108 protein-coding genes, 3 tRNA genes and 3 pseudogenes (2 of these 114 only partly in view) are annotated in these 115343 nt (G+C 52.0%); 75 read left to right on the forward strand and 39 right to left on the reverse strand.

The genetic code is table 11. The features are described from left to right. A protein-coding gene (aspA, locus tag ABVM99_RS08290) for an aspartate ammonia-lyase (RefSeq protein WP_000069440.1) crosses the window boundary here: on the reverse strand, positions 1 to 667 show its 5' end (the start). It extends 770 nt beyond the left edge of the window; 667 of the gene's 1437 nt are visible here — the first part of the coding sequence; it begins with the start codon at positions 665 to 667; its stop codon lies beyond the left edge, outside the window. Positions 668 to 1007: 340 nt separating this feature from the next. On the opposite strand from aspA, the gene ABVM99_RS08295 reads away from it, so the two are divergent. Beyond that, the gene (locus tag ABVM99_RS08295) at positions 1008 to 1484 is read left to right on the forward strand and encodes an FxsA family protein (RefSeq protein ID WP_001267291.1); all 477 of its coding nucleotides are present in this window, start codon (positions 1008 to 1010) and stop codon (positions 1482 to 1484) included. A 58-nt stretch (positions 1485 to 1542) separates the two neighbouring features. Here the strand turns inward: ABVM99_RS08295 and yjeH are convergent, their stop codons facing one another. Continuing rightward, positions 1543 to 2784 carry an L-methionine/branched-chain amino acid transporter gene (yjeH, locus tag ABVM99_RS08300; RefSeq protein WP_001728318.1) on the reverse strand — a complete coding sequence of 414 codons (1242 nt, stop codon included), beginning with the start codon at positions 2782 to 2784 and terminating at the stop codon, positions 1543 to 1545. 275 nt (positions 2785 to 3059) lie between these two features. On the opposite strand from yjeH, the gene ABVM99_RS08305 reads away from it, so the two are divergent. The 7 genes and pseudogenes from ABVM99_RS08305 to ABVM99_RS08335 all read left to right on the forward strand — a co-directional run bounded on the left by ABVM99_RS08305 (position 3060) and on the right by ABVM99_RS08335 (position 12028). Continuing rightward, on the forward strand, positions 3060 to 3353 hold the full coding sequence (locus ABVM99_RS08305) for a co-chaperone GroES (protein ID WP_000027827.1): 294 nt from the start codon (positions 3060 to 3062) through the stop codon (positions 3351 to 3353). A 43-nt stretch (positions 3354 to 3396) separates the two neighbouring features. Further along, positions 3397 to 5043, forward strand: a complete 1647-nt coding sequence (gene groL, locus ABVM99_RS08310; RefSeq protein WP_000729126.1) for a chaperonin GroEL — start codon at positions 3397 to 3399, stop codon at positions 5041 to 5043. A 1095-nt stretch (positions 5044 to 6138) separates the two neighbouring features. Then, positions 6139 to 7815: a group II intron reverse transcriptase/maturase gene (gene ltrA / locus ABVM99_RS08315; RefSeq protein WP_023195844.1), complete on the forward strand. Its 1677-nt coding sequence runs from the start codon at positions 6139 to 6141 to the stop codon at positions 7813 to 7815. Positions 7816 to 7861: 46 nt separating this feature from the next. Beyond that, the gene (locus tag ABVM99_RS08320; protein ID WP_023195845.1) at positions 7862 to 8155 is read left to right on the forward strand and encodes a hypothetical protein; all 294 of its coding nucleotides are present in this window, start codon (positions 7862 to 7864) and stop codon (positions 8153 to 8155) included. 1228 nt (positions 8156 to 9383) lie between these two features. Next, a pseudogene (gene ltrA / locus ABVM99_RS08325) lies at positions 9384 to 11039 on the forward strand (group II intron reverse transcriptase/maturase). Positions 11040 to 11066: 27 nt separating this feature from the next. Further along, the gene (locus tag ABVM99_RS08330; RefSeq protein WP_023195846.1) at positions 11067 to 11315 is read left to right on the forward strand and encodes a hypothetical protein; all 249 of its coding nucleotides are present in this window, start codon (positions 11067 to 11069) and stop codon (positions 11313 to 11315) included. Positions 11316 to 11674: 359 nt separating this feature from the next. Further along, positions 11675 to 12028 carry a DUF4156 domain-containing protein gene (locus ABVM99_RS08335; protein ID WP_000558210.1) on the forward strand — a complete coding sequence of 118 codons (354 nt, stop codon included), beginning with the start codon at positions 11675 to 11677 and terminating at the stop codon, positions 12026 to 12028. 47 nt (positions 12029 to 12075) lie between these two features. On the opposite strand, the gene ABVM99_RS08340 is transcribed toward ABVM99_RS08335, so the two are convergent. After that, positions 12076 to 12933, reverse strand: a complete 858-nt coding sequence (locus ABVM99_RS08340; RefSeq protein ID WP_023195847.1) for a YjeJ family protein — start codon at positions 12931 to 12933, stop codon at positions 12076 to 12078. 281 nt (positions 12934 to 13214) lie between these two features. Beyond that, the gene (epmB, locus tag ABVM99_RS08345) at positions 13215 to 14243 is read right to left on the reverse strand and encodes an EF-P beta-lysylation protein EpmB (RefSeq protein ID WP_000940477.1); all 1029 of its coding nucleotides are present in this window, start codon (positions 14241 to 14243) and stop codon (positions 13215 to 13217) included. Positions 14244 to 14283: 40 nt separating this feature from the next. Here epmB and efp point away from each other — a divergent pair, with 40 nt between their 5' ends. From efp to ecnB, 3 genes are all read left to right on the forward strand, one after another. Further along, the gene (gene efp, locus ABVM99_RS08350; RefSeq protein ID WP_000257282.1) at positions 14284 to 14850 is read left to right on the forward strand and encodes an elongation factor P; all 567 of its coding nucleotides are present in this window, start codon (positions 14284 to 14286) and stop codon (positions 14848 to 14850) included. A 61-nt stretch (positions 14851 to 14911) separates the two neighbouring features. Beyond that, the gene (locus ABVM99_RS08355) at positions 14912 to 15046 is read left to right on the forward strand and encodes an entericidin A/B family lipoprotein (protein ID WP_000977687.1); all 135 of its coding nucleotides are present in this window, start codon (positions 14912 to 14914) and stop codon (positions 15044 to 15046) included. A gap of 107 nt (positions 15047 to 15153) precedes the next feature. Further along, on the forward strand, positions 15154 to 15300 hold the full coding sequence (gene ecnB, locus ABVM99_RS08360; RefSeq protein ID WP_000239598.1) for a lipoprotein toxin entericidin B: 147 nt from the start codon (positions 15154 to 15156) through the stop codon (positions 15298 to 15300). 30 nt (positions 15301 to 15330) lie between these two features. On the opposite strand, the gene ABVM99_RS08365 is transcribed toward ecnB, so the two are convergent. Continuing rightward, entirely contained in the window at positions 15331 to 15918 is a 588-nt protein-coding gene (locus tag ABVM99_RS08365; protein ID WP_000912959.1) for a LuxR C-terminal-related transcriptional regulator, read from the reverse strand. Positions 15919 to 16173: 255 nt separating this feature from the next. Between ABVM99_RS08365 and sugE the strand changes: the two genes are divergently transcribed. Next, on the forward strand, positions 16174 to 16491 hold the full coding sequence (sugE, locus tag ABVM99_RS08370) for a quaternary ammonium compound efflux SMR transporter SugE (RefSeq protein WP_000118469.1): 318 nt from the start codon (positions 16174 to 16176) through the stop codon (positions 16489 to 16491). A gap of 16 nt (positions 16492 to 16507) precedes the next feature. On the opposite strand, the gene ABVM99_RS08375 is transcribed toward sugE, so the two are convergent. The 5 genes from ABVM99_RS08375 to frdA all read right to left on the reverse strand — a co-directional run bounded on the left by ABVM99_RS08375 (position 16508) and on the right by frdA (position 20446). Beyond that, complete coding sequence (locus ABVM99_RS08375) at positions 16508 to 17041, reverse strand: lipocalin family protein (RefSeq protein ID WP_001238398.1); 534 nt, start codon at positions 17039 to 17041, stop codon at positions 16508 to 16510. Positions 17042 to 17152: 111 nt separating this feature from the next. Then, complete coding sequence (gene frdD, locus ABVM99_RS08380; RefSeq protein ID WP_000609650.1) at positions 17153 to 17512, reverse strand: fumarate reductase subunit FrdD; 360 nt, start codon at positions 17510 to 17512, stop codon at positions 17153 to 17155. A gap of 10 nt (positions 17513 to 17522) precedes the next feature. Continuing rightward, a complete protein-coding gene (frdC, locus tag ABVM99_RS08385) occupies positions 17523 to 17918 on the reverse strand; it encodes a fumarate reductase subunit FrdC (RefSeq protein WP_000208749.1) in 396 nt (131 codons plus the stop codon). A gap of 10 nt (positions 17919 to 17928) precedes the next feature. Further along, a complete protein-coding gene (frdB, locus tag ABVM99_RS08390) occupies positions 17929 to 18663 on the reverse strand; it encodes a fumarate reductase iron-sulfur protein (RefSeq protein ID WP_000829509.1) in 735 nt (244 codons plus the stop codon). Continuing rightward, positions 18656 to 20446, reverse strand: coding sequence for a fumarate reductase (quinol) flavoprotein subunit (gene frdA, locus ABVM99_RS08395; RefSeq protein WP_001192952.1), 1791 nt, complete (start codon positions 20444 to 20446; stop codon positions 18656 to 18658). Before frdA ends, frdB begins: the two co-directional genes overlap by 8 nt. Before the next feature lie 322 nt (positions 20447 to 20768). Between frdA and epmA the strand changes: the two genes are divergently transcribed. From epmA to ABVM99_RS08410, 3 genes are all read left to right on the forward strand, one after another. Next, the gene (epmA, locus tag ABVM99_RS08400) at positions 20769 to 21746 is read left to right on the forward strand and encodes an elongation factor P--(R)-beta-lysine ligase (protein ID WP_000004797.1); all 978 of its coding nucleotides are present in this window, start codon (positions 20769 to 20771) and stop codon (positions 21744 to 21746) included. A 225-nt stretch (positions 21747 to 21971) separates the two neighbouring features. After that, complete coding sequence (gene yjeM, locus ABVM99_RS08405) at positions 21972 to 23474, forward strand: glutamate/gamma-aminobutyrate family transporter YjeM (protein WP_000149874.1); 1503 nt, start codon at positions 21972 to 21974, stop codon at positions 23472 to 23474. Positions 23475 to 23525: 51 nt separating this feature from the next. Beyond that, positions 23526 to 23840 (forward strand): YjeO family protein, encoded by a 315-nt coding sequence (locus ABVM99_RS08410; protein WP_000074655.1) that lies wholly within the window; start codon positions 23526 to 23528, stop codon positions 23838 to 23840. Positions 23841 to 23906: 66 nt separating this feature from the next. Here ABVM99_RS08410 and mscM read toward each other — a convergent pair whose 3' ends face one another. The 3 genes from mscM to rsgA all read right to left on the reverse strand — a co-directional run bounded on the left by mscM (position 23907) and on the right by rsgA (position 29364). Continuing rightward, complete coding sequence (gene mscM, locus ABVM99_RS08415; protein ID WP_001236755.1) at positions 23907 to 27233, reverse strand: miniconductance mechanosensitive channel MscM; 3327 nt, start codon at positions 27231 to 27233, stop codon at positions 23907 to 23909. Positions 27234 to 27251: 18 nt separating this feature from the next. Beyond that, positions 27252 to 28220, reverse strand: a complete 969-nt coding sequence (gene asd / locus ABVM99_RS08420) for an archaetidylserine decarboxylase (RefSeq protein WP_000934951.1) — start codon at positions 28218 to 28220, stop codon at positions 27252 to 27254. Positions 28221 to 28311: 91 nt separating this feature from the next. Then, positions 28312 to 29364, reverse strand: coding sequence for a small ribosomal subunit biogenesis GTPase RsgA (rsgA, locus tag ABVM99_RS08425; RefSeq protein WP_000041945.1), 1053 nt, complete (start codon positions 29362 to 29364; stop codon positions 28312 to 28314). Positions 29365 to 29470: 106 nt separating this feature from the next. Between rsgA and orn the strand changes: the two genes are divergently transcribed. Then, positions 29471 to 30016, forward strand: a complete 546-nt coding sequence (orn, locus tag ABVM99_RS08430; RefSeq protein ID WP_023195848.1) for an oligoribonuclease — start codon at positions 29471 to 29473, stop codon at positions 30014 to 30016. Positions 30017 to 30077: 61 nt separating this feature from the next. Here the strand turns inward: orn and ABVM99_RS08435 are convergent, their stop codons facing one another. Next, positions 30078 to 30818 carry an arginine ABC transporter substrate-binding protein gene (locus tag ABVM99_RS08435; protein ID WP_023195849.1) on the reverse strand — a complete coding sequence of 247 codons (741 nt, stop codon included), beginning with the start codon at positions 30816 to 30818 and terminating at the stop codon, positions 30078 to 30080. Between the two features lie 275 nt (positions 30819 to 31093). On the opposite strand from ABVM99_RS08435, the gene ABVM99_RS08440 reads away from it, so the two are divergent. The 3 genes from ABVM99_RS08440 (at position 31094) to ABVM99_RS08450 (ending at position 31514) form a co-directional block, all read left to right on the forward strand. Further along, positions 31094 to 31169: transfer RNA gene (locus ABVM99_RS08440), tRNA-Gly, on the forward strand. Positions 31170 to 31206: 37 nt separating this feature from the next. Beyond that, positions 31207 to 31282 (forward strand) — tRNA-Gly (locus ABVM99_RS08445). Positions 31283 to 31438: 156 nt separating this feature from the next. Beyond that, a tRNA-Gly gene (locus ABVM99_RS08450) sits at positions 31439 to 31514 on the forward strand. A 269-nt stretch (positions 31515 to 31783) separates the two neighbouring features. Here ABVM99_RS08450 and queG read toward each other — a convergent pair. Beyond that, positions 31784 to 32923 (reverse strand): tRNA epoxyqueuosine(34) reductase QueG, encoded by a 1140-nt coding sequence (gene queG / locus ABVM99_RS08455; protein ID WP_023195850.1) that lies wholly within the window; start codon positions 32921 to 32923, stop codon positions 31784 to 31786. Between queG and nnr the strand changes: the two genes are divergently transcribed. The 22 genes and pseudogenes from nnr (at position 32922) to ABVM99_RS08565 (ending at position 54974) form a co-directional block, all read left to right on the forward strand. After that, a complete protein-coding gene (nnr, locus tag ABVM99_RS08460) occupies positions 32922 to 34469 on the forward strand; it encodes a bifunctional ADP-dependent NAD(P)H-hydrate dehydratase/NAD(P)H-hydrate epimerase (RefSeq protein ID WP_052938284.1) in 1548 nt (515 codons plus the stop codon). The two genes, queG and nnr, sit on opposite strands and share 2 nt — an antisense overlap. Beyond that, positions 34441 to 34902, forward strand: coding sequence for a tRNA (adenosine(37)-N6)-threonylcarbamoyltransferase complex ATPase subunit type 1 TsaE (gene tsaE, locus ABVM99_RS08465; protein WP_023195852.1), 462 nt, complete (start codon positions 34441 to 34443; stop codon positions 34900 to 34902). The genes nnr and tsaE overlap by 29 nt, the downstream gene beginning before the upstream one ends. Positions 34903 to 34918: 16 nt before the next feature. Beyond that, a complete protein-coding gene (gene amiB / locus ABVM99_RS08470) occupies positions 34919 to 36241 on the forward strand; it encodes an N-acetylmuramoyl-L-alanine amidase AmiB (protein WP_023195853.1) in 1323 nt (440 codons plus the stop codon). A 9-nt stretch (positions 36242 to 36250) separates the two neighbouring features. Next, positions 36251 to 38107, forward strand: coding sequence for a DNA mismatch repair endonuclease MutL (mutL, locus tag ABVM99_RS08475; protein WP_023195854.1), 1857 nt, complete (start codon positions 36251 to 36253; stop codon positions 38105 to 38107). Next, positions 38100 to 39050, forward strand: a complete 951-nt coding sequence (gene miaA / locus ABVM99_RS08480; protein ID WP_001000729.1) for a tRNA (adenosine(37)-N6)-dimethylallyltransferase MiaA — start codon at positions 38100 to 38102, stop codon at positions 39048 to 39050. Before mutL ends, miaA begins: the two co-directional genes overlap by 8 nt. An 82-nt stretch (positions 39051 to 39132) precedes the next feature. Further along, positions 39133 to 39441 (forward strand): RNA chaperone Hfq, encoded by a 309-nt coding sequence (gene hfq, locus ABVM99_RS08485; RefSeq protein ID WP_001051875.1) that lies wholly within the window; start codon positions 39133 to 39135, stop codon positions 39439 to 39441. A 71-nt stretch (positions 39442 to 39512) separates the two neighbouring features. Further along, a complete protein-coding gene (gene hflX, locus ABVM99_RS08490; RefSeq protein ID WP_000460338.1) occupies positions 39513 to 40793 on the forward strand; it encodes a ribosome rescue GTPase HflX in 1281 nt (426 codons plus the stop codon). 214 nt (positions 40794 to 41007) lie between these two features. Next, the gene (hflK, locus tag ABVM99_RS08495) at positions 41008 to 42267 is read left to right on the forward strand and encodes an FtsH protease activity modulator HflK (RefSeq protein WP_000312505.1); all 1260 of its coding nucleotides are present in this window, start codon (positions 41008 to 41010) and stop codon (positions 42265 to 42267) included. 2 nt (positions 42268 to 42269) lie between these two features. Further along, positions 42270 to 43274: a protease modulator HflC gene (hflC, locus tag ABVM99_RS08500; RefSeq protein WP_001232417.1), complete on the forward strand. Its 1005-nt coding sequence runs from the start codon at positions 42270 to 42272 to the stop codon at positions 43272 to 43274. 78 nt (positions 43275 to 43352) lie between these two features. Next, the gene (locus ABVM99_RS08505; protein WP_001089290.1) at positions 43353 to 43550 is read left to right on the forward strand and encodes a DUF2065 family protein; all 198 of its coding nucleotides are present in this window, start codon (positions 43353 to 43355) and stop codon (positions 43548 to 43550) included. Between the two features lie 102 nt (positions 43551 to 43652). After that, a complete protein-coding gene (purA, locus tag ABVM99_RS08510; protein ID WP_000527972.1) occupies positions 43653 to 44951 on the forward strand; it encodes an adenylosuccinate synthase in 1299 nt (432 codons plus the stop codon). A gap of 219 nt (positions 44952 to 45170) precedes the next feature. After that, complete coding sequence (gene nsrR, locus ABVM99_RS08515) at positions 45171 to 45596, forward strand: nitric oxide-sensing transcriptional repressor NsrR (RefSeq protein WP_001177632.1); 426 nt, start codon at positions 45171 to 45173, stop codon at positions 45594 to 45596. Positions 45597 to 45633: 37 nt separating this feature from the next. Further along, on the forward strand, positions 45634 to 48072 hold the full coding sequence (rnr, locus tag ABVM99_RS08520; RefSeq protein ID WP_023203308.1) for a ribonuclease R: 2439 nt from the start codon (positions 45634 to 45636) through the stop codon (positions 48070 to 48072). Positions 48073 to 48162: 90 nt separating this feature from the next. Next, the gene (gene rlmB, locus ABVM99_RS08525) at positions 48163 to 48894 is read left to right on the forward strand and encodes a 23S rRNA (guanosine(2251)-2'-O)-methyltransferase RlmB (protein ID WP_001293277.1); all 732 of its coding nucleotides are present in this window, start codon (positions 48163 to 48165) and stop codon (positions 48892 to 48894) included. Between the two features lie 132 nt (positions 48895 to 49026). Further along, a complete protein-coding gene (locus tag ABVM99_RS08530; RefSeq protein ID WP_023195856.1) occupies positions 49027 to 49431 on the forward strand; it encodes a YjfI family protein in 405 nt (134 codons plus the stop codon). A gap of 14 nt (positions 49432 to 49445) precedes the next feature. Beyond that, positions 49446 to 50144, forward strand: coding sequence for a PspA/IM30 family protein (locus ABVM99_RS08535; RefSeq protein WP_052938285.1), 699 nt, complete (start codon positions 49446 to 49448; stop codon positions 50142 to 50144). Then, positions 50144 to 50231, forward strand: a pseudogene (locus tag ABVM99_RS08540) (hypothetical protein); the annotation flags it as partial. The gene ABVM99_RS08535 and the pseudogene ABVM99_RS08540, both read left to right, overlap by 1 nt. Positions 50232 to 50353: 122 nt before the next feature. Further along, positions 50354 to 51037, forward strand: a complete 684-nt coding sequence (locus tag ABVM99_RS08545) for a YjfK family protein (protein ID WP_000090290.1) — start codon at positions 50354 to 50356, stop codon at positions 51035 to 51037. Positions 51038 to 51054: 17 nt separating this feature from the next. Continuing rightward, the gene (locus ABVM99_RS08550) at positions 51055 to 51453 is read left to right on the forward strand and encodes a DUF350 domain-containing protein (protein WP_000547738.1); all 399 of its coding nucleotides are present in this window, start codon (positions 51055 to 51057) and stop codon (positions 51451 to 51453) included. Positions 51454 to 51462: 9 nt separating this feature from the next. Further along, positions 51463 to 52101, forward strand: a complete 639-nt coding sequence (locus ABVM99_RS08555; RefSeq protein WP_023195858.1) for a DUF1190 domain-containing protein — start codon at positions 51463 to 51465, stop codon at positions 52099 to 52101. A gap of 2 nt (positions 52102 to 52103) precedes the next feature. Then, positions 52104 to 53267, forward strand: a complete 1164-nt coding sequence (locus tag ABVM99_RS08560; protein ID WP_023195859.1) for a glutathionylspermidine synthase family protein — start codon at positions 52104 to 52106, stop codon at positions 53265 to 53267. Positions 53268 to 53351: 84 nt separating this feature from the next. Continuing rightward, entirely contained in the window at positions 53352 to 54974 is a 1623-nt protein-coding gene (locus ABVM99_RS08565) for an isovaleryl-CoA dehydrogenase (RefSeq protein ID WP_000118964.1), read from the forward strand. Positions 54975 to 55018: 44 nt separating this feature from the next. Here ABVM99_RS08565 and yjfN read toward each other — a convergent pair whose 3' ends face one another. Then, positions 55019 to 55294 carry a DUF1471 family protease activator YjfN gene (gene yjfN / locus ABVM99_RS08570; RefSeq protein WP_001518964.1) on the reverse strand — a complete coding sequence of 92 codons (276 nt, stop codon included), beginning with the start codon at positions 55292 to 55294 and terminating at the stop codon, positions 55019 to 55021. Positions 55295 to 55424: 130 nt separating this feature from the next. Beyond that, on the reverse strand, positions 55425 to 55754 hold the full coding sequence (gene bsmA / locus ABVM99_RS08575; RefSeq protein WP_000586836.1) for a biofilm peroxide resistance protein BsmA: 330 nt from the start codon (positions 55752 to 55754) through the stop codon (positions 55425 to 55427). A 183-nt stretch (positions 55755 to 55937) separates the two neighbouring features. Here bsmA and yjfP point away from each other — a divergent pair, with 183 nt between their 5' ends. Further along, positions 55938 to 56687 (forward strand): esterase, encoded by a 750-nt coding sequence (gene yjfP, locus ABVM99_RS08580; RefSeq protein ID WP_000560303.1) that lies wholly within the window; start codon positions 55938 to 55940, stop codon positions 56685 to 56687. Here the strand turns inward: yjfP and ulaR are convergent. Both ulaR and ulaG read right to left on the reverse strand, forming a co-directional pair. Continuing rightward, positions 56684 to 57439, reverse strand: coding sequence for an HTH-type transcriptional regulator UlaR (gene ulaR / locus ABVM99_RS08585; protein ID WP_000133618.1), 756 nt, complete (start codon positions 57437 to 57439; stop codon positions 56684 to 56686). The genes yjfP and ulaR overlap by 4 nt on opposite strands. Positions 57440 to 57543: 104 nt before the next feature. After that, positions 57544 to 58608, reverse strand: a complete 1065-nt coding sequence (gene ulaG, locus ABVM99_RS08590; RefSeq protein ID WP_000049161.1) for an L-ascorbate 6-phosphate lactonase — start codon at positions 58606 to 58608, stop codon at positions 57544 to 57546. Positions 58609 to 58969: 361 nt separating this feature from the next. On the opposite strand from ulaG, the gene ulaA reads away from it, so the two are divergent. From ulaA to ABVM99_RS08620, 6 genes are read left to right on the forward strand one after another with little or no spacing between them, the layout of a single operon-like run. Continuing rightward, the gene (gene ulaA / locus ABVM99_RS08595) at positions 58970 to 60367 is read left to right on the forward strand and encodes a PTS ascorbate transporter subunit IIC (protein WP_000404873.1); all 1398 of its coding nucleotides are present in this window, start codon (positions 58970 to 58972) and stop codon (positions 60365 to 60367) included. 15 nt (positions 60368 to 60382) lie between these two features. After that, entirely contained in the window at positions 60383 to 60688 is a 306-nt protein-coding gene (gene ulaB, locus ABVM99_RS08600) for a PTS ascorbate transporter subunit IIB (protein ID WP_000218358.1), read from the forward strand. A gap of 9 nt (positions 60689 to 60697) precedes the next feature. Continuing rightward, positions 60698 to 61162, forward strand: a complete 465-nt coding sequence (ulaC, locus tag ABVM99_RS08605; protein WP_000776531.1) for a PTS ascorbate transporter subunit IIA — start codon at positions 60698 to 60700, stop codon at positions 61160 to 61162. 13 nt (positions 61163 to 61175) lie between these two features. Further along, positions 61176 to 61826: a 3-keto-L-gulonate-6-phosphate decarboxylase UlaD gene (gene ulaD / locus ABVM99_RS08610; RefSeq protein ID WP_000056761.1), complete on the forward strand. Its 651-nt coding sequence runs from the start codon at positions 61176 to 61178 to the stop codon at positions 61824 to 61826. Positions 61827 to 61835: 9 nt separating this feature from the next. Beyond that, positions 61836 to 62690 (forward strand): L-ribulose-5-phosphate 3-epimerase UlaE, encoded by an 855-nt coding sequence (gene ulaE / locus ABVM99_RS08615; RefSeq protein WP_000949529.1) that lies wholly within the window; start codon positions 61836 to 61838, stop codon positions 62688 to 62690. After that, positions 62690 to 63376, forward strand: a complete 687-nt coding sequence (locus ABVM99_RS08620) for an L-ribulose-5-phosphate 4-epimerase (protein WP_001170768.1) — start codon at positions 62690 to 62692, stop codon at positions 63374 to 63376. Before ulaE ends, ABVM99_RS08620 begins: the two co-directional genes overlap by 1 nt. Before the next feature lie 128 nt (positions 63377 to 63504). Here ABVM99_RS08620 and yjfY read toward each other — a convergent pair whose 3' ends face one another. Then, positions 63505 to 63780: a DUF1471 family protein YjfY gene (gene yjfY / locus ABVM99_RS08625; RefSeq protein WP_023195860.1), complete on the reverse strand. Its 276-nt coding sequence runs from the start codon at positions 63778 to 63780 to the stop codon at positions 63505 to 63507. Between the two features lie 193 nt (positions 63781 to 63973). Between yjfY and ABVM99_RS08630 the strand changes: the two genes are divergently transcribed. From ABVM99_RS08630 to ABVM99_RS08655, 6 genes are all read left to right on the forward strand, one after another. Further along, positions 63974 to 64180 carry a hypothetical protein gene (locus ABVM99_RS08630; RefSeq protein WP_024145545.1) on the forward strand — a complete coding sequence of 69 codons (207 nt, stop codon included), beginning with the start codon at positions 63974 to 63976 and terminating at the stop codon, positions 64178 to 64180. A 70-nt stretch (positions 64181 to 64250) separates the two neighbouring features. Next, positions 64251 to 64646: a 30S ribosomal protein S6 gene (gene rpsF, locus ABVM99_RS08635; protein ID WP_001216673.1), complete on the forward strand. Its 396-nt coding sequence runs from the start codon at positions 64251 to 64253 to the stop codon at positions 64644 to 64646. 6 nt (positions 64647 to 64652) lie between these two features. Next, the gene (priB, locus tag ABVM99_RS08640) at positions 64653 to 64967 is read left to right on the forward strand and encodes a primosomal replication protein N (protein WP_001519453.1); all 315 of its coding nucleotides are present in this window, start codon (positions 64653 to 64655) and stop codon (positions 64965 to 64967) included. Between the two features lie 4 nt (positions 64968 to 64971). Beyond that, positions 64972 to 65199 carry a 30S ribosomal protein S18 gene (gene rpsR, locus ABVM99_RS08645; protein WP_000135199.1) on the forward strand — a complete coding sequence of 76 codons (228 nt, stop codon included), beginning with the start codon at positions 64972 to 64974 and terminating at the stop codon, positions 65197 to 65199. A 41-nt stretch (positions 65200 to 65240) separates the two neighbouring features. Continuing rightward, on the forward strand, positions 65241 to 65690 hold the full coding sequence (rplI, locus tag ABVM99_RS08650; protein WP_001196065.1) for a 50S ribosomal protein L9: 450 nt from the start codon (positions 65241 to 65243) through the stop codon (positions 65688 to 65690). Positions 65691 to 65837: 147 nt separating this feature from the next. After that, the gene (locus ABVM99_RS08655; RefSeq protein ID WP_000381070.1) at positions 65838 to 66764 is read left to right on the forward strand and encodes a DMT family transporter; all 927 of its coding nucleotides are present in this window, start codon (positions 65838 to 65840) and stop codon (positions 66762 to 66764) included. Positions 66765 to 66813: 49 nt separating this feature from the next. Here the strand turns inward: ABVM99_RS08655 and ABVM99_RS08660 are convergent, their stop codons facing one another. Beyond that, entirely contained in the window at positions 66814 to 67449 is a 636-nt protein-coding gene (locus ABVM99_RS08660) for an OapA family protein (RefSeq protein ID WP_001119446.1), read from the reverse strand. A 219-nt stretch (positions 67450 to 67668) separates the two neighbouring features. Between ABVM99_RS08660 and fklB the strand changes: the two genes are divergently transcribed. From fklB to ABVM99_RS08680, 4 genes are all read left to right on the forward strand, one after another. After that, entirely contained in the window at positions 67669 to 68289 is a 621-nt protein-coding gene (fklB, locus tag ABVM99_RS08665; RefSeq protein ID WP_000235161.1) for an FKBP-type peptidyl-prolyl cis-trans isomerase, read from the forward strand. Between the two features lie 295 nt (positions 68290 to 68584). Continuing rightward, on the forward strand, positions 68585 to 69988 hold the full coding sequence (gene cycA, locus ABVM99_RS08670) for a D-serine/D-alanine/glycine transporter (RefSeq protein WP_000228321.1): 1404 nt from the start codon (positions 68585 to 68587) through the stop codon (positions 69986 to 69988). A 337-nt stretch (positions 69989 to 70325) separates the two neighbouring features. Continuing rightward, positions 70326 to 71465, forward strand: coding sequence for a DKNYY domain-containing protein (locus ABVM99_RS08675; protein ID WP_000155543.1), 1140 nt, complete (start codon positions 70326 to 70328; stop codon positions 71463 to 71465). Between the two features lie 14 nt (positions 71466 to 71479). Beyond that, on the forward strand, positions 71480 to 72868 hold the full coding sequence (locus ABVM99_RS08680) for a hypothetical protein (protein WP_023194689.1): 1389 nt from the start codon (positions 71480 to 71482) through the stop codon (positions 72866 to 72868). Between the two features lie 66 nt (positions 72869 to 72934). On the opposite strand, the gene ytfE is transcribed toward ABVM99_RS08680, so the two are convergent. From ytfE to ABVM99_RS08695, 3 genes are all read right to left on the reverse strand, one after another. Continuing rightward, positions 72935 to 73597 carry an iron-sulfur cluster repair protein YtfE gene (gene ytfE / locus ABVM99_RS08685; protein WP_000331471.1) on the reverse strand — a complete coding sequence of 221 codons (663 nt, stop codon included), beginning with the start codon at positions 73595 to 73597 and terminating at the stop codon, positions 72935 to 72937. Positions 73598 to 73699: 102 nt separating this feature from the next. Then, positions 73700 to 74665: a DMT family transporter gene (locus ABVM99_RS08690; protein WP_000623290.1), complete on the reverse strand. Its 966-nt coding sequence runs from the start codon at positions 74663 to 74665 to the stop codon at positions 73700 to 73702. Between the two features lie 80 nt (positions 74666 to 74745). After that, positions 74746 to 75594 carry an SDR family oxidoreductase gene (locus ABVM99_RS08695; RefSeq protein ID WP_023194690.1) on the reverse strand — a complete coding sequence of 283 codons (849 nt, stop codon included), beginning with the start codon at positions 75592 to 75594 and terminating at the stop codon, positions 74746 to 74748. Between the two features lie 87 nt (positions 75595 to 75681). On the opposite strand from ABVM99_RS08695, the gene ABVM99_RS08700 reads away from it, so the two are divergent. Beyond that, positions 75682 to 76068: a helix-turn-helix domain-containing protein gene (locus tag ABVM99_RS08700; RefSeq protein ID WP_001201295.1), complete on the forward strand. Its 387-nt coding sequence runs from the start codon at positions 75682 to 75684 to the stop codon at positions 76066 to 76068. A 57-nt stretch (positions 76069 to 76125) separates the two neighbouring features. Here ABVM99_RS08700 and ABVM99_RS08705 read toward each other — a convergent pair whose 3' ends face one another. Next, on the reverse strand, positions 76126 to 78069 hold the full coding sequence (locus ABVM99_RS08705) for a bifunctional 2',3'-cyclic-nucleotide 2'-phosphodiesterase/3'-nucleotidase (protein WP_023194691.1): 1944 nt from the start codon (positions 78067 to 78069) through the stop codon (positions 76126 to 76128). Positions 78070 to 78336: 267 nt separating this feature from the next. Here ABVM99_RS08705 and cysQ point away from each other — a divergent pair, with 267 nt between their 5' ends. Further along, positions 78337 to 79077, forward strand: coding sequence for a 3'(2'),5'-bisphosphate nucleotidase CysQ (gene cysQ, locus ABVM99_RS08710; RefSeq protein ID WP_000893398.1), 741 nt, complete (start codon positions 78337 to 78339; stop codon positions 79075 to 79077). Here the strand turns inward: cysQ and ABVM99_RS08715 are convergent. Beyond that, a complete protein-coding gene (locus ABVM99_RS08715; RefSeq protein ID WP_000175300.1) occupies positions 79067 to 79624 on the reverse strand; it encodes a YtfJ family protein in 558 nt (185 codons plus the stop codon). The two genes, cysQ and ABVM99_RS08715, sit on opposite strands and share 11 nt — an antisense overlap. A gap of 326 nt (positions 79625 to 79950) precedes the next feature. Here ABVM99_RS08715 and ABVM99_RS08720 point away from each other — a divergent pair, with 326 nt between their 5' ends. Continuing rightward, the gene (locus tag ABVM99_RS08720; RefSeq protein ID WP_000689229.1) at positions 79951 to 80157 is read left to right on the forward strand and encodes a DUF1107 domain-containing protein; all 207 of its coding nucleotides are present in this window, start codon (positions 79951 to 79953) and stop codon (positions 80155 to 80157) included. 84 nt (positions 80158 to 80241) lie between these two features. On the opposite strand, the gene ABVM99_RS08725 is transcribed toward ABVM99_RS08720, so the two are convergent. Then, positions 80242 to 81585 (reverse strand): hemolysin family protein, encoded by a 1344-nt coding sequence (locus ABVM99_RS08725; RefSeq protein ID WP_000934970.1) that lies wholly within the window; start codon positions 81583 to 81585, stop codon positions 80242 to 80244. 182 nt (positions 81586 to 81767) lie between these two features. Then, a complete protein-coding gene (gene msrA, locus ABVM99_RS08730; protein ID WP_000051467.1) occupies positions 81768 to 82406 on the reverse strand; it encodes a peptide-methionine (S)-S-oxide reductase MsrA in 639 nt (212 codons plus the stop codon). Between the two features lie 212 nt (positions 82407 to 82618). Between msrA and tamA the strand changes: the two genes are divergently transcribed. From tamA to ABVM99_RS08745, 3 genes are read left to right on the forward strand one after another with little or no spacing between them, the layout of a single operon-like run. Next, the gene (gene tamA, locus ABVM99_RS08735) at positions 82619 to 84352 is read left to right on the forward strand and encodes an autotransporter assembly complex protein TamA (RefSeq protein WP_023194692.1); all 1734 of its coding nucleotides are present in this window, start codon (positions 82619 to 82621) and stop codon (positions 84350 to 84352) included. After that, positions 84349 to 88128 (forward strand): autotransporter assembly complex protein TamB, encoded by a 3780-nt coding sequence (gene tamB, locus ABVM99_RS08740; protein ID WP_023194693.1) that lies wholly within the window; start codon positions 84349 to 84351, stop codon positions 88126 to 88128. The genes tamA and tamB overlap by 4 nt, the downstream gene beginning before the upstream one ends. A gap of 2 nt (positions 88129 to 88130) precedes the next feature. After that, positions 88131 to 88475 (forward strand): gamma-glutamylcyclotransferase, encoded by a 345-nt coding sequence (locus ABVM99_RS08745; protein WP_001219167.1) that lies wholly within the window; start codon positions 88131 to 88133, stop codon positions 88473 to 88475. Between the two features lie 54 nt (positions 88476 to 88529). On the opposite strand, the gene ABVM99_RS08750 is transcribed toward ABVM99_RS08745, so the two are convergent. The 4 genes from ABVM99_RS08750 to fbp form a co-directional block, all read right to left on the reverse strand. Next, positions 88530 to 89738, reverse strand: a complete 1209-nt coding sequence (locus tag ABVM99_RS08750; RefSeq protein WP_000203131.1) for an MFS transporter — start codon at positions 89736 to 89738, stop codon at positions 88530 to 88532. Then, positions 89735 to 90898: a metallo-dependent hydrolase gene (locus ABVM99_RS08755; protein WP_023194694.1), complete on the reverse strand. Its 1164-nt coding sequence runs from the start codon at positions 90896 to 90898 to the stop codon at positions 89735 to 89737. The genes ABVM99_RS08750 and ABVM99_RS08755 overlap by 4 nt, the downstream gene beginning before the upstream one ends. A 409-nt stretch (positions 90899 to 91307) precedes the next feature. After that, positions 91308 to 91838 (reverse strand): inorganic diphosphatase, encoded by a 531-nt coding sequence (gene ppa, locus ABVM99_RS08760; RefSeq protein ID WP_000055079.1) that lies wholly within the window; start codon positions 91836 to 91838, stop codon positions 91308 to 91310. Positions 91839 to 92064: 226 nt separating this feature from the next. Continuing rightward, positions 92065 to 93063 (reverse strand): class 1 fructose-bisphosphatase, encoded by a 999-nt coding sequence (gene fbp / locus ABVM99_RS08765; protein WP_000853764.1) that lies wholly within the window; start codon positions 93061 to 93063, stop codon positions 92065 to 92067. Between the two features lie 174 nt (positions 93064 to 93237). On the opposite strand from fbp, the gene mpl reads away from it, so the two are divergent. Both mpl and iolR read left to right on the forward strand, forming a co-directional pair. Continuing rightward, positions 93238 to 94617 (forward strand): UDP-N-acetylmuramate:L-alanyl-gamma-D-glutamyl-meso-diaminopimelate ligase, encoded by a 1380-nt coding sequence (gene mpl, locus ABVM99_RS08770; RefSeq protein WP_001219833.1) that lies wholly within the window; start codon positions 93238 to 93240, stop codon positions 94615 to 94617. 490 nt (positions 94618 to 95107) lie between these two features. Next, positions 95108 to 95941, forward strand: coding sequence for a myo-inositol utilization transcriptional regulator IolR (iolR, locus tag ABVM99_RS08775; protein WP_000033840.1), 834 nt, complete (start codon positions 95108 to 95110; stop codon positions 95939 to 95941). Between the two features lie 50 nt (positions 95942 to 95991). Here the strand turns inward: iolR and iolT1 are convergent, their stop codons facing one another. Beyond that, a complete protein-coding gene (iolT1, locus tag ABVM99_RS08780; protein ID WP_000107709.1) occupies positions 95992 to 97425 on the reverse strand; it encodes a myo-inositol import MFS transporter IolT1 in 1434 nt (477 codons plus the stop codon). Positions 97426 to 97652: 227 nt separating this feature from the next. Next, positions 97653 to 97847 carry a hypothetical protein gene (locus tag ABVM99_RS08785; protein WP_024145425.1) on the reverse strand — a complete coding sequence of 65 codons (195 nt, stop codon included), beginning with the start codon at positions 97845 to 97847 and terminating at the stop codon, positions 97653 to 97655. 36 nt (positions 97848 to 97883) lie between these two features. On the opposite strand from ABVM99_RS08785, the gene iolT2 reads away from it, so the two are divergent. Further along, the gene (gene iolT2 / locus ABVM99_RS08790) at positions 97884 to 99320 is read left to right on the forward strand and encodes a myo-inositol import MFS transporter IolT2 (RefSeq protein ID WP_023138834.1); all 1437 of its coding nucleotides are present in this window, start codon (positions 97884 to 97886) and stop codon (positions 99318 to 99320) included. 352 nt (positions 99321 to 99672) lie between these two features. Here the strand turns inward: iolT2 and iolB are convergent, their stop codons facing one another. From iolB to ABVM99_RS08805, 3 genes and pseudogenes are all read right to left on the reverse strand, one after another. Next, complete coding sequence (gene iolB, locus ABVM99_RS08795; protein ID WP_000002010.1) at positions 99673 to 100482, reverse strand: 5-deoxy-glucuronate isomerase; 810 nt, start codon at positions 100480 to 100482, stop codon at positions 99673 to 99675. Between the two features lie 24 nt (positions 100483 to 100506). Further along, the gene (iolA, locus tag ABVM99_RS08800; protein ID WP_023194695.1) at positions 100507 to 102012 is read right to left on the reverse strand and encodes a malonate-semialdehyde dehydrogenase IolA; all 1506 of its coding nucleotides are present in this window, start codon (positions 102010 to 102012) and stop codon (positions 100507 to 100509) included. 15 nt (positions 102013 to 102027) lie between these two features. Beyond that, a pseudogene (locus tag ABVM99_RS08805) lies at positions 102028 to 102331 on the reverse strand (hypothetical protein). Positions 102332 to 102453: 122 nt separating this feature from the next. Between ABVM99_RS08805 and reiD the strand changes: the two are divergent. The 5 genes from reiD (at position 102454) to iolI1 (ending at position 107762) form a co-directional block, all read left to right on the forward strand. Next, on the forward strand, positions 102454 to 103278 hold the full coding sequence (gene reiD, locus ABVM99_RS08810; RefSeq protein ID WP_000332219.1) for a myo-inositol utilization transcriptional regulator ReiD: 825 nt from the start codon (positions 102454 to 102456) through the stop codon (positions 103276 to 103278). A gap of 259 nt (positions 103279 to 103537) precedes the next feature. Beyond that, the gene (iolE, locus tag ABVM99_RS08815; RefSeq protein WP_012601329.1) at positions 103538 to 104458 is read left to right on the forward strand and encodes a myo-inosose-2 dehydratase; all 921 of its coding nucleotides are present in this window, start codon (positions 103538 to 103540) and stop codon (positions 104456 to 104458) included. An 18-nt stretch (positions 104459 to 104476) separates the two neighbouring features. Next, the gene (gene iolG1 / locus ABVM99_RS08820; protein WP_000172704.1) at positions 104477 to 105487 is read left to right on the forward strand and encodes an inositol 2-dehydrogenase IolG1; all 1011 of its coding nucleotides are present in this window, start codon (positions 104477 to 104479) and stop codon (positions 105485 to 105487) included. 97 nt (positions 105488 to 105584) lie between these two features. Then, positions 105585 to 106928 carry a lysosomal glucosyl ceramidase-like type III secretion effector SrfJ gene (gene srfJ / locus ABVM99_RS08825; protein WP_000678388.1) on the forward strand — a complete coding sequence of 448 codons (1344 nt, stop codon included), beginning with the start codon at positions 105585 to 105587 and terminating at the stop codon, positions 106926 to 106928. Continuing rightward, positions 106929 to 107762 carry a 2-keto-myo-inositol isomerase IolI1 gene (iolI1, locus tag ABVM99_RS08830; RefSeq protein WP_000976927.1) on the forward strand — a complete coding sequence of 278 codons (834 nt, stop codon included), beginning with the start codon at positions 106929 to 106931 and terminating at the stop codon, positions 107760 to 107762. It begins immediately after the preceding gene. Here the strand turns inward: iolI1 and ABVM99_RS08835 are convergent. Next, a complete protein-coding gene (locus ABVM99_RS08835; RefSeq protein WP_001111174.1) occupies positions 107759 to 108925 on the reverse strand; it encodes an MFS transporter in 1167 nt (388 codons plus the stop codon). The genes iolI1 and ABVM99_RS08835 overlap by 4 nt on opposite strands. Positions 108926 to 108985: 60 nt before the next feature. Then, positions 108986 to 110923, reverse strand: coding sequence for a 5-dehydro-2-deoxygluconokinase (gene iolC / locus ABVM99_RS08840; protein ID WP_014343940.1), 1938 nt, complete (start codon positions 110921 to 110923; stop codon positions 108986 to 108988). A gap of 417 nt (positions 110924 to 111340) precedes the next feature. On the opposite strand from iolC, the gene iolD reads away from it, so the two are divergent. The 3 genes from iolD to ABVM99_RS08855 form a co-directional block, all read left to right on the forward strand. Continuing rightward, complete coding sequence (gene iolD / locus ABVM99_RS08845) at positions 111341 to 113281, forward strand: 3D-(3,5/4)-trihydroxycyclohexane-1,2-dione acylhydrolase (decyclizing) (RefSeq protein ID WP_000849477.1); 1941 nt, start codon at positions 111341 to 111343, stop codon at positions 113279 to 113281. 180 nt (positions 113282 to 113461) lie between these two features. After that, positions 113462 to 114484, forward strand: coding sequence for a D-chiro-inositol-2-dehydrogenase IolG2 (iolG2, locus tag ABVM99_RS08850; protein WP_000736098.1), 1023 nt, complete (start codon positions 113462 to 113464; stop codon positions 114482 to 114484). Positions 114485 to 114556: 72 nt separating this feature from the next. Continuing rightward, positions 114557 to 115343, forward strand: partial view of an MFS transporter gene (locus ABVM99_RS08855; RefSeq protein ID WP_000661780.1) — the 5' portion only. 440 nt of this gene lie beyond the right edge of the window; the window shows 787 of its 1227 coding nt (coding positions 1-787); the start codon lies at positions 114557 to 114559; its stop codon lies beyond the right edge, outside the window.

Below are 115343 nucleotides of genomic sequence, written 5' to 3' on the forward strand. Positions count from 1 at the left end.
CAGCAGTACGCTCGATGCTTTTCACTTCTTCTTTCAGCAGGATGCTGAACGCACGGAATTCTTGACCAAGCGTCATCGGTACGGCGTCCTGCAACTGGGTACGACCCATTTTCAGGATGTCCTGGAATTCAACCGCTTTACGTTCGAAACCTTCACGCAACTGGTTGATGGCATCGATCAGTTTGACGATAGAGGCGTAAACCGCTACACGGAAGCCTGTCGGATAGGCGTCGTTAGTGGATTGACATTTATTCACGTGGTCGTTCGGGTTCAGGTACTGATATTCACCTTTCTGATGACCCATCAGTTCCAGCCCGATGTTGGCCAGCACTTCGTTGGTATTCATGTTGACGGAAGTGCCCGCGCCGCCCTGGTAGACATCTACCGGGAACTGGTCCATGCACTTACCGTTGTTAAGGACTTCATCACATGCGGCAATGATGGCATTCGCCACACTCTTAGGAATGGTTTGCAGCTCTTTGTTGGCCAGCGCCGCCGCTTTTTTTACCATAACCATGCCACGCACAAATTCAGGGATGTCGCTGATTTTGTTATTGCTAATGTAGAAGTTTTCAATCGCTCTCAGAGTGTGAACACCATAGTAGGCTTCAGCTGGAACTTCCCTGGTACCCAACAGATCTTCTTCGATACGAATGTTGTTTGACATGTGAACCTTCTTTTTCAAGCTGCCAATGATTTTTACTTTAAAACACACAGGATATATGTGATTTCGAATGTTTTCTGACCGACGATTATCCCCTCCATCGGCCTGATAAACGAGATCATATGCTGGTTCAGAATTCCTACCGTAATCTGGATCACTTAAAGTGTGGGAATTTACCCCTTATTTATTATTTTGTGAAATAGGTCACCGCTTTAGTATTACTACCTAAAATAGGTGTACAAACCACTTGAAATTTTGCTACGCACCACCATATCGGATCGATGCGAATCGCAACCCCATTCAAATGGTCGTCGCAGACGGCCATGACTTACAGGAGAGTCCTTTGCGCTGGATACCCTTTTTAGCTGTCTTTCTCTATGTTTACATTGAGATTTCTATCTTTATTCAGGTCGCCCATGTGCTTGGTGTCCTGATGACGCTAATCCTGGTGATTTTTACGTCTGTTATCGGTATGTCGCTGGTACGTAACCAGGGTTTTAAAAACTTTTTGCTGATGCAACAAAAAATGGCGGCCGGTGAGAGCCCGGCGGCAGAAATGATTAAGAGTGTATCGCTGATCATCGCTGGCTTACTGCTCCTGTTGCCGGGGTTTTTCACCGATTTTCTCGGCCTTCTCCTTTTGTTACCGCCGGTGCAAAAACATTTGACGCTGAAGTTGCTGCCGCATTTACGTTTTTCCCGGATGCCGGGCGGCGGGTTTAGCGCGGGTACTGGCGGTGGCGAAACATTTGACGGCGAGTATCAGCGTAAAGATGACGATCGCGATCGTATTGAACATAAAGACGATCGTCGGGATTAAAGGTAGAGATGTTGGTCGGATAAGTCGCGTGAGGCGCTATCCGGCCAGCGGATGCGTCTTACGCCATGCGTTTTCGCTTCGGTAAAAACAGCCATAATGCAGCCAGCATGATAATGGCATATAAGCTTTTCCACCCCAGCATTACCAGCAATAACAGGCACAGTAGACAACCCGTCACCGCCAGTGCATAGCAGCGCCCTTTCAATAGTCGACAGCCCGCCAGCATACAAAGCAGATAGAGCATAATAAAAATACCGTTAGCATAGACGATCAGCGCATTGAGGTTAATCTTCAGGGCGTAGACGACCAGGGAACTCACGCAACAACAGACCAGAATAACGTTTAACGCGTGCAAGGGAAGGCGCCCGGGAGAGAGTTGAGCCAGATAGTGATCGGGCTGATATTGCATTTGCGTCCATATCAGACGCGCAAAACTCTGAGCATACACATTCAGGCTGGCAAAGCAGGTGAGATAACCAATAATGCAGGCTACCCACAACGCCTGGATACCGAAGAGATGAACAATAATAAGCGGTAGCGAGGCTGTTGCCGCTATCTTGTCGCTATAGACGCCAAAATGCAGCACCACGGCGGTACAGGCCCAATAAATGGCGCCGGCCAGCATCAGGCCAATGATCAATGCGCGCGGAAAATCACGTTCAGGATTTTTAAATTCAGACGACAAATGCGTAAACGCCTCAATTCCCACAAATCCCCAGAACATGATCGCCAGGGCGGTACACAGCCGGGAAAAGGTGATTTCGTTTGCGGCTGGGAAGGTGATATCTGCAGGTTTAATCGCGCCTTTCCACAGAATGGCGGCAATAAGCGCGATAATTAATCCAGCGATAATGGCTTGCAGGTTGGCGCTGGAGCTGGCGCCGCGCGATCCCATAAACCATAGTAAACCTAGAGTACCCAGCTCCCCAAATAAGAGCTGTTCGCTTTGCCAGCCAAACAGCGCCTGGCCGAAACCCACCGCAATATGCAAGGCTGCGGGAAAACTAACAGGAATGACTGATAAAAACAGCCAACTGATCACTCGTTGCAGACGCGGGCCAAATGCCATCCCGACAAAATGCGCTACGCCGCCAGCGTGTGGAAAATGACGCCCCAGCACAGCAAAGACAATCGCAATAGGGAAAATCAAAATAATGAGCAGCGGCCATGCCCAAAGGCTGATGTCGCCTGCCGCCAGCGCAGCCAGCTCCGGAAGCGCAAAAACGCCAGTCCCTAATAATGATGTGGTTAACAAGATAACGCCCTGAACCAATCCAAGCTCTTTTTTTAGTTCATTCATCAGCTCATTATCCGGCGGCATTGTAACGTCAGGTGACGACAGACATTTTTAAGCGTATCACACACGCCTTTTCTTATAGCAGGATGTTCTAAACCTTGGGTAAACGTGAGATAAGTAGCGTTTTTACCGCTTTTTTCGCTCAGAAGAATTTTTTTTCATCTCCCCCCTTGAAGGGGCAAAACCCCATCCCCATCTCTCTGGTCACCAGCCGGGAAACCGTTTACGGGCCGGCGTCACCCATAACTGATAATGACTTTCTCAAAGGAGAGCTATCAATGAGTATTCGTCCGTTACATGATCGTGTGATCGTCAAACGTAAAGAAGTTGAGTCCAAATCTGCTGGCGGCATCGTACTGACCGGTTCCGCAGCGGGTAAATCAACTCGTGGCGAAATCATCGCTGTCGGTAAGGGTCGCATCCTGGACAACGGTACTGTACAGCCGCTGGACGTGAAAGTTGGCGACATCGTTATTTTTAACGATGGCTACGGTGTGAAATCTGAAAAGATCGACAATGAAGAAGTGTTGATCATGTCTGAAAGCGACATTCTGGCAATTGTTGAAGCGTAATCCGCGAACGACACTGAACATACGAATTTAAGGGAAAGAGAAAATGGCAGCTAAAGACGTAAAATTCGGTAACGACGCTCGTGTGAAAATGCTGCGCGGCGTAAACGTACTGGCAGATGCAGTGAAAGTAACCCTCGGTCCGAAAGGCCGTAACGTGGTTCTGGATAAATCTTTCGGTGCGCCGACTATCACTAAAGATGGTGTTTCCGTAGCGCGTGAAATCGAACTGGAAGACAAGTTTGAAAACATGGGCGCGCAGATGGTGAAAGAAGTTGCCTCTAAAGCGAACGACGCTGCAGGCGACGGTACCACCACCGCGACCGTACTGGCGCAGTCCATCATTACCGAAGGCCTGAAAGCCGTTGCTGCGGGCATGAACCCGATGGACCTGAAACGTGGTATCGACAAAGCGGTTGCTGCTGCGGTTGAAGAGCTGAAGGCGCTGTCCGTACCGTGCTCCGACTCTAAAGCGATTGCTCAGGTAGGTACTATCTCCGCTAACTCCGACGAAACCGTAGGTAAACTGATCGCGGAAGCGATGGATAAAGTCGGTAAAGAAGGCGTCATCACCGTTGAAGACGGTACCGGTCTGCAGGACGAACTGGACGTGGTTGAAGGTATGCAGTTTGACCGCGGCTACCTGTCTCCTTACTTCATCAACAAGCCGGAAACTGGCGCAGTAGAACTGGAAAGCCCGTTCATCCTGCTGGCTGATAAGAAAATCTCCAACATCCGCGAAATGCTGCCGGTTCTGGAAGCCGTTGCAAAAGCAGGCAAACCGCTGCTGATCATCGCTGAAGATGTTGAAGGCGAAGCGCTGGCTACCCTGGTTGTTAACACCATGCGTGGCATCGTGAAAGTGGCTGCTGTTAAGGCACCGGGCTTCGGCGATCGTCGTAAAGCGATGCTGCAGGATATCGCTACCCTGACCGGCGGTACCGTAATCTCTGAAGAGATCGGTATGGAGCTGGAAAAAGCAACCCTGGAAGACCTGGGTCAGGCGAAACGCGTTGTGATCAACAAAGACACCACCACCATCATCGATGGCGTGGGTGAAGAAGCTGCCATCCAGGGCCGTGTTGCTCAGATCCGTCAGCAGATTGAAGAAGCGACCTCCGACTACGATCGTGAAAAACTGCAGGAGCGCGTAGCGAAACTGGCAGGCGGCGTTGCGGTAATCAAAGTTGGCGCTGCGACCGAAGTTGAAATGAAAGAGAAGAAAGCCCGCGTTGAAGATGCCCTGCACGCGACCCGTGCTGCGGTAGAAGAAGGCGTGGTTGCTGGTGGTGGTGTTGCGCTGATCCGCGTTGCTTCTAAAATTGCTGACCTGAAAGGCCAGAACGAAGACCAGAACGTGGGTATCAAAGTTGCGCTGCGCGCAATGGAAGCTCCGCTGCGTCAGATCGTGCTGAACTGCGGCGAAGAGCCGTCTGTTGTCGCTAACACCGTTAAAGGCGGCGACGGTAACTACGGTTACAACGCAGCAACTGAAGAATACGGCAACATGATCGATATGGGTATCCTGGACCCAACCAAAGTTACCCGTTCTGCGCTGCAGTACGCGGCTTCTGTGGCTGGTCTGATGATCACTACCGAGTGCATGGTGACCGACCTGCCGAAAAGCGATGCTCCTGATTTAGGCGCTGCTGGCGGCATGGGTGGTATGGGTGGTATGGGCGGCATGATGTAATGCGACGAGAGTCGCATTCCTCTGCGTAACTAACTGAATAAAATAGAGAATTTTTCTCTTGCAGTTAGCTTGCGTGCCCCGTGAGAGCGGGTCAAGTACCCGCTCTCACATCCCTTTAGCGTAGCATAAGGTGGAGTCGCTTCGGCGGCGGAATACGCACCCATATTTGGGTTACCTTTCAGTGATGAGCAGTAACGCGCCCATTACTTTCACACAGTTATCCGCAGTAGTTTACTCTGCGCGGAGTGCCCGTCAGGGCAGACGTCGGTGATTCCCAAATCGACGTTACATCCCTAACGATTATGGCGCGGTTTGCCATACATCATCACTTCATCCTTTCATGGATTCATGAACAGGACGGGATCGTTTTGCTCGCGATCTTTACAAGAGGAATGCAGCGCAAGCTGTACGGGTGATTGTTCTGTCGCTATTTCTTGAGCAGAAATAGTGAAGAAGAACCCGTTGTTCAGCCAACGGTAGCCTAAGGATAGTGCGTCACTGGTAACGGTGGGGTGTGGAGCTTCCTGACAACGTACTCCCGCGCAAGCGGCGGCTGGTATCCGCGAGGACGCCATCTGGATTGGTCTAACGACATGACCATGAGAGGCCAGGCTGTATCGTAAGGTTAACGTACGTGAACTGCTGTTAAACACCGTCAGCCGCATTGAGCGTAAGTCGTTGATACGCTTTGACCAAAAGGTGGGTGGACAGGTTATCTCTTTTACATCTGGGGATACGCTGATATGAGCGCCACCGGTGGATAGGCAGAACCTAACCGATACGTGTCATCTGTACGGAACTCGGTAAGCCCCTATATTCGCCTCGTTGAGGCAGGGGAGTCGCAAGGCGAACTGTTGGGTATGCGGGTAAGGGAGGTTGGAAAAAGCAAACGCTGCGCTGTAATGGCGTGGATAGAGGCATGAAACAGGGCCTCACCGGAAACGGGGCAGACTTCCAACTGGTCTTAAATCGTAATAAGGCTTGTAAAGCTTATTGAATGTAAAACCCCGAGGGGCGAAACGTGATTTCTCCCTCGGGGGGAATCCACGTTCGTCCTCAGGGTGCTCTCGACAGAGCATTCAGGAGGATAGCAAGGTGAATACCGAAACGCGAGTTGAATCGCAGGCGGTATCTGCGTCTTCCCGCCCGGAAAGGTGGCACGCCATTAACTGGCGTAAAACCTCAGAAGCGGTGAGAAAGCTACAGGTACGCATTGCGAAGGCAGCGCTTCAGCAGGAGTGGCGGCGGGTAAAAGCGCTGCAACGAATGCTGACCCGTTCGCTGGCGGCTAAGGCATTAGCGGTCAGGCGAGTCACGGAAAACCGGGGCAAGGATACCCCCGGAGTGGATGGAAAGTTATGGAGTACCCCGAAAACCAAATGGGAGGCCATCTTCGATATGAAGAGAACCGGATATCACCCTAAACCGCTGCGGCGGGTGTATATCCCGAAGTCGAACGGCAAGTTGCGTCCGCTCGGGATACCGACTATGAGAGACAGGGCCATGCAGGCGTTATATCTGCTGGCGCTGGAACCCGTATCGGAAACGACAGCCGACCGCAACAGTTATGGTTTTCGTCCGATGCGTTCAACGGCGGACGCTATTGAACAGTGCTTTGTAGCGCTCAGCCGGGGCAACTCGGCGCAGTGGGTGCTGGAGGGCGACATCAAAGGGTGCTTTGATAACATCAGTCATGACTGGTTACTCTCGCATATTCCGATGGATAAGCAGGTGCTGGGTAAATGGCTGAAGGCAGGCTACATGGAGTCCGGTCATTACCATACAACCGGTGCGGGTACGCCTCAGGGCGGTATTATCTCACCGGTACTGGCCAATATGGCGCTCGACGGGCTGGAAGCGGTGCTTGAATCCCGATTTGGGGTGAAGAATACCAAAGCCAGCTACAAGACCAAGGTCAACTATGTGCGTTATGCAGACGACTTTATCATCACCGGTATCTCGCAAGAGTTGCTGGAGAATGAAGTCAAACCTCTCGTTGAAGCCTTTATGGCGGAGCGGGGGCTGCAACTGTCGCCGGAGAAAACGGTGATAACGCACATTGAGCAGGGTTTTGACTTCCTCGGTCAGAACGTGCGCAAGTATCGCGGGAAAATGCTGATAAAGCCTTCCCGTAAGAGCCTGCGAACGTTTCTGGCGAAAGTGAGGGACATTGTGAAGCGTCACCCGACACAGCCGCAAAACTGGCTGATACATCAGCTCAACCCGGTATTGCGGGGATGGGCCAACTATCACCGGCATGTGGTGGCGAAGGAGACGTTCAGCTATGTCGATTACCGTGTCTGGAAACTGCTCTGGCGCTGGTGTTGCAGGCGGCATAAAAACCGCTACAAACGCTGGGTGAAGGCGAAATACTTTCACACAGTGGGCAACCGGCACTGGACGTTTCAATGGCGGGAGGATAAGGAGAATCCGGTGACTTTAGTCTATGCAAAAGACACCGTCATTAAACGACATACCAAGATAAAGGCGGAGGCTAATCCTTATCTGCCTGAATGGGAACCGTACTTTGAGCAACGCCTTGAGCGTCGCTGGAAGGAAACCATGCAGGGCAGGAAGAAGTTGCTGGCGCTCTGGCTCAGGCAGGAGAAACGCTGCCCGCTCTGTAACCAGTTAATTACGATGGAAACAGGCTGGCACGTTCACCATAAGCACCAGAAGCATCTGGGCGGCGGTGACGAGCTTGAGAATCTGGTGATGCTGCATCCGGGCTGCCACATCCAGTGGCACGTTATGAATAAGGCCACCACTTAGATCGGATTACTCTTATGGTCTCAATTAGTTACGATAAGGAGACATTATGAGTTTCATCAAACGTAGTATGGATGAACAAGAAAATAAAAGGCAAGTCGCAATACAAATTTGTCTTGAGGCTGACGTGTTAGATTCTTGTGACGATCATGGAGTTATTTTCCAAGGTGAAGAGGATGTTGAAGAAGCATATAAGCTGGGAAACAGAAAATTCACGGCAGGAGAATTAGGCCGAGCATATAGTAGTCGACGTGAGATGACGGACTTCATTCAGGAAGTGGCTAGCTCAGGTGATCATGCCGGGGAGTGCTGCTTCGAGTGTGAAGAACGATTTCGGGATTAACATGCGCAACCGGTTCAACCCGTCGGTTGAACTTATTAAGGCTTGAGCCGTATGCGGGGAAACTCGCTCGTACGGTTCTTAGGGGGCGGTGGCACAGTAATGTGCTGCTGCTACCCGACATGCGACGAGAGTCGCGTAGCTAGCCTAGCGGGCTACGTCGATAGTGAACACTAACTAAGGTTGTGTTCACTATATCCCGCACTAAGTAGCATAAATGTAATAAATGTCCGATGTTCCGGACTTTAAATTCTTCCGGAACATCGGCGCTTTGCTTAGCGAAGCCCTAACTTCCGGATATGACTTTAAAGTTAGAGTCCCTTAAAACTTACAAATGTATTAACTGTTATAACTATTTGAAATTTATCAAATATATTAACTTTTATAACTATTGTAACGTCTCAATAGATTCACGCTGAAGCAAGTTGCTGTTTTGCCTTGTGATGTAGCGGGGTAAACATCGTCTTTATTAATGTTATGTACGCTAGCACCTACCGGTGTGAAGCTGTACGCATGATTGTCTGACTGCATTGCTGTTTGATGCAGAGCCAGACCTGTTATGTAACTAACAAGTAGCCTAGAAGCAGCGCGCCGCCAGTAATGGTGGGGTGTGAGAGCGCTCTGACAATGTACTCCCCGATGTTTGGGTGCTGTTTTATCGCTAGATAGACAGTGGATTTTGCCAGTAGCAGGTGAATGAGAGGCTAGGCTGGATCATAGGGTTAACGTTAAGTGAACTGTCCGTAAGCACCGTCAGCCGCAAGCAGCAAAAGCTACCGATATGCTGTGACCAAAAGGTACAAGGTCGGTTATTCCTTTTACATCTGGGAATACGTTACCAACAGACCTTCGGTGTATAGGCAGAACCTAAGTGATTCGTGTCATGTGTACGGAATTCGGTAAGCCCGTATCTTCGCCACAATGTGGCAGGTGAGTCGCAAGACAAGCTGTTGAGGGTGCGGGTAGAGGAGGTTGGAGAAAGCAAATGCCATTCTGTAATGGAGTGGATAGGGGGTTAAATTTTCCTCCACCGGAAACGGGGCAGACTTCCGACTGGTCTTTAATTGTGTGCAGTACTGTAAAGCAATCTAACGTGGCAGAAAGCTGGCTAAGGTGGTTCATACCCACCCTAACCAGACCCTTGCGAGAGCATAAGATAACTCCCGTAAGGGGGGGCCGTCTGCTATTCGCTCAGGGCTTTCTAACCAAAAGCACTGAGGAGGGTAGCAAGTTGAGTACGTTAATAAAAGTACCTGCGCTTTCCGGCAGGGCAGAAAACTGGCACCAGATTAACTGGCGTCAGATACACCGTCAGGTCAGAGGGCTACAGATACGAATCGCAAAGGCAACGGAGCAGAAGCACTGGCGCAGGGTGAACGCCTTGCAAAGGATGCTGACGCGCTCGTTTGCAGCTAAAGCACTGGCTGTCAGGCGAGTTACCGAAAATCGAGGCAAAAAGACAGCCGGAGTGGATCGCTAGTTGTGGAACACTCCCGGAAGTAAGTGGCAGGTGATAGGTCAGCTAAAACGGACGGGTTACAAGCCGTCTCCGTTAAAGCGGGTTTATATTCCCAAGAGCAACGGCAAACGCCGTCCTCTGGGCATACCGACGATGAAGGACAGAGCGATGCAGGCGTTATACCTGCTGGCACTTGACCCCATCTCGGAAACATCGGCCGACCGCAACAGCTACGGATTCCGTCCGGTACGTTCAGCGGCAGATGCGATTGAGCAGTGTTTTGTTAATCTCAGTCGTAAAAGCTCTGCTGAATGGGTACTGGAAGGCGATATAAAAGGGGGTTTTGACAATATCAGCCATAACTGGTTACTTGCCAACATTCCGTTGGACAAACAGGTACTCGGGAAATGGCTTAAAGCGGGATTCATGGAGTCCGGTCGGTTACACCCGACGGAGGCTGGGACACCACAGGGAGGCATTATTACCCCCGTACTGGCGAATATGGCACTGGATGGGCTGGAAGCGGTGTTAGAAACCCATTTTGGGAAGAAAAACCCCAAAGCCAGGTACAAAACCAAGGTCAATTATGTGCGTTACGCAGATGATTTTATCATTACGGGTATCTCTAAAGAGTTGCTGGAAGATGAATTTAAACCCTTCGTTGAAGCCTTTATGGCGGAGCGAGGGCTGCAATTATCACCCGAAAAAACAGTGATAACGCATATTTCCGAAGGGTTTGATTTTCTGGGGCAGAACGTGCGCAAGTACTGCGGCAAAATGCTGATAAAGCCTGCTGCCAAAGGATTGCGTAACCACCTCCAGAAAGTAAGGCAGATAGTGAAACGTAATGCGGCGTCAAAACAGGGTGACTTGATAAGACAACTTAATCTTGTACTACGGGGTTGGGCTAATTATCATCGTCATATTGTTGCCAAAGAAACGTTTAGCTACATCGACTATCGCGTCTGGAAATTGCTCTGGCACTAGTCATGCCGTCGGCACGGTAATCGCAACAAGTACTGGGTGAAAAAGAAGTATTTTCACTCGGTCGGGAGCGAAAACTGGGTATTCCAGAGTATCGATGCGGATAACGGTCTGAAAAGGCTCGTCTCCTGCAAAGATATCCCTATAAAACGTCACATTAAAATCAGGTCTGAGGCTAATCCATATGATCCGGTTGACGAGTTGTACTTCGAACAGCGGCAGGTTAAGCGCTGGAAAGAAGGTAAAATGCAGCGAGGAAAACTGAGATTAATTTGGGAGCGACAAGGCCATCTGTGTCCGATCTGTCACCAGATATTTAGAGATAATGATGACTGGGATGTCCATCACATTATCAGACGAGTAGACGGTGGTGGTGACGAAATCGATAATTTAATGATGTTGCATCCTAACTGCCATCGGTTAGTTCATGGTAATTTAGGATGAATAGTGGGCGAAATCTAAGGAACACTGATGAGTAACTTAAAGCAACAAGCCGAGTCTGGCCTTAGCACGATTGAAGACGCAGTTATTGAGTTTGTGAAACAGCATCCAGAAGGTGTTAGTAACAAACAAATAGCAGTGGAACTAGGATTGGAGTCGGATATTGAAGGTAAGCATACAAATTACCTTTCATGGTCAATTCTAGGGAATCTTCAAAATAGGAAGCTCATATCCAAGCAAGGAAAGGGTCGTTTCGCTAGATATATCGCCCCAAACTAACGTTGTCGGTCTAAGCAATAGCGAAGACTTATAAAGGCTTGAGCCGTATGCGGGGAAACTCGCTCGTACGGTTCTTAGGGGGCGGCGGCGCAGTAATGCGCTGCTGCTACCCGACATTGCCCACACCCTGCATCCTTCAGGCTGCAGATGCGTTGGCTAACCCCAGTCACTTACTTGAGTAAGTGACTGGGGATTAACAAACTGGCCGCCTTCCTGCAACCAGAATGATTTGGGTGTTTATCTCCCAGAATTGAGAAACCCCCGGGCAGAAATGACCGGGGGTTTTTCTTTTAGTCATCTTTTTAGTATAAGATTCAGATACGGACAAAACGTCCAGCTCATTGATTATGGGGAATAACATGCACGTGAAATATTTAGCAGGGATCGTTGGCGCCGCGCTGCTGATGGCGGGTTGTAGCTCCAGCAACGAACTCACCGCTGCCGGCCAAAATGTACGCTTTGTCGAAGATAAGCCAGGCGCGGAATGCCAGCTAATTGGTACGGCAACCGGTAAACAGAGTAACTGGTTTTCAGGCCAGCACGGCGAAGAGGGTGGCTCAATGCGTGGCGCAGCGAACGATCTGCGTAATCAGGCGGCCGCGATGGGTGGAAACGTGCTGTATGGCGTAAGTAGTCCGTCGCAGGGCATGTTGTCCAGTTTTGTCCCGACGGCCAGCGAGATGAACGGCCAGGTTTATAAATGTCCGAACTGATATGTCTGAATCGTAACGCCCTCTGAAAGATTCAGAGGGCGATATGGTTAGCGTTTTTCCTGCGATGACGCCATGCGTAGATTATGCAACGCGCGCATACATTGATCTTGCGTCAGACGCGCTGCTTTACCGGTTCCAAGCGTTCTGACAAAAACCTTACACGGTTTTCCTTCCAGCTTTTTAAGACGCGGGCTGAAATTCAGCAAGCGGCGTGATATCGCTTCAGCTTCTTTAGAGCCTGACTGACTGCGGGTCTTAATGATGGTGCCGCAATCATGCAATTGTCCTGCCTCATCCGTATAACGATAAACGAGCGCTAAATAATGGTTATACAGATTATGTTTCCAGTCAGGCTGGTTATAGGTATCGAATTCGATATTACCGTTTTCCAGGCAGTCAGCATCGTATAAGGGTAAAAAGTCCAGCATTGAAGAAATACGCAATGCGAGCTCACGCATTTCGGCATTATTAATGGCGTGAATAATAGCCATCACCAGAACTTCAACCTGCCACTCACCGACCTGTAAATCAAGATGGCTACCATTGTGCAGCTTTAACGTAAAGGTTAATACTTTTTCTGTATTATCGCTCAACGCTAAAGATTCAACACGCTGATTAACATCGGCATTTTCCAGCTCTTCACGGAGTATTGCCGGAATATTCTCATGCATTTTAAGCACATGACTGCTTTTGGCTTTCTGGCGTTTTTCCTGCTCTTGTTCCGGAAGCGAGTGTTGTAAATAAAGCCGGTGTTCAAGGCCGATCAACAAGTCTCGCAGCGCGAGCACAGGAAAGAAAAGCAGTGTTTCTTTATTTCTCAGTGACTTCACCTTAAGCGCCAGCGCGATAAACTTATCATTGTGACGAATAACGCCGGTATTTAGTCCCTTAATCGTTAAGGCCATGTCAATTCTCCACAAATATAAAATAATTAAATGTTTTACTGCAATGTATTTGATATATAAATTGTTTATGCCGTCCTATAAAAAGGAGAACCAGTATAATTCGAAAATGCAGTACACGCTAAGCGAGTCCTAAAACGGACTTTATTGAAAAGAGAGGACCGGAAAGGTGTATTTTACGAAGGTTAGTTTATCCTCGCCAGAGGGTGAGGAGAATCGCGGGGGAATCTCCTCGTGATATTGCGCGGTAATATTTTTCGTCGTCCCTGACGCGCCCGCGAGGATTAGCACTGCCGAAGCTGTAAATCCAGCGGTGTTTTGCTCGGTTCGCCGCCGATTTCACGCGCCAGTCTTGGCACCATATAGCCGGATACCAGCGTGAGCAGTTCGCGCATGATTTGCCGGGCTTCGTCATCGGTGACCATAAAATGCGCGGCGCCCTGCACTTTATCCAGCACATGCAGGTAATAGGGCATCACGCCGGCGTCAAATAGCGCGTTGCTCAGATTCGCCAGCGTTCGCGCGTTATCATTCACGCCACGCAGCAGGACGCTCTGGTTGAGAAGCGTGACGCCCACGTGGCGCAGTTTCTTCATCGCCAGGCAGAACGCCTCGTCCACTTCATTAGCGTGGTTGATATGGTTCACCAACAAAATTTGCAGACGTGACTGGTCAAAGCGGGCGACCAGTTCGTCAGTAATGCGTGCCGGGATGACGATAGGCAACCGACTGTGGATGCGTAGCCGCTTGACGTGCTTAATGGCTTCCAGTTGCGTGAGCAGCCAGTCCAGCTCATGATCTTTCGCCATCAGCGGATCGCCGCCGGAAAAGATGATCTCATCCAGTTCCGGGTGTGCGGCGATATACTCCAGCGCGACTTTCCAGTTGCGCTTATTGCCTTGATTCTCCGCATACGGGAAGTGACGACGGAAACAGTAGCGGCAATTTACCGCACATCCGCCTTTTACCAGCAATAGCGCCCGGTTTTGGTATTTATGCAATAATCCTGGCACCACGCTGTGTTGCTCTTCCAGCGGGTCGGTGGAGAAACCGGGGGCGACAATAAATTCATCCCGGGACGTCAGCACTTGACGTAAAAGAGGATCGTCAGGGTTGCCCTTCTCCATGCGCGCAATAAAAGCGCGCGGCACGCGGAGGGCAAACAAGCGCCTGGCGTCCTGTCCTGCCCGGAGGTTTTCATCAGCTTCAATCTGTAAAAGATGCAGCAGTTCGTCGGGATTGGTCACAACATCGGCAAGTTGCGCTAACCAATCTTCTCGCAATGGGGTATTTAGGGTTACAATATGCGCCATTTTGTGGCTTAGCTACCAGTTAACAATTTCAGAGGGCCTTATGGCGACTTACTATAGCAACGATTTTCGTTCCGGTCTTAAAATCATGTTGGATGGCGAACCTTATGCGGTTGAATCCAGTGAATTCGTGAAACCGGGTAAAGGCCAGGCGTTTGCCCGCGTTAAGCTGCGCCGTCTGCTGACCGGCACGCGCGTTGAGAAAACCTTCAAATCGACCGATTCCGCAGAAGGCGCGGATGTAGTCGATATGAACCTGACTTACCTGTACAACGACGGTGAGTTCTGGCATTTCATGAACAACGAAACCTTCGAGCAGCTGTCTGCAGATGCCAAGGCTATCGGCGACAACGCAAAATGGCTGTTGGATCAGGCGGAATGCATCGTGACCCTGTGGAACGGTCAGCCTATCTCTGTCACTCCGCCGAACTTTGTTGAACTGGAAATTGTTGATACCGACCCAGGTCTGAAGGGCGATACCGCAGGTACTGGCGGCAAACCAGCCACGCTGTCTACTGGCGCAGTGGTTAAAGTTCCGCTGTTCGTGCAGATTGGCGAAGTGATCAAAGTCGATACCCGTTCCGGCGAATACGTATCCCGCGTAAAATAATTTACGTTATCGGGAAAAATGGTGCAGCGTATGCTGCGCCATCCTATTTTTCGCGCCATCAATGATGAAACGCTTTATCGGCCTTGTCGCGCTGGTTCTTCTTACCAGCACATTATTAACGGCATGTAATACCGCCCGCGGCTTCGGCGAAGATATTCAGCATCTTGGCCACGCCATCTCCCGCGCAGCCAGCTAATCGCTTCTCGTCTTCCTAAAATTAGTCGATCGCCCGTCATTTTCTGGGATGTTGTCTATTATTAAGTTGCTATACACAAACAACATTGGCTAGAAAAGGAAGACATTATGGTTAAAAAGACAATTGCAGCGATCTTTTCTGTTTTGGTACTTTCCACTGTATTAACTGCTTGTAATACCACGCGCGGCGTGGGCGAGGACATCTCGGACGGTGGTAGTGCGATCTCTGGCGCTGCAACCAGAGCTCAGCAGTAATCATCAACGGTACGGCATGGCGTCGTACCGTTAATCGATTTTCTCCGGAAGCATAAGAAAGGGAGAATACCGATTATCCATATGAAGTTTCATACGGATATTACGCTTATAGGTGTAAACCGTTTTCCCGTGAATGCCAAGCGCATACGCAATCTCTTTATTGCTGGTGCCTTCCGTCCACATCGCGAGCACTTTTTCCTCCTGCGGAGAGAGCAATGGCGTGGCGCTTTCCGGCGCTTCCTGCAGTGGATGAGTATATAGCGCTCCTTTAATTCGTTGTGCAAGCTCATGTAAAGGCGTGTGTTTAGATAACACCGCATGACTGGCATATTGCGGTCTGTACGGCATATTCCCTGACTGTAATAATACCAACGGCGTCATCCTGCAGGCGGCAAAAAATGCATTGATAGGCTGCTCGGGTAAGGCATCGTTGAGAAAACCATATAAATCAGCGATAACCAGATGGGGCTTCCATTGCAGAATATGTTCTTTCGCCAGTATAAGGTTATTCATCCCGGATACCAGCAGTGAAGAACTGAGCACATCAGTGTGATTAAGCCAGGCCTCCATGCCCGTACGGGTAAAGTGGCATCGGTCTATCACTAAAATTTTCAACATAGTTTTTGCACCCGGAAGTAGATAAAGCACTTTCTTTCCCAGAAGGCGTTCCATCATAGAGAACTCCTGTGGGCGCTAAATGCGAAAACTACGCGGCTTAAAAGGGCCAATTCCCGCCTTTAGACGGAAAAAAATAAAAAGGTTGAAATTCATTTTCTCTCAGGCAAGAATGGCTTTTCATCCGTATACGTTACAGGACGACCTGTAAACGCTATTCTCACCGGGGACGGCCCCATTAATTATCTGGAGCCTGCTATGTCCTGGATCATTCTATTAATCGCTGGTTTACTTGAAGTGGTATGGGCTGTCGGCCTGAAGTATACCCACGGTTTTTCTCGTCTGACCCCCAGTATTATCACCATTACGGCCATGGTTATCAGTATGGCGTTACTTTCCTGGGCAATGAAAACGCTGCCCGTTGGAACGGCGTACGCCATCTGGACCGGCATCGGCGCCGTTGGGGCGGCAATCACCGGTATCCTTCTGCTGGGCGAGTCTGCCTCACCGGCGCGTTTGCTCAGTCTTGGCTTGATCGTCGCGGGTATCATTGGGCTAAAACTCAGTGCGCATTAATTCGTCGCTGACATTGCTACGAACCTGATTGTTTTACCCAAATTAATTTATTGACGTCAAACCCCTCCCGGGTCGCGACGGCCAGCATTTGCTGTTTTATTTCCTCAGAAAGCGTTGGCGTGCGAGAGAGTATCCACAGATAGTCGCGATCCGGGCCGCACACCAGCGCATGACGGTATTCCCGGTCAAGCGCAATCACGTTATAGCCGCCGTAGAACGGGCCGAAAAAAGAGACCTTGAGCGCGGCGCGGTTTGGGCTACCGGTAAAATACGCTTTGCCTTCTGTTTTTTGCCACATTCCCCGATCCGGGTTATAGCCTTTATTGATGACATTAATCCCGCCATCGTCACGCAGACTATAGGTGGCCGTGACTTGTTCCAGTCCACGTTCAAATCGATGATCGAGGCGTGCGATCTCATACCAGGTGCCGAGGTAACGTTTGGCATCAAAGTTATTTACCACGGTAACGCCTTTAGGCGGGGTAGGTGAACTACAGGCGACAACCAAAAATGCCGCAGTAACCGCAGCAACGACGGGCAGCAAGCGCATAGCGTTTTTCCTTCCAGTGTTTTTTCTAAGTGTAGAACCTGGCGGGAAAATGAGAGGCAGGAAAAGAAAAAACGCCCTCTTATCGGGTAGATAAGAGGGCGTCGTGGCAACTTAGAGAGTGATAACGCCAATTGCCGTCACAACGGTCAGGATTGCCGCCAGACCGTAAAAGACCCATTTGCCCGCAGGCACGTGGATTTTCAGGTCATGCATCGCGTGGTGCATACGGTGTAGGCCACACCATAGCGGCAGCACGATCATCAGGAACAGAAAAACGCGACCAATAAAGCTTTGGGCGAACGTCAGTACGCGCTCAAAACTCAGGGCATCGCCCGGAAATAGCCCCAGCGGCAGCATGATGCCAACCAGTAGCACGATCACCGGCGCGATGATCGCGCCCCACATACCGCCTGCGCCAAACAGTCCCCAGAATACGGGTTCATCAGAACGTTTTGGGTTTGGATTAATCATCCGGGACTCCTTACCAGAACAGGGCAACATACAGAATGACTACGGTGACTACCGCAGTGACCACCCAAAGCCCTTTGATGATTGGCTCTGGCCCCATTTTTTCGTCTTTTACAATGATATTGGCCGCCTTCGGCGCCAGTTCAAACCAGGTTTTGGTGTGCAGCAGCGCGGCCGCCAGGGTGATCAGGTTTAAGATCACTACCACCGGGTTTTGTAAAAAGCCGACGAATCCCATCCAGGATTCCGCGCCGTGTTTGAGCGCAAACAGACCGAAAATCAGTTCAATACTGAACCAGACTGCCGGCACCGCTGTGCCTTCGCGCAGCATATAAAAGCGATAAAACGGCAGTTTTTTCCACCAGGTGGACGTCATCGGCCGCACATAGGGTTTGCGTTTAGTCGTCATGTTGCACTCCTTAGCGTGGTTTCAGGGTGGCGATAAGAAAGTCTTTCGAGCTTTCCACTTTACCCTGCTGAATGGCCGCAGCCGGATCGACATGTTTTGGACAGACTTCGGAGCAGTAGCCCACGAAAGTACAGGTCCATACGCCGTTCGGACTGTTCAACTGCGCCATACGCTCCTTCTTACCGTGATCGCGGCTATCTTCGTTATAGCGATGCGCCAGCGTAATCGCAGCCGGTCCGATAAACTCAGGATTCAGACCGAACTGCGGGCACGCGGCGTAGCACAGACCACAGTTGATGCAACCGGAGAACTGGTGATACTTCGCCATTTGCGCCGGGGTCTGGACATTCGGCCCCTGATCTGGCGTGCGAGAGTTGCCAATAATGTACGGTTTGATCGCTTCCAGGCTTTCGATAAAGTGCGTCATATCGACAACCAGATCGCGCTCAATCGGGAAGTTCGCCAGCGCTTCCACCTTCATACCGTTGGTGTAATCGCGCAGGAAGGTTTTACACGCCAGTTTAGGGACGTTGTTGACCATCATGCCGCAAGAGCCGCAGATCGCCATACGGCAGGACCAGCGGTAGCTCAGGTCTGGCGACAGGTTATCTTTGATGTAGCCCAACGCGTCCAGTAGCGATGTTGTTTCATCATAAGGAACTTCATAGAAAGCACTGTGCGGCGCGGTATCGGTTTCCGGGTTATAGCGCACCACCTCAACTTTCAGGTTTTTCATCTCAGCCATTCGCCTTCTCCTTCTTATCGGCTGCTTCCGCTTCACCGCCGTAAACACGTTTGGCTGGCGGCAGGGTGGTGATTTTCACGTCGCTGTATTCCAGACGGGTCGTGCCATCAGCATCGCGGAAGGCGAGGGTGTGCTTGAGGAAGTTCACATCGTCGCGCTCGGTACAGCCTTCATCCAGACGCTGATGCGCGCCGCGGGACTCTTTACGCGCCAGAGCAGAGTGCGCCATACATTCCGCCACGTTCAGACCATGACCCAGTTCGATGGTATACAGCAGGTCAGTGTTGAACACGCTGGAGGTATCGGAGATACGTACGCGCTTGAAACGTTCCTGAAGCTCGGCCAGTTTATCAATGGTTTTCTGCATCAGTTCCGGGGTACGGTAAATACCACAACCTTCTTCCATAGACAGACCCATCTCATCGCGGATCTTCGACCAGTTTTCGTTGCCTTCCTGGTTCACCAGATTTTTCAGACGTTGTTCAATATCGGCAACCTGGGCGTCGAGCGCGGCGCTATTTGCGGCGCCTGCCGTCGCAGCGCGTTCCATTGCCTGTTCGCCAGCCAGACGACCAAATACCACCAGTTCCGCCAGTGAGTTGGAACCGAGGCGGTTCGCGCCATGCAGGCCAACAGAGGAGCATTCGCCAACGGCAAACAGCCCTTTGACACGGCTTTCACAGTTCTGGTCGGTTTCAATGCCGCCCATGGTGTAGTGCGCGGTCGGACGTACTGGAATCGGTTCTTTAACCGGATCGACGCCGACATAGGCTTTCGCCAGTTCGCAAATGAACGGCAGACGTTCATGCAGTTTCTTCTCGCCGAGATGACGCAGGTCGAGGTGAACCACATCGCCGCGCGGCGTGGAGATGGTGTTGCCTTTACGCCATTCGTGCCAGAAAGCCTGGGATACTTTGTCGCGCGGCCCCAGTTCCATATATTTGTTTTTCGGCTCGCCCAGCGGCGTTTCGGGGCCCATGCCGTAGTCTTGCAGGTAACGGTAGCCATTTTTATTGACCAGAATACCGCCTTCACCGCGGCAACCTTCGGTCATCAGGATACCGGAACCTGGCAGGCCGGTCGGGTGATACTGAACGAATTCCATATCACGCAGCGGAACGCCGTGGCTCAGCGCCATGCCCATCCCGTCGCCGGTGACGATGCCGCCGTTGGTGTTATAGCGGTATACGCGGCCTGCGCCGCCTGTCGCCATTACCACGGCGTTGGCACGGATTTGCACCAGCGTGCCTTCCATCATATTCATTGCCACCAGGCCGCGCGCATGGTTGTCATCAACCAGAATATCCAGCACAAAATGTTCGTCAAAGCGCTGGATTTGCGGGAACTGCAGGGAAGTCTGGAACAGGGTATGCAGCATATGGAAGCCGGTTTTATCCGCGGCGAACCAGGTACGCTCGATTTTCATACCACCGAAGCGACGCACGTTAACGCTACCGTCCGGACGGCGGCTCCACGGGCAGCCCCATTGCTCCAGCTGCGTCATCTCAGTGGGACAATGGTGGACAAAGTAATCCACGACATCCTGCTCACACAGCCAGTCTCCGCCTGCTACCGTATCGTGAAAATGGTAGTCAAAGCTGTCATGATCCTGGGCGACAGCGGCTGACCCCCCTTCGGCAGCGACGGTGTGGCTGCGCATCGGGTACACTTTTGAGATCAGTGCGATTTTAGCATTGGGATTCGCCTGTGCGGCAGCAATTGCAGCACGTAATCCCGCGCCACCGGCGCCTATAATGGCAAGATCGGCTTGAAAGGTTTGCACGACATTCCTCCAGATTATTGTAATTTCACCCTCGCGCAGCCAGATAAAGCCTCTGGGTTCTGCGAAGTATGAATGCGTTTCCACTGCTCCTTTATGGGTACAACAGTATAGTCTCAGGGATGTCAGGGAAATTTGACGTGTTCGATTTTTTTAGCGTATCAGAGGGATGAATTATCATTGATTTTGATTAATTTAATTACTAAACCATCTGAAATCACTTTTTTTACCCTCCAGAAGGCACCCGATACGCCTGCGCAAAATTTGTTTCGCCCGCGCGTTGCGAGTAGACTTCGTGACCTTGTCTTAAACTGGAGAAAGAATCATGAGCGAAACGGCAACCTGGCAGCCGAGCGCGTCCATCCCCAATTTATTAAAACGTGCGGCGATTATGGCGGAAATCCGTCGTTTCTTTGCCGATCGTGGAGTGCTTGAGGTTGAGACGCCCTGCATGAGTCAGGCGACGGTCACAGACATTCATCTGTTCCCGTTCGAAACGCGTTTCGTCGGACCTGGCCATTCCCAGGGGATGAACCTCTATTTAATGACCAGTCCGGAATACCATATGAAACGCCTGCTGGCGGCAGGGTGCGGTCCGGTTTTCCAGCTATGCCGCAGTTTCCGTAATGAAGAGATGGGACGACATCATAATCCGGAATTCACTATGCTGGAGTGGTATCGCCCGCATTACGATATGTACCGCCTGATGAATGAAGTGGATGATTTGCTTCAGCAAGTGCTGGATTGTCAACCTGCGGAAAGTCTCTCCTATCAACAGGCGTTTCAGCGCCATCTGGAGATTGACCCGTTATCAGCAGATAAAACGCAACTGCGTGAGGCGGCGGCAAAGCTTGATTTAAGCAATATCGCCGATACGGAAGAAGACCGTGATACGTTGCTGCAACTGCTGTTCACGATGGGGGTTGAGCCGCATATAGGTAAAGAAAAGCCGACCTTTATTTATCACTTTCCGGCAAGTCAGGCATCGCTGGCACAAATCAGTACCGAGGATCATCGCGTCGCCGAGCGCTTTGAGGTGTACTACAAAGGTATTGAGCTGGCGAATGGTTTCCACGAACTGACGGACGCACGTGAGCAACAACAGCGCTTTGAACAGGACAATCGTAAGCGCGCCGCGCGCGGTCTGCCGCAGCAGCCGATTGACCAAAATCTACTGGATGCGCTGGCCGCCGGTCTACCGGATTGTTCCGGCGTGGCGCTGGGTGTTGATCGTCTGGTGATGCTGGCGCTGGGAGCAGAAAGCCTGGCGGACGTGATTGCTTTTACGGTCGATCGGGCGTAAATCTGAAATTCACTCTTTGGCGAGATAAAATGGCGCAATAAGCGCCATTTTGTAGCATATTTTTTCAATTATCCTCTGTTTGCCACAACATAAGGCTGGAACTTTGATGCCATTTAGGTATCAATCCTGTGTTGATTTTTTTATCGCTGACCTTTGTAAAAAAGAAGGCGGCGTCAATCGGTGAGCGGCGTCTGGCAAACGCGCTCGAGCGTAAGGGATGGTTGAATGACCCACACGATAAAAAAGATGAGCCTTATTGGGCTTATCCTGATGATTTTTACTTCTGTTTTTGGTTTTGCGAATAGCCCGTCGGCGTTTTATTTAATGGGGTATAGCGCAATCCCGTGGTATATATTTTCTGCCTTGCTGTTTTTTATTCCATTCGCCTTAATGATGGCTGAAATGGGTTCCGCTTATCGCAAAGAAGAGGGCGGGATCTATTCGTGGATGAATAATAGCGTGGGGCCACGTTACGCGTTTATCGGCACGTTTATGTGGTTTTCATCGTATGTCATATGGATGGTAAGTACGGCGGCAAAAATTTGGGTACCGTTTTCTACTTTTGTTTTTGGCGCCGATATGACGCAGCACTGGCGTATTGCGGGGCTTGAGCCTACGCAGGTTGTCGGGCTGCTCGCCGTCGGCTGGATGATTCTGGTGACGTGTGTCGCCGCCAGAGGGATCAATAAAATTGCGCGAATTACGGCGGTCGGAGGTATTGCCGTAATGTGCCTTAATTTAGTTTTATTGTTAGTGAGTGTCGCTATTTTGTTATTAAATGGTGGGCATTTTGCACAAGAAATTAATTTTACCTCGTCACCGAATCCGGGTTATCACTCCGGCCTGGCAATGTTGTCATTTGTGGTATTTGCTATTTTTGCTTACGGCGGTATTGAGGCTGTCGGCGGACTGGTGGATAAAACCGAGAAACCGGAAAAGAATTTTGCGAAAGGTATTGTTTTCGCGGCTATTGTGATTTCAATTGGTTATTCTTTGGCGATCTTTTTATGGGGCGTCAGCACTAACTGGCAACAGATATTAAGTAATAGCGCCGTTAACTTAGGGAATATCACCTACATTCTGATGTCGAGTTTAGGCACGACATTAGGTAACGCGTTAAACCTTTCTCCGGACGCAGCGATGACGGTGGGCGTCTGGTTTGCGCGTATCACCGGCCTTTCTATGTTTCTGGCTTATACCGGCGCGTTTTTTACGTTGAGCTATTCACCGCTGAAAGCCATTATTCAGGGGACGCCAAAAGCGTTGTGGCCCACGCCGATGACGACACTGAACGCTAACGGTATGCCGGCGACCGCTATGTGGCTACAGTGCGTGCTGGTGAGTCTGTTTATTTTGCTGGTCTCTTTTGGCGGTGACACCGCATCGGCGTTTTATAACAAACTCACTCTGATGGCGAACGTCTCAATGACCTTGCCATACCTGTTCCTTGCGCTGGCATTTCCCTTCTTTAAAGCGCGTCAGGATCTGGAGCGGCCATTTGTTCTCTTTAAAACCAAAGCCTCTACCCTGGTCGCGACGGGTGTTGTGGTGCTGGTGGTGACGTTTGCCAACGTCTTTACCATCATCCAGCCAGTGATTGAAGCTGGGGACTGGGACAGCGCCTTGTGGATGATCGGCGGCCCGATCTTCTTCTCGCTGCTGGCGATGGCGATTTATCAGAATTACAGCAGCCGCATGAGCGCCGATCCGGAGTGGGCGGCGGAGTAATCTTTGTCCGGATAGCGTTAGCTCATCGGCTTTATGAAAAGGATATTTATAATGAGTCCGAAAATGTTTGCATTGTGCGCTATCTGGATTTTACTGGCTATCCCACTCATCGCTGTATTTTCAGTCCTGGATAAAGAGTGGATGATTGGCGAGAGTGGGATAAACAACATTTGTGATGTGATGAGAACTGTCGAAAATGATGATTCCAGAGGTTTTGGCGCGATGATGACGCTGCCCCTGTTTTTCCCGTTTTTTTACGTTACTGTGTATAAGAAAATACGTAGTTGGTTTTTGTACTGTGTCGCGTTGGTGATATTTGCTTACTGGTCCTGGCAATTCTTCTTGCGCTATCAGTTTTGTGTGTGATCTATGCTAAAAGACCTGATAAGCCTATGTCATCGAGTCTTTTAGCGTCATCCGGCGCCATTGCGTTTACAAACTGCCCGCCGGGCGGCTGGTTTTACCCGCTGACGTTAACGTTCTCCCCGTTTGTTTACCGCCGAGACTCTCCAGACGCATCTGGAACGGTGGGAACGGCATATCAATACCGTGCTCGCGGAAGCCCGCCAGAATCAATTGGTGGATCTCATGGCGTAATGGCATACGGTGTCCCATTTCCGCGGCATAGATACGCAGTTCGAAAATTTGAATACCCTGCTGGAGATCCACCAGAAAGATTTCAGGCGGCGGGTTGTCCAGCACCAAAGAACAGCGCTGCGCCGCCGTCAGCAGAATTTGCGTCACCTCTTCGCTATTGGCATCCGCTGGCGCCGGGATGGTTAACACCACGCGCGTAACGGAGTCAGACAGCGACCAGTTGATAAACTGTTCGGTGATAAAGGCTTTATTCGGCACGATAATCTCTTTACGATCCCAGTCGCTGATGGTGGTGGCGCGGGTATTGATTTTGGTCACGCTGCCGGTGAGATCGCGAATGGTCACCGTATCGCCGATACGAATCGGCTTTTCAAACAAAATAATCAGGCCGGAGATAAAGTTAGCGAAAATTTCTTGCAGGCCAAAACCAAGCCCAACGCCGAGCGCGGCCACCAGCCATTGTAGCTTTGACCACTCAATGCCGATCATCGAGAAACCGACCAGCCCGCCAATCAGCATTAACAGATATTTGGTGATGGTCGTAATGGCGTAACCGGTACCAGGCGTTAAATCGAGATGCTGTAATAACGCCAGTTCCAGCAGCGCAGGCAGATTACGCACCAACTGCGTGGTGATGATAAAGACCAGAATCGCAATGAGCACCGCCCCGAGGGTAATCGGCTCCAGGCTTTCCACGCCCTGCACCGTAGAGGTGACATCCCACAGCGAAATATTCTCCAGGAAGCCGAATGCCGAGTGGATTTCCGACCACAGTACAATTACCGATAGCAGGGCGATAAGCATCAGAATTGAGCGGACCAGACGCAGCGACTGAGCGCTAATAGCGTCAAGATCGATTTCACTTTCATCGATGTCGACCGCGCCTTCCAGGCTGGAGGAGTGCGCCGGTTCTTCTTCGCCGCGCGCGCGCTGCGCCAGCATTTCCGCCCGACGATGTTTGGCGCGGTCAAAAGCCAGTCGGCGTCGTTGGATCAGCATCCAGCGGCGAATGACGTGATAAATGACCAGCAACAGGAACCAGATAGCGACCGAGGTTTCCAGTCTCGCCAGTAACGCCTGTGCCGTGGCCAGATAACCCACCGCCGCCGCCAGAATCGCGATAAGCGGCGCGCCCATCAGCATATTCCACAGCAGGCTGTTGACCATGTTGTCGCCGTTGCCTTCTTTATCAAGATAGAGCGGGATGCCTGCTTTTTTCAGACTCAGCGTGACCAGCGCCAGCGCGCCGCATATCAGGATGAAGCAAAGGCGGCCCAACGAGCCGGAAAACTCCCGATCGTTAAGATTATCAAACATGATCACTGCCATAATGAGCGGCACGATCAGCCCAATGCTCATCAGGTAGTAGCGCATCGCTTTCGCTACCCGGTTTCGCGGCCAGCCGAAATGCGCCACAAACAGACCATTAGGGCGGGCAAAAGCGGCGCAAATCATGACTACCCACAACAGCGGTACTGTCGCCGTCACGCCATCGCCGATGGCGACGGCCAGCGGATACGGCCAGGCTTCCTGTAGACCATAGCCGAGCGTCGCCCACAAGACCGGCAGCGGCGAGGCGACCAGAATCGACCAGAACACCGTTCGCAGCGTCAGCGAGAAGTGATCCTGGGTGACTTTCCCGACGCGCGAGGCCGAGCGCTCAAGGAACCGGTTGAAGTGTTGGCGCGAATAGAGGCTAAACCCGACCAGCGCCAGCGCGCCGAATAACGGCAGTAGCGTCTCTTTGCTGGTCAGCATCATGATGCTGGCTTTACCTAACTGATTAAACGTATCTAATGAGATAAGCCGGCGTAAATCCTGAACCAAATCAACAGGCCAGGAGAGCGATAGCGGGCTAACGTCAGCGGTCCAGAACAGATAACGGTGGGTCGCTTCATTAACCTCTTTAAGCGCATCCTCCAGTTGGCTGTTGGAGACTTTCAGTTTGGTCAGCTCCAGGATCAGCGTATCGCCGCCCTGTAACAACGAGTTGAGCAGCTCGCGCTGAGTGCGAAGCTGGGCGTCAAGAATCTGGTTTTGCTCGGCGGTCAGCGGCTGTCCATTGGCCTGACGTATTTGCCGTAGCTGCGGCTGCTTATTGAGTAACTCTTCATAGCGCATACGGTGAACGCGTAGCTGCGCCATTTCCGTATCAAGCTGCTGCGGTTTAGGCATCTCTGGCAGACGGGCGACCTGCGCGCGCAGCGCTTCGCCAAGCATGTTGGACACGCCAAGCCATTGCGACTGCTCCCGCAGCGTATTGAGCGCCTGACGCACCTGTAACGTTTGGCTGGTGGCCTGTCGCTGCTGCGAGGCGACCAGATCCATCCGCTGCGCTTGTTGATTAAGCGCCTGTGACAGCTCGCGGTTGACTTTAAATTGTTCGACGATGCCTTCCGGCAAACCGGCGCTGTTTTCCGCCAGCAGCTCAGTGCTTTCCAGCGCGCGTTCCGCTTCACGTTGGCGCAGGCTATTGAGCTGATTGCGCAGCGCCTGAAGATACGCATCCAATTGCTGACTCTGTTTTTCCGCCAGCTCGGAACGCAGACGAGCCAGTTCCTGCCGGTTGTTGGCGGACAGTTGCGCCAACTCCAGTTCGTCGACTAACGCTTTTAGTTTGGCGGACTCTGCCTGCATACTGAGACTTTGCGCCTGGCTAAGCGCGGCACTTCCGCCTGCGGCGCCGAGCCGTCGCTCAATCTCATTAAGCTGGCGGCGGGCGTCGTTTTGCTGTTGGGGAAGCTGGCTGAGCGAGTCGGCGATCTCCCTGACGCGCTCCTGCTCCTGTTGCGCCTCGCGGGTTTTATCCAGTAGCTGGCTGCTAACCTGCAAGATCTCCTGATTTAACGCTTCGGTGGACATCTCTGGCGGTACGCTGCGAGGTTCATCGCGCAGATTATTCAACTGGGCGCGCAAGGTGGCGGATAGCTTAGGGAAGTTATCAATAACGTGTTGATATTGTTTCGCGCGCTCAAGCGAGCCTTTTCGCTCTTCAAGCGCGTTTAACGCAGTCTGGAGCGCCTCAACGGCTTCCGGCTGAGCGGGCTTCGCCGCTTTTGCCTGCTCCAGTTCCTGCGTGATTTGTTTGGCGTCGGGGGCCGTTGCGGCGAACGCCCCCGTGCTGAGGCACCAGGCCATCAGAAAAGCGATAATCAGGCGCACGTCAGCATTCTCTCTTGATTAGGTGTCGTCTTTTTTATTGTCAACCAGCGGGCTGGCGTCGTGTTCAGCTTTAATTTCTTCTGCCGGCAGCGGAGCAGGTTCCACCTCCGGCGCGACGAATGTTTCGGTCGACGTCGCCAGCGGTTGGCCAATTTTGGTAACGGACAGGCTTGCCAGCGACTCGATCAGATTCACTTTCCCCGGCGCAAATAAGTTGATGACCGTGGAACCCAGTTTAAAGCGTCCCATCTCCTGGCCTTTCAACAAGGCGACAGACCCTTCATGTTCGCCTTCTGGCCAGGTCCAGCGCTTGATGATGCCTTCGCGCGGCGGGGTAATGGTCCCCGCCCAGACGGTTTCGATACTGCCGACAATAGTTGCGCCGACCAGAATCTGCGCCATAGGGCCGAACTCGGTATCAAACAGGCAGATAACGCGCTCGTTGCGGGCAAACAGGTTGGGGACGTTTTGCGCGGTCAGATGGTTAACGGAGAACAGATCGCCCGGTACGTAGATCATTTCACGCAGGATGCCGTTGCATGGCATATGCACGCGATGGTAGTCGCGAGGGGAGAGGTAAGTGGTCACAAACGTGCCGTTGCGGAACTTATCCGCCATCAGGTAGTTACCCGCCAGCAACGCTTCAAGGCTGTAATTATGGCCTTTGGCCTGCAAAATTTTATCTTCTTCGATACGACCCAACTGGCTTATCACGCCGTCGGCAGGCATCACCAGGATGTTAGGATCGGTATTGAGCGGACGCACGTCATCACGCAGCGGACGAACAAAGAAATCATTGAACGTACGATAGCTGGCGGTATCCGGTTTTTGCGCCTCGGTCATATCGACTTTGTAATATTTTACGAAGAGATCGATAACCAGTTTTGTCAGCCATCCTGCTCGTTTGCTTGCGCCCCAGCCCGCCAGGCGAGTGAGCCATAGTTTCGGCAGAATGTATTGTAGCGAAAGTTTAAATGAGTTTAACAAGGTAGCCTCCAGGCCATTGTTGTTCCTGAACCGGCAGTTATACCGGTATCCTGAAAAAAGGGGACGATTCTAACGACGCCTAGCGTATCTGTCAGTCGTCCGTATCAGAAAAGTTTTTACGCGTTTTTACCTGCGCCATACTTTCAAGAATTCGGTGATAATTTTCGAAACGGGTTTCCGCAATAGCGCCGTTCTCTACCGCTTCGCGAATGGCGCAGCCTGGATCGGCGTCATGCTTGCAGTCCCGGTATTTGCAATGTCCCAAATAGTCATGAAATTCGACAAAGCCCTGGGTGATTTGTTCCGGCTCCAGATGCCATAAGCCGAACTCGCGCACGCCGGGGGAATCAATGACATCGCCGCCATGCGGGAAATGATACAGACGAGCAGCGGTAGTGGTATGTTGACCCAGACCGGAGACATTCGACACATCGTTCGTCAGAATCTCGTTCTGTAAGCCGAGCAGAGCGTTTAGCAGACTGGATTTTCCGACGCCGGACTGCCCGGCAAAAATACTGATGCGACCGGTTAACGCCTCTTCCAGCGGTTTCAGACCATCCTGCGTATGGCTGGAGACCATCAGCACGCGATAGCCGATATTGCGGTAGATATCCATCTGCTCATTAACGAAGTCCATACCTTCGTCGTCCAGCAGATCAATTTTATTGAGTACGATAAGCGGCTCAACCTGTAGGGTTTCACAGCCGACCAGATAGCGATCGATGATATTCAGCGACAGCTCCGGCAAAATCGCGGAGACGATAACGATTTGGTCAATGTTGGCGGCAATAGGCTTCACGCCGTCGTAGAAGTCCGGGCGCGTCAATACCGAGGTGCGCTCATGCACCGCTTCAACGATGCCTTTTACGTTGACGCCCTCTGCGGCGGCTTTGCCCGGACGCCAGACGACGCGATCGCCCGTCACCAGCGAACGGATAGTGCGGCGGATATTGCAGCGGTGAACCTCGCCGTCAGCAGACTCCACATCGGCATGCATACCAAAACGGCTAATGACGATACCTTCTGCAGGCTCGCCAAACAGGTTGTCATCGTAGTCGGCTTTCTCCGCGGACGTTTTTAAACGACGCTGGTGATTGGCGTTCACACGGCGCTGCTGGCCTTTGGAGAGTTTATTTTTGCTCAATCGTACTGGCTCCTGGTCGCCCATAGTGGGCAAAACATCTATGATACACGCAATTGTAGATGAATATAGTCACAGTGAATGTGACCTCTGAAGGGTGGAAAATAGCATGAGTGCCGATGAAAACAACCTGATTTGGATCGATCTGGAGATGACAGGTCTGGACCCCGAGCGCGATCGCATTATTGAGATAGCCACGCTGGTGACGGATGCCAGCCTGAACATTCTGGCGGAAGGGCCGACGATTGCGGTACATCAATCCGATGCGCAACTGGCGTTAATGGATGACTGGAACGTGCGCACCCATACCGGTAGCGGCCTGGTAGATCGCGTTAAGGCAAGTACGATGGGCGAACGAGACGCTGAACTGGCGACGATTGAATTTCTGAAAACGTGGGTGCCTGCGGGTAAGTCGCCGATTTGCGGTAACAGCATCGGTCAGGATCGTCGTTTTCTGTTTAAATATATGCCGGAACTGGAGGCCTACTTCCACTATCGCTATCTGGATGTCAGTACGCTCAAGGAACTGGCGCGCCGCTGGAAGCCGGAGATTCTGGCCGGCTTTACCAAGCAGGGCACGCACCAGGCGGTGGATGATATTCGCGAGTCGGTGGCGGAGCTGGCTTACTACCGCGAGCATTTCATTAAGCTGTGAGGCGTAACATGCCGGATGGCAACGCCAGAGCGTCTCATCCGGCAGATCTCCCACCACTGAATTACTGCGTAAACCATTTCTCCTGCATTTGCGCATATTCCGGCGACGCTTTCACCTTGTCGAGCGCGGTATTAATTTCTTGCAATAGCGCGTCGTTGCCTTTGCGTACCGCAATGCCTAACCCTTTTCCGTAGTAGTCAGGATCGCTGGCGCGTTCATCCATGATGGCGTAATCCGGATTGTTTTTTAGCCATTTACCAATTGCGGCGACATCGCCAAACACGCCCTCAAGACGGTTATTTTTCAGATCGGTAAAAGCGTTTAGATAGCTGTCATAGGCGACAGGCGTGATAGCTTGTTGTTTATCCTGCAAATAGCGCTGATGCGTTGTACCGTTTTCCAGTCCGACTTTTTTGCCTTTCAGATCGGCAAAAGTGTGATAAGCCCCTTTACGCGTGACGACTACCGCCGATAGACCTTCGTAATAGGGTTGGCTAAAGGAGACCTGCTGTTCACGTTTGGGCGTCATATCCATACCGGCGATCACCGCATCAAACTTTTTGAAGCGTAGGCCGGGGATCAGACTATCAAAGCTCTGGTTAGTGAATGAGCACTCCGCTTGCATCTCTTTGCAGACCGCGTTGGCGACATCAATATCGAAACCAACAATTTTATTATCGGCATCGACAAACTCATAGGGCGCATAAGTGGCGGAGGTGCCAAAATGTAATGTTCTGGCGGAAACGGAAGCGGCGTGAACGGAGAGGCTGGCTAACAGCATGACAATAAGTTTTTTTTTCATCTTGATCCCTGATATCAATTGGATGTTGTGGTCACCGTGCTATTCTTTTTTTGGCGCAGGGTGCTATTCTGATTCTGTGCCTTTAGGCGTGGCGTGAAAAGTTTTTTGTTGCATAGCGCACGCTTTGCTCGTTTTTTGTCTTGTTTGGTGATTTAATCAGCATTCAAACAAAAATCGCGAAAAAATGCGTTCAGGGGCTTGCAGCTAAATGGATTTCTCGTATAATGCGCCTCCCGTAACGACGCAGAAATGCGAATTACGACAGCAACAAATTTGCGGGAATAGCTCAGTTGGTAGAGCACGACCTTGCCAAGGTCGGGGTCGCGAGTTCGAGTCTCGTTTCCCGCTCCAAAATTTGAAAGTACTTGTTAAGTACAAGCGCACCCAAGCGGGAATAGCTCAGTTGGTAGAGCACGACCTTGCCAAGGTCGGGGTCGCGAGTTCGAGTCTCGTTTCCCGCTCCAAAATTTGAAAGTGCTTGTTAAGCACAGACCACCAATCGCAGGATTTCGAATTGCGACAAGGCGGCAACTGAATGAGTCCTCAGGAGCTTACTGAAGTAAGTGACTCAGGCGAGTGAAGGCAGCCAACGCAGTAGCGGTTCGAAAGACGAAGATTATGCGGGAATAGCTCAGTTGGTAGAGCACGACCTTGCCAAGGTCGGGGTCGCGAGTTCGAGTCTCGTTTCCCGCTCCAATTCTTATCTACAGTAAAATTATCCACAACGAATATCGCGTTGGGGCACGTTTTTTTCCGCTTTCGTCAGATCCTTGTAAACAGACTTATCCACAGGGCGGCCCATTACTCCTGGAATGCAAAAAATTATACCTGACGCGTAGAATTTCTATAATTTACTGAAAAATATAGAAAAAATAAGATTTCAAAACGTTAGCGTTATTGTCTGTTCCTTTTTTCCCTCTTGAATCGCAATGTGTTTTTATTTTTATACACAGCCTGTGAATAATTCAGGCATCGCGCACCAGCCCTTTTTCAATCACCCTGACCAGACGCTGTTTTTTCGGTAGCTGCACTTCAATGATGCAGGCGTTGCGCTTTTCAATTTGTTGCGCAATCGCCCATTTGATATGCTCATCGAGAAGTGGATGCTCACCCTTGCGGCTTTCCAGCGCCGTAATGACGGCATTACTCCACGGCGCATTCCCCAGCGCGACGGCAACATTGCGTAGCCAGCGTAAATGACCAATGCGCCGAATCGCAGAACCTTCAGTGACTTTCAGAAACTGCGCTTCGCTCCAGCTAAACAACTCAACCAAATCTGGGTTATGCAGCGCCTTGCGTGGGCTAAAATCTGCTTCGTCGGTCAACTGAGAGTAACGATTCCACGGACAGATAAGCTGGCAGTCATCGCAGCCGTAAATACGGTTGCCTATAAGTGGGCGAAATGCTTCCGGAATAGCGCCTTCCAGCTCAATGGTGAGATAAGAAATACAGCGCCGCGCGTCCACCGTATACGGTTCGACAATCGCCCCGGTCGGGCAAATGGTCATACAGGCGACGCATTTGCCGCAACCTTCCTCGACCGGCTGGTCGACCGGCAGCGGTAAATCAATCAGCAGTTCCCCCAGGAAAAAGAATGATCCCGCCTCCCGATTAAGGATAAGTGAGTGCTTACCCGTCCAGCCAAGTCCGGCTTTTTCCGCTAATGGGCGTTCAAGAATAGGCGCAGAGTCGACAAACGGTCTAAAATTCAGCGAACCGCAGTACTGCTGGATCTGCTCGCCCAGTTTTTTAAGGCGGCTGCGTAATAGCTTGTGATAATCACGCCCCAGCGCATATCGGCTAACGTAGCCCAGCGTGGGATCCTTCAACGTACTGGCAAACGCGGCGTTGGCGGGCAAATAGTTCATGCGCACGCTGATGACACGTAGCGTACCGGGTAAGAGCTCATGAGGCCGGGCGCGCATCATACCGTGGCGCGCCATCCATGCCATCTCGCCGTGGTATTGTTTGTCCAGCCACGCCTGTAGCGCAGGTTCGGATGCGCGCAGATCGGTATCAGTAATACCGACCTGCTGAAAGCCCAGCTCCAGCCCCCACTGCTTAATATTTTGCGCTAACTGATTGAGATCGAGGGGCTTTGACATGATGGACCATAACATGAAGAAAAACCCTGTAAGTATACCACACTACATTTGGCCCGCCGATGACATCAAACGGCTGGAACGCGATGCGGCGGATGCCTTCGGACTCACACTCTATGAATTGATGCTGCGCGCTGGCGACGCGGCATTTCGGGTAGCCCGTGACAGTTATCCTGACACCCGACACTGGCTGGTGTTGTGTGGTCATGGCAACAACGGCGGCGATGGTTACGTCGTGGCGCGACTAGCGCAAGCGGCGGGCATCAGCGTAACGTTGCTGGCGCAGGAGAGCGACAAACCGTTACCTGAAGAAGCGGCGCAGGCGCGCGATGCCTGGCTGAATGCTGGCGGCATTATCCATGCTGCCGATATTATCTGGCCGGAAGCGACGGATCTGATTATCGACGCGCTGCTTGGCACCGGCATAGCCCAGGCGCCGCGCGACTCGGTAGCCGGTCTGATTGAACAGGCGAACGCCCATCCTGCGCCGGTTGTCGCCGTCGATATCCCGTCAGGCCTGCTGGCGCAAACGGGCGCCACGCCTGGCGCGGTGATAAGCGCCGCGCATACGGTCACGTTTATCGCCCTGAAACCAGGCCTGCTGACCGGCAAAGCGCGTGACGTTACCGGCATATTGCATTATGACGCGTTGGGACTGGAAGGCTGGCTGGCGAGCCAGACGCCGCCGCTCCGGCGTTTTGACGCGACGCAGTTGGGGCAATGGCTAACGCCGCGTCGACCGACCTCGCATAAGGGCGATCATGGTCGTCTGGCGATTATTGGCGGCGACCAGGGAACAGCGGGCGCAATTCGGATGGCTGGCGAGGCGGCGCTGCGTACGGGGGCTGGGTTGGTCAGAGTTCTGACTCGCGGTGAAAACATCGCGCCGTTGCTGACGGCCCGCCCGGAACTGATGGTACATGAACTCACGCCTCAGTCGCTGGAAGAGAGCCTGACCTGGGCTGACGTTGTGGTGATCGGCCCGGGGCTTGGGCAGCAGGAATGGGGCAAAAAAGCCTTACAGAAAGTAGAAAACGTCCGTAAACCTATGCTGTGGGATGCGGATGCGTTGAACCTACTGGCAATCAATCCTGATAAACGTCACAATCGCGTGATTACGCCGCATCCGGGAGAGGCTGCCCGCCTGTTAGGATGTTCTGTGGCAGAAATTGAAAGTGATCGCTTACTTTCAGCGCAGCGTCTGGTAAAACGGTACGGAGGCGTGGTCGTGTTAAAAGGCGCAGGAACGATTATCGCCGCTGAACACCACCCTCTGGCTATCATTGACGCTGGTAATGCGGGGATGGCGAGCGGCGGGATGGGCGATGTCCTGTCCGGCATCATCGGCGCATTGCTCGGACAGAAGTTTACCCCGTATGATGCGGCATGTGTGGGATGTGTGGCTCACGGCGCGGCGGCGGACTTACTGGCAGCGCGTTATGGCGCTCGCGGCATGTTGGCGACCGATCTTTTTACTACGCTGCGGCGTATTGTTAACCCTGATGTGATTGACGTAAACCATGATGAATCGAGTAATTCCGCTACCTGACGAACAGGCGACGCTAGACCTGGGGCAACGGGTAGCCAACGCCTGCAATGGCGCGACCGTTATTTATCTGTATGGCGATTTAGGTGCCGGTAAAACGACGTTTAGCCGGGGATTTTTACAGGCGTTAGGCCATACCGGTAATGTAAAAAGCCCCACCTATACGCTGGTAGAGCCTTATACGCTTGATAACATGATGGTATATCACTTCGACTTATACCGTCTTGCGGACCCGGAGGAGCTGGAGTTTATGGGCATTCGCGATTATTTCGCCAACGACGCCATTTGTCTGGTGGAGTGGCCGCAACAAGGTAAAGGCGTTCTCCCCGACCCGGACGTCGAAATCCATATTGATTACCAGGCGCAGGGGCGTGAGGCTCGCGTAAGCGCGGTATCCTCATCGGGTCATTCGTTACTGGCGCGTTTAGCCGATTAGCTATAAAGGTGGCGGGATGATTTATCGCATCAAAAATGCCGTAATAGCAGCCTTAATCCTGCTGTGCGCGCACGCGGGCGCCGCCAGTCTCTCTGATATTCAGGTGTCCAACGGCGAGCAGCAGGCGCGCATTACGCTGAGTTTTATCGGCGAGCCGGAATATGCTTACTCACAGGACGGTAAACGTACCGTGGCGCTGGATATCAGGCAGACCGGCGTGATTCAGGGGCTGCCGCTTCAGTTTAGCGGTAACAATCTGGTAAAAACGATCCGTGCCGGAACGCCGAAAGATGCGCAATCTTTACGGTTGCTTGTCGATCTGACGGAAAATGGTAAAACCGAGGCGGTGAAGCGGCAAAACGGCGGCAACTATACGGTCATTTTCACCATTAATGCCGATGTTCCGCCGCCACCACCACCGCCTGTCGTCGCGAAACGGGTTGAAAGCGCGCCCCGCCCGACGGAGCCTGCCCGTAATCCGTTTAAATCTTCTGATGATCGCCTGACCGGCGTAACCAGCAGCAATACCGTTACGCGGCCTGCGGCGCGCGCGTCAGCAGGCGCTGGCGATAAAGTGGTGATTGCTATTGATGCCGGGCATGGAGGTCAGGACCCCGGCGCGATAGGCCCGGGCGGTACGCGCGAGAAAAATGTCACCATCGCCATCGCGCGTAAGTTACGCACATTGCTGAATAACGATCCGATGTTTAAAGGCGTGCTGACGCGTGACGGCGACTATTTTATTTCGGTGATGGGGCGGTCTGACGTGGCGCGTAAGCAAAACGCCAACTTCCTTGTCTCTATTCATGCGGATGCCGCGCCAAATCGCGACGCCACCGGCGCCTCCGTCTGGGTATTGTCCAATCGTCGCGCGAACAGCGAAATGGCAAACTGGCTTGAGCAGCATGAGAAGCAATCCGAACTGTTAGGCGGCGCTGGCGATGTGCTGGCGAACAGTCAGTCAGACCCTTACCTGAGCCAGGCGGTACTGGATTTGCAATTCGGTCATTCGCAGCGGGTAGGGTATGATGTGGCGACGAACGTACTAAGCCAACTCGACGGCGTGGGGGCGCTGCATAAACGCCGCCCGGAACACGCGAGCCTGGGCGTGCTGCGTTCGCCGGATATCCCGTCCATTTTGGTGGAGACGGGTTTTATCAGTAATCACGGCGAAGAGCGATTGCTGGCGAGCGACCGCTATCAGCAGCAGATTGCTGACGCTATATACCGGGGGTTGCGTAAGTACTTTGCAGCGCATCCGATCCAGTCTGCGCCGCAGGGCAGCCCAGGCCAGACGGCCAGTACCAACCAGCCTGGCGCCATAACTGCCGCGAATTAAGGAGATTTCATGCCGATTCAGGTTCTGCCGCCGCAGCTTGCGAACCAAATCGCCGCTGGCGAAGTGGTGGAACGCCCTGCGTCGGTTGTTAAAGAGCTGGTAGAGAATAGTCTGGATGCAGGCGCCACCCGCGTTGATATCGACATCGAGCGTGGCGGCGCAAAGCTTATTCGTATTCGCGACAATGGCTGCGGCATTAAAAAAGAGGAGCTGGCGCTGGCGCTGGCCCGTCATGCCACCAGTAAAATCGCCTCGCTTGACGATCTGGAAGCGATTATCAGTCTGGGATTTCGCGGCGAAGCGCTGGCCAGTATCAGTTCGGTCTCGCGTTTGACGCTAACGTCGCGCACGGCGGAGCAGGCGGAAGCCTGGCAGGCGTATGCGGAAGGGCGCGACATGGACGTGACGGTAAAACCCGCCGCGCACCCGGTCGGCACCACCCTGGAAGTTCTGGATCTCTTTTATAATACGCCCGCCCGGCGCAAATTCATGCGTACCGAAAAAACGGAATTTAATCACATCGATGAGATCATCCGTCGTATTGCATTGGCCCGTTTTGACGTCACGCTTAACCTGTCGCACAACGGCAAATTGGTACGGCAGTATCGCGCTGTCGCAAAGGACGGGCAAAAAGAGCGCCGGTTAGGCGCCATCTGCGGCACGCCGTTTCTCGAACAGGCACTGGCGATCGAGTGGCAGCATGGCGATCTGACCCTGCGCGGCTGGGTCGCCGATCCGAATCACACCACCACGGCGTTAACGGAGATCCAGTACTGTTATGTGAATGGCCGCATGATGCGCGACCGCTTGATCAACCATGCCATTCGCCAGGCCTGTGAAGATAAACTGGGCGCGGACCAACAGCCTGCGTTTGTATTGTATCTGGAGATTGACCCGCATCAGGTGGATGTCAATGTTCATCCCGCCAAGCACGAAGTGCGTTTTCATCAATCCCGGCTGGTGCACGACTTCATCTATCAAGGGGTGCTGAGCGTTCTGCAACAGCAGACGGAAACGACGCTGCCGCTTGAGGATATTGCGCCAGCGCCGCGGCATGTCCCGGAAAACCGTATCGCCGCGGGGCGCAACCATTTTGCTGTACCCGCCGAGCCAACTGCGGCGCGCGAGCCCGCGACACCGCGTTATTCCGGCGGCGCATCGGGCGGCAACGGCGGGCGTCAGTCCGCAGGTGGTTGGCCGCACGCGCAGCCAGGTTATCAGAAGCAGCAGGGCGAGGTTTATCGCGCGCTTTTACAGACGCCGGCGACGAGCCCCGCGCCGGAGCCGGTTGCGCCTGCGCTTGACGGACATAGCCAGAGTTTTGGTCGCGTACTGACAATAGTCGGCGGTGACTGCGCGTTGCTGGAACACGCGGGGACTATCCAGCTCTTGTCACTGCCGGTTGCGGAGCGTTGGCTGCGTCAGGCGCAGCTTACACCGGGTCAAAGTCCGGTTTGCGCGCAGCCGTTGCTGATTCCGCTGCGTTTAAAAGTGAGCGCCGATGAAAAAGACGCGCTGCAAAAAGCCCAATCTTTGTTGGGAGAATTGGGTATTGAATTTCAGTCAGATGCGCAGCATGTGACCATTCGGGCGGTGCCTTTACCCTTACGACAACAAAATTTACAAATCTTGATTCCTGAACTGATAGGCTACCTGGCGCAACAGACCACATTTGCAACGGTCAATATTGCACAATGGATAGCGCGTAATGTGCAGAGCGAACATCCGCAGTGGTCGATGGCGCAGGCCATATCGCTGCTGGCGGATGTTGAGCGGCTATGTCCGCAGCTGGTAAAAGCGCCGCCGGGTGGCCTGTTACAACCTGTTGATTTACATTCGGCGATGAACGCCCTGAAGCATGAATGATGTAAGCAAGGCGAGCCTGCCTAAGGCGATATTTTTGATGGGGCCGACGGCCTCCGGCAAAACGGCGCTGGCGATAGCACTGCGTAAAGTTTTGCCAGTAGAGTTGATAAGCGTTGATTCCGCCCTCATTTATCGGGGAATGGATATTGGCACGGCTAAGCCGAATGCCGATGAGCTGAAAGCGGCGCCGCATCGACTGTTGGATATACGCGACCCGTCGCAGGCGTATTCGGCGGCGGATTTTCGCCGCGACGCGTTAGCGCAAATGGCGGAGATCACCGCTGCGGGGCGTATCCCGCTGTTAGTGGGCGGTACCATGCTGTATTTTAAGGCATTGCTGGAAGGGTTATCGCCGCTGCCTTCAGCAGATCCGGAAGTCAGATCCCGGATAGAGCAGCAAGCAGCGGAGCTTGGATGGGAGGCGTTGCATCAGCAACTTCAGGAGATAGATCCGGTTGCCGCCGCGCGAATTCATCCAAATGATCCGCAAAGACTTTCCCGGGCACTGGAAGTTTTTTTCATTTCGGGTAAAACTTTAACGGAGCTAACGCAAACGTCAGGAGACGCGCTACCGTACCAGGTGCATCAGTTCGCTATCGCCCCGGCGAGCCGTGAACTGCTCCATCAGCGCATTGAACTGCGTTTTCATCAGATGTTGGCTTCAGGTTTTGAAGCAGAAGTCCGGGCGCTTTTTGCCCGAGGAGATTTGCATACGGACTTGCCTTCCATCCGTTGTGTGGGATACCGCCAGATGTGGTCATACATTGAGGGCGAAATCTCATATGATGAAATGGTTTATAGAGGTGTTTGCGCCACGAGACAGTTGGCGAAGCGCCAGATGACCTGGTTGCGCGGTTGGGAAGGGGTGCGCTGGCTTGACAGTGAGAATCCCGATCGGGCGCGAAAAGAAGTATTACAGGTTGTTGGTGCTATCGCAGACTGAATGTGTACAATTGAGACGTATCGTGCGCAATTTTTCAGAATCGAAAGGTTCAAAGTACAAATAAGCATATAAGGAAAAGAGAATGGCTAAGGGGCAATCTTTACAAGATCCGTTCCTGAACGCATTGCGTCGGGAACGTGTTCCAGTTTCTATTTATTTGGTGAATGGTATTAAGCTGCAAGGTCAAATCGAGTCCTTTGATCAGTTCGTGATCCTGTTGAAGAACACGGTCAGCCAGATGGTTTATAAGCACGCGATTTCTACTGTTGTCCCGTCTCGCCCGGTTTCCCATCACAGCAACAATGCCGGTGGCGGCGCCAGCAATAACTACCATCACGGTAGCAACGCGCAGGGTTCTACTGCGCAACAGGACAGCGAAGAGACTGAATAAGTTCACGCGCTGTTTATCCATGTCGGGGGCGTCGGATAATCGCCCCCGCTGGTTATTAAGAGGGTTTACGCTTGTTTGACCGTTATGATGCCGGTGAGCAGGCGGTACTGGTACACATCTATTTTTCGCAAGACAAAGATATGGAAGACCTCCAGGAGTTTGAATCTCTGGTCTCTTCCGCCGGTGTCGAAGCAATGCAGGTGATTACCGGTAGCCGTAAAGCACCGCACCCGAAGTACTTTGTAGGTGAAGGTAAGGCAGTTGAAATTGCGGAAGCCGTGAAAGCGACTGGCGCAGCGGTCGTATTGTTTGATCATGCATTGAGTCCAGCCCAGGAGCGAAACCTGGAGCGTTTGTGCGAGTGCCGGGTTATCGATCGCACCGGTCTTATCTTAGATATTTTTGCCCAACGTGCGCGTACCCATGAAGGTAAGTTGCAGGTTGAGCTGGCGCAGCTACGCCATCTGGCTACGCGTCTGGTGCGTGGCTGGACCCACCTTGAACGTCAGAAAGGCGGGATTGGTTTGCGCGGTCCGGGTGAAACCCAGCTCGAAACCGACCGTCGTTTACTGCGTAATCGCATTGTGCAAATTCAGTCGCGCCTGGAGAAGGTTGAGAAGCAACGTGAGCAGGGGCGGCAGTCGCGCATCAAGGCCGACGTTCCGACGGTATCGCTGGTGGGCTATACCAACGCCGGAAAATCCACCCTTTTTAATCAGATCACTGAAGCGCGGGTCTATGCGGCAGATCAGCTATTTGCGACGCTGGACCCCACGTTACGTCGTATTGATGTAGCGGATGTCGGTGAAACCGTTCTGGCGGATACGGTAGGCTTTATCCGCCATTTACCGCACGACCTGGTGGCTGCCTTTAAAGCTACCCTGCAGGAGACGCGTCAGGCGACGCTGCTGCTGCATGTGGTCGATGCGGCGGATGTTCGTGTGCAGGAAAACATCGAGGCGGTAAACACCGTTCTTGAAGAGATTGACGCTCACGAAATCCCCACCTTAATGGTGATGAACAAAATCGATATGCTGGACGACTTTGAACCGCGTATCGACAGAGATGAAGAGAATAAACCCATCCGCGTTTGGCTTTCAGCGCAAAGCGGCGTGGGGATACCACAGCTTTTTCAGGCTTTGACGGAGCGTCTTTCCGGCGAGGTGGCGCAGCATACGCTGCGTTTGCCTCCGCAGGAAGGGCGTCTGAGAAGCCGGTTTTATCAGCTTCAGGCAATAGAAAAAGAGTGGATGGAGGAAGACGGTAGCGTCAGTCTGCAGGTACGAATGCCGATTGTCGACTGGCGTCGCCTCTGTAAACAAGAACCGGCGTTGATCGAATACGTGATCTAGACGCGAAGTCATTCAGGTCGTATTGAAGCGGTAGCTGAGAGAATTTCAGGAGCTCACAACGAAGTAACCTGGAGTAAAAAAGCCGCCACTCAGGACGCAGCCTGAAAGATGATGTCTGTAACGGCGGTTCGTCTGAAGCATGGAGTAATTTCGCCTTATCCTCTGAGGTCGAAAGACAACGGGGATCACCGCATAACAAATATGGAGCACAAACATGGCGTGGAATCAGCCCGGTAATAACGGACAGGACCGCGACCCGTGGGGAAGCAGCAAACCTGGCAGCAACTCTGGGGGAAATGGAAACAAAGGTGGCCGCGATCAGGGACCTCCCGATCTGGATGATATCTTCCGTAAGCTGAGTAAAAAACTCGGTGGTTTTGGGGGCGGTAAAGGCACCGGTTCCGGCGGCGGTAGCTCATCGCAAGGCCCGCGTCCGCAACTGGGAGGCCGTATTGTCGCCATCGCCGCGGCGGCAGTAGTCATTATCTGGGCGGCCAGCGGTTTTTATACCATTAAAGAAGCCGAGCGCGGCGTTGTGACGCGTTTTGGTAAATTCAGCCATCTGGTAGAGCCAGGTCTGAACTGGAAGCCGACATTTATTGACGACGTCACGCCGGTGAACGTCGAAGCGGTGCGCGAACTGGCGGCGTCAGGCGTGATGCTGACGTCTGATGAAAACGTCGTGCGCGTTGAAATGAACGTGCAATACCGCGTCACCGATCCGCAGAAATATCTGTTTAGCGTGACCAGCCCGGACGATAGCCTGCGTCAGGCCACCGACAGCGCGCTGCGTGGCGTCATTGGTAAATACACGATGGATCGCATCCTGACCGAAGGTCGTACCGTTATTCGTAGCGATACCCAACGCGAGCTGGAAGAGACTATCAAACCGTACAACATGGGGATTACCCTGCTGGATGTGAACTTCCAGGCCGCGCGTCCGCCGGAAGAGGTGAAAGCCGCCTTTGACGACGCGATTGCCGCACGTGAAAACGAGCAGCAGTACATTCGTGAAGCGGAAGCGTATACCAACGAAGTTCAGCCGCGCGCCAACGGTCAGGCGCAGCGTATTCTGGAAGAGGCACGCGCCTATAAAACCCAGACTATCCTGGAAGCGCAGGGCGAAGTCGCCCGGTTTGCGAAGATTTTGCCGGAATATAAAGCCGCGCCGCAGATTACACGCGAGCGTCTGTATATTGAAACGATGGAAAAAGTGCTGAGCCATACCCGTAAAGTACTGGTTAACGACAAGAGCGGTAATTTAATGGTGCTGCCGTTAGATCAGATGCTGAAAGGCGGGAATGCGCCGGCGGCAAAGAGCGACAATAGCGCCAGCAACCTGCTGCGCCTGCCGCCGTCCACAAAGTCTAACGCCAGCGGAGCAAGCAACACGTCGTCCTCAAATCAGGGCGATATTATGGACCAACGCCGCGCGAATGCGCAGCGTAACGACTACCAGCGTCAGGGGGAATAACGATGCGTAAGTCAGTTATTGCGATTATCATCATCGTGCTGGTAGTGCTCTACATGTCCGTCTTTGTGGTCAAAGAGGGCGAGCGCGGCATTACGCTGCGTTTTGGTAAAGTTCTGCGTGACGATGAGAACAAACCGCTGGTTTACGCGCCGGGTCTGCACTTTAAGATCCCGTTTATTGAATCAGTGAAAATGCTTGATGCGCGTATCCAGACGATGGATAACCAGGCCGATCGCTTTGTGACTAAAGAGAAGAAAGACCTGATTGTCGACTCCTACATCAAATGGCGTATCAGCGACTTTAGCCGTTACTATCTGGCGACCGGCGGCGGCGATATTTCGCAAGCCGAAGTGCTGCTAAAACGTAAATTCTCGGACCGTTTGCGTTCTGAGATTGGTCGCCTGGACGTAAAAGACATCGTGACCGATTCTCGTGGTCGTCTGACTCTGGAAGTGCGCGACGCGCTGAACTCCGGTTCAGCCGGTACCGATGATGAAGTGGCGACCCCGGCGGCGGATGACGCGATTGCCGAAGCGGCGGAACGCGTCACGGCGGAAACCAAAGGTAAAGTACCGGTCATCAACCCGAACAGTATGGCGGCGTTGGGTATCGAAGTGGTCGATGTGCGTATTAAGCAGATCAACCTGCCGACCGAGGTTTCTGAGGCGATTTACAACCGTATGCGCGCCGAGCGTGAAGCGGTCGCGCGTCGTCATCGTTCACAAGGTCAGGAAGAAGCGGAAAAACTGCGTGCGGCTGCTGACTATGAGGTGACGAAAACTCTGGCGGAAGCCGAGCGTCAGGGGCGTATCATGCGTGGTGAAGGTGATGCTGAAGCCGCGAAGCTGTTTGCCGACGCGTTCAGTCAGGACCCTGATTTCTACGCGTTCATTCGTAGTCTGCGCGCTTACGAGAAGAGCTTCGAAGGTAATCAGGACGTGATGGTATTGAGCCCGGACAGCGATTTCTTCCGCTACATGAAGACACCGAGTTCGACGACACGCTAAAATAGCGTCAGCGGTTTTAGACCAGCAAAACCACCGCATCCAAAGGATGCCGGTGGTTTTCTTTTATAAGGGCGATAAATGAATTCAACAATCTGGTTGGCGCTTGCTCTGGTATTAGTCCTCGAAGGGCTGGGACCGATGCTGTATCCCGGCGCATGGAAAAAAATGGTTTCGGCACTGGCGCAACTGCCGGAAAATGTTTTACGTCGTTTCGGCGGCGGACTTGTGGTCGCGGGAGTTGTGGTCTACTACATGTTGAGGAAAACGATTGGCTGAGCAAAAAGTGGTCGGATTTGCCGCATATTGAGTGCAAAAAGTGCTGTATATCTGAAAAAGCGATGGTAGAATCCATTTTTAAGCAAACGGTGATTTTGAAAAATGGGTAACAACGTCGTCGTACTGGGCACCCAATGGGGTGACGAAGGTAAAGGAAAGATCGTCGATCTTCTGACTGAACGGGCTAAATATGTTGTACGCTACCAGGGCGGTCACAACGCAGGCCATACTCTCGTAATCAACGGTGAAAAAACCGTTCTCCATCTTATTCCATCAGGTATTCTTCGCGAGAATGTAACCAGCATCATCGGTAACGGTGTTGTGCTGTCTCCGAGCGCGCTGATGAAAGAGATGAAAGAACTGGAAGACCGTGGCATCCCCGTTCGTGAGCGTCTGCTGCTGTCTGAAGCCTGTCCGCTGATCCTTGATTATCACGTTGCGCTGGATAACGCGCGTGAGAAAGCGCGTGGCGCGAAAGCGATCGGCACCACCGGTCGTGGAATCGGGCCTGCTTATGAAGATAAAGTGGCACGTCGCGGTCTGCGTGTTGGTGACCTTTTCGACAAAGAAACCTTCGCTGAAAAACTGAAAGAAGTGATGGAATATCACAACTTCCAGTTGGTTAACTACTACAAAGCTGAAGCTGTTGATTACCAGAAAGTTCTGGATGATACGATGGCTGTTGCCGACATCCTGACTTCTATGGTTGTTGACGTTTCGGACCTGCTCGACCAGGCGCGTCAGCGTGGCGATTTCGTCATGTTTGAAGGTGCGCAGGGTACCCTGCTGGATATCGACCACGGTACTTATCCGTACGTAACTTCTTCTAACACCACAGCAGGTGGCGTGGCGACCGGTTCCGGCCTGGGCCCGCGTTATGTTGATTACGTTCTGGGTATCCTCAAAGCTTACTCCACTCGTGTAGGTGCAGGTCCGTTCCCGACCGAACTGTTTGATGAAACCGGCGAGTTCCTCTGCAAGCAGGGTAACGAATACGGCGCTACTACCGGCCGTCGTCGTCGTACCGGCTGGCTGGACACCGTTGCCGTTCGTCGTGCGGTACAGCTGAACTCCCTGTCTGGCTTCTGCCTGACCAAACTGGACGTGCTGGATGGCCTGAAAGAGGTGAAACTCTGCGTGGCTTATCGTATGCCGGATGGCCGCGAAGTGACTACCACTCCGCTGGCAGCTGACGACTGGAAAGGTGTAGAGCCGATTTACGAAACTATGCCGGGCTGGTCTGAATCCACCTTCGGCGTGAAAGATCGTAGCGGTCTGCCGCAGGCGGCACTGAACTACATCAAGCGTATCGAAGAACTGACCGGCGTGCCGATTGATATTATTTCTACCGGCCCCGATCGTACTGAGACGATGATTCTGCGCGATCCGTTCGACGCGTAATTGATGGATGATGCCCGGTAACGCTACGCTTACCGGGTCTATGATGAGTACGCATTTGTTAGCCGGATAAGATGCTTTGCATCACCCTACGGCTCAAATGCGTCATTGTTCCCCGCTTTTTTCCTTCCTGAACCGAAATAAATTAGCAGCCTGACAGGTGGCTGGTTTATCATCAATACAGATAAGTTATATCCCGTTTTCCCTTTTCCTGAGGTTGATGTGCAGTTAACGAGTTTCACCGATTACGGCTTACGTGCGCTAATCTATATGGCGTCGTTACCAGATGGACGAATGACCAGCATTTCTGAGGTGACAGAAGTCTACGGCGTGTCCCGTAATCATATGGTCAAAATTATCAATCAGCTTAGCCGGGCGGGCTTTGTCACTGCCGTTCGGGGAAAAAATGGCGGTATCCGCCTGGGTAAACCGGCTAATACTATTTGTATTGGCGATGTGGTGCGTGAGCTGGAACCCTTATCACTGGTCAACTGTAGCAGCGAATTTTGCCACATCACCCCTGCCTGTCGTCTGAAACAGGCGCTTTCTAAGGCCGTGCAGAGTTTTCTCAAGGAGCTGGATAACTACACGCTTGCCGATTTGGTTGAAGAGAATCAACCGCTTTATAAATTATTACTGGTGGAGTGAAGTAAACTTCATTAGAGATGACAATGGAGGAACCTCAATGTCACAAGATCCTTTCCAGGAACGCGAAGCAGAAAAATACGCGAATCCTATCCCGAGCCGGGAATTTATCCTCGAACATTTAACGAAACGTGAAAAACCGGCCAGTCGCGAAGAACTGGCCGTAGAACTGAATATTGAAGGCGAAGAGCAGCTTGAAGCCTTGCGTCGCCGCCTGCGCGCGATGGAGCGCGACGGACAACTGGTCTTTACCCGCCGCCAGTGCTATGCGCTGCCGGAACGCCTCGACCTGCTGAAAGGCACCGTGATCGGTCATCGTGATGGTTACGGTTTCTTACGTGTCGAAGGCCGCAAAGACGATCTGTATCTTTCCAGCGAGCAGATGAAAACCTGTATTCATGGCGATCAGGTGCTGGCGCAGCCGCTGGGCGCCGATCGTAAAGGTCGCCGCGAAGCGCGTATCGTCCGTGTACTGGTACCGAAAACCAGTCAGATAGTCGGGCGTTATTTCACCGATGCGGGCGTCGGCTTTGTAGTGCCGGACGACAGCCGTCTCAGCTTCGACATTCTTATCCCGCCAGAAGACGTCATGGGCGCGCGGATGGGGTTCGTGGTCGTGGTTGAACTGACCCAACGTCCAACTCGCCGTACTAAAGCGGTAGGGAAAATCGTCGAAGTGCTGGGCGACAATATGGGCACCGGTATGGCGGTTGATATGGCGCTGCGTACCCATGAAATACCTTACATCTGGCCGCAGGCGGTAGAGCAGCAGGTCGCCGGGCTGAAAGAAGAGGTGCCGGAAGAGGCGAAAGTCGGTCGTGTCGATCTGCGCGATTTGCCGCTGGTCACGATTGATGGCGAAGATGCCCGTGACTTTGACGACGCGGTTTACTGTGAGAAAAAACGCGGCGGCGGCTGGCGTTTGTGGGTCGCTATTGCTGACGTGAGCTATTATGTACGGCCGCCAACGCCGTTGGATCGCGAGGCGCGCAATCGCGGTACGTCGGTTTACTTCCCGTCACAGGTTGTCCCAATGTTGCCGGAGGTGCTCTCCAACGGCCTGTGTTCGCTAAACCCGCAGGTTGACAGGCTGTGTATGGTCTGTGAAATGACCATCTCGGCGAAAGGTCGGCTGACCGGCTACAAATTCTATGAAGCGGTGATGAGCTCCCATGCGCGTCTGACCTATACCAAAGTCTGGCATATGCTGCAGGGCGATCAGGATCTGCGTGAACAATATGCGCCGCTGGTGAAGCATATTGAAGAGCTGCACAACCTCTACAAAGTGCTGGATAAAGCGCGTGAAGAGCGCGGGGGGATCTCGTTTGAGAGCGAAGAGGCGAAGTTTATCTTTAACGCCGAGCGTCGCATTGAGCGTATCGAACAGACCCAGCGTAATGACGCGCATAAGCTTATCGAAGAGTGCATGATCATGGCGAATATCTCGGCGGCGCGCTTTGTCGAAAAAGCTAAAGAGCCGGCGTTATTCCGTATTCATGATAAGCCCACCACCGAAGCGATCACCTCATTCCGCTCCGTACTGGCGGAGCTGGGGTTGGAGCTTCCGGGCGGAAACAAACCGGAACCGCGCGATTATGCCGAACTGCTTGAATCGATTGCCGACCGGCCGGACGCCGAAATGCTGCAAACTATGCTGCTGCGTTCAATGAAGCAGGCGATTTACGATCCGGAAAACCGCGGGCACTTTGGCCTGGCGTTGCAGTCTTATGCGCACTTTACCTCGCCGATTCGCCGCTATCCGGATCTTTCTTTGCACCGCGCCATTAAGTACCTGCTGGCGAAAGAGCAAGGGAACAAGGGCAACACCACAGAAACGGGCGGTTATCACTACTCGATGGAAGAGATGTTGCAGCTCGGCCAGCACTGTTCGATGGCGGAACGCCGCGCTGATGAAGCGACGCGTGATGTCTCCGACTGGCTGAAATGTGACTTTATGCTGGATCAGGTAGGCAACGTCTTTAAGGGCGTGATTGCCAGCGTCACCGGTTTCGGCTTCTTTGTCCGTCTTGATGAACTGTTTATCGATGGGCTGGTACACGTTTCCTCACTGGATAACGATTACTATCGCTTCGATCAGGTAGGGCAACGTCTGATTGGCGAGTCCGGCGGGCAGACATATCGCCTGGGCGACCGGGTCGAGGTACGCGTCGAAGCGGTGAATATGGACGAACGGAAAATTGACTTTAGCCTGATCTCCAGCGAGCGCGCACCGCGTAACGTCGGCAAAACGGCGCGTGAAAAAGCGAAAAAAGGTGAAAGTAAAAACGCCGGTAAACGTCGTCAGGTAGGTAAAAAAGTTAACTTCGAGCCTGATAGCGCCTTCCGCGGCGAGAAAAAAGCGAAGCCGAAAGCAGCGAAGAAAGACGCGAGAAGAGCAAAAAAGCCATCGGCTAAAACGCAGAAAATAGCCGCAGCGACCAAAGCGAAGCGTGCGGCGAAGAAAAAAGCGGCAGAGTGAGCAATACCCTCTTCAAACAGAAGAGGGTGAATTATCTGTAGGCCGGGCAAGCGTAGCGCCCCCGGCAAAACGTAAACAATGAGTACATTAATGAGCGAAATGATTTACGGCATCCACGCAGTGCAGGCCCTGCTGGAGCGCGCCCCTGAACGTTTTCAGGAAGTCTTTATTTTAAAAGGCCGTGAAGATAAACGTCTGTTGCCGCTGATCCACGCCCTTGAGTCCCAGGGCGTGGTTATCCAGCTGGCAAACCGCCAATATCTCGACGAGAAAAGCGACGGTGCCGTGCATCAGGGTATTATCGCTCGCGTGAAACCAGGCCGGCAGTATCAGGAAAACGATCTGCCGGATCTGATCGCATTACACGAACGCCCCTTTTTGTTGATCCTCGATGGCGTCACCGATCCGCATAATCTTGGCGCCTGTCTGCGCAGCGCCGATGCTGCAGGCGTACATGCGGTAATCGTGCCGAAAGACCGCTCCGCGCAACTTAACGCGACGGCGAAGAAAGTCGCCTGCGGCGCAGCGGAAAGCGTGCCATTGATCCGCGTCACCAACCTGGCGCGCACGATGCGCATGTTGCAGGAAGAGAATATCTGGATTGTCGGAACGGCGGGCGAGGCTGACCATACGCTGTATCAGAGCAAAATGCCTGGCCGCATGGCGCTGGTCATGGGCGCAGAAGGTGAAGGTATGCGTCGTCTGACCCGTGAGCACTGCGATGAGCTGATCAGCATTCCTATGGCCGGTAGCGTGTCGTCGCTGAATGTCTCTGTTGCGACCGGGATTTGTCTGTTTGAAGCCGTTCGCCAGCGAACCTGACGCTAATAGTATTTTTTAAGAAAAAACCATCCGATTATGGATGGTTTTTTTTTATCTCTGGCTGGTAATATAAAAAGAAAAACCTACCCTGTAATTTCTTTTATTTATAAAAAATGAGATAGAGATAAAAATATGGCATGGACTCCACGGACGCTGACGGATGCGTTAAACAACATCGCCGAATTAGATATTGATATAGAAAATAATGAATCATCATTAATAATAAAAATGAATGATTATGGCGATTTACCACTGGCGGTTTTATTTACCTCGCAACAAATAGTTATCGAGACTTATATCTGTCCGGTAAATACGATTAGAGATACCGCGGAATTTAATCTTTTCTTACTGAGAAATCAGAAGGTTTTACCGCTGTCTTCGGTCGGTATTACCCAGGTAAAACAGGAGGAATATTATGTCGCTTTTGGCGCGTTGTCGTTAAATTCGTCGCTTGCCGACGTGACGCTGGAAATCACCACGCTTGTAGAAAATGCGTTGGATATCGCTGAAATAACACAAGTCTATTCACAGGAATAATACAGGCGGCTTACATGGGAATTTTAAAAAGTTTGTTCACGTTAGGTAAATCATTCGTTGCTCAGGCAGAAGAAGCCATTGATGAAGCGCAGGGTGTACGTATGCTGGAGCAGCATATTCGCGACGCAAAAGCCGAGCTGGATAAAGCAGGTAAATCCAGAGTGGATTTATTGGCGCGGGTGAAGCTAAGCCATGACAAGCTGAATGATTTACGTGAGCGTAAAGCCAGCCTTGAAACACGGGCGTTGGCGGCAATGAGTAAGAATGTCGACGCCGCTTTACTCAACGAAGTGGCGGAAGAGATAGCCCGTCTGGAAAATGCCATTCTTGCCGAAGAACAGGTGCTGACTAATCTGGAAGCCTCTCGCGATGCGGTGGAAAAGGCAGTAACGGCGACAGGCCAGCAGATTGCGCAGTTTGAGCAGCAACTTGAAGTGGTTAAGGCGACAGAAGCCATGCAGCGCGCCCAGCAGGCGGTGACGACTTCGACCGTCGGAGCCGCGTCGAATGTGTCTACGGCGGCGGAGTCGCTTAAACGTTTACAAACGCGTCAGGCTGAACGCCAGGCCCGGCTGGATGCCGCCGCGCAGCTGGAAAAAGTCGCCGATGGACGCGACCTGGACGAAAAACTGGCGCAGGCCGGTATTGGCGCAACCAACAAAAGCTGCGCCCAGGATGTGCTGGCGCGCTTGCAGCGTCAACAAGGCGAGTAATGCTCTTTACATGGATGGTCAAAACCTGCCAGCGGCATTTGTCCAGACTGACCTGGCCTGTTTATCGGGCAGTATCTGCTTTGTTATCGGTAGCGCGAAAGCGCACTACCGTGCTGAGCTTCGTCGCTTTCATACGAGACGGCACATGAATGCGCGATCTCAAATGGCATTATGCCCAACGACAATCGCATTCTGGCTGAAGAGGTCGCATGGCAAGAGATAGAGGTTCCCCTATGATGCAATTTTTTCAGCGTTTGCTCGGTAAAACAAGCGCGCCAGCGCCGATTCGCGGACCATTAGGATTACATCTTAACGCCGGTTTCACGCTGGATACGCTGGCATTCCGGCTACTGGAGTCGTCGTTGCTGGTGGCGCTACCAGGTGAAAAATACACTGTCGCGGCAGCGAGTCGCATAGATTTAGGCGGCGGCAGTCAGATTTTTCGCTACTACACCTCTGGCGATGAGTTTCTACAAATTAACACCACTGGCGGCACGGATGTTGACGACATTGATGACATCAAACTCTTTGTATATGAGGAAAGTTTCGGTATTAACGAGGAACGTCACTGGCGTTCAGCCATTGCGCCAGCGGCAATAGGGCCGATGACGCTCAACTGGCAAGAACGGCGCTGGCAGCGTTTTTTTAACCATGAAGAGCCGGGCAATATTGAACCTGTCTACATGCTGGAAAAGGTTGAAAATCAGCAGGCAGAGAAATGGGACGTTCACAATTTTACGATGGGCTTCCAGCGCCAGGTGACGGATGACGCCTGGGAGTATCTTCTATTGAACGGGGAAGAATCATTTAACGAGCGCGGTGAGCCTGAATGGGTGTTTTCACGCGCCCTCGGCGTGGATATCCCGCTCACTTCACTGACGGTTATTGGTTAAGCACATACAGGGAAATTATGCATATACTGGACGCATTACTGGCTTTCTGCGCCTATTTTTTTATTGGCGCGGCAATGGTCATTGTATTTCTTTTTATTTACTCAAAGATAACGCCGCATAATGAATGGCAGTTGATAAAAAATAACAATACTGCGGCATCGCTGGCCTTTAGCGGTACGTTGCTGGGCTATGTCATCCCCTTATCCAGCGCGGCGATAAACTCGGTCAGTATCCCGGACTATTTTGCCTGGGGCGGCATTGCGCTGGTGATTCAGCTGCTGATTTATGGTTGCGTAAGGTTATACATGCCTACGCTGAGCGAAAAAATTATTAATCACAACGTGGCGGCGGGGCTATTTATGGGAACCGCAGCGCTGGCTGGCGGTATTTTTAACGCTGCCTGTATGACATGGTAACGGAAGATCATGGCAAAAAAACGAAAATCCAGAAGCACATCCGGCGTAGGCCATTCGGCAATAAGACGGATAGCCGAACCGGTCAATCCCTTTGAGCGGCAACGAAATCGCTACACGCCAAAATGCCTGACGCTGGTGATTATGGGCGGAGCGGCCTTTTTTCTCCTGAAAGGGTGCGGTGATGGCAGTAATAGTGACAACGACGGCGATGGGACGTTTTACGCCACGGTGAACGACTGTATTGACGATGGCAATAGCGCCAGCGTTTGCGCTGACGGCTGGAATAATGCGAAAACAGAATTTTACGCTAATGTGCCTAAGCAATTGACGCAGGAGCGCTGTCAGTCGCAGTTTGGCGATTGCTACTTTGATATCACCGAGCGGAGCTGGGTTCCGGTATTAAGCGGCTTTTTACTCAGCCGCGCGATTCGTCAGAACCGTGATGAACAATACATCTATAGCAGCGGCGGTTCATCTTATGTCTCCCGTCCCGTCTGGCGCACCACATCCGGCGATTATGCGTGGCGCAGCGGCACAGGGAAAAGCGATACCGCGACCAGCCCTGGTTATATCACACGGAAAGCGTCCACCGTCTCCCGCGGCGGCTATGGCCGTTCTTCCAGCGCCCGCGGGCACTGGGGAGGCTAACCATGCTACGACACAACGTACCGATACGTCGGGATCTGGATAAGATCGCCTGCGATCACGGTTTTGACTTTCATGTTATCGATAACGAAATTTACTGGGATGAAAGCCGGGCCTACCGTTTTACATTACGGCAAATTGAAGAACAGATCGAAAAACCGACCGCAGAGCTTCATCAGATGTGTCTGGAGATTGTCGAGCGGGCCGTCCGGGATGAGCAGATCATGCAGCAGCTGGCGATCCCGCCATTGTACTGGGATGTCATCGCCGAAAGTTGGCGCAGCCGCGATCCTTCGCTTTACGGGCGGATGGATTTCGTCTGGTGCGGCAAAGATCCGGTTAAATTGCTGGAATACAATGCGGATACGCCGACGTCGCTCTATGAGTCCTCCTACTTTCAATGGCTATGGCTGGAGGAGGCCCGTCGTAGCGGCGCCATCCCGCGTGATGCCGATCAATACAACGCGATACAGGAGCGGCTGATCGCCCGCTTCAGCGAGCTGTACAGTCGGGAACCGCTCTACTTTTGCTGTTGTGAAGATACCGACGAAGATCGCACGACGGTGCTGTACCTTCAGGATTGCGCGCAGCAGGCGGGGCAGGAAACGCGATTTATCTATATTGAAGAACTGGGGCTTGGCGTAGGCGGCGTGCTGACCGATCTGGACGATAACGTGATTCGCCGCGCCTTTAAGCTCTACCCGCTGGAGTGGATGATGCGCGACGACAACGGCCCGCTGTTGCGAAAACGGCGTGAGCAATGGATTGAGCCATTGTGGAAAAGTATTCTGAGTAACAAAGGGCTGTTGCCGTTATTGTGGCGCTTTTTCCCTGGCCATCCGAATCTGCTGCCGGCCTGGTTTGAGGGCGAAAAATCGCTCGCAGCGCCAGGTGAAAGCAGCGTGCGGAAGCCGATTTATTCACGTGAAGGCGGCAACGTCACGATTTTCGACGAGCGGCAAAATGTTATCGATCATGCCGACGGCGACTACGCTGACGAGCCGATGATTTACCAGGCGTTTCAGCCTTTGCCGCGCTTTGGCGATAGCTATACGCTGATTGGCAGTTGGATCATTGACGATGAAGCCTCCGGGATGGGGATTCGCGAGGACAATACGCTAATTACCAAAGACACTTCCCGTTTCGTCCCACATTATATTGCCGGTTAATCATACTTTTGTGATCTTGCTCCGGCGTCAATGGCGCAGTCATGACCATACTTGACTTCAGCGCCATTGAAGGAGGGAGACACCATGTCCTGGCAAACACATACCGTTTTTAATCAACCAGCTCCGCTCAATAACAGTAACTTATTCCTGTCTGATGGCGCGCTGTGTGAAGCGGTTTCCCGGGAAGGCGCGGGATGGGATAGCGATCTTCTCGCCAGCATTGGCCAACAACTGGGAACGGCAGAATCACTGGAACTGGGGCGTCTGGCGAACGCGCATCCTCCTGAGTTGCTGCGTTACGATCCACAGGGACAGCGTCTGGATGACGTTCGCTTTCATCCCGCCTGGCACCTGTTGATGCAGGGGCTTTGCGCTAATAGGGTACATAACCTGGCCTGGGAGGAGGAGGCAAGGGCGGGAAGTTTTGTCGCCCGGGCGGCGCGTTTTGTATTACATGCTCAGGTAGAAGCGGGAACACTCTGTCCTGTCACGATGACCTTTGCCGCGACACCGTTGCTATTGCAGATGCTTCCCGCCACTTTCCATGACTGGCTGGCGCCGCTGCGCAGCGATCGCTACGATTCGCATTTGCTGCCGGGCGGGCAAAAACGGGGCCTGCTCATCGGCATGGGAATGACGGAAAAGCAGGGCGGATCTGACGTACTCAGTAATACGACCCACGCGGAGCGGCTGGCGGATGATTCATATCGGCTGGTGGGACATAAATGGTTTTTCTCTGTGCCGCAAAGCGATGCGCACCTCGTGCTGGCGCAGGCAAAAGGAGGACTATCCTGTTTCTTTGTGCCGCGTTTCCTGCCAGACGGGCAACGGAACTCTGTTCGTCTTGAGCGCCTGAAAGATAAACTCGGTAATCGATCTAATGCCAGCGCCGAAGTCGAGTTTCAGGATGCCGTTGGCTGGCGGCTGGGAGAAGAGGGCGAAGGGATTCGGCATATCTTAAAGATGGGCGGTATGACGCGTCTTGATTGCGCGCTCGGGAGTCATGGCTTAATGCGGCGCGCATTTTCAGTCGCGATTTACCATGCTCATCAGCGTCAGGCTTTTGGTAAGCCGCTGATCGAACAACCGTTGATGCGACAAACCTTAAGTCGTATGGCGCTATGCCTGGAAGGGCAGACAGCGCTTTTGTTTCGGCTGGCGCGCGCCTGGGAGCAACGTCGCGAGGCGAAAGAGGCATTATGGGCGCGATTATTCACGCCAGCGGCGAAATTCGCCATCTGTAAGCAGGGAATCCCTTTTGTGGCTGAGGCGATGGAGGTTCTCGGCGGGATGGGGTATTGCGAAGAGAGCGAACTCCCGCGCCTGTACCGTGAAATGCCGGTGAACAGTATCTGGGAAGGTTCCGGCAATATCATGTGTCTGGATGTACTGCGGGTGCTGACAAAACAACACGGCGTCTATGACGTATTGAGTGAAGCTTTTGCGGAAGTCAAAGGTCAGGATCGCCATTACGACCGCGCGGTACGTCAGCTACAGCAACGTTTACGCAAACCGGACGAAGCAATGGGCAGAGAGATTACGCAGCAGCTTTTCTTGCTGGGGTGCGGAGCGGAAATGCTGCGTCATGCCTCGCCGCCGCTGGCGCAAGCGTGGTGTCAGATGATGCTGGATACACGCGGCGAAATGCCGCTGCCTGCCCAGGTGCAAAATGATTTACTGTTAAGGGCGACCGGGGGACTGCGGTAACGTTTGGCCTGTAGTACATGCCATCCGGCGCGAGCCACGCGGCATCAGGCATAGAGTATCGCCTGTACGCGCCAGTTATCCGACTGTTGTTCTTCATACATTTGAATAATTCTGTACCAGGACGCACCCTGTTCATCGGCTTTCAGGGCGATAATCCGCTCCACATCCTGTGGGTTTCCTGCAACATTACTGACCGAGATCAGGCCGATTTCATTCAGACCCGTTACGCAGTCAGCACTGGCGAATTCGGCAGACTGTGCCGTCGTACTCACCAGTCCGGCAGAAAGCAGCAGTGAGGATAAGGCAAGTTCTTGTTTCATCGTCAGCTCCTTATTACATACCCCGCATTTAACAGGACGCTCCATCACGGTAAACCTGTTTGTGTATTGTGCACAGGTAAACGCATAGGGGCGCAAAGCAATGTAAAACTGACTAAAAATCAATCTACTGTTATTGACGATACAAAATGGCTTGTGAATACCACTGGCCGGTTACAACCGTTTCATCAACCATTAAGATAACGTAATAATCGGCTTTCGCAGCGACGGCTTTCGCTCTGATTTCATCTATTGCATCATCCGGGGAGCCCCGAACCAGCGCGCTTACGGTCCCCATCCGCTGTAGTCCTTGCGTTTGATCGCGACGGATTTCCTGCGGGTGATCGGCGACAGGCGGTGCAGGTTGCGGCGTACCCTGCAGCACGCTACACGCGCTTAATAACAGCGCTGCTATCAATGAAGCAAACCGACGCATAACTCTATCTCGTTTCCTGATAATCATAGTGTAATGCCTTATTGATTTCCCTTTAGGGGGAATGTTCCCGAAGTGTTACCTGTCACGCGATTTTCGAATGAAAACGTTGCGAAAGCGTAACCCAGTTCTCAAACATTATGAATTATTGCGCTATCCATAAACTTGCGTTAAGTATTTCTCCGTGGCATACCGGATAAAAAGGAGAGAATAATGATAGCGATTGAAACACGACAATTAGCCGGAGGCGTCGTACTACATGCCTTCCCGGAAGGGAAACGCGCCGTGCCGCTTCCGTGTGTGGTGTTCTATCATGGTTTCACCTCCTCCAGCCTGGTTTATAGTTATTTTGCCGTTGCCCTGGCACAGGCAGGATTCCGGGTAGTGATGCCGGATGCGCCGGAGCATGGCGCTCGCTTCGGCGGCGACTCACAGGGACGAATACACCGATTCTGGCAGATTTTGCACCAAAACATGCAGGAATTTACGACGTTACGTGCGGCGATTCAGGCGGAAAACTGGCTACTTGACGGGCGGTTGGCGGTGGGCGGCGCATCCATGGGCGGTATGACGGCGCTGGGCATTATGACGCGTCACCGTGAGGTAAAATGCGGGGCCAGTTTAATGGGGTCGGGCTATTTTACCGGGCTTGCCCGGACGCTTTTCCCGCCGTTATCCCCGCAGAACCCGGCACAGCAGGCGGAATTCGACAATATCATCGCGCCGCTACGTGAATGGGAAGTCACACACCAGTTAGAGCGACTGGCCGACAGGCCGCTTCTGTTGTGGCATGGTCAGGAGGATGACGTGGTGCCTGCTATCGAAACCTTCCGGCTCCAGCAGGCACTCGCCGCGGCGAAGCTGGATAAGCATGTGACCTGTTTATGGGCCGCAGGCGTGCGGCATCGCATTACGCCAGAAGCGTTGTCGGCGACGGTAGCGTTTTTCCGACAGCATCTTTAAACGCGGAGTATGCTTACACCCTGGGCTTCAAGCTGTTGCAAAACTTGCGGATTGGCATTTTTGCCGGTAATCAGCATAGCGATCTGATCGGCGCGGCTGAACAGCATTCCCGCGCGCTCGCCAATTTTACTGCTATCGACCAGCGCGACCAGTTTCCCGACGACGCTGAGCATTTTTTGTTCCGCCATGGCGGTTAGCATATCGGTCTTGTACAGGCCATCCGCGGTTAAGCCCTTTCCGCTGGTAAACATCCAGTGGCCCGCATAGAGACTGTTTTCACTTCCCTGCGGGCTCAGGGTAATCGACTGGCTTTTATTATACTGACCACCCATGATAATCACGCTGTCATGCTCTTGATCGATCAGATAATTCGCCAGCGGCAGATAGTTGGTAATGATCTGTACCGGCTTCCCGCACATTTCACGCCCCAGCAGGAAAGCGGTGGAGCCGCAGTTAATCACTACGCTTTCACCTGGGTTTACCAGCTGCGACGCCGCTTTCGCGATGCGTACTTTTTCATCGTGGTTTTGCGCCTGGTGCAGATTCATCGGCGTCCAGCGGGGCCGCTGTTGGGTAATGGCCTCTGCGCCGTTGCGCACTTTTTTAAGTTTCCCGCTTTCGTCGAGCTTGTTGATGTCGCGGCGCGCTGTCGCCGGGGAGATCCCCAGACGCTCAATCACGTTTTCGACGGTAACAAAGCCCAACTGTGCCAGCATATCCAGCAGTATTTGATGTCTTTGTGCTTCAGTCATGAGCTATTCCGATACAAATTGATTTGAAAAGATGATATTTGAAATAGCCTGGAAATACTAAAGTAAATGGAAAAAATGCCGGGTAATCCCGGCATGATATCGACTCACAGGAAGGATTTGAACGGTAGATCGGGTTCAATGGTAAAGCAATCGTCAAACCCACGCGGATAGTGGTATTCGAAATTGTCTTTATCCAGCGGCCAGGTAAACTTGCCGCCAACCTGCCAGATAAACGGTTTAAAACCATACTTCAGGCGATCTTTCTTCATTTCCCATAGCACGCGGATCTCTTGCGGATCGGCCTGGAAGTTCGACCAGATATCGTGATGGAACGGGATCACCACTTTGGTATTCAGCGATTCCGCCATGCGTAAAATATCCGCGCTGGTCATTTTGTCCGTAATACCGCGCGGGTTTTCGCCATAAGAACCAAGCGCGACATCAATTTGATGTTCGTTGCCGTGTTTCGCGTAGTAGTTGGAATAGTGAGAATCGCCGCTGTGATAGAGATTGCCGCCCGGCGTTTTAAACAGATAGTTAACCGCGCGTACATCCATGCCGTCCGGCAGGACGCCAGCGGCTTTCTGATCGGCGGGCAGGGTGATTAATGCGGTGCGGTCAAAGGCATCAAGCGCATGAATTTCAATATCTTTCACTTTCACGACATCGCCCGGTTTTACCACGATGCAGCGTTCTTTCGGCACGCCCCAGCCAACCCATAAATCCACGCAGGTCTGCGGGCCGATAAACGGAACATCATCGGCGCAATTCTGCATTACGGCAGCCGCGACATTGACGTCAATGTGATCGTTATGGTCGTGGGTCGCCAGTACGGCGTCAATCTGACGGATAGCGAAAGGATCGAGAACAAACGGCGTGGTGCGCAGGTTAGGCTGTAATTTTTTGACGCCAGCCATACGCTGCATCTGATGGCCGGTTTTCATCAACGGATTACCGTGGCTCTGTTTACCGGTACCGCACCAGAAATCGACGCATACGTTAGTGCCGCCTTCAGATTTTAGCCAGATACCGGTACAGCCCAGCCACCACATAGCGAACGTACCCGGCGCGACCTGCTCTTGCTCAATCTCTTCGTTCAGCCAGCTTCCCCACTCCGGAAACGTGCTCAGAATCCATGATTCACGCGTGATGCTTTGTACTTTACTCATCGCATTTACCTTCATGTTTGTTCAAAATAGTTCAAAACGTGATTTGTTTTGATTAATCCTGACACTATTTTCTCAAGAAGGCAATGGGCTATTTTTTGACTTTTGGGGAATAGATAACGCAGTCAGGAGAAAATTTAATCTTGCCTGGCGTCATGGGGATGTAGACATCTTTATGATTTTACTTATTTAATGAAAAAATGAGTTACCTATAAGTAAACCATGTATTAAGTGCGCTAATTATTTGCGCGCTACGTCACATTTAATCAAATTCAATCTTGTTGTGATTACTTTTGAAAATTACAGTGAAGGGACATTATCCTGAGCGCCTGTGACTCAGCAACCTCGTCTACCGGAGATCGTTATGGAGATCCTCTACAACATCTTTACCATTTTCTTTAATCAGGTAATGACCAATGCCCCGCTATTACTGGGTATTGTGACCTGCCTGGGCTATATCCTGCTGCGTAAAAGCGTCAGCGTGATCATCAAAGGGACGATCAAAACCATCATTGGCTTCATGCTGCTACAGGCCGGGTCCGGCATTCTGACCAGCACCTTTAAACCGGTGGTGGCGAAAATGTCTGAGGTCTACGGCATCAACGGCGCGATTTCCGATACCTATGCTTCGATGATGGCAACGATCGAACGGATGGGTGATGCGTATAGTTGGGTAGGCTACGCGGTGTTGCTCGCGCTGGCGCTGAATATTTGTTACGTCTTGTTGCGACGCATTACCGGTATTCGCACCATCATGTTGACCGGGCACATCATGTTCCAGCAGGCGGGGCTGATTGCGGTCTCTTTCTATATCTTCGGCTATTCCATGTGGACCACCATTATCTGCACGGCGATACTGGTTTCCCTGTACTGGGGTATTACCTCCAACATGATGTACAAGCCGACTCAGGAAGTGACGGACGGCTGCGGTTTCTCCATCGGTCACCAGCAGCAGTTTGCTTCCTGGATTGCCTATAAAGTCGCGCCGTTCCTGGGCAAAAAAGAGGAAAGCGTTGAAGACCTCAAACTGCCGGGCTGGCTGAACATTTTCCATGACAACATCGTCTCCACGGCGATTGTAATGACCATCTTCTTTGGTGCCATTCTGCTCTCCTTTGGTATCGATACCGTACAGGCGATGGCGGGTAAAACCCACTGGACAATCTATATCCTGCAAACCGGTTTCTCCTTTGCGGTGGCGATTTTCATTATTACTCAGGGCGTGCGTATGTTTGTCGCCGAGCTCTCTGAAGCGTTTAACGGTATCTCCCAGCGTCTGATTCCGGGCGCAGTACTGGCGATTGACTGCGCCGCTATTTATAGCTTCGCGCCGAACGCGGTGGTCTGGGGCTTTATGTGGGGCACCATCGGTCAGCTGATTGCGGTTGGCATCCTGGTTGCCTGCGGCTCCTCGATCCTGATTATTCCTGGCTTTATCCCGATGTTCTTCTCTAACGCCACTATCGGCGTGTTCGCTAACCACTTCGGCGGCTGGCGTGCGGCGCTGAAAATTTGTCTGGTGATGGGGATGATCGAAATCTTTGGTTGCGTCTGGGCGGTGAAACTCACCGGTATGAGCGCCTGGATGGGCATGGCGGACTGGTCGATTCTGGCACCGCCGATGATGCAGGGCTTCTTCTCCCTCGGTATCGCCTTTATGGCCGTCATCATTGTAATTGCACTGGCTTATATGTTCTTCGCTGGCCGCGCACTGCGCGCAGAAGAAGATGCAGAAAAACAACTGGCAGAACAGTCTGCTTAATAAGGAGTTTTGATTATGACCGTACGTATTCTGGCTGTGTGTGGCAACGGACAGGGCAGTTCCATGATCATGAAAATGAAAGTGGACCAGTTTTTAACCCAATCAAACATTGACCACACGGTAAACAGCTGCGCGGTTGGCGAGTACAAAAGCGAGTTGAGCGGCGCGGATATCATCATCGCTTCTACCCATATTGCGGGCGAAATCAGCGTGACGGGCAACAAATATGTGGTTGGCGTGCGCAACATGCTGTCGCCTGCGGATTTTGGCCCGAAACTGCTGGAAGTGATCAAAGAACATTTCCCGCAAGACGTGAAGTAAGGATGCAACATGAAATTACGTGATTCACTGGCGGAGAATAATTCTATCCGCCTGCAGGCTGAAGCGAATACCTGGCAGGAAGCCGTTAAGATCGGCGTCGATTTACTGGTGGCTGCCGACGTGGTGGAGCCACGCTATTACCAGGCCATTCTCGATGGCGTTGAGCAGTTTGGCCCCTATTTTGTGATTGCCCCCGGCCTGGCGATGCCGCATGGCCGCCCGGAAGAAGGGGTGAAGAAAACCGGTTTTTCGCTGGTGACCCTGAAAAAGCCGCTGGAGTTCAACCACGAAGATAACGACCCGGTCGATATTCTGATCACCATGGCGGCGGTTGATGCCAACACTCACCAGGAAGTGGGCATCATGCAGATCGTCAACCTGTTTGAAGACGAAGCTAATTTTGACCGTTTACGCGCCTGCCGCACCGCGCAGGAAGTCCTGGATCTCATTGACCGCACCAACGCGGCAGCTTAAGAAGGAATTGAAAATGTCATTACCAATGTTGCAGGTCGCGCTGGACAACCAGACTATGGATAGCGCCTATGAAACCACCCGCCTGATTGCCGAAGAGGTGGATATTATTGAAGTGGGCACCATTCTGTGCGTGGGCGAAGGCGTGCGTGCCGTTCGCGATCTGAAAGCGCTTTACCCACACAAAATCGTGCTGGCGGACGCCAAAATTGCCGATGCCGGTAAAATCCTCTCCCGTATGTGTTTCGAAGCCAACGCGGACTGGGTGACCGTGATTTGCTGTGCGGATATCAACACCGCAAAAGGCGCGCTGGATGTGGCGAAAGAGTTCAACGGCGACGTGCAGATCGAGCTGACCGGTTACTGGACCTGGGAACAGGCGCAGCAGTGGCGTGATGCGGGTATTCAGCAAGTGGTTTATCACCGCAGCCGTGACGCGCAGGCCGCAGGCGTGGCGTGGGGCGAGGCGGATATTACCGCGATTAAACGGCTCTCCGATATGGGCTTTAAAGTGACCGTGACCGGCGGACTGGCGCTGGAAGACCTGCCGCTGTTCAAAGGCATTCCGATCCATGTCTTTATCGCGGGGCGTAGCATTCGCGATGCCGAATCGCCGGTAGAAGCCGCACGGCAGTTCAAACGCTCCATTGCCCAACTGTGGGGCTAAGGAGCGGCTATGCTGTCGAAACAAATTCCGCTCGGCATCTATGAAAAAGCGCTCCCTGCCGGGGAGTGCTGGCTGGAACGCCTGCGGCTGGCGAAAACGCTGGGTTTTGACTTTGTTGAAATGTCGGTGGACGAGACCGACGCCCGACTGGCGCGGCTCGACTGGAGTCGCGAGCAGCGCCTGGCGCTGGTGAGCGCGGTTGCTGAAACCGGCGTGCGCGTGCCGTCCATGTGTCTGAGCGCGCATCGTCGTTTTCCGCTCGGTAGCGAAGATGACGCGGTACGGGCGCAGGGGCTGGAGATTATGCGTAAAGCGATTCAGTTTGCGCAGGACGTCGGGATTCGCGTCATTCAACTGGCGGGGTACGATGTTTACTATCAGCAGGCCAACGACGAAACGCGTTGCCGCTTCCGCGATGGGTTAAAAGAGAGCGTTGATATGGCCAGCCGCGCCCAGGTGACGCTGGCGATGGAGATCATGGATTACCCATTGATGAATTCCATCAGTAAAGCGCTGGGCTATGCTCACTACCTCAATAACCCGTGGTTCCAGCTCTATCCGGATATCGGCAATCTGTCTGCCTGGGATAACGACGTACAGATGGAGCTACAGGCGGGAATCGGGCATATCGTCGCGGTACACGTCAAAGATACTAAACCCGGCGTGTTCAAAAATGTGCCGTTTGGCGAAGGCGTTGTCGATTTCGAACGCTGCTTCGAAACGCTCAAACAGAGTGGCTATTGCGGGCCCTATCTGATTGAGATGTGGAGTGAAACAGCAGAGAACCCGGCGGCAGAGGTAGCGAAAGCGCGTGACTGGGTGAAAGCGCGCATGGCCAAAGCAGGCATGGTGGAGGCAGCCTAATGCAAAAGCTCAAGCAGCAGGTATTTGACGCTAACATGGATTTGCCCCGTTATGGACTGGTGACGTTTACCTGGGGCAACGTCAGCGCTATCGATCGCGAACGCGGATTGGTGGTGATTAAGCCAAGCGGTGTCGCCTATGAAACCATGAAGGTAGATGACATGGTGGTGGTGGATATGGATGGCAAAGTGGTGGAGGGAGGTTATCGTCCTTCTTCCGATACCGCTACCCATCTGGCGCTATATCAACGCTATCCGTCGCTTGGCGGCGTCGTTCATACCCACTCCACCCACGCCACGGCATGGGCGCAGGCAGGGATGGCTATTCCGGCGCTCGGCACCACGCACGCGGACTATTTCTTTGGCGATATTCCTTGTACCAGGGCGTTAAGCGAAGAAGAAGTGCAGGGCGAGTACGAGCTGAACACCGGTAAGGTGATCATCGAAACGCTGGGCGAGGTGGAACCGCTGCATACGCCAGGCATTGTCGTGTATCAACACGGGCCATTCGCCTGGGGGAAAGATGCGCACGATGCGGTACATAACGCGGTCGTCATGGAGGAAGTGGCGCGAATGGCGTGGATTGCGCGCGGCATTAACCCGGCGCTGAATCCCATCGACGATTATCTGATGAACAAGCACTTCATGCGTAAGCATGGCCCGAATGCGTATTACGGGCAGAAGTGAAGTATGAGCTCCGGAATGTGAATATTATCGGGATGTCACAGGTCTAATTCCGGAGCCATCTTTCCGCGAAAAAAGCCCCCTGTTCAGGGGGCAAATCAACTATGGCTTTTTCGTTGGTTTTCCTGATGCTAGCGATAAATATTCGCGCTGGCGTGTATATTGCCGTTGCTACCCGGTTCCCGGATAAGTATGACGCGATAATACATTGCGTTTCGCACGTCGGCCTCTTCATTCAGCGCCAGATTGGCTTCACTTTCCGTGGCGAAGTTATGGTTGATGTAGATCACGCCTAAGCTGCGCACATCATCCATATTTCTGGCCTGGTGATTATTTAACTCGATGGCTGCCGTTGCCGTTATGCCAGGCAAAAGCGCAGCCAGAAATAACATTATCCGGGCTCGCATAGAGTACCTCCTCAGCAGCGCGGTCTGGTTGGCGATATCCCCCTTTAGTGAATCGCTTCTGGTTTAATTTTAACCATAACCCGCCGCAGAGATGGCGACCTTTTCTGATGCTGTTGTTCAAAAAATTATCGCATTGTCGTTTTTTACCTGATTAACAACCCATTGATGTATGCCGCCATGTTTAAGAAATCCTGTGTGGCAAAAAAGTGCGCTGCCCACAGTGTCAATTTCTCTGCCGCAACAGGCCGTTTATAGTGGCGCGCGATATAACGTTAATATCTCAGCAGCAAAATGCGACGGGACAGGCGTTACGTTCGGCACGATAAATAATTGTACAATCACCTTGAGTTTGCCCGCAGGCGCCAGTATTATAACGCGTCATTTTTCAGCCGACCTTTAACACGTTCCTTGCCTCCATGGGCCGCGGCTGACCCAGACAGGAGGCTGAATAATCCGTAAGGAGCAATTCGATGCGTCATTACGAAATCGTTTTTATGGTCCATCCTGACCAGAGCGAACAGGTTCCGGGTATGATCGAGCGTTACTCTGCCGCCATCACTGGCGCAGAAGGCAAGATCCACCGTCTGGAAGACTGGGGCCGCCGTCAGCTGGCTTACCCGATCAACAAACTGCACAAAGCGCACTACGTTCTGATGAACGTTGAAGCGCCGCAGGAAGTGATCGATGAGCTGGAAACTACCTTCCGCTTCAACGATGCCGTTATCCGCAGCATGGTTATGCGTACTAAGCACGCTGTTACCGAAGCTTCTCCGATGGTTAAAGCGAAAGACGAGCGCCGTGAGCGTCGCGATGATTTCGCTAACGAAACCGCAGATGATGCTGAAGCTGGGGATTCTGAAGAGTAATTTCTGATGACCAACCGTCTGGCGTTGTCCGGCACCGTGTGCAGGGCCCCCCTTCGAAAGGTCAGTCCATCAGGAATTCCGCATTGCCAGTTCGTGCTTGAGCATCGTTCTGTGCAAGAGGAAGCCGGCTTTCACCGGCAGGCGTGGTGCCAAATGCCCGTTATTGTTAGCGGACACGAAAACCAGGCCATTACTCACAGTATAACGGTCGGCAGCCGCATAACCGTTCAGGGGTTTATTTCTTGCCACAAGGCAAAGAACGGTCTGAGCAAAATGGTTCTGCATGCCGAGCAGATTGAATTGATAGATTCTGGAGACTAGCCATATGGCACGTTATTTCCGTCGTCGCAAGTTCTGCCGTTTCACCGCGGAAGGCGTTCAAGAGATCGACTATAAAGATATCGCTACGCTGAAAAACTACATCACCGAAAGCGGTAAGATTGTCCCAAGCCGTATCACCGGTACCCGTGCAAAATACCAGCGTCAGCTGGCTCGCGCTATCAAACGCGCTCGCTACCTGTCTCTGCTGCCGTACACTGATCGCCATCAGTAATCGGTCACGGTCCATTAATACGACTTTGAGAGGATAAGGTAATGCAAGTTATTCTGCTTGATAAAGTAGCAAACCTGGGTAGCCTGGGTGATCAGGTTAACGTTAAAGCGGGCTATGCTCGTAACTTCTTGGTACCACAGGGTAAAGCTGTTCCGGCTACCAAGAAAAACGTTGAATACTTCGAAGCACGTCGCGCTGAACTGGAAGCTAAACTGGCTGACGTTCTGGCTGCTGCAAATGCACGCGCAGAGAAAATCAACGCCCTGGAAACCGTTACTATCGCGTCTAAAGCAGGCGACGAAGGTAAACTGTTCGGTTCCATCGGTACTCGCGACATCGCTGACGCTGTGACTGCAGCTGGCGTTGACGTGGCTAAGAGCGAAGTTCGTCTGCCGAACGGCGTTCTGCGTACCACTGGCGAACACGAAGTGAACTTCCAGGTTCACAGCGAAGTATTCGCAAAAGTTATCATCAACGTGGTTGCTGAGTAATCAGTCATTCTCGTTTTTGCTAGCAACAAAACGTCGGCCCAGCGCTGGCGTTTTGCTTTTTTAACCCCATAGCTTTTCGACTGGCTATCTCCCCCTCTTTTCGCGATAATCAAAAATAAAACATTATTTTAATTTCTTGGTGAAAGAATGGATACCCAACGCCAGGCCTCCCCGTTTGCCCGCAAAAACGTCGTTTATGTGTGTGCCGCATTTTGTTGCCTGCTATGGGGCAGCGCTTATCCAGCCATCAAAAGCGGTTATGACCTCTTTCAGATAGCCACCGACGATATCCCTTCTAAAATTGTTTTTGCTGGTTATCGTTTTTTATTTGCGGGTGGGTTGCTGCTACTGTTCGCGCTGCTTCAGCGTAAACCGATTGGTCGGTTTCGTCCGCGCCAGTTTGCTCAGTTGACGTTACTGGGGCTGACCCAGACGTCGCTGCAATATCTCTTTTTCTATATCGGCCTTGCGTTCACCTCCGGCGTGAAAGGCTCAATCATGAACGCGACAGGCACATTCTTCAGCGTATTGCTGGCGCACTTTATTTATCAGAACGACCGATTGAGCTACAACAAAACGCTCGGCTGTATTCTGGGCTTTGCGGGCGTCATGGTGGTGAACGTCAGCAACGGCCTGGATTTCAGCTTTAATCTGCCGGGAGAAGGCTCCGTGGTGCTGGCTGCGTTTATTCTTTCTGCGGCCACATTGTATGGCAAACGTCTCTCGCAGACGGTCGATCCGATGGTCATGACTGGCTATCAATTGGGGATTGGCGGTCTGGTACTGGTCTTTGGCGGTTACGTTTTTGGCGGTACGCTGACGATACATGGCTTCTCGTCGGTGGCGATTTTAGTCTACCTGACGCTGCTCTCGTCGGTCGCTTTTGCGCTATGGAGCATTTTACTCAAATATAATCGCGTGGGGATGATTGCGCCGTTTAACTTTCTGATCCCGGTTTCTGGCGCGGCTCTTTCGGCTATTTTTCTCGGCGAGAATATATTGGAGTGGAAATACATGATTGCGCTGGTGCTGGTGTGTTCGGGGATTTGGTGGGTGAATAAGGTGAAGCGGTAATGCTTCACCTGAACGAATAGGGTACAGGCGGGATAAGGCGTAGCCGGCGTTACTGTGCGCGAATAAAACTGCCGTCAGGCTGACGCGTAAACAGCACCTGTTGACCGTTATCGCCATCTATCGTTAAACCTGTCACCACCCCGCTGGCATTCTGGCGAATTTTAATCATTTGACCATTTTTGAGATTACTCAGCGGTTTGCCAGCGCCTTCTACCTGCGCCATTGCATAAACGTCTGTCGGGGGCAGCCCGTGGTCACGGAACAGTTGCGCCAGAGTTTTACCAGGCTCTACCCGGTACGAGCGCCATTGTTGACCGATGCCGCTATCCTGCTGGAAAGGCTGCGTCTGCGGCTGGTTTTGTTCTTCCGGCTGGCCTTCCTGGATAGGTTCCGGCGCAACGGGCGCCACCTGATCCGGATCGTTTTGCGGCGCGACCAGTTGCGCCTGAAGCTGGGCCTCCGTCGGCGGCTGTGATTGCGATTGCAGATCCAATTGCGCTTCCCGCGTGACGACAGGCGAGTCGCTGGTCTCGCTGGCGGGCAGCAGGAAGCCGATCACCAGCACGATAGCGGCAATGATAATGCCACGACGATGCATAGGCGGCAGCGGCTCCATGATGCGAAAATTATCCGGCGCGTGCCAGATTTTCGCCAGGGTTGGTTTTAATTCAAAGCGCCCGGGCATGGTTTACCTCCTGCTCCGCATCTCGTTCCTTAATCATAGAGTATAGATGGCTAACGCTATGATACTGGTAGTGCTATCCGCTTTCGTGACATCAATACGGATAATCTATTGTTTCTTTTTCCCTGCGATTTGTCATCCTCCCTGAGACAAAGTTTTACCAGAAGAAGCGTGGCTGTTATGCTGCCCGCTACTTTTTTGATATCCGATGAAGGAAAAATAATGGCCACCCCGACTTTTGACACTATTGAAGCGCAAGCGAGCTACGGCATTGGTTTGCAGGTAGGGCAGCAGCTCAGCGAATCCGGTCTTGAAGGGCTGTTGCCTGAAGCGCTGGTTGCAGGCATTGCTGATGCGCTGGAAGGTAAACACCCGGCGGTTCCTGTTGATGTGGTGCATCGTGCGCTGCGTGAAATTCATGAGCGTGCGGACGCGGTGCGTCGTGAGCGTTTCAAAGCGATGGCGGCCGAAGGCGTGAAATACCTGGAAGAAAACCGCGAAAAAGACGGTGTGAACAGTACTGAATCTGGTTTACAGTTCCGCGTTCTGACGCAGGGCGAAGGCGCGATTCCGGCGCGTACCGACCGCGTACGCGTGCATTACACCGGTAAGCTTATTGATGGCACCGTATTTGACAGCTCCGTCGCGCGCGGCGAACCGGCTGAATTCCCGGTAAATGGCGTGATCGCCGGCTGGATTGAAGCGCTGACTCTGATGCCGGTAGGTTCCAAATGGGAACTGACTATCCCACAGGAGCTGGCCTATGGCGAGCGTGGGGCCGGGGCCTCTATTCCGCCATTCAGCACCCTGGTGTTTGAAGTGGAACTGCTGGAAATTCTGTAAGCGCCCCGGGTTTGCCGGATGACGGCGTAAACGCCTTATCCGGCAACCCTGACTTCAGCAGATGCCAATATTTTATTTTGCAAATGGCGTCGTTACGTGTATTTTTGTGAGCTAATTCGCATTATCAAAGTGATATAACACTCATTTTAAACATAAAATTAACATTGTATTTGAATCTGAGTATTCATCCCGCCGATTCTTACCTAATATCGATGAGTCCTGATAACAGGATCGTCGTATCATAGACCAAAGGCCGTAGAGCCCGCACAACACAGACAGGTACAGGAAGAAAAACATGGTAGATCAGGTAAAAGTCGCAGCCGACGAACAGGCTCCGGCTGAACAGTCGCTACGGCGCAATCTTACAAACCGTCATATACAGCTTATCGCTATTGGCGGCGCTATTGGTACCGGTCTGTTTATGGGATCGGGTAAAACGATCAGTCTCGCCGGACCGTCGATCATTTTTGTGTATATGATCATCGGTTTTATGCTTTTTTTCGTGATGCGCGCCATGGGGGAATTGCTGCTCTCGAATCTGGAATATAAATCGTTTAGCGATTTTGCTTCCGACCTGCTTGGCCCCTGGGCGGGATATTTCACCGGCTGGACGTACTGGTTTTGCTGGGTAGTGACCGGTATGGCTGACGTGGTGGCGATTACCGCCTACGCGCAGTTCTGGTTTCCCGGCCTTTCCGATTGGGTCGCCTCGCTGGCGGTAGTGATCCTGCTGCTAAGCCTCAACCTCGCCACCGTTAAAATGTTTGGTGAAATGGAATTTTGGTTTGCTATGGTCAAAATCGTCGCCATCGTAGCGTTGATTGTGGTCGGGCTGGTGATGATTGCGATGCACTTTAAATCGCCGACAGGCGTTGAAGCGTCTTTCGCGCATCTGTGGAATGACGGCGGCTGGTTCCCGAAAGGTATTAGCGGGTTCTTTGCCGGTTTCCAGATTGCGGTGTTCGCCTTCGTGGGCATTGAGCTAGTCGGTACTACCGCCGCAGAAACTAAAGATCCGGAAAAATCGCTGCCGCGCGCGATTAACTCAATACCGATCCGTATCATCATGTTCTACGTCTTTGCGCTGATTGTCATTATGTCGGTGACGCCGTGGAGTTCCGTGGTGCCGGATAAGAGCCCGTTTGTTGAGCTGTTTGTACTGGTGGGTCTGCCTGCCGCCGCGAGCGTGATCAACTTTGTTGTGCTGACCTCGGCGGCGTCTTCCGCCAACAGCGGCGTCTTCTCGACCAGCCGTATGCTGTTTGGCCTGGCGCAAGAAGGCGTGGCGCCAAAAGCGTTCGCTAAGCTATCGAAACGCGCGGTACCGGCGAAAGGCCTGACCTTCTCCTGTATCTGCCTGCTGGGCGGCGTGGTTATGCTGATGGTCAACCCGAGCGTGATTGGCGCATTCACCATGATCACTACGGTTTCGGCCATCCTGTTTATGTTTGTCTGGACCATCATTCTGTGTTCATACCTGGTGTACCGCAAAAAGCGTCCCCACCTGCATGAAAAATCCATCTATAAGATGCCGCTCGGTAAGCTGATGTGCTGGGTCTGTATGGCGTTCTTTGCGTTCGTGCTGGTATTACTGACGCTGGAAGACGATACGCGCCAGGCGCTGATCGTGACGCCGCTGTGGTTTATCGCGTTGGGTCTGGGCTGGCTGTTCCTGCGTAAGAACAAACTGGCTAAATGACGGATTTATCCCTCTCGCTTAGGCGAGGGGGTATGCGCATAACGTACCCACCGGGGCGCTTTCTTCATTTTTACGCCCCATTTTGTCGCTTCCCGCTCCTTAACGAGCTATTTTTCTCGCCACATTTGATAGCGTATGGAGATGAAAAGCTCAGGAAATGAGTGTTTGTCCGCTGATGCAAAGACGCGAAAAACGTTTCTCCAGGAAGAGCAGCTGTAAATTGCAGGCTGACGGCAAGTGCCGCCTTGATGAATTCCTATAATGGCGGCTCGCGCTGGATAATATGTTGAAAAAGTGGTTTAAGTAACAAATTAATCTCCTATTTCAAACTGTAATTATGACCATTCGACGCTGGATTTTAAGCGCTACGCTTTTGCTGCTGCCCGTTCCTGCGTTCGCAGATTTTCAGTATCAGCAGGATAAGGACGGCGTTTTTTATACCGCCGACGACGAACCGCAAATTCTCTCCCGACTGCCTGACGTTAGCTATTCGCATTTACGGCGTATTGCCGATTTATCTCACCCGCAAGACCCTCGCCCGTTAATAGAAATCAATCCCGACAGCCATAACTGCGACGACAATCATATTTGTCAGCACGCTTATCTCAGCGATGGGCGCTTTATCCTGTGGGCAGGCAAAATCGTCCAGAATACCGGGGATGAGCCTGCCGTTGATGTTGCCAGCTTTCAGTCTTTTGGCGCCTTTGCCGCCGATAAACACGGTCTCTATTTTGATGGTAAACGTCGTGATAGCAATGCGGGTGAAAAACGTGTGGATATGGCGACTCTGGCAGAGACGAAAATCTGGAATCTGCTGCGGGATAAAAATAATCTCTATTATGAAGGCCGCTGGCTGGGGCGGGCCGATGGGTTTCGCGTGTTGAGGCTGGATTCCACTTCGGCAAGGGAGTTTATTGTGACGACGGCGCAACGGGTGATTGTGAACGGCATACCCATTACCGCTGATGCTAATACGTTTCAAATCATTCGCTGGATGCCTGGCGAGGTACTAATTTATCGTGATAAAACCGGTAAGCATGACTATGAGATTGATAATTCCAGTCGGTACTGCGGCTATTTTAATATTGGCCTGCGTGAGGTGACATGGCTGAAGCATGAGGCAACCAACGCCGGGAGCAGTTGTAAGGTGGAAACCCTGCCGGGTGTCGATCCGGAGTATTTTTTTCGTCTGAACGGGAACACCGGTTGGTATAAGGATCGTATTTATCAGGTGAGCACGAATGCGTTGGGCGAGGGGGTACTGCGCATTTTTACGTCGCAGGAAAAACTTCCGGCGCTGAAAATAGATAGAGTTACCTATAATTACTACCATCTGGCTTTGTCCGCGGATGGGCAATTATATCGCCAGATCTCACGTGATCAATGGCAGCGCTATAACCCGATATTAACAGAGTGGACGACGGTATCACCAGCGCCCACTGACGTTATCTCTTTGCTTCCCTCTGATTACCACTAGCGCAGGATGGCGCAATGTTGAGAATAAAACAGTTCTGTTTATCGATTTTATTAATGCTGGCACCAGTGTTAGCTCTGGCCTGTTCCGACATTCCATATGCTTTGTTTCACTATCAGCCGTGGGGGCAGGGAACGAAATATGTAGTTGAAGAAGATTATGATTATGGTATTAATTTTAAAGATATTGAAATTCGAGAGGTAAAATTTAGTCAACTACGGCACGTTCCTGACCGCATTGTTAATGAATATAATGACCGTGGAAAAATGAGTAATGATTTTGTTCATGTCGCCGCTTTTTCATCGCTAATAAAAAATGATTTCTGGCAGTTTTATTGGCTAACCGACGGCCAGCATATTTTATGGGCTGGGAAAATCGTACAAAATCCACCGGGTAAGCCGCCAGTGGATGCAGCGACTTTTCGGGCGTATGGACGCTTTGCCGCTGATAAAGATAGTCTTTACTTCGACGGCGAGCGCACAGATGATAATCATGGTGAAAAAAGGGTCGATATAGATTCGTTGCAGCAGGTCGGCGGCAATATCAAATTAAGCGACTCCGGCGATGTGCTTAAAGACAGGCGCAACCTCTACTTTCAGGGACGCTGGCTGGCTAGTGCGCAGGGATATTCCATTCTGGGCGTTAAATCCTGGGAGCAGCGTAATATTCTGTTTTCGCCGACCAGCTGCGATACTACATCTAATCCTGGCCCGTGGGACACTATTCTACGTACCGCCACGCAGGTTTTTGTTAATGGTGTGGCAATTGATGCCGATCCGAACTCTTTTCATGTTGTGCGCTGGGTCGCTGGCGTGCAGTTACTCTATCGCGATAAAGCAGGCGTAAAACGCTATTACTTCGGCAAAGACTGTCTCAATACGTTTAATGTACAGCGGGATAAGGTGACATGGATGACGCGAGAGGCATCGCGCCGAGGCGATGACTGCCGAATAGCGACTATTCCCAATGTTGATCCAGAATATTTCCATCCCATTCATTACAATTGGACGGTAGCACAGTACAAAGATCTATTGTACCAGGCGAAGTATGTCTCTCCGGTCGACAGGGTATTAACCATCACCCGCTTGCCTGATCCGCAGGTACAGCTGAAAGCTGGCGCTAATTTGGTGGGTAAACAGATCTATTTTATCGGCGATGGGGGCGTGCAGATTATCGACCCTATTGGACCATTGGTGTGGTTTAAAAATCCCGATGGTTCATTTTCTGATGTTTTTGCTCATGACGATCGTTATCTCTATTTCTTCGGTGATACGCTGGTGGATAGCGGGCAACGGCGTAACGTCACGCGGACGCTGGATACTGCGCATATCGACAAGAGCGGTTATTATCTGGTCACTGAGGAGGGGAAATATGAGGTTATTAATAATGCATTCACCTCTCGCTAAAAAGCGTTAGTCGATTCAGAATAAACGATCCTGTCTATACGTTCAGGATCGTTTATTGGCGATGGATTATTCCCCGGCCAGCGCGCGTGGGAACAGCACGTTATTCTCCAGGCTGATGTGCTCCATCAGATCATCAATCATCTCATTAATGCCGTTATACATCGCTTTCCAGGTGGTACACGCTTCTGGCGGCGGCGTTACATTTTGGGTGACGTGTTTGATGACGTCTACCAGCTCTCCCGCCTCGTCATGCTCGCTTTCCATTACGCTTATCGGGCCCGTTGCCTGGCGACCCATACCCTGTTTGATCATGGGGAACAGGATCTGTTCTTCTTTCATCATATGGCTGGAAAGCTCTTCATGCAGCGCGGTGAGATATTTTGTCAGGCCGCGTGGGACGTTTGGCTTATCCGCGTGAACGCGTTCCACTTTGGTTGCCTGCAGGATAAGCTCCGGCAGTTGTTCGCGATGTCGGTCATGATAGCGCACAACGATATGGTCAATAATGTCCGCCAGCGGAACGGCGCGCCAGTCTTTTTCGATGGGCTGTTCAGCCAATTGCGCCAGTTGCGCTTCAATGATGTCAATATCGACGTCGTGACGCGCGGCGGCGCGCGCCAGCGTCTGTTTTCCGCCGCAGCAGTAATCCATATCGTACTGGCGAAACAGCGCCGATGCGCGGGGAATAGAGAGCGCCAGTTCGCCTAAAGGTTGATCGCGATAAGCCATAGCCGTTACCTCATTTGCAATAATATAAGTTGTATTTTAAATGCATCTTTAAGGCGAGGCTATAACTCTTTCGGGGTGCGTATAATTTAAGCGAGTATGAAATTAGCGTTCCGTGACCGGAACGACGGTCGCTTTTTCCGGTTTCGCTCTCACGGCAATGACCACGCCCGCCACCAGGAGCGCAATGCCGCTTAACGTCAGGAATGGCGGGATTTCCTGGCGCAGAATGAAGGTATAGAGCAGTCCCGCCAGCGTCTCAAAAACAATCAGCGGCCCTAAAATAACGGTTGGCAATTTTTGGCTGGCGATATTCCAGCACAGCGCGCCCACCCAGGAACACAGCACCGCGATGGCGATCATCAGACCGATAAACAGCGCGGGATGCGGGCCAAAGGGCAGGGTAAACAGCGGTTTCTGGATACTCAGCCACAGACAGACCGCCGCATAGCCGATTAACGAGACCGGCAGCGTAACCAGCGCCTGCGCCGTTGCCCACATCATGGGATGTTTGTCGGGATTTTCCCGCAGCCAGCGGGCGTTGCGCAGCGCATACCATGCCCAGCACGCTACGGAAATCAGCGCCAGCACAATGCCTGAACCATAGCGCCAGCCGCTAACATCGGACAATCCCTGGCTAAGTTCAGCAATATTGACGCACAGCAGGCCAAAACCGATAAGCGCCAGCGCGGGCGCTAAACGCCGCCAGGATAATCTGCCGTCTCGTTGGCTATAGAGAACGTTAGCGAAAAGCGGAATGACGACTGGCAATGTCCCGATGATCATCGTCGACACCGGCGCGCCGGTTCGCTGAATGGCGCTGGCGAGGCAGGCGTAATAGATTACATTGCCCATCAGAGTCAGCGACAGGGCGGTGGACCAGTCTTTGCGCGTCAACTGGCGTAACCGTGTGCGGCCTAACCAGGCAATTGGCAGGGCAATCAGCCCCAGCGCCAGATAGCGTCCCATTGACTGTAAGAGGGCCGGGTAATCCGGCACGATTAACGGGCCGACGAAAATCAATCCCCACATTAGCCCTGCCAGCAGGGCGTATAGCACGCCGCTAATCATCAGATTCTCCTCATAAACCGTTCCGTCATTATCAGAGAAGGTCTATGAGGATGCTACATAAATTAACTAAATTTTAACACTTACAGTACGAAGCGAAGGCTTTCTGTGAGCGTCGTCGTCGGGCGACCGATGAGTTTACGCAGCGTATGGCTGTCATCAAACAGGCCGCCTTTTGCCGCTCCAGCGTCAGAATTGGCCAACATATCCGCCAGTCCGTCAGGCAGGCCTGCGCCTTTCAGCGCGGCGGCAAAATCGACTTCGCTCAGGTTCTGGTAGACGATTTTTTTTCCGCTCTGATGAGTAAGTTCATCCGCCAACTGGCGTAATGTCCAGGCGTCATCACCCGCCAGCTCGTAGACATTCCCGGCGTGACCCTCTTCACAGATGACGCGCGCGGCGGCGGCGGCATAGTCAGCGCGCATTGCGGAGGCGATTTTCCCTTCTCCCGCCGCGCCAATAAAGACGCCATGTTTCAGCGCGGCAGGGACGCTCGCCAGGTAGTTTTCCGTATACCAGCCGTTACGTAATAGCGTGTGAGGAATACCTGACTCAGCCAGCATTTTTTCCGTTTCAATATGTTCATCGGCGAGCGCCAGCGGCGATTTATCCGCATGTAGCAGGCTGGTATAGGCGATGAATTTCACCTTCGCGGCAATGGCGGCCTGAATAACGTTGCGGTGCTGCGCGGTGCGTTGTCCCACTTCGCTGGATGATATAAGCAGCAGTTTATCAACGCCCTGTAAGGCGGTGGTCAGCGCGGCTTCGTTAGCGTAATCCGCCTGGCGAACGGCGATCCCGCGCTGACTGAGCGGGACGGCTTTTTTCGGGTTACGGACGATCGCAACGAGGTGGCTGGCGGGCGTCGTTTTTAGCAGGTTTTCAATAACGTGTTGGCCCAGTTGGCCTGTTGCGCCAGTGATAGCAATCATGGTGAACTCCTCAGTGTTGGTCTTGTGTTTTATTACGCTACCACCTAAACTTACTTTTAGTAAGTACGTACAAAAAGGTAAGTATCAATGCGCGCTCATACTCTTTCCCGGCAGTTGCGTGAAGGTAATCTCTTTGCTGAACAGTGCCCGTCCCGTGAGGTGTTAAAACATGTCACCAGTCGCTGGGGCGTACTGATTCTGGTCGCGTTACGCGACGGTACACACCGTTTTAGCGACCTGCGCCGCAAGATGGGAGGCGTGAGTGAAAAGATGCTGGCGCAGTCGTTACAGGCGCTTGAACAGGACGGATTTCTCAACCGGGTGTCATATCCAGTTGTTCCGCCGCATGTGGAGTACAGCCTGACGCCGCTTGGCGAGCAGGTGAGCGATAAAGTCGCCGCGCTGGCGGACTGGATAGAACTGAATTTGCCGCAGGTATTGGCGCAGCGGGACCGTTTATCAGATGGCGGCTAGCGCTTTATTCGGCCTGACTGGCAGGCCGAATAAACGTAGCGCCATACGGGACACACGTTACTTGCTTAAATCCACCTGATAAATGGCAAAACCGATATCATCGACGGCAACCTTCTTCATCGGATACTGCCCTTTCGCTTTAATGAAGGCAGCGGCTTTATCGCCTGGCGATGTTTCAAAGCGGATATCCAGCGCCGTATCGCTGTGGATTGGCGCCAGACGCCAGTTATTATCCGCCGCCGGATGGATTTCGCCCGCGCGTTTTGATTCTGCGCCAATCCATGCCGCCAGCACGGCGCGATTTTCATCCGGAGACGCAAAGGCGATATGGCTGTCGCCCGTGCCGGCAAACTTGCCGCCGTAAGCGCGATAGTTATTCGTGGCGACCAGGAACGTAGCGTTCGGGTCGACAGGCTTACCGTTAAAGGTCAGGTTTTTAATACGTTCCGCCTGCGGATTCACCATCTGGCATTCGCCATCATAGCGGGCGGGCTGTGACACATCGATTTGATAATTCACGCCGTCAATGACATCGAAATTATAGGTGCGAAAGCCATCCCAATTGATCAACGATTGCGGTTTGTTGCTGTGAATATCAATCTGATTAAACTGTCCGGCAGAACATTCCAGCCACTCTTTTACCTCTTTGCCGCTGGCTTTCACCACCACCAGCGTATTCGGATAGAGATAAAGATCGGCGGCGTTACGGAAGGTCAACTGGCCTTTTTCCACCTCGACAAAGCTGGCAGGATCGTTCTTACGCCCGCCAACTTTAAACGGCGCGGCGGCGGACAGCACCGGCAGTTTCGCCAGATCCGGATCGCCCTGAATAAAGTGTTCCACATACGCTTTTTGCGCGTTATTCACCACCTGTACGGTAGGATCGTCCTGCACCAGAGCAAGATAACTGTACATATTATCGGCGGATTTACCGATGGGCTTGCTGACAAACTCGCGGGTGGCATCGTGATCGGCTTTCAGAATATTGACCAGCTTACTGTCTTCCGCTGCCAGCGACTTTTTAGCGGCGGCGTCGTAAATAGGCCGCGCTTCCGCTTTCGCCTGCGTAACCTGCCATTTGCCGCTGTCGTTATTGAGCACCAGATCGACCACTCCCAGATGGTCGCCCCACATGCCAGGCATTACCGCAGGAATGCCGTTAAGCGTACCTTTGGCGATATCCGCGCCTTTGATGTCGGCAAAATCTTTACCGGGGAAGACGGCGTGAGCGTGGCCAAACATAATCGCGTCGACGCCGGGAACTTCGCTGAGGTAATAAACCGAGTTTTCCGCCATGCTGTGGTACGGATCGGCAGAAAGGCCTGAGTGAGCAATGACCACCACGATATCAGCGCCTTTCTCGCGCATTTCGGGCACATATTTCCGGGCGGTTTCCGTAATGTCATTGACGGTAACTTTGCCGCTCAGATTCGCTTTATCCCAAATCATGATTTGCGGCGGAACAAAGCCGATATAGCCGATTTTCAGAGTTTGCGGGTTGCCGTCTTTATCAATAACGTTCGTCTCTTTAATCAGATAAGGCGTAAAGAGCGGCTTTTGGGTTTTAACGTCGATAATATTGGCGTTAACATAAGGGAATTTCGCGCCGGCCAGCGCGTTATGCAGATAGTCCAGACCATAATTAAACTCATGGTTGCCGAGGTTTCCAACCGCGTAATCCAGAGTGTTGAGCGCTTTATAGACCGGGTGAACGTCACCGTCTTTGAGCCCTTTTGCCGCCATATAATCGCCCAGAGGGCTCCCCTGAATCAGGTCGCCGTTATCCACCAGCACGCTGTTTTTGACTTCATTTCGGGCGGCATGAATCAAACTTGCGGTACGTACCAATCCGAATTTTTCGGTTGCGGTATCCTTGTAATAATCGAAATCCATCATGTTGCTATGTAAATCAGTAGTTTCCATGATGCGGAGATCGACGGTGGCCGCATTCACGCTGGCGGCGATCAGCGTAGCCAGAAGCGTTGCACTAAACTTAATCATTAGAGGCACCTTTTAAGAACGCAATAGAAAAGCCGGATAGTGAAAAATAGCGATGATAAACAGTGAAACCCGATATCGTTCCGACCGTCGCCAGAAGAAGGCGAAACCGCCCCATCCGGCCGATTTTTTGCGAGTGTTCACAGAAGGGTGAATCATGCCATGAAAGGTATTATCAAAACCGCAGACGGTATCACAGTTGGCGGAACCCTTAACGATCGGGTATAAGTAAAACAACGAGTTAACGCCCCTGTCATAAAGAGGTGGAGAATGTTAGAACAAGTATGCCAGCTTGCACGGAACGCGGGCGATGCCATTATGCAGGTTTATGATGGAGCCAAACCGATGGAGTACGCCCGCAAGCAGGACGATTCTCCAGTCACTGCGGCGGATATCGCCGCACATACCGTGATTCTCGAAGGGTTACGCACGCTCACGCCAGATATTCCGGTGCTTTCAGAAGAAGATCCGCCTGCCTGGGAAGTGCGCCAGCACTGGCAGCGCTACTGGCTGGTCGATCCGCTCGACGGCACCAAAGAGTTCATCAAGCGCAATGGCGAATTCACGGTCAATATCGCGCTGATTGAGCAGGGCAAGCCGGTGTTGGGCGTGGTCTATGCGCCGGTGCTGAAAGTGATGTACTACGCGGCGGAAGGTAAGGCCTGGAAAGAGGAGTGCGGGGTGCGTAAGCAGATTCAGGTCCGGGATGCCCGCCCGCCGCTGGTGGTGATTAGCCGTTCGCATACGGATGATGAACTCACCGAATATCTCCAACAGCTTGGCGAACATCAGACCACCTCTATTGGTTCCTCGCTGAAATTCTGCCTTGTGGCGGAAGGCCAGGCGCAGCTTTACCCCAGATTTGGGCCGACCAGCGTCTGGGACACTGCCGCAGGTCATGCCATTGCCGTTGCAGCCGGGGCGCACGTTCACGACTGGCAGGGAAAAACGCTGGACTATACCCCTCGTGAATCGTTCCTTAACCCCGGCTTCCGGGTGACTATTTACTGAGGAGCTTATGCAGCAGGTCGACCACCTGCTGTACCTCTTGCTGGGTTAACGCGCCATCTTTCACCCATTGAACCCGACCGTCTTTGTCAAGCACGATGACGGCGGACCCCTCTTCTTTTAATTGCCAGGCGTTACGCGCCACGCCATTGCTGTCGACAATAAATTGCGACCACGGGTAGAGCTTTTTATTACTTTCTATACTGCTACGCACGAACATACCGGAGCCGGGGATCGCATCATCGGTGTTCACAATTGTGGTCGTCTGGTATCTGTCATGCGGGAGCCCGGCGGATTTAATCGCTTCAATCAGCGTGGCGTTTTTCTCCTTCGCTGACGTTCGACCCGCAATGTGCAGCAGGACGCGCACTTTTCCCGCCAGCTGCGCGCTATTCCAGTTTTTATAACTAAACTCATCTTTATTCAACGTCAGTTCGCCACGATCGGCAATGCCTACCGGCGGCACCCGTTGGTTATCTTCAAGGTTATGCGCACAAGCCATTATGGGGAGTAGCAGACACGACATCGCCAGAATTTTACGTAGGGTCATGGTCATTCCTTCTTTATTTTTTTGCAGGTGATCCGACCACTTTGGGCCGATAGTTAATCATATGTGCGATTGATGCTTTTTCCCGCAAAGGGGATGCCAGTTTGCGGGCGGGCGCACACTTCCTGTGAAAAATGAAGGCATATACTGAGAAAAATGAGCTGATGTTTAGATAATTCTGAATAACTGTAATCAAAAGGTAAATATACTTATGCACACTGGAAACGACGTAGATATGGTCTATAGTCATATGGCATTAAAATTTGCGCCTTAAAACTGTTGGGCCGATTGTGGCACCGCAAGGGCGTAATACTCTGCAGGAGACAACAATGAAAATTTTCCAACGCTACAACCCGCTACAGGTGGCGAAGTACGTGAAGATCCTGTTCCGTGGACGGTTATATATCAAGGATGTTGGCGCTTTTGAGTTCGATAAGGGTAAGATTCTTATCCCAAAAGTGAGAGACAAGCAGCACTTGTCTGTGATGTCTGAAGTTAACCGTCAGGTTATGCGTCTGCAAACTGAGATGGCGTAACCAAAAGTGCTATGCAGTAGGTTAAAAAAGTAAAAAAAAACGGCTCCTGAATCAGGAGCCGTTGATGTTTCTGGCAAACGGATTTCAGGCCGCGCTGTCTTCTTTACCTTGCGCATCGGGCAGTTTCGGCGCCGGTACGTTGCTTTTATTGTCGAGACGCGTCACCAGCAACTGATCGATACGGTAGTTGTCGATATCCACCACTTCAAATTTGTAGCCGGAAAACTTCACCGAATCAGTACGTTTTGGGATCTTGCGCAGCATAAACATCATAAAGCCGCCAATGGTTTCATAGTTGCCGGATTGCGGAAACTCATCGATATCCAGCACGCGCATGACGTCGTCAATCGGCGTGCCGCCGTCAACCAGCCAGGAATTTTCATCGCGCGCCACAATTTGCTCTTCCAGTCCCTGGCCGACCAGGTCACCCATTAGCGTGGTCATCACATCGTTCAGCGTAATGATACCGACGACCAGTGCGTATTCATTCATAATGACCGCGAAATCCTCGCCCGCCGTTTTGAAACTTTCCAGCGCCTCAGAAAGGGTCAGCGTATCCGGCACAATCAAGGTATTGCGAATTTGCACGCCGCCATTCAGCGCCATACTTTGGTTCGCCAGCACGCGGTTCAGCAGATCTTTGGAGTCTACATAGCCGATGATGTGGTCGATATCTTCATTACACACCAAAAATTTTGAGTGCGGATGTTCGGCGACCTTTTTCTTCAGGCTTTGTTCGTCTTCGTGCAGATCAAACCAGATGATACTTTCGCGCGGCGTCATGGAAGACGGTACGGTGCGGGATTCAAGTTCAAACACATTTTCAATCAGTTCATGCTCTTGCTTGCGCAAGACGCCCGCCAGCGCGCCGGCTTCCACCACTGCGTAAATATCATCAGAAGTAATGTCGTCTTTCCGCACCATTGGAATTTTGAACAGGCGGAAGATGTTGTTTGCCATGCCGTTAAACAGCCACACCAGCGGGCGAAAAACGAACAGGCAGAAGCGCATCGGGTTGATGATACGCAAAGCCACAGCTTCTGGCGCAATCATACCGATGCGTTTCGGGGTTAAATCCGCGAACAGGATAAACAGCCCCGTCACCAGCGAGAAAGAGAGAATAAAGCTCAGCTGCTCGGAGAGTTCTGGCGACATATAGTGCGAGAAAAGGGCGGAAAAGGCGGGCGAAAATGCCGCATCGCCGACGATACCGCCAAGAATAGCGACGGCGTTCAGGCCAATTTGCACAACGGTGAAAAACATGCCGGGATTTTCCTGCATTTTCAATACGCGTTGTGCGTTGATACTGCCTTCATCAGCTAATAGCTTAAGTTTAATCTTACGTGATGCGGCAAGCGAGATCTCGGAGATGGAGAAGAACGCACTTACAGCGATCAGGCAGAATATAATGAATATACTGTTTAACATATCTTATCCGGCGAAACGCCAGATCCTCGGAAGGGAAGTTTATAAATCCGTGTGGTAACGTTTAATGAAAACCGGCTCGTAGCAGTGAGCCGATAAGTTCAGGGCTAGTATAGCGTAAGCTACTGTAAAGTCGCCAGAGGGTTCATTTTCAACTCCGACAAGTTCCCCCTACGCCAGCGTCGTCACGCGTCAGGCGGCAGGCAAACGCCGATCCCGCCAATCCCGCAGTAACCGTATGGATTTTTGTGCAGATACTGTTGGTGTTCATCTTCGGCGTAGTAAAACGGCGTCGCATGGGCGATTTCCGTGGTAATAGGGCGATGGTCTCCGGCGGCGGCCATTGCCGACTGAAAGCGCTCGCGACTGGCGTGAGCGGCGGCATTCTGTTCCGGCGTTAAGGGATAAATCGCAGAACGGTATTGCGTACCGTGATCGTTACCCTGTTGCATCCCCTGCGTCGGATCGTGATTTTCCCAGAAGGTCTGTAAAAGCTGCTCATAACGGATAACGGCAGGATCGTACACTATCCGTACCGCTTCGGCATGACCGGTCTGCCCGGAGCAGACTTCCCGGTAGGTTGGATTAGGCGTGTAACCGCCTGCATACCCTGCCGCGGTGCTATATACGCCGGGCAATTGCCAGAATAAACGTTCTACGCCCCAGAAACAGCCCATAGCGAAGTAGGCGATCTCCATCCCGGCAGGGACATTGGTCATAGAGTGTTCATTTACCGCATGCAGAGTGGCGATCGGCATCGGGGTGTTGCGTCCTGGTAACGCATCTGCTTGAGTAACCAGATGTTTTTTATCAAATAAACTCATGAGCTATTCTCCCGAAAGCGTTAATTGGCGTTAAGGTTGTAACGAGACGCATCTTTGCACACAATAACAACATTAATGTATCTGGATTTAACCATAAGAAATATTTGGGCAGTCGTCTGCTTTTCAATCGCAATTGTTGATTTTATGTTAAGCCGCGGAGCGGTAGTGTGATTTTTTCCAGGGGTGGGAATAGGGGATATTCAGGAGAAAATGTGCCACATATCCGTCAGTTATGTTGGGTTAGCTTACTGTGCCTGAGCAGTTCTGCGGTAGCCGCAAATGTTCGTCTGAAAGTCGAAGGGCTATCCGGAGAGCTGGAAAAAAACGTTCGCGCACAGCTCTCTACGATTCAGAGCGATGAGGTGACGCCGGATCGGCGCTTTCGCGCCCGAGTTGATGATGCGATTCGCGAAGGGCTTAAAGCGTTAGGCTATTACGAACCCACTATCAAATTCGACTTGCTTCCACCGCCTGCGAAAGGACGGCAGGTATTAATCGCCAGGGTTACGCCCGGCCAGCCGGTGTTGATTGGCGGTACAGAAGTCATTTTACGCGGCGGCGCGCGTACGGACAAAGATTATCTGGCCTTACTGAAAACGCGTCCGGCAATCGGCACGGTGCTGAACCAGGGAGACTATGACAATTTTAAAAAGTCGTTAACCAGCGTGTCGCTACGTAAAGGCTATTTCGACAGCGAATTCGTTAAAAGTCAGTTGGGAATTGCTCTGGGCCGTCATCAGGCGTTTTGGGATATTGATTATGATAGCGGTGAGCGCTATCGCTTCGGACCTGTCACCTTCGAAGGTTCGCAGATTCGTGATGAATATTTACAAAATCTGTTGCCGTTTAAAGAGGGTGATGAGTACGAATCGAAAGATTTGGCGGAACTAAACCGCCGACTTTCCGCTACCGGATGGTTTAATTCTGTCGTGGTGGCGCCGGAATTTGAGAAATCGCGTAAAACAAAAATTCTGCCGTTAAAAGGCGTGGTATCGCCGCGAACCGAAAACACGATTGAAACCGGGGTGGGGTACTCCACCGACGTCGGGCCGCGCGTGAAAGCGTCGTGGAAAAAACCGTGGATGAACTCCTACGGTCATAGCCTGACCACCAGCACCAGTATTTCTGCGCCGGAACAGGTGCTGGATTTTAGTTATAAAATGCCGCTGCTGAAAAACCCGCTGGAGCAATACTATCTGGTACAGGGCGGTTTTAAACGTACCGATTTGAATGATACGGAGCAGGACTCGACCACGCTTGCCGTGTCGCGTTACTGGGACCTTTCCAGCGGTTGGCAGCGGGCGATTAACCTGCGCTGGAGTTTCGACCACTTTACCCAGGGGAACGTCACCAATACCACCATGCTGTTCTACCCGGGCGTGATGATCAGCCGAACCCGCTCGCGAGGGGGGCTGATGCCAACCTGGGGCGATTCGCAGCGCTATTCAGTAGACTATTCGAATACGGCCTGGGGCTCCGACGTGGATTTCTCCGTGCTGCAGGCGCAAAACGTCTGGATTCGGACTTTGTACGATCGCCACCGTTTTGTGATGCGCGGCAATTTAGGCTGGATAGAAACCGGTGATTTCGACAAAGTTCCGCCGGATTTACGTTTCTTCGCCGGGGGCGACCGCAGTATTCGCGGCTATAAATACAAATCTATTTCGCCTAAAGACAGCGACGGCAATCTTAAAGGCGCCTCAAAACTGGCAACCGGATCGTTGGAGTACCAGTATAACGTCACCGGCAAATGGTGGGGGGCGGTGTTTGTCGATAGCGGCGAGGCGGTGAGTGATATTCGCCGCAGCGATTTCAAAACCGGGACCGGGGTCGGCGTGCGCTGGGCGTCGCCGGTTGGGCCTATCAAACTCGATTTTGCCGTACCGGTCGGCGACAAAGACGAACACGGTTTACAGTTTTATATCGGTCTGGGGCCTGAATTATGAGTTTATGGAAGAAAATAAGCCTCGGCGTGTTGATTTTCATTGTGGTGTTACTGGCGAGCGTTGCGTTTCTGGTCGGGACGACGACGGGGCTGCATCTGGTATTCAGTGCGGCGAACCGCTGGGTGCCGGGGCTGGAGATTGGGCAGGTCACCGGCGGCTGGCGGGACTTATCGTTAAAAAATATCCGCTATGAGCAGCCGGGCGTTGCGGTGAATGCGGGCGAAATTCATCTGGCCGTCGGGCTTGATTGCCTGTGGCGCAGTAGCCTGTGCGTCAATGATCTGGCGCTAAAAGACATTAATGTCGCTATCGACAGCAAAAAAATGCCGCCTTCCGAACCGGCGCAAGAAGAGGAAGAAAGCGGACCGCTGAACCTCTCCACCCCCTGGCCCATCACGCTGTCGCGCGTGGCGCTGAATAACATCAATATCAAGATTGATGACACTACCGTTTCGGTGCTGGATTTTACCTCCGGGCTGGCATGGCAGGAGAAAAACCTGACCCTGAAACCGACGCGGCTTCAGGGACTGCTGATTGCGCTGCCGAAGGTCGCTGACGTGGCGCAGGAAGAGGTGGTTGAACCCAAAATCGAGAAACCTCAACCGGATGAAAAGCCGCTTGGCGAAACGCTAAAAGATCTGTTTGCAAAACCGGTAATGCCGGAGATGACCGATGTTCACCTGCCGCTCAATCTGAATATCGAGTCATTTCGCGGCGAGCAGCTACGCATCACTGGCGATACCGATCTGACGGTGCGCACGATGCTGCTTAAAGTCAGCAGTATCGACGGTAATATGAAGCTGGATACTCTGGATATCGAAGCCAACCAGGGCACGGTGAAAGCCTCTGGTACGGCGCAGCTCGCCAATAACTGGCCGGTTGATATTACGCTCAACAGTACGCTGAATATCGATCCGCTAAAGGGTGAAAAGATAAAACTCAAGGTCGGCGGCGCGCTACGCGAACAACTGGAGGTCGGGGTGAACCTTTCCGGGCCGATGGATGTCACGCTTCGCGCCCAGACGCGGCTGGCGGAGGCCGGTTTACCGCTCAATCTTGAAGTCGTCAGCCAACGCATTGCCTGGCCATTGACGGGGGATACCCAGTTTCAGGCTGACGATCTGAAGCTCAAACTGAGCGGTAAGATGACCGACTATACGTTGTCGATGCGAACCGCCGTGAAAGGACAAGATATTCCGCCGGCGACCATCACGCTGGATGCCAAAGGGAATGAGCGGCAGATTAATCTCGATAAACTCACCGTCGCCGCTCTGGAGGGAAAAACCGAACTGAAAGCGCTGGTGGACTGGCAGCAGGCGATTAGCTGGCGTGGCGAACTGACGCTGAATGGCATCAATACCGCTAAAGAGATCCCGGACTGGCCCGCGAAGCTTAACGGCGTCATGAAAACCAAAGGCAGCCTCTACGGCGGCACCTGGCAGATGGATGTCCCGGAGCTCAAGCTGACCGGCAATGTGAAGCAGAACAGCGTTAACGTCAACGGGACGCTAAAGGGCAACAGCTACATGCAGTGGACGATCCCGGGGCTGCACCTTGCGCTGGGCCCAAACAGCGCCGATATAAAAGGCGAGCTTGGCGTTAAGGAGCTGAATCTTGACGCCGCCATCGATGCGCCAGGGCTGGATAATGCGCTGCCAGGGCTGGGCGGCATGGCAAAAGGAATCGTTAAAGTCCGCGGTACGGTAGAAGCGCCGCAGCTGTTGGCGGATATCACTGCCCGCGGCTTGCGCTGGCAGGAGCTGTCTGTCGCCCAGGCGCGCATTGAGGGCGATATTAAATCCACCGATCAGATAGCGGGCCATCTCAACGTTCGCGTAGAGCGGATTTCGCAGCCCGACGTTAACATCAATCTGGTGACGCTTGACGCCAAAGGCAGCGAGAAGCAGCATCAGCTACAGCTCCGTGTTCAGGGAGAACCGGTATCCGGTCAACTCTCCCTGACAGGCAGTTTTGATCGCGAGGCGGCGCGCTGGAAAGGGACGTTAAGCGACACCCGTTTCCAGACGCCAGTGGGGCCATGGTCGTTGACCCGCGCGATTGCGCTGGACTACCGTAATAAAGAACAGAAAATCAGTATCGGGCCGCATTGTTGGCTGAACCCGAACGCCGAGCTGTGCATCCCGCAAACCATTGATGCGGGCGCCGCAGGACGGGCGGTGGTCAATCTCAACCGCTTTGATCTGGCGATGCTGAAGCCATTTATGCCTGATACCACGCAGGCCAGCGGGATCTTTAGCGGGAAAGCGGACGTGTCGTGGGACACCACCCAGGAGGGATTGCCGCAGGGGAAGGTCACGCTTTCCGGTCGTAATGTGAAGGTCACGCAGACCGTCAATGACGCGCCGTTACCGGTCGCGTTTGAGACGCTGAACCTCAGCGCCGATCTGCACAATAATCGCGCCGAGTTGGGGTGGCTGATTCGCCTGACGAACAATGGTCAATTTGATGGCCAGGTGCAGGTAACCGATCCTCAGGGGCGGCGCAATCTCGGCGGTAACGTCAACATGCGCAATCTCAATCTGGCGATGGTCAACCCTGTCTTTTCGCGCGGCGAAAAAGCGGCGGGAATGTTAAACGCCAGGCTACGTCTGGGCGGCGATGTACAAAGCCCGCAGTTGTTTGGTCAGTTGCAGCTTAGCGCGCTGGATATTGACGGTAATTTTATGCCGTTTGAGATGCAGCCGAGCCAGCTCACCATGAACTTTAGCGGGACGCGTTCGACGCTCGCCGGTATCGTGCGAACACAACAAGGGCAAATTAACCTGAACGGCAACGCCGACTGGAGTCAGATTGACAACTGGCGCGCGCGGGTGACGGCGAAAGGCAGCCGGGTGCGGATTACCGTTCCGCCGATGGTGCGCCTGGATGTCTCGCCGGATGTGGTCTTTGACGCGACGCCTTCGCTGTTCACGTTGGATGGGCGTGTGGACGTTCCGTGGGCGCGAATTGTGGTGCACGACCTGCCGGAGAGCGCGGTCGGCGTCTCCAGCGATGTGGTTATGCTCAACAATGACCTGCAACCAGAAACGCCGCAGACAGCGTCTATTCCCATCAACAGTAATCTGACGGTCCACGTCGGCAACAACGTGCGCATCGACGCCTTCGGGCTTAAAGCGCGTTTGACCGGCGATTTGAAAGTCGCGCAGGATAAGCAGGGACTGGGGCTGAATGGTCAAATCAATATTCCTGACGGCCGATTCCGCGCCTACGGCCAGGACCTGCTTGTCCGTAAAGGCGAGCTGCTGTTCTCCGGCCCGCCGGATCAGCCGCTGCTCAATATCGAAGCGATCCGTAACCCTGACGCCACCGAAGACGATGTCATTGCGGGCGTGCGCGTCACAGGCACTGCTGATGAACCCAAAGCGGAAATCTTCTCCGATCCGGCGATGCCGCAGGCTGAAGCGCTTTCTTATCTGCTGCGTGGGCAGGGGTTGGACAGCAATCAGAGTGATAGCGCAGCAATGACTTCCATGCTTATTGGCCTGGGGGTTGCGCAAAGTGGTCAGGTTGTGGGTAAAATCGGAGAGACATTCGGTGTAAGTAATCTGGCGCTGGACACGCAAGGGGTGGGCGATTCGTCCCAGGTTGTGGTCAGCGGCTATGTACTGCCGGGTCTACAGGTGAAGTATGGTGTAGGGATATTTGACTCTCTGGCGACGCTCACGTTACGTTATCGCCTGATGCCTAAGCTATATCTGGAAGCAGTGTCTGGCGTAGATCAGGCACTTGATTTGCTCTATCAGTTTGAGTTTTAGCAATGCGAATATTTGTCTATGGCAGTTTACGACAGAAACAAGGCAACAGTCACTGGATGACCAATGCCCAATTGCTTGGCGATTACCGTATCGATAACTACCAGTTGTATAGTCTGGGCCACTATCCAGGCGCAGTTCCGGGAAACGGAGCGGTATACGGTGAAGTTTATCGAATTGATAACGCCACGCTGGCCGAACTTGATGCTTTGCGCACCAGGGGCGGTGAATACGCACGCCAGTTAATCCAGACGCCTTACGGCAGCGCATGGATGTATGTATATCAACGTCCTGTTGATGGGTTAACTCTGATTGAAAGCGGTGACTGGTTAGACAGAAACCAGCCCTGAACTGAACACGCCACCCTCGGGTGGCGTTGTTTTTTTACATTCTGGCTGATGGCGCTAGCGCCGGGCATGGTGAGCTCTTATTCTGCCGTAGATCAATAATGACGCGCCGCCCAGGATAACAATGCATCCGAGAACCATAAATCCCTGCATATAGCTGCCGGTTGTCCGGTAAAAATAGCCGACCATTAGGCCTGCCAGCGTACCGCCGCCGCCGGCGCCGATGCCATTAATAATACCGGAGGCTGGGCCAATCGCATGGGGTTTAACGTTCGACTGGATAATCGACCAGATATTGGGGGTAAAGCTGGCGGCATAATAACCCATCGCCAGGGTAATGAGCGTGATTTTAAAGCCTGGCGCATCGACAAATGGCAGGAGAAATAACATCACGCCGGGGATTAGTAGGCCCAGTGAAGCAATAAGTACACGCTTTTGTGTTTTATCACTGATCCATGAGATAGGGATTGCCAGTATAACCGCAGTCAGATAAGGCAGAGAACTGACCAATGCTTTACTGAATCCGGTATAGCCGAGAGAATTGACAACCATGGGGATCCATAACGTAATTCCCCAGAACAACATCCCTTGAGTGATGTAGGTAAAAATAAGGAGTAGGAAGGGGGTTCCGCCCAGCGATTCCAGGGTAAGTTTAGTTTTCTCTGTTGGCGCCGGCGCACGATAATAAGGCGCTTCTTCCTGTTTTTTTAGCATTGTTATATAAAGTGGAACCACAACAACAATGCCGATCACACCAGTGATAATAAAAACATTTCGCCAACCGAAGGCAGCATCCAGCGGAGACAAAATCATAAATCCCAAGCCTAATGCCAGGAACTGTCCATAATACTGGATAATGCTGTTCGCCTGCGTCCGTTCTTTGTCTGAAAACCAGTCGCTGGCGAAGCGGGACTGCTGCGGCCAATAAATGCCTTCGGTAATGCCAAGCACCAGCCGACAAATCAAAATAACGTACACTGACGAGGTAAATCCGACAAAAACGGTCGCAATCGACCAGATTAGCACCATCAGAATGACTATTTTTTTCGGATCGTATCGCTGGGTAAATACGCCGCCAAAAATATTTGAAAAGGCATAGCCAATAAGAAATATGGTTAATACAATGCTGGCCGTTGCGCCATCAATATTCAGGTCGTGTGTAATCGTAGGTAACGTAACGGAAAGGTTAGAACGGTCAAGATAAGCAACAAAAAGGCCGAACATTAATGTCGCGCCGATCCGTAGCCATTTTTGCATTGAGGTCATTTTTCAACTCCGTTTGGCCGCGCGCCAAAATCAATTTGACGAAATAATATCTCACCGGATTTTATGGTCATTTGTGGTACCAGCACATGCGTCCCCGTGAGCGTTTCACCATGAATATCGGCAAATTCAACATGCCTGTTTTTTAATTTAAAGATGGCGATATCGGCAAATGCCCCAGGGGCCAGCGTACCAATTTCTGCTGCCATACCCATTAAAACTGCTGGGGTATGGGTACAGGCGTTAATGACATCGGTAAGCGCGACGCCGAGTGCTAAATATTTCGATAAAACCCATGGTAAGGCGTAAACAGGCCAGGCGAGTTTAGTGATGGTTGAGAGATCGCTACTGATGATATCCGGAAGAAAGCCATTGGCGATGGCCCGGCGTGCCGTGTTCATCGAAAAATGGCTGCGACCATTGGCGGCATCAAATATAACGCCTCTTTCCCTTGCCTGACGGACTTCGGCTAAGACAGCGCCTTCATCAGTAAGAATGGTGCTACCTTTGCCGTGAAACGCATGAGCGATAATATCGCCGCGGCGTAGCAAGGAGACAAGTTCTTTCATGGGAACGACGGGATGAGTCGAGTGTATTGCCACGGGGCACCTTAAATCGTTGGCAATACGAAGGGATTCAGTCAGCGGTTTTAAGCCATATTCAGCAATGTCCTCAGTCTGAACCTTGAGTTTTAATCCCTGAAGAACGTTGCGATACTGACGAAACAGCGCGTGGATCTTATTTTCATCAATATTGTCAGGATCATAATTTTCTTGTGACCAGGTTTGGCCCGGCGGCGACACGGTCAGAAACGCTTTGATTCGAACTTTGCTGGCGCAAATCACCGTTCGGTAGAAGGCATCAAAGTTTGCCGTACCGGCAGAACCTGCATCCACGACGGTGGTGACGCCATTCGGCGGCATGTACATATCAGGCCTGACGCCGCCTTCCGTCGCGTCATAAAAAACATGCGCGTGATAATCGATAAGACCGGGAGTGACGATCATACCGTCGGCATGGATAATCCGGGTCTCCGAAGTTACAGGATATTTATCGGCATCAACGATAATATCGTTAATGATGCGTAAATTGTTAATCTCATTAATATTACGAGCGGGATCGATGATATGTCCACCGGTAATTAATATATCATTTTTCATCATAATCTCTTAAAATAGTAAATAATTATGGCAGTCCTTAAAAATATATTAAAAAGTGTGTTTTGAGCGGATATTATGTTGGATTAAAAATACGGTTATTGGTAGGGAGAGCTTAGGATACCTTATTAAAAAGGTAATCGGGCCTATGCACTAAATAAGAATTTGGCGCTTGCTAATATTTAGGGCGTAAGTCCAGAGGAGTCTGCGGGCATTCACAAAACAATTATTATCTTAAGCTTTTTAGAGAAAATGTGAGCGTATTCAACCCTTTTTAATAAAAAATAAGGTAAAGTCTTATTCATTCCGTGAATGTTAAACTAATAATGATAAAAATTGTGTTCTATTCATTAGCCAATAAAAAGGCCCTCATTACTATGAGAGCCTTTATCTTGACGATTATGTAAAAGCGAACTTATTTCTTCGCTGCGCGCTCGAAGGAGGCAACGATTTCCGCTTTAGCCGCTTCGGCGTTGTCCCAACCGTCAACTTTCACCCATTTGCCTTTTTCGAGATCTTTATAATGCTCGAAGAAATGAGTGATCTGCGCTTTCAGCAGTTCCGGCAGATCGTTCACATCTTTAATGTGATCGTACTCTTTGCTCAGTTTGGTGTGCGGTACGGCAACCAGTTTCGCATCTTCACCGGATTCGTCGGTCATTTTCAGTACGCCAACCGGACGGCAACGGATGACGGCGCCTGGTTGCAGCGGGTACGGCGTCGGGACCAGAACGTCTACCGGGTCGCCGTCCAGAGACAGGGTATGGTTGATGTAACCGTAGTTGCACGGATAGAACATCGCGGTGGACATGAAGCGGTCAACGAACAGCGCGCCGCTCTCTTTGTCAACTTCGTATTTGATCGGATCTGCGTTAGCCGGGATCTCGATAACGACGTAGATATCTTCCGGCAGTTCTTTACCCGCCGGGACGTTGAGTAAGCTCATGTCTGTTTCCTTTGAATTTATGACAAACAAGTGGCGAGTATTATAGCCAACTCACGCCGAAAGTCTTCGCTTGTTTTCGTTTCCGCCTCATCTGGCGCGTCGTTGCGGAGCATAAACGACAAAGGTTAAGAACCGAAAAAATCACGGGCCTGATAAGGCAACGCCGCCATCGGACATGTTATTGCCCAATGGCGGCTTCATGCGTTATTCCGCATGGTGGTAAAGATTACGCGTCCGGGTATTCGCGGATAAAGCGTTCCACATCGTCAACCATATGGCGGTTGCCAACGAAGAACGAGCGGCGCTGGTGCAGGCTTTCCGGAATGATATCCAGAATACGTTCTTTACCATCGCTTGCTTTGCCGCCGGCCTGTTCCGCGAGGAACGCCATCGGGTTGCATTCATACAGCAGACGCAGTTTTCCCTGCGGGTGGCTGGCGGTGCTGGGGTAGAGATAGATGCCGCCTTTCAGCAGGTTGCGGTGGAAATCGGCCACCAGAGAGCCAATGTAACGTGAGGTATAAGGGCGACTTGTTGAACTATCCTCTTCCTGGCAGAATTTGATGTACTTCTTCACGCCATTCGGGAATTTAATGTAGTTGCCTTCGTTAATGGAGTAGGTTTTACCCTTTTCCGGGAAACGCATACGTTCCTGGCACAGACAGAACACGCCTAACGACGGATCGTAGGTGAAAGCGTGTACGCCGCAGCCGGTGGTGTAAACCAGCATGGTGGACGAGCCATACACAACATATCCCGCAGCGACCTGTTTGTTGCCGGGTTGCAGGAAATCTTCTTCGGTGACCGGCGTGCCGACGGGCGTCACGCGGCGATAAATCGAGAAAATCGTACCGACAGAGACGTTAACGTCGATGTTAGAAGAGCCATCCAGAGGGTCCATCAGCACCACATATTTCGCGTGTTCGCAGCCTTCAAAGACGACGATTTCGTCCTCTTCTTCCGATGCGATGCCCGCTACAATATCGCGCGCTTTTAGTGCAGCTTTCAGTTTCTCGTTCGCGAACAGATCGAGTTTCTGCTGAACCTCGCCCTGTACGTTCTCAGCACCGCTGGCACCCAGGATATCGACCAGACCGGCCTTGTTGATATCGCGGTGGATGATCTTGGCGCCCAATTTTATTGCCGACAGCAAAGCAGTGAGCTCACCGGTAGCCTGAGAGAACTCGTGCTGCTTTTCGACAATAAATTCACCTAACGTTTTCATAACACTTTCCCTGCAATTGATTGGAGTAAAGCGACCGTAACAATCTTAACAAACATTTCAGATGATGCGCTCAGGTGAATCGCGCCAGCAAAGTACAGATTTACCTGAAATGCGTTTCTCACTTGCCAGACATGTGCGTAAAATGGCTCGCAGATAAAAAAAGGATAGTGACGTATGCGCATTCATATTTTGGGAATTTGTGGCACTTTCATGGGGGGGCTGGCGATGCTGGCTCGCTCGCTTGGTCATGAAGTAACGGGTTCGGACGCCAATGTGTATCCGCCGATGAGTACCTTACTTGAGAAGCAAGGCATTGATCTGATCCAGGGTTATGACGCCAGCCAGCTCGATCCGCAGCCGGATCTGGTGATTATCGGCAATGCGATGACGCGCGGGAATCCGTGCGTGGAAGCGGTGCTGGAAAAAAATATTCCCTTTATGTCTGGTCCACAGTGGCTGCACGACTTTGTGTTGCGCGATCGCTGGGTACTGGCGGTCGCCGGTACCCACGGCAAAACCACGACCGCAGGCATGGCGACCTGGATACTGGAAGCGTGCGGGTACAAACCGGGCTTCGTGATCGGCGGCGTACCGGGCAACTTTGAGGTTTCCGCGCGCCTGGGCGAGAGCCCGTTCTTTGTTATCGAAGCGGATGAGTACGACTGCGCGTTCTTTGATAAACGTTCTAAATTTGTGCATTACTGCCCGCGGACGCTGATCCTCAACAACCTTGAGTTTGATCATGCCGACATCTTCGACGATCTGAAAGCGATCCAGAAGCAGTTCCACCATCTGGTGCGCATCGTGCCGGGGCAGGGGCGCATCATCTGGCCGGAAAACGACATCAACCTGAAACAGACCATGGCGCTGGGCTGCTGGAGCGAGCAGGAGCTGGTGGGCGAGCAGGGACACTGGCAGGCGAAGAAGCTGACTACGGATGCTTCCGAGTGGGAAGTGTGGCTGGACGGCGAAAAAGTCGGCGATGTGAAATGGGGCCTGGTCGGCGAACATAACATGCACAACGGTCTGATGGCGATTGCCGCCGCGCGCCACGTGGGCGTCGCGCCCGCAGAAGCGGCCAGTGCGCTGGGGTCATTTATTAACGCCCGCCGCCGTCTGGAGCTACGCGGTGAAGCGAACGGCGTGACGGTGTATGACGATTTTGCTCACCATCCGACGGCAATTCTGGCCACGCTGGCGGCGCTGCGCGGTAAAGTGGGCGGCACCGCGCGCATTATCGCAGTGCTGGAGCCGCGCTCTAACACGATGAAGATGGGGTTATGCAAGGATGATCTGGCGCCGTCGTTAGGGCGTGCGGATGAAGTGTTCCTGCTGCAGCCGCCGCATATTCCGTGGCAAGTGGCGGAGGTCGCCGAAGCCTGCGTACAGCCTGCTCACTGGAGTGGCGATGTCGATACGCTGGCGGAAATGGTGGTGAAAACCGCACAGCCTGGCGATCACATCCTGGTGATGAGCAACGGCGGTTTCGGCGGCATCCATCAGAAATTGCTGGATGGGCTGGCGAAAAAAGCTCAGAACGTAACAGCGTATTAAATGACTATGCGGTCAGCCAGCTTTGTGGCTGGCTGTTTTATATGGGGCATCTTGCCATCGAAAGCGCATTCCGCTCGCCGGGAGACGTTAAAGCAATACTGAAAAATCATTTGCCGCTCAGTATTGAAAAAGAGTAGACGCATATCCTTAAAGTAATCAGTGTAATACACTAAGAGTGTTCCGCCGGTTGCCGTATGCGGGACGAAAAGAGCCAGTTCGCAATAACAGATGAAGGTTTCGTGATTTATAAACGTCATCTTCTGCCTTTCAACGTTTGCGATGCCGCCTGGCTGCGGGCATCGTCCAGTCATAACAATGCTGATCCTGTCGCATTTATGCGGTCAGATTCAGATTGCTCAGAACCCAGCCCGCCAGCAAATTCTGTACTGAAGGTAACCACAGCGCAATTTGAATGTTGTTAACTGTATGTTCAGTTCATTTGTGCTAATATTGTTATTTACGAAATTTTCGTTCTATTAGAGTATCATGCATGTCTAAACATCAAACTCAACTTTCCTTACTGCAGGATGATATCCGCAGTCGCTATGACAGCCTTAGCAAACGTCTTAAACAAGTTGCTCAGTATATTCTGGATAACAGTAATAGCGTTGCTTTTGACACGGTCGCTTCCATCGCGCAACATGCCGATGTTCCCCCTTCGACACTGATTCGTTTTGCTAATGCGTTTGGTTTTAGCGGATTTAATGAAATGAAACAGGTATTTCGCCAGCACCTGATGGAGGAAACAGTAAGCTATACCGAGCGGGCGCGTCTGTTCAGACAGAAAAATGCGGATGAAGGGGAACCTACCCCGGAAAAGCCGGGTGAAATTCTGAAGCTATTTTCAATGGTGAATGCACAGGTATTACAACAATTACCGGTGCAGATTAAAAATGAGCAGTTGGATGCGGCGGTCAATCTGTTAGCGAAAGCCGACAATATTTATGTGATTGGATTACGTCGTTCGTTTAGCGTGGCCAGTTATTTAACCTACGCATTGCGTCATCTGGAGAGACGGGCATTTTTAATTGACGGTATTGGCGGAATGTTCTCTGAACAGCTAAGTATGGTCAGCCCCGACGATGTCGTTATTGCCATCAGCTACTCGCCTTACGCGCAGGAAGTGGTGGAATTAGTCGAGCTTGGCGCGAAACGCGGTGCGCACCATATTGCGATAACCGATAGCCAGGTCAGCCCGCTGGCAGCGTTCAGTGAAGTCTGTTTTGTGGTACGTGAAGCGCAGGTCGATGGTTTCCGTTCTCAGGTCGCGTCCATGTGTCTGGCGCAAACGTTAGCGGTTTCACTGGCGCTGGCGACGGAGTAAAAAAACAAGCCGATGATCGTATTTAGCGATCATCGGCATTGTGGTGAAACTTAATCAGAATAACGTTCGGTTTGAATTGGCTGCAGTTTTTTTCTGCGTTTTGCTAACACTACGCTCTCCATTTTCTCCAGCGAAATGCCTTTTGTTTCCGGCAGGTAACGGCAGATAAAGAAGTAACTGAAGATGCAGCAGATGGCGAATATCCACATTGGAAATGCGCCGTGGAAATGCGAAAGTAAATACGGGTTTTCATTAATCATCGGGAAGAATTGCGAAACTAAAAAGTTTGCCATCCACATAAATCCGACCGAAATACTCATTCCCTGCGACCTCATCCGGTTAGGGAATATTTCAGAAATAAGCACCCATGCGCCCACGCCCCAGGAAAGCGCGTAGAAAATCATAAAGAACAGCATACCAAATAGCGCGAAATAACCGGTTGCCTGGCTGTACAGCGCCCATGAAGTGAGCAACAAGCCGATGATGCTGCCGATAGTGCCTTTACGCATCAGCGACAAACGCCCCATCTTATCCATGATCATTGCGCCAATAATGGAACCGATAAGCTGAATCACGCCGATCCAGATTGTCTGGAACAGGGCCTCCTGGGCGCTACCGGTCACATCCTTAAGGACGATTGGCGCGTAATACATCATGACGTTAACCCCTGTTACCTGTTGCAGCATAGCGATCATGCAGCCCAGGATCAGGATGAAACGCACGTTCCCGTCGCGGTAATTGAGTTTTTGATGGGCGTTTAGTTGGTCATTTTGCAGTGAGGTTTTTATATCGGCAAGAAGATGTCTGGCATGTTCTTCGTTGGATATTTTGGTCAGTATTTTTAGCGTCTCCTCCTCGCGACCAATCATCATCATCCAGCGGGGAGATTCCGGGATTAAAAAGACTAAAATACAGAACAAAATGCAGGGAATAATGCCCGCAGCAAACATATAGCGCCAGCCAAGTTCAATGAGCCAGGTATCCGCTGCAATCGATGCTATTTTGTAGTTAACGTAGAAGATCAGAATCTGACCGAAAACGATAGCGAACTGCTGCATACTTAATGCTCTGCCGCGCATGTTTTTCGGTGAGACTTCAGACATATACATCGGTGATACTGTTGCCGCCAGGCCGACTGCCAGTCCACCGATAATGCGATAAATCACAAAATGGGTGAACGTGTAGGAGAGGGAGGTGCCCACTGCGGAAATAGTGAATAACAGCGCTGAAACCATCAATGATTTCTTGCGTCCAAAACGTTTGGATAAATATCCGGCGCTAAACGAACCAATAACGCACCCCACCACAACGCAGGAAACCGCCCAGCCGGTCTCAGCAGGAGATAGATGAAAGTAGCTGGTTAGTGAACCAATCGCACCTGAAATAACAGCAGTATCGTAGCCAAATAATATTCCGCCCAGTGCGGCAATCGCGCAGATGCGTAATATGTAACCCGTATTATAACAACTATCTGATGTGGACATAGGTAGATTATCTCCAGAATAAACTTCATCTATCTGTTTGAATTTAGTGAACAAATAGACAAATTCATCTTATGTCGGTCATTGCCGTAGCTCTGCCGACGATCTTATAGCTATTGAGAACTCTCGTTTCACAACCTATGTTTTAATTTCAAAACGATCAATAATGAAACTTATGTTTTGTTATGGGTATCACATTTCGAATTTCATAATCCTGGCGTTTTTTATCGTTAAGATGCTGCGTTTTGCGCAGTGCTCTCCTCTATCTTGGTGAATTTACTTGATTTTATTGCTTTCGTGACAGTGCCTGAGTTCAATTTGTCAGGGGCCGTACTTTTTGTTCTTTCCTGGAACATCTCCATTTCGTGATCTTTTGCATGGAATTTTTCTTCTAATGAATGCAAAAATAAAATGAAAAATTTCATTGGTGTGTTGTTTCCTCAACAGGCAAGGGAGGGATTATGTCTCAGAGAAGTAAGTACAATTCGGCCTATGTGTACGTCCTGTGTTGTATTGCGGCGCTGGCTGGATTGATGTTTGGTTATTCAACGGCGGTGATTACCGGGGTGGTATTGCCTTTACAGCAGTATTACCAACTGACGCCAACCGAGACCGGATGGGCCGTTTCCAGTATCGTGATTGGTTGTATCATCGGCGCGCTGGTCGGTGGAAAAATTGCCGATAAACTGGGGCGTAAACCTGCGCTTCTGATCATTGCGATCATTTTTATCGCTTCTTCCTTAGGGGCGGCGATGAGTGAATCGTTCATGATCTTCTCCCTTTCCCGCATTGTGTGTGGTTTTGCGGTTGGGATGGCCGGAACGGCATCCACCATGTATATGTCTGAACTGGCGCCTGCTGAAATTCGCGGCAAAGCGCTGGGCATTTACAATATTTCCGTGGTATCTGGCCAGGTTATCGTGTTTATAGTCAACTATCTGATAGCAAAAGGAATGCCTGCTGATGTGCTGGTTTCCCAGGGCTGGAAGACTATGCTTTTTGCCCAAGTGGTACCCTCCATTGCGATGTTAGCGATTACGCTTTTCCTACCCGAATCACCGGCATGGTGCGCCCGTAACAACCGCAGCGAAACCCGTTCGATAAAGGTGCTTACCCGGATCTACAGTGGATTAACGGCCACAGATGTGGCCGCTATTTTTGACAGCATGAAAGAAACCGTACGTCCACAGGACAACGTCGCCGGGGGAGAACGCACCAACCTGAAAAGCTCGCCGGTGCTCCGCTATATTCTGTTGGTTGGATGCTGTATCGCCGTTTTGCAACAGTTCACAGGCGTTAACGTAATGAACTATTATGCGCCGCTGGTGTTGCAGAACAGCAGTACCGAAGTGGTTATGTTCCAGACCATTTTTATCGCGGTATGTAATGTGGTGGGCAGTTTTATCGGCATGATCCTGTTCGACCGCTATGGCCGTATACCGATTATGAAAATTGGTACCATCGGCTCAATTGTCGGCCTGTTGATCGCGTCATACGGTTTGTACACCCACGATACAGGCTACATTACCATCTTTGGCATCCTGTTTTTTATGCTGCTGTTTGCCGTCAGCTGGAGCGTTGGCGCATGGGTACTGATTTCTGAGGTTTTCCCTGAAAAGATAAAAGGTTTTGGGATGGGGCTGGCGGTGAGCCTGATGTGGATAGCCAACTTCCTCATCTCACTGTTGTTCCCGGTCATAAATGATAACGCCTGGCTGCAGGAGACCTTCGGCGGCGCTTTCTCGATGTGGATTTTTGTCGTCTTTAATTTGGTCTGCTATGTCTTTATTTCTCGTTATGTGCCGGAAACAAAAGGGGTGCCGCTAACAGAAATTGAACGGCTGGCCGAGAACAAGCTGCGTGAAATTCAGGGGAAACGTCGCGATGTAATAGCCTGATACCTCTCCAATATTAGCGGAGAATATCCAGAGATATTCTCCGCTGGTTACACAACCTTTACTCCCTCCAGCGAGTGCGCACAGGATATACCCTGTTGAAATCTCCCCAGTGTTTACCACCTCTACGTAACTAATTGATCCATAATAATATTGGCAAATAGGGTAAGTCTTCTTCTGCATCATTATTTTATTGCGTATTCCTGGTGGGGGCCGTGCCGTAAATACGCTATATACAAAACAGGGAAATAATTTAAGAGAAGGCGGATAGCGATCTTATGAGCGTGTGTGGCGCAGAGTTGAATAAAAAAGCCAGCCGCAGAGGACGGCTGGCAAAGTACCACTCAACGAAGTGTTATCGCGGGTAGTCTGGTGAGTTAATCCACGCGTGGTTCTCTTCCCAGGTGAAACGCCATTTTCGTAGCGGGCCGGCCATCACGTTCAGATAGTAGTTATCGTAACCCGCGATGGTGGCAACCGGGTGGTAGCCCTTAGGTACTTTCACTACATCCCGGTTATAGACCGCCATACATTCATCCAGGCTGCGATCGTCGGTGTAGACGCGCTGTAAGCAGAATCCCTGAGGTGGATTGAAACGGTGATAGTACGTCTCTTCCAGATAGGTCTCCTGGCCTTCAACTGCCGTATCGTGCTTGTGCGCGGGCCAGGAGCTGGTATCGCCTTCATTAGTGTACACTTCAACGACTAGCAGGCTGTCGGCGAGCTGGCTATCAGGAAGGATGTTATGCACCAGGCGCTGATTGCGCCCTTTTCCCCGATGCTCTACCCCGACCTCTTGTGGCGAGATCAGACGTACCGGAAGCTCTCCGAATCCCGGCGCGCTGCATACGGCCAGCTCAAGGTCGGTTTCGGCTGTCACTTTCGCCTCCGTATGATGGGGGAGGTAAACCGAATAAGCCGGAATGCGTTCAAACGGACTCATGCGCTGACCAATCCGATAGAAAAAACTGTCGGCGGCCTTAACGCTGGCCAGCCCGGCAACCAGCACCAGACAGCGTTCACGCTCATCGGACGGCAGGGTTATCGACTCTCCAGCCTTCAACTGCCAGACATCAAAACCGACATACTCCCAGCCTGCATTTTGAGGGGAAATGTGTTGGATATTTCCCGACTCAGAAGTACAGGTACTCAGCAAGTTGGCCATAATCTTCTCCTTCCTGAAAGCGTATTAACCGAGAGTCGGCATACTGAACTCCGATACGATCTGCTGTCCGTTCGGCCAACGCGAGGTAACGGTTTTCATCCGGGTATAGAAGCGCACGCCATCCGGCCCATGGACGTTCAGGGCGCCAAACACCGAGCGCTTCCAGCCGCCAAAAGAGTGAAATGCCATCGGAACCGGAACTGGAATATTAATACCGACCATCCCAGCTTCAACCGACTGGGCGAATTCGCGCGCATAGTGACCGTTGGTGGTGAAAATCACGCTGCCGTTGCCGAATTCATGGGAGTTTACCGTGCTAATGGCGGTGGCATAATCCGGGACGCGCACAATTCCGAGAACCGGGCCAAAAATTTCTTCACGCCAGATGGTCATCTCAGGCGTGACGTTATCAAACAGAGTGCCGCCGACATAAAAGCCTTCAGGATATCCCGCCACGCTATAGTTGCGGCCATCCATGACCAGAGTTGCTCCCTCGCTAACTCCTTTGTCGATGTAACCCAACACTTTCTGTTGATGAGCACGTGAAACAACCGGGCCCATTTCATTTTCATCTTTGCCGCGCAGCTCTCCCGGGCCGATACGTAGCGCCGCAATCAGCGGTTTCAGGCGTTCGATCAGACGGTCCGCCGTTTCATCGCCCACCGCGACCACTACCGGCAGCGCCATACAGCGTTCGCCCGCGGAACCAAATGCTCCGCCCATAATGGCGTTGACGGTGGCGTCCAGGTCTGCATCCGGCATAACGATTGCGTGATTTTTGGCGGCCCCGAAGGCCTGTACGCGTTTGCCATGGGCGCTGGCGGTGGTATAGATATGTTCCGCGACGGCGGAGGAACCGACAAAGCTGACGGCCTGTACGCGAGGGTCGCTGGTCAACAGGCTAGCTGCCTCATTGCCACAGTGAACAACGTTAAACACGCCGTCCGGCAGGCCAGCCTCCTGTAGAAGCTGCGCCATACGTAACGATGCGGACGGCACCAGTGCGGGCGGCTTCAGGACGAAGGTATTGCCGCAAGCCAGAGCAACCGGGAACATCCACATAGGCACCATTGCCGGGAAGTTAAACGGTGTGATGCCTGCCACAACCCCAAGCGGCTGCATTAATGAAAAGCTGTCAACGCCTGAGCCGACGTTAAAGGAGTACTCTCCTTTGCTGAGATGTGGGATCCCGCAGGCAAATTCGACAACCTCTATGCCGCGCGTCAGTTCGCCAAGCGCGTCTGACCAGACCTTGCCATGCTCGCTGACGATCAGCGCCGCCAGTTCGTCCCGATGCTTTTCCAGTAATACTTTGAATTCAAAAAGGATACGTGCCCGGCGTAGCGGAGTCATTTTACTCCATGCCGGAAAAGCCTCATGTGCGCTTTGAATTGCCGCCAGCATCTCCTCTCGGGTGCTCTGGGTGACCTGACGAATTACTTTACCGGTGGCCGGATTAGTCACCGGTAGCGCCTCGCCGCTGCTGCTCAGTGTCGTTTTACCATGAATAAAATTGCCGACTGTTTCCATCTCTTTTTTATCCTCTTAAACCGATGTTGACGACGTTCTGACTGAGCGGTCACAGGAAAGCCTGGTTATCTTCAGCCTAAAACGCATACCGTATTCAATGTAAATTTTAGGATTAAAAATTTCAAATTTATTTTTTATGAAATTTTATTTTGAAAATTTGACGACTGATTTTTATACGAGGTTATGTGCAGCAAGAAACCAAAATTCTAATTAACTTATTGATTTTTATTGTTTTTATTTTGTGAGGTATCAATGGTTGTCTGTTGTGACGAGGAAAGATTTGGAAAAAATTATGATCTATATAGCATTTTTGTTTCATTTGGTGTGGTATAAAAATTCAAATTTCAGGGGTGTTTCGGCACCACAGTTTCGGATATTGGAGGGTAAATCATGCGCTTGTGCTTCTGTCCTTCAGAACGAGAGAATAAGGCTCAGCCCCAGTTGGCGTATGTGAGTCAGGTCAGTGAGAGCAATGGTCCGTTTGTCCGGTTCATGCATATGCACCCACAGACCGTTGAACTGATTCTTATCACCGAAGGAGACGGGGAGTATTTCATTGGCGATCGCATCTACCCGGTTCGTAAAGGCGACCTGGTCATTTATAACAGCCAGGTGGTGCATGATGAGTATCTGGAAAGCGGGCGGCCAATTGGCACTATTTGTTGTGGGATTAACAATATTTCGTGTCCGGGTCTACGTGAGAATGCGCTAATACCGGATGATATTGTGCCGGTTATTCCACTGTATCACCATTATGCGACGGTGGAAAAACTGATGAGCTCCGTGTTTACCGTTATTAATCAGCATGCGGTAGAAGGGCCAGCAATGGCGCAGCTATTGACCCAGGTAGTACTCAAATACATTGAGGGAAATGTCTTATTGCGCACAGGTAACGATGCCATACAGCGCCATGAAAATTTACTTGATTCAATAAAATCCTATATTGATCGCAATTTCTATGAGCCTATTCGGCTGGATACGCTGGCGACGAAATTTAATGTCAGTCCTTATTATGTTTCCCATGAATTTAAACGCCGCTATGGTTATTCACCGATGGATTACCTGATAAAACGTAGGCTGGGGGAGGCTCAATCGTTACTAACCACGGATGAAGGCGGGCGCGAAAAGATCACCTCTATTGCTTATCGTGTTGGCTTTAGCAACCTTAGTCATTTTCAGAATTACTTCAAAAATAAAGTAGGGAAAACGCCCGGTCAATATCGCAAGGACTATCGTAAAGCTAATTATTTATTATTTGAATATTAATGCTTGCTAAAATTTAATCGTCATGAGAATGGTCGCAATACTGCGGCCATTTTTTATTTGTCGGTATATTTTATGCGTTTATCTATAGCGCGAAAAGTCTGGCAATATCATTAAAGAGTGATGATTTTTTTGTGATACCTGACGCATTTATCCCACTTCTTCAACCAGGATAGATAAAGTTTTTCAGGCAACAAAAAGTAATATGTTGTCCATCAAAGGTTAATTTGCATCGCGGTATGCAGTAAAAGCGTTTCATTAAGTGGGAGCCAGCAACATGTACAATGTAAAAAAGAGCATTAAGTTGGGGATTGCGCCTATCGGTTGGCGCAATGATGATATTCCTGAGATTGGTAAAGAAAATACATATAAACAAATACTTAGTGATGCCGCGCTCACCGGTTTTTCCGGGACGGAAGTTGGCGGTTGTTATCCGCAGGATCCTGCTGAGTTAAATAAAGAGTTAATGCTTCGCGGACTGGAAATACCAGGCCAGTGGTTTTCTTCCTTTATTATTCGCGATGGTATTGCATCTGCGATGAATGCTTTTGAACAGCATTGTGCTTATTTGCAGGCAATACATGCATATGTCGCCGTTGTTTCTGAACAAACTTATAGTATTCAAGGTATTATCGATAAGTGCGTTTATACAGAGAAGCCTAACTTCAGCGACAGCGAATGGCAGCTTTTATGCGAAGGACTTAATGCGCTTGGGAAGATTGCCAATGCGCACGGGCTGAAGCTCGCTTTCCATCATCATATGGGCACCGGTGTGCAGACTCTGCCGGAAGTGGATCGACTCATGGAGAATACCGATCCGCAATTTGTACATCTGCTGTTTGATACCGGGCATATATATGTTTCTGACGGCGATGTCATGCCGCTACTGAGTAAACATTTTGATCGTATTAAACACGTTCATTTTAAAGATGTGCGTAATGAAAAACTCAAAGCATGTCGCCTCGCGAAGAAATCATTCCTCAATTCTTTCCTTGATGGTGTGTTTACCGTCCCCGGCGATGGAAATATTGATTTTAAATCCGTATTAGCTTATCTGGTCGGGCATCAATATTCTGGCTGGATTGTTGTTGAGGCCGAGCAGGATCCTAAGAAATATAACCCATTGGAATATGCGCAAAAAGGTAAAAAGCATATTGATGAGTTACTGAAAAATTATCTTTAATTGAAAAGGAAACAGAAAATGACTTTAAAAGCAGGTATTGTAGGTATCGGCATGATCGGCTCCGATCACTTAAGACGTCTGGCCAACACCGTGTCGGGTGTAGAGGTTGTTGCCGTATGTGATATCGTCGCGGGTAGGGCGCAGGCGGCGCTGGATAAGTATGCGATCGAAGCCAAAGATTATAATGACTATCACGATCTGATTAATGATAAAGACGTTGAAGTGGTCATCATTACCGCATCAAATGAGGCGCATGCCGATGTGGCCGTTGCCGCGCTAAATGCTAACAAATATGTTTTCTGCGAAAAACCGTTAGCGGTGACGGCTGCGGATTGTCAGCGTGTGATTGAAGCAGAGCAGAAAAATGGTAAGCGCATGGTGCAGATTGGTTTTATGCGCCGCTACGACAAAGGTTACGTTCAGCTGAAAAATATTATCGACAGCGGCGAAATCGGTCAGCCATTAATGGTTCATGGACGTCATTACAATGCCAGCACGGTGCCAGAATACAAAACACCACAGGCTATCTATGAAACATTGATTCATGAAATTGACGTTATGCACTGGCTGCTTAACGAAGATTATAAAACCGTTAAGGTTTACTTCCCGCGCCAGTCCAGCCTGGTGACCACTCTGCGTGATCCGCAGCTGGTTGTAATGGAAACCACCTCCGGCATCAATATTGTGGTTGAAGTATTTGTGAACTGCCAGTATGGCTACGACATTCACTGCGATGTTACCGGCGAGAAAGGAATGGCGGAGCTGCCAACCGTCGCCAGCGCCGCGGTACGGAAAGCGGCGAAGTATAGCACCGACATCCTGGTTGACTGGAAACAGCGCTTTATTGATGCCTACGACATTGAGTTCCAGGATTTCTTCGATCGCCTGAACGCAGGATTGCCGCCGGCAGGCCCAACGTCATGGGATGGTTATCTGGCTGCGGTTACCGCTGATGCCTGCGTGAAGTCTCAGGAAACAGGGAATACCGAGATTGTTGAATTACCCTCAAAACCTGATTTCTACAAATAAACCTTCCGCGTATTAAAACCTTCTGCCGGATAGCGATGCTTAAGCGTCCTATCCGGCATATCACAATTTATTATCTTTTTTTATCCGGAACTTCCCTATGAAAGGCAGACTCATCTCTTCCGATCCGTATCGTCAGCAATTCCTTGTTGAGCGTGCGGTCTCTTTTTCGCATCGTCAGCGTGATTGCAGTGAATTAATCAGCGTCTTACCGCGCCACACGTTACAGCAGATTGACGGATTCGGCGGCAGCTTTACCGAAGGTGCGGGTGTGGTATTCAACAGCATGAGCGAAAAGACGAAGGCGCAATTTCTTTCCCTTTATTTTTCTGCTCAGGAACATAATTACACTCTGGCGCGGATGCCAATTCAGAGCTGTGATTTTTCCCTGGGCAATTACGCGTATGTCGATTCCAGCGCTGACCTGCAGCAGGGACGGCTCTCCTTTTCCCGCGATGAAGCGCATTTAATACCGCTGATTTCCGGGGCGTTGCGGTTAAATCCACACATGAAGCTGATGGCTTCGCCGTGGAGTCCGCCGGCGTTTATGAAAACTAATAACGATATGAACGGTGGCGGCAAGCTGCGGCGCGAATGCTACGCCGACTGGGCCGATATCATTATCAACTACCTGCTGGAATACCGCCGCCACGGCATTAATGTGCAGGCGCTTTCCGTGCAGAATGAGCCGGTGGCGGTAAAAACCTGGGACTCCTGTCTGTATAGCGTGGAAGAGGAGACAGCCTTTGCCGTGCAGTATCTGCGTCCGCGCCTCGCCCGGCAGGGTATGGATGAGATGGAGATCTATATCTGGGATCACGATAAAGATGGCCTGGTGGACTGGGCTGAACTCGCCTTTGCTGACGAAGCTAATTATAAGGGAATTAACGGGCTGGCATTCCACTGGTATACCGGCGACCATTTTTCGCAAATACAGTATCTGGCCCAGTGCCTGCCGGATAAAAAACTCCTGTTTTCCGAAGGTTGTGTGCCAATGGAGAGCGATGCCGGTAGCCAGATTCGCCACTGGCATACCTATCTCCATGACATGATTGGTAATTTCAAATCGGGTTGTAGCGGGTTTATCGACTGGAATCTGCTGTTGAACAGTGAGGGGGGGCCGAATCATCAGGGTAATCTGTGTGAAGCGCCCATTCAATACGATGCGCAAAACGACGTGCTGCGGCGTAACCACTCCTGGTATGGTATTGGCCACTTCTGCCGCTATGTGCGTCCGGGGGCGAGGGTCATGCTTTCTTCAAGTTACGATAATCTTCTGGAAGAGGTGGGATTTGTGAATCCCGACGGCGAGCGTGTGCTGGTGGTGTATAACCGCGATGTCCAGGAAAGGCGTTGCCGGGTGCTGGATGGCGATAAAGAGATCGCGTTAACGCTGCCGCCGTCAGGCGCCAGTACGTTGCTATGGCGGCAGGAGTCGATCTGAATGATGAAGCTGGGATTTAATGAAGCGACCTGTATGCGAAACTCCACGCTGGCACAGGATGTTGTGTTGGCGGAACGTTTTGGCTATGACTACATCGAAATCCGTCTGGATATGTTGCAGGAGTGGTTACAGAAACATACGTTAAGCGAGCTGGCAGACATTTTTGCCGTCGGCCACCTTAAGCCCTGGGGCTACAATTCGCTGGAAGACATTACGTTTTGTGATAGCGAAAGCTGGGCGGAGAAACGGCGGCAGTTGGCTTTCGCCTGCCATGCTGGCTCAGTGGTGGGGGGTGATTGTCTGGTTGTGGTGCCCACCATTCGTCAGGGGGGAAATTTTCCGCCAGGGGAAACGGTGAAAGATTCAGTGAAGCGTCTGCGCGAGATGGCGGCAGTGGCGGAAGAAAGCCAGATGCGGCTGGCCTTTGAGCCGATCGGTTCCGCAGGATGCTGTGTGCGCAGTCTTGCCATGGCGATGGAGATCGTAGATGCGGTCGATCGCAGTAACGTCGGGCTGGTCGTCGATGCCTTTAATCTTTACCTGCACGATCAATGGCGGGATCTGACCACGCTTCGCCAGATCCCTGTGGAAAAGATCTTCGTTTACCATATTGATGACGCCGATAATCTGCCGCTGGCAACGCTGGAGCATTGCCATCGTCTGTTTCCTGGCAACGGCGTGATCCCACTGCATGAGATCACGCATGAGCTAGTGCAGAAGGGCTATGAGGGGATCTGTTCGCTGGAACTGTTTAACCCTGGCTACTGGCAGATGGCGGCCAGCGAAGTCTTTGCGATAGGGGCGGAAAAGACTCGCCCCTTCTTAACAGCTTAATGTTGCCGCAGCAGGAGATGGACAACCGCCGCGCCCAGCAGCGCGCAGGCCGCGGCCAGAAGAAAGACCTGCTGATAGCCGATAAACGGCGTCAGCAGGCCCGCTATTGGTCCGGTAAATCCGTAGGCCAGATCCTGAAACGCTGACCAGACGCCGAGGGCCGTACCACGAATCTCCGGTGGCACTCTGCGCACAACCTCTACGCCCAGCGATGGGAACATCAGCGAACAGCCGCAGCCGGTAATCGCCGCGCCAATCAGCGCAGCGCCTGCTGACGGAGCGGCCCACATTACCGCCAGTCCGGTCCCCTCTACCAGTAGTGAAAAGGTTGCGACCGTGGCGCCGCCGTAACGGTCGGGAAATTTGGCGCAGAAAAAGCGGACAGCGATAAACGCAATGCCAAATAGCGTCATCGCAAAACCGGTGTTATCCCAGTGACGCTCGTTGAACCAGAGGGCGGTAAACGCGCTTAGGGTGGCAAAACCAATGCCCTGGAGCACAAGCCCTGTTCCGGGCCGCCACACCAGGCCGACGACCCGTAGCACTGGCACGCGGGGACGGGCTGTTGGGATATTCCCCGGAATGCCATAGATGACTCCGCTGGCGATGATCGGCAACAGCACGACGAGGAGCGCCGGAAGCGCCAGGCCGGCCCTGGCGTAAAGCGACAGCCCCAGCGGCGCGCCGATAGCCAGCGCACCGTAGGTCGCCATGCCGTTCCAGGAAATAACCTGACCCGCGTGGGTCGAGCCCGCCAGCCACATCCCCCAGGTTAAATTACCGGTCAAAATGAAACTTTCACCGATGCCCAGCAGCACACGACCAACAATCAGTATGGCCCATGCGAGCAGCGGAACCGGGTGAGCGATTAGACTGACCAGCATCAGCAGACCTGATGCGGCGCAGTAGAACTGACCGGTGATAACCGTCCGACGTCCGCCTGACGTGTCGGCTTTTCGACCCGCGGCGCCCCGGGTAAGCAAGGTGGCGATAAACTGGCTGCCTACCGCGATACCGATCAACAGATCGCTCAGATGCAACTGCTGCTGAACGTACAGCGGCAGCATGACTAACGGGATGCCAATAGTCAGATAGTTGAGAAACATCGCGGCGCTGATGCGAAACAGCGTGATCGATGTGGAATGTTGTGTGAGAGCTGGCATGGAATCGTCCTTGAACACGCCCCTTGTCCGATGCAGACACGGGGCGTGATGAGGCAGGCATTAACGTGCCGGGCGGTATTCGCGCCAGTAGTCGATAAGCATGCGGTATTTTTGTTTCACCGTTGCGATGAGCTGTTCATCGTTAAGCTGGCCGCCTAACCACTGGCGAGACGGTTCGCCAAAGATGGTCCGGCCGACGGCGAAACCTTTCACCCAGGGCATATCCGCTGCTGCGGCGAATCCTGACTTCAACTCGCTTTCCGGTGCGTCCAGGCCAAGTATCAATATACCGCGACATTCAGGGTCATAATGCTCAATATGCTGGCTGATTTCTCGCCAACGATCTGGGCTTAACGGCGGCAGTTTCCACCAGTCCGGCAGGATCCCCAGTTGATAAAAACGTTCCACAATCTGAGGATAGTATTGCTCATTTTGGTCTGCCGCATCGCGCGGCAAGATGACTTCCAGCAGCAGATCGTGACCAGACTGGCAGCAGGCGCGGTAAACCTCGTCAATGAGCGCCTCTTGTTCAAGACGTACCGACTCTGCATCGAGTGGATGATAGAAGACCAGACATTTCACGACGTGCTCTTGCGGCCAGCTGACAAGCTGAGAGCCAATATCGCCATGTTCCAGCTTCAGCGGATACGAACCGGGCATCTCAACCGGTCGGCCAATCCACCATCCCTGGCCGGTCACGTCGTTAAGCGCCTGCTGACCAAAGGTGGTATCGGCAAGGATGCCGCTATTATTCTGTAAACCGGCCTCAAGCGCCGCCTGACGCGCCCCTTCCAGCAGTAGCATCTTCAGGGGGGGGATCGCGGATTCACTGGCGCCGACTTCATTTGCGATATCCACCAGTTGCTTGCGATGGTCAAAGGCGAATACGCACAGCTCCGGCCAGTGCTGTTTACGGGTTGTGACCCGATGAAGGTGATTCAGCCGCGGGTCTTTGTCTGGCCGGGTGATGGATTGTTCACGCGCGAGGTAGTCGTCCAGCTCTTTTTTGGTTGGCATGGCGGGGGCACAACCGTGGCGCGATACCACTAACGCGCCGCAGGCGTTTGCATAACGGCAGGCTTGCTCCCAGCTTTCATCGTTCAGGTATCCCCGCAGCAGTCCTGACATAAAGGCATCGCCCGCGCCCAGCACGTTCAGAACGTCTACACGAACGCCGCTATGTATCTTCACCTGCGACCAGTCATCGGCGATGTTGCCTTCAAAGACTGAGCAGCCCAGCGCGCCGCGTTTGCACACCAGTACGGCCTGGGTCAACTGACGGACGCGCCGCAGGGCGGTCAGCGTGTCGGTACTGCCGCCGGCGATATGGAATTCTTCTTCGGTCCCAACGATCAGATCGAAATGGCGTAATACCTGCTGGAGCTGTTCGGTAACCTGTGATGAGGCGATGAAACGTGTTTCACCGTCTCCTAGCGACGTCAGACCCCACAGTACGGGGCGGTAGTCGATATCCAGCGCCCGCCGCAGCCCGTGTTTTTGCGCATACTCCAGCGCTTTAAGAACGGCGGCGCGCGTATTGGGGTGAGAAAGATGGGTACCGGTGACGGCTAATGCGCGTGAAGAAGCGATGTAATCTTCGCGGATATCCTCAGGTGTTAGCGCCATGTCCGCGCAGTTATCGCGGTAGAAGATCAGAGGAAAGGTGTCCTGATCTTTAATGCCGAGGATCACCAGCGCGGTCAGACGATCGCGATCCGACAGCAGGCACTGCGTATCCACACCAACGCGGTTTAATTCTTCACGAACGAAACGTCCCATATGCTCATCGCCGACGCGGGCCAGCATAGCGGAACGTAATCCCTGAATGGCCGTGCCGTAGGCAACATTGCCTGACGATCCCCCTAAATATTTAGCGAAAGTCGTCATATCCTCCAGCCGCGACCCGATTTGTTGACCATACAAATCAACGGCGACTCGTCCCAGACAGATAACGTCCAGCGGCTTTTGCTCACTACTGACTGCTTTATTCATTGACATATCCCCTAACAGAAGACGGTGTTATTTTTGCCCATACTAAGGTTTGGTGATTTCATTTTCAATAAAAATGGAAATAATGTTTTCATTTATTGTTTGAACAAGATCACAGAAATGGCATTTCCGGGCAACGGGTATGATCGTTTTTTGTTGTGTTTTTTTGTTTTAATTTATTGATTATTAATGTTTTATTTCTTTTAAAAGCACATGGAAGATAAATTTCATTTTCATGGAAAATACGCCTAAATGGCGAAATTTTTTAACCGTTTTTTGATCTCCTTCCCATAAATGAAATATAAATTCCATATAATTGTGAGAACGGAAATTTTGATCCTATGATAAGTCTCTGTGTTTTTGGGGCTGAAGCGATGCATAAGCAGGCAACGACAGCCGAACGGTTGATAAAAGCAGGTGGGGTACATGAAAACAATCAGGTTGACCATGGCGCAGGCTTTGGTGCGCTTTCTTGATAATCAGTACATCGACGTAGACGGCAGCGAAATCAAATTTGTAAAAGGGATTTTCGCCATTTTTGGCCACGGGAACGTCGTCGGATTGGGGCAAGCGCTGGAAGAGGACTGTGGCCAACTTAGCGTTCATCAAGGGCGTAACGAACAGGGAATGGCGCATATCGCGACGGGATTTGCCCGCCAGATGCGTCGCCATCAGATTTATGCCTGCACCTCCTCAGTGGGGCCAGGGGCCGCCAATATGATCACCGCAGCGGCGACCGCGACGGCTAACCGTATTCCACTGCTTTTGCTGCCGGGCGATGTGTACGCATCGCGTCAACCCGACCCGGTTTTGCAACAGGTTGAACAAGAACACGATCTGACGCTGAGCACCAATGACGCTTTCCGTGCAGTTAGCCGCTACTGGGATCGCATTACGCGTCCGGAACAGCTAATGAGCGCCTGTATCAGCGCGATGCGGGTGTTAACCGATCCGGCGGATACGGGGGCCGTGACGCTTTGCCTGCCACAGGATGTGCAGGGTGAAGCCTGGGATTATCCGGATTATTTTTTCGCTCGCCGGGTCTATCGTCTTGAGCGTCACGCGCCGACGGAGCCGATGCTGAACGAGGCGGTTGCGCTGATTCGCCGCCACCAGCGGCCGCTGATCGTTTGCGGTGGGGGCGTGAAGTATTCGCAGGCTGAAGAGGCGCTGCTGAGATTTGCCGAACGCTGTCATCTGCCGATTGCTGAAACCCAGGCTGGCAAGGGAGCGCTCAGTTCTGCACACCCGTTGAACGTCGGCGGGATTGGCGAAACCGGTTCACTGGCGGCGAATCTGCTGGCGCAGGAAGCCGATCTGATTATCGGTGTGGGGACGCGCTATACCGATTTCACCACCTCCTCAAAGTGGATCTTCCAGAATCCCGACGTGCGCTACTTAAATATCAACGTTAGCCGCTTTGATGTCTTCAAGCTGGATGGCGTACAGATGCAGGGTGACGCTCGCGTCGCCCTGACGCAGCTTAGCGAACGGCTGGCCCAGGAGCATTATGCTTCGCAATGGGGTGAGACTATTCACCGCGTCCGCTCGCAATATATGGCGGAAGTTGAGCGCGTCTATGCTGTGGAATATAGCGGAGAGGGCTTCAAACCTGAAATTGAGGATCATATGGATACTCAAAAGGTGTTTGAAGAGTTTAATGAGATTACGCGATCGTGGCTGACCCAGACGCGCGTGTTGGGCGTGCTTAACCGGATGTTGCCGGAAAACGCGCTGGTGGTGGCGGCGGCGGGCAGCCTGCCGGGCGACCTCCAGCGTGTCTGGCAAAGCCGCGGCGAGAATGATTACCACGTCGAGTACGGCTACTCCTGTATGGGCTACGAAGTCAATGCCGCATTGGGGGCCAAGCTGGCGCAGCCGGAACGCGAGGTGTACAGCTTCGTGGGCGACGGTTCGTTCATGATGCTGCACTCTGAGTTGGTCACTTCCGTCCAGATGGGGAAAAAGATTACCGTCATTTTGCTCGATAACATGACCAACGGCTGTATCAATAATCTGCAAATGGAACACGGTATGGACAGTTACTTCACCGAGTTTCGTTTCCATCAGCAGGAGAGCGGTCGTCAGGAAGGCGGGTTTATCCCGGTCGATTTCGCTCGCATCGCTGAAGGATATGGCTGTAAAAGCTATCGCGTCACCACCATTGAACAACTGCATGAAGCGTTGGAAGATGCTCGTAAACAGACCGTGAGCACGCTGATAGACATAAAAGTGCTTCCCAAAACGATGGTGCATAAGTACCTGAGCTGGTGGCGCGTTGGTGGGGCGCAGGTATCCCGTAGCGAACGTATCCAGGCGGTAGCGCGTATGCTTGAGGAACATATCGGACAGGCCCGGCAGTACTGATTAATTTGCCGTTGTTCAGGTTGCAGAAGTGTGGTTATTGTTCTGCAACCTGAACGATACAGCGTCAACGCATTGTTTGCTTTTCAGAACGGCAAAATAAAACGATCCGTTTTTTGCAGAATTACGGATGCTTTTCTTTTGCGGTTTTAAATTTACTATTCATGAGATTAAGAGGTACGAATGAAAAAGCTTCGATGTGGTGTTATTGGCCTCGGTCGGGTAGGTAAAATGCATGTTGAGAATATGTATTTACTGCCTCAATTAGATATTATCTGCGCCGCCGATTATTTTATTGAGGAGATGAGCGATTGGCTTTATTCGGTAAATATAACTTCAGGGTATAAAAATTATCAGGAACTTTTACAGCGTGATGATATAGAGGCAGTTTTTATTTTCACCTCAACGGATATGCACGAAGAGATCGTCACGGCGGCAGCGCAGGCGGGGAAGCACATTTTTTGTGAAAAACCGCTCAGCATGAATGAAGATGAGCAGGCCTCAATGGCGGTGCTGAGAAAAGTGAAAGAGAAGGGGGTGACGCTGCAGGTTGCCTTTAATCGCCGTTTTGATCCTCAGTTTCACGAGGTCTTTGAGCTGGTGCGCAGCGGCAAGATTGGTCGGCCCCAGATGATAAAAATCACCTCCCGCGATCCGGACCTGCTACCCCATGATCTGATCAAACGTATTGGCGGTCTGATTTTTGACTTCACCATGCATGACTTTGATATGGCTCGTTTTATGATGCAGGATGAAGTCAGCGAAGTCTATGTTAAGGGCAATACGCTGATTGATCCCAGCCTGAAAAATATTGATGATGTTGATACGCTTGCGGTGATGCTGACTTTCAGAAACGGCGGCTACGCGCTCATTGATAACAGCCGTCGGGCGGTATATGGCTATGACCAACGGGTGGAGGTTTTTGGCTCAGAAGGGATGGCGTATGCGGATAACGTTAGTGAATCGACGGTGAAAGTTTTCAACAGCCAGCACTGCATAATGAAAAATCCCCTTCCTGATTTCACGGTCCGTTATCGCGAAGCTTACCGAACGGAAATATTACACTTTATTGATTCAGTCCTGCATCATACGCCGGTTGTCTGTACCGGCGAAGACGCATTATTGGCCCAGCGTATCGCTATTGCCGCGCAGCAATCATTAAAAAGCGGGCTGCCGGTGAAAATAACAAGCGATATTTATCTTTAACTGCATCTGTTAATAATGAATAAACTCTCGCACTGAAAAGTGTGAGAGCTTTTCTATACCGAGGGTAATAAAATGAAAGAAATGCAGGCAACGCTGCCCCAGACATTTTATATAAAACCAGGTAAGTTTATCTGGAGCTACCTGGGAACATTTTTATTTATGTTGGGCGGCTGTATTGAGAACAGCTGGTTATCTGCCTGGTTAAATACGCAGGGATTTGATCAGGCGCATATCGGGCAGATTTTTGCCGGATATGGGATTGTGGTCGCGATCACCTCCTGGCTATCCGGCGTCTGTGTGGACGTTTTTGGTCCTAAAAAGGTGATGGTTACCGGTTTTATCGTCTATCTTCTGGCTTCCGTCGCGTTTCTGAACTTTGCGCTACCCAGCCATGATTTTGGTGCCATTCTCGTGACCTATATGCTGCGTGGCGTGGGGTATCCGCTGGTCTGTTACTCCTTCCTGGTACGCCTGACCATCCAGTTGGATAATCACCAGCAAGGGATCGGCACCTCGCTATTTTGGGTAGTCTATAACCTTGGTTTTACCATCATTGGGCCGGTGGTGGCGGCGTCGTTAATTCCTGCGTTGGGGCATATCAACGTGATGTGGGCCGGGATGGGCGTTGCGCTGCTGGGGGTTCTCTTCATGCTGGTGCTGGAACGCAATGAATTCATTCTGAAACCGCGAACGACGCCGGTCTTCAAAGAGTTATCTGCGGGTATCTCCATTATGTATGAACGGCCACGGATCGGTCTGGCGGTGATTGTCAAAACTATTAACGGTCTTGGCACCTATGGTTTTGTTGTCGTATTACCTCTGTTTCTGCTGGATAAGCACTTTACGCTTGAGGAATGGG

It is taken from the genome of Salmonella sp. SJTUF15591 (assembly GCF_043356435.1).
Taxonomy (GTDB): Bacteria; Pseudomonadota; Gammaproteobacteria; order Enterobacterales; family Enterobacteriaceae; genus Salmonella; species Salmonella enterica.

Coding starts and splice junctions, on each gene's coding strand:
- yjeH (WP_001728318.1), bottom strand. CDS start 2,784: ATGAATGAACTAAAAAAAGAGCTTGGATTGGTTCAGGGCGTTATCTTG.
- ABVM99_RS08305 (WP_000027827.1), top strand. CDS start 3,060: ATGAGTATTCGTCCGTTACATGATCGTGTGATCGTCAAACGTAAAGAA.
- groL (WP_000729126.1), top strand. CDS start 3,397: ATGGCAGCTAAAGACGTAAAATTCGGTAACGACGCTCGTGTGAAAATG.
- ABVM99_RS08320 (WP_023195845.1), top strand. CDS start 7,862: ATGAGTTTCATCAAACGTAGTATGGATGAACAAGAAAATAAAAGGCAA.
- ABVM99_RS08330 (WP_023195846.1), top strand. CDS start 11,067: ATGAGTAACTTAAAGCAACAAGCCGAGTCTGGCCTTAGCACGATTGAA.
- ABVM99_RS08335 (WP_000558210.1), top strand. CDS start 11,675: ATGCACGTGAAATATTTAGCAGGGATCGTTGGCGCCGCGCTGCTGATG.
- ABVM99_RS08340 (WP_023195847.1), bottom strand. CDS start 12,933: ATGGCCTTAACGATTAAGGGACTAAATACCGGCGTTATTCGTCACAAT.
- epmB (WP_000940477.1), bottom strand. CDS start 14,243: ATGGCGCATATTGTAACCCTAAATACCCCATTGCGAGAAGATTGGTTA.
- efp (WP_000257282.1), top strand. CDS start 14,284: ATGGCGACTTACTATAGCAACGATTTTCGTTCCGGTCTTAAAATCATG.
- ABVM99_RS08355 (WP_000977687.1), top strand. CDS start 14,912: ATGATGAAACGCTTTATCGGCCTTGTCGCGCTGGTTCTTCTTACCAGC.
- ecnB (WP_000239598.1), top strand. CDS start 15,154: ATGGTTAAAAAGACAATTGCAGCGATCTTTTCTGTTTTGGTACTTTCC.
- ABVM99_RS08365 (WP_000912959.1), bottom strand. CDS start 15,918: ATGTTGAAAATTTTAGTGATAGACCGATGCCACTTTACCCGTACGGGC.
- sugE (WP_000118469.1), top strand. CDS start 16,174: ATGTCCTGGATCATTCTATTAATCGCTGGTTTACTTGAAGTGGTATGG.
- ABVM99_RS08375 (WP_001238398.1), bottom strand. CDS start 17,041: ATGCGCTTGCTGCCCGTCGTTGCTGCGGTTACTGCGGCATTTTTGGTT.
- frdD (WP_000609650.1), bottom strand. CDS start 17,512: ATGATTAATCCAAACCCAAAACGTTCTGATGAACCCGTATTCTGGGGA.
- frdC (WP_000208749.1), bottom strand. CDS start 17,918: ATGACGACTAAACGCAAACCCTATGTGCGGCCGATGACGTCCACCTGG.
- frdB (WP_000829509.1), bottom strand. CDS start 18,663: ATGGCTGAGATGAAAAACCTGAAAGTTGAGGTGGTGCGCTATAACCCG.
- epmA (WP_000004797.1), top strand. CDS start 20,769: ATGAGCGAAACGGCAACCTGGCAGCCGAGCGCGTCCATCCCCAATTTA.
- yjeM (WP_000149874.1), top strand. CDS start 21,972: ATGACCCACACGATAAAAAAGATGAGCCTTATTGGGCTTATCCTGATG.
- ABVM99_RS08410 (WP_000074655.1), top strand. CDS start 23,526: ATGAGTCCGAAAATGTTTGCATTGTGCGCTATCTGGATTTTACTGGCT.
- orn (WP_023195848.1), top strand. CDS start 29,471: ATGAGTGCCGATGAAAACAACCTGATTTGGATCGATCTGGAGATGACA.
- ABVM99_RS08435 (WP_023195849.1), bottom strand. CDS start 30,818: ATGAAAAAAAAACTTATTGTCATGCTGTTAGCCAGCCTCTCCGTTCAC.
- nnr (WP_052938284.1), top strand. CDS start 32,922: ATGATGGACCATAACATGAAGAAAAACCCTGTAAGTATACCACACTAC.
- queG (WP_023195850.1), bottom strand. CDS start 32,923: ATGTCAAAGCCCCTCGATCTCAATCAGTTAGCGCAAAATATTAAGCAG.
- tsaE (WP_023195852.1), top strand. CDS start 34,441: ATGATGAATCGAGTAATTCCGCTACCTGACGAACAGGCGACGCTAGAC.
- amiB (WP_023195853.1), top strand. CDS start 34,919: ATGATTTATCGCATCAAAAATGCCGTAATAGCAGCCTTAATCCTGCTG.
- mutL (WP_023195854.1), top strand. CDS start 36,251: ATGCCGATTCAGGTTCTGCCGCCGCAGCTTGCGAACCAAATCGCCGCT.
- miaA (WP_001000729.1), top strand. CDS start 38,100: ATGAATGATGTAAGCAAGGCGAGCCTGCCTAAGGCGATATTTTTGATG.
- hfq (WP_001051875.1), top strand. CDS start 39,133: ATGGCTAAGGGGCAATCTTTACAAGATCCGTTCCTGAACGCATTGCGT.
- hflK (WP_000312505.1), top strand. CDS start 41,008: ATGGCGTGGAATCAGCCCGGTAATAACGGACAGGACCGCGACCCGTGG.
- hflC (WP_001232417.1), top strand. CDS start 42,270: ATGCGTAAGTCAGTTATTGCGATTATCATCATCGTGCTGGTAGTGCTC.
- ABVM99_RS08505 (WP_001089290.1), top strand. CDS start 43,353: ATGAATTCAACAATCTGGTTGGCGCTTGCTCTGGTATTAGTCCTCGAA.
- purA (WP_000527972.1), top strand. CDS start 43,653: ATGGGTAACAACGTCGTCGTACTGGGCACCCAATGGGGTGACGAAGGT.
- rnr (WP_023203308.1), top strand. CDS start 45,634: ATGTCACAAGATCCTTTCCAGGAACGCGAAGCAGAAAAATACGCGAAT.
- rlmB (WP_001293277.1), top strand. CDS start 48,163: ATGAGCGAAATGATTTACGGCATCCACGCAGTGCAGGCCCTGCTGGAG.
- ABVM99_RS08530 (WP_023195856.1), top strand. CDS start 49,027: ATGGCATGGACTCCACGGACGCTGACGGATGCGTTAAACAACATCGCC.
- ABVM99_RS08535 (WP_052938285.1), top strand. CDS start 49,446: ATGGGAATTTTAAAAAGTTTGTTCACGTTAGGTAAATCATTCGTTGCT.
- ABVM99_RS08545 (WP_000090290.1), top strand. CDS start 50,354: ATGGCAAGAGATAGAGGTTCCCCTATGATGCAATTTTTTCAGCGTTTG.
- ABVM99_RS08550 (WP_000547738.1), top strand. CDS start 51,055: ATGCATATACTGGACGCATTACTGGCTTTCTGCGCCTATTTTTTTATT.
- ABVM99_RS08555 (WP_023195858.1), top strand. CDS start 51,463: ATGGCAAAAAAACGAAAATCCAGAAGCACATCCGGCGTAGGCCATTCG.
- ABVM99_RS08560 (WP_023195859.1), top strand. CDS start 52,104: ATGCTACGACACAACGTACCGATACGTCGGGATCTGGATAAGATCGCC.
- ABVM99_RS08565 (WP_000118964.1), top strand. CDS start 53,352: ATGTCCTGGCAAACACATACCGTTTTTAATCAACCAGCTCCGCTCAAT.
- yjfN (WP_001518964.1), bottom strand. CDS start 55,294: ATGAAACAAGAACTTGCCTTATCCTCACTGCTGCTTTCTGCCGGACTG.
- bsmA (WP_000586836.1), bottom strand. CDS start 55,754: ATGATTATCAGGAAACGAGATAGAGTTATGCGTCGGTTTGCTTCATTG.
- yjfP (WP_000560303.1), top strand. CDS start 55,938: ATGATAGCGATTGAAACACGACAATTAGCCGGAGGCGTCGTACTACAT.
- ulaR (WP_000133618.1), bottom strand. CDS start 57,439: ATGACTGAAGCACAAAGACATCAAATACTGCTGGATATGCTGGCACAG.
- ulaG (WP_000049161.1), bottom strand. CDS start 58,608: ATGAGTAAAGTACAAAGCATCACGCGTGAATCATGGATTCTGAGCACG.
- ulaA (WP_000404873.1), top strand. CDS start 58,970: ATGGAGATCCTCTACAACATCTTTACCATTTTCTTTAATCAGGTAATG.
- ulaB (WP_000218358.1), top strand. CDS start 60,383: ATGACCGTACGTATTCTGGCTGTGTGTGGCAACGGACAGGGCAGTTCC.
- ulaC (WP_000776531.1), top strand. CDS start 60,698: ATGAAATTACGTGATTCACTGGCGGAGAATAATTCTATCCGCCTGCAG.
- ulaD (WP_000056761.1), top strand. CDS start 61,176: ATGTCATTACCAATGTTGCAGGTCGCGCTGGACAACCAGACTATGGAT.
- ulaE (WP_000949529.1), top strand. CDS start 61,836: ATGCTGTCGAAACAAATTCCGCTCGGCATCTATGAAAAAGCGCTCCCT.
- ABVM99_RS08620 (WP_001170768.1), top strand. CDS start 62,690: ATGCAAAAGCTCAAGCAGCAGGTATTTGACGCTAACATGGATTTGCCC.
- yjfY (WP_023195860.1), bottom strand. CDS start 63,780: ATGCGAGCCCGGATAATGTTATTTCTGGCTGCGCTTTTGCCTGGCATA.
- rpsF (WP_001216673.1), top strand. CDS start 64,251: ATGCGTCATTACGAAATCGTTTTTATGGTCCATCCTGACCAGAGCGAA.
- priB (WP_001519453.1), top strand. CDS start 64,653: ATGACCAACCGTCTGGCGTTGTCCGGCACCGTGTGCAGGGCCCCCCTT.
- rpsR (WP_000135199.1), top strand. CDS start 64,972: ATGGCACGTTATTTCCGTCGTCGCAAGTTCTGCCGTTTCACCGCGGAA.
- rplI (WP_001196065.1), top strand. CDS start 65,241: ATGCAAGTTATTCTGCTTGATAAAGTAGCAAACCTGGGTAGCCTGGGT.
- ABVM99_RS08655 (WP_000381070.1), top strand. CDS start 65,838: ATGGATACCCAACGCCAGGCCTCCCCGTTTGCCCGCAAAAACGTCGTT.
- ABVM99_RS08660 (WP_001119446.1), bottom strand. CDS start 67,449: ATGCCCGGGCGCTTTGAATTAAAACCAACCCTGGCGAAAATCTGGCAC.
- fklB (WP_000235161.1), top strand. CDS start 67,669: ATGGCCACCCCGACTTTTGACACTATTGAAGCGCAAGCGAGCTACGGC.
- cycA (WP_000228321.1), top strand. CDS start 68,585: ATGGTAGATCAGGTAAAAGTCGCAGCCGACGAACAGGCTCCGGCTGAA.
- ABVM99_RS08675 (WP_000155543.1), top strand. CDS start 70,326: ATGACCATTCGACGCTGGATTTTAAGCGCTACGCTTTTGCTGCTGCCC.
- ABVM99_RS08680 (WP_023194689.1), top strand. CDS start 71,480: ATGTTGAGAATAAAACAGTTCTGTTTATCGATTTTATTAATGCTGGCA.
- ytfE (WP_000331471.1), bottom strand. CDS start 73,597: ATGGCTTATCGCGATCAACCTTTAGGCGAACTGGCGCTCTCTATTCCC.
- ABVM99_RS08690 (WP_000623290.1), bottom strand. CDS start 74,665: ATGATTAGCGGCGTGCTATACGCCCTGCTGGCAGGGCTAATGTGGGGA.
- ABVM99_RS08695 (WP_023194690.1), bottom strand. CDS start 75,594: ATGATTGCTATCACTGGCGCAACAGGCCAACTGGGCCAACACGTTATT.
- ABVM99_RS08700 (WP_001201295.1), top strand. CDS start 75,682: ATGCGCGCTCATACTCTTTCCCGGCAGTTGCGTGAAGGTAATCTCTTT.
- ABVM99_RS08705 (WP_023194691.1), bottom strand. CDS start 78,069: ATGATTAAGTTTAGTGCAACGCTTCTGGCTACGCTGATCGCCGCCAGC.
- cysQ (WP_000893398.1), top strand. CDS start 78,337: ATGTTAGAACAAGTATGCCAGCTTGCACGGAACGCGGGCGATGCCATT.
- ABVM99_RS08715 (WP_000175300.1), bottom strand. CDS start 79,624: ATGACCCTACGTAAAATTCTGGCGATGTCGTGTCTGCTACTCCCCATA.
- ABVM99_RS08720 (WP_000689229.1), top strand. CDS start 79,951: ATGAAAATTTTCCAACGCTACAACCCGCTACAGGTGGCGAAGTACGTG.
- ABVM99_RS08725 (WP_000934970.1), bottom strand. CDS start 81,585: ATGTTAAACAGTATATTCATTATATTCTGCCTGATCGCTGTAAGTGCG.
- msrA (WP_000051467.1), bottom strand. CDS start 82,406: ATGAGTTTATTTGATAAAAAACATCTGGTTACTCAAGCAGATGCGTTA.
- tamB (WP_023194693.1), top strand. CDS start 84,349: ATGAGTTTATGGAAGAAAATAAGCCTCGGCGTGTTGATTTTCATTGTG.
- ABVM99_RS08745 (WP_001219167.1), top strand. CDS start 88,131: ATGCGAATATTTGTCTATGGCAGTTTACGACAGAAACAAGGCAACAGT.
- ABVM99_RS08750 (WP_000203131.1), bottom strand. CDS start 89,738: ATGACCTCAATGCAAAAATGGCTACGGATCGGCGCGACATTAATGTTC.
- ABVM99_RS08755 (WP_023194694.1), bottom strand. CDS start 90,898: ATGATGAAAAATGATATATTAATTACCGGTGGACATATCATCGATCCC.
- ppa (WP_000055079.1), bottom strand. CDS start 91,838: ATGAGCTTACTCAACGTCCCGGCGGGTAAAGAACTGCCGGAAGATATC.
- fbp (WP_000853764.1), bottom strand. CDS start 93,063: ATGAAAACGTTAGGTGAATTTATTGTCGAAAAGCAGCACGAGTTCTCT.
- mpl (WP_001219833.1), top strand. CDS start 93,238: ATGCGCATTCATATTTTGGGAATTTGTGGCACTTTCATGGGGGGGCTG.
- iolR (WP_000033840.1), top strand. CDS start 95,108: ATGTCTAAACATCAAACTCAACTTTCCTTACTGCAGGATGATATCCGC.
- iolT1 (WP_000107709.1), bottom strand. CDS start 97,425: ATGTCCACATCAGATAGTTGTTATAATACGGGTTACATATTACGCATC.
- ABVM99_RS08785 (WP_024145425.1), bottom strand. CDS start 97,847: ATGAAATTTTTCATTTTATTTTTGCATTCATTAGAAGAAAAATTCCAT.
- iolT2 (WP_023138834.1), top strand. CDS start 97,884: ATGTCTCAGAGAAGTAAGTACAATTCGGCCTATGTGTACGTCCTGTGT.
- iolB (WP_000002010.1), bottom strand. CDS start 100,482: ATGGCCAACTTGCTGAGTACCTGTACTTCTGAGTCGGGAAATATCCAA.
- iolA (WP_023194695.1), bottom strand. CDS start 102,012: ATGGAAACAGTCGGCAATTTTATTCATGGTAAAACGACACTGAGCAGC.
- iolG1 (WP_000172704.1), top strand. CDS start 104,477: ATGACTTTAAAAGCAGGTATTGTAGGTATCGGCATGATCGGCTCCGAT.
- srfJ (WP_000678388.1), top strand. CDS start 105,585: ATGAAAGGCAGACTCATCTCTTCCGATCCGTATCGTCAGCAATTCCTT.
- iolI1 (WP_000976927.1), top strand. CDS start 106,929: ATGATGAAGCTGGGATTTAATGAAGCGACCTGTATGCGAAACTCCACG.
- ABVM99_RS08835 (WP_001111174.1), bottom strand. CDS start 108,925: ATGCCAGCTCTCACACAACATTCCACATCGATCACGCTGTTTCGCATC.
- iolC (WP_014343940.1), bottom strand. CDS start 110,923: ATGTCAATGAATAAAGCAGTCAGTAGTGAGCAAAAGCCGCTGGACGTT.
- iolD (WP_000849477.1), top strand. CDS start 111,341: ATGAAAACAATCAGGTTGACCATGGCGCAGGCTTTGGTGCGCTTTCTT.
- iolG2 (WP_000736098.1), top strand. CDS start 113,462: ATGAAAAAGCTTCGATGTGGTGTTATTGGCCTCGGTCGGGTAGGTAAA.